This window comes from Photobacterium halotolerans DSM 18316 (genome assembly GCF_000425165.1).
Taxonomy (GTDB): Bacteria; Pseudomonadota; Gammaproteobacteria; order Enterobacterales; family Vibrionaceae; genus Photobacterium; species Photobacterium halotolerans.
On record NZ_KE384325.1, the window covers coordinates 48,685 to 142,290 of the forward strand.

Genomic DNA, 93,606 nt, shown 5'->3' on the forward strand with positions numbered 1-93,606 from the left:
GTAACCCCCTCCTAGCCTCCCCCTTGAAAAGGGGGGAGGGGCTCACAAGCAGTTTTGATGTTCCTCTGAAAAAGTGGAGGGATAAAGCAAGAGTTTTAGTAGGTTTATGAGCGGCCAGGATAATACTATGAATAAACTAGTGGTTTTAGGCAGTGTAAATGCTGACCATGTATTGCGGGTGCCCGCTTTTCCGCGTCCGGGGGAGACGTTACATGGCCGTGATTATCAGGTCATTCCTGGTGGTAAGGGGGCGAATCAGGCGGTTGCGGCGGCGCGGCTGAATGCGGATATTGGCTTCATTGCTTGTGTCGGTGATGATGCCTTCGGCATTGCTATCCGGGAAAGCTTTAAGTGTGACGGCATCAATATCGCCGGGGTAAAAATGCAACCGAATTGTCCGACCGGCATCGCCATGATCCAGGTATCCGCCAGCGGTGAAAATACGATCTGCCTGTCACCGGAAGCCAATGAATGCCTGACGGCTGCCCGGATTGAACCAGACATAGTGCGGATGCGTGAAGCGCGGTTTTTGCTGATGCAACTGGAAACACCGCTTGAGGGCATTGAACGGGCAGCGCGTGAAGCAAAGGCTCATCAAACCAGTGTCATTTTAAATCCCGCACCTGCACGGGCATTGCCGGACAGTTTGCTGTCCTGTATCGATGTGATCACCCCGAATGAGACAGAAGCAGAAGTATTGACTGGTATCACAGTCACGGATAATCAGACCGCTCAGCTTGCGGCGAACGAGTTGCATCGCAAGGGCATCGAAATTGTGCTGATAACCCTGGGTGCGAAGGGAGTCTGGCTGAGTCAGAATGGCCGTGGTCAGCTCATTCCGGGGTACAGGGTCGATGCGGTGGATACAACAGCGGCCGGTGATACCTTCAACGGTGCCCTGGTGACTGGTTTATTGGAAAATATGTCTTTAGAATCAGCCATTCGTTTTGCACATGCCGCTGCCGCCATCTCTGTTACCCGCTTTGGCGCCCAGACATCAATTCCGACGCGTGCAGAGGTAGATGCTTTTCTGGCGGAGCGTTTCGCCGTCATTAATTAATCACACAGGAACAATACATGGCCACGATGAAAGATATTGCAAGACTGGCAGGCGTGTCGACTTCAACTGTGAGCCATGTGATTAACAAATCCCGTTTTGTCAGCGATGAAATCGCAGAACGCGTGAACCGGGCTGCGAAAGAACTTAACTATGCACCTTCTGCGCTGGCCCGCAGTCTCAAAGTCAACCGTACCCAAACTATCGGTATGCTGGTGACGACCTCAACCAACCCATTCTTCGGTGAAGTGGTTAAAGGAGTGGAACGCAGCTGTTATCAGAAAGGCTATAACCTGATTCTGTGCAACACCGAAGGGGACAGTGAGCGCATGAAGGCTTCTATCGATACGCTGCTGCAAAAGCGGGTCGACGGACTCCTGTTAATGTGTTCGACACTGGAAGGTGAGCAGATAGACGTTTTTGAGCGCTATCCCGATATTCCTGTGGTGGTGATGGACTGGGGGCCAATGTCCTTTGCCAGTGATAAAATTCAGGACAACTCCTATCAGGGCGGTTATCTGGCCGCCCGCTATCTGATTGATTGCGGACACCGTGAGATCGGTTGTATTACCGGGCCATTGATGAAACATCAGGCACAGTTCCGCTATGAAGGATTTAAGCGTGCGCTGAATGAAGCCGGACTGGCGGTTCAGTACGATTGGATTGTGGAGTCTGATTTTGAATGTGAAGGCGGTTACTCTGCTTTCAACAAGATTTTTGCCAGCGGTGCATTGCCCAGCGCTATTTTTGCGTGTAACGATATGATGGCGATGGGGGTCATCAACGCCGCCCATGAACAAGGGATTCGTATCCCGGAGGATCTCTCCCTCATCGGGTACGATGACATCCATATCGCAAAATTTATGACGCCATCACTGACCACCATTCATCAACCGAAATACCGCTTAGGCCAGGCGGCTGTCGAGACCTTGCTCAAGCGGATCAATAAAGAAATCACCGAGCCGCAAGTGGTGCGGCTGGAACCAACGCTGGTAGTACGAAAAAGTGTGCTTCGCGTCGTAAACTGACCATCGCAACTTTCTTCAAAAAATCCTCTGTCGTTCCCGTCTCTTGGACGAAAAACAGCGGACAGAAGCGGAAACCGAGTGGTAAACAGCGTCTATCCTTTTGTTTTCTTAGGCTTTTTAATGGGGAATGCGGTGAACGGCTTAATTTCCTTAAGTACAAACATACTTTGCATTTCTTTAATACCAGGTAAACGCCGTATGGTTGACATCGCGAAATCGGCATAGGAATCGAGATCCGGGGAAACAACCTGAATCAGAAAGTCGGCATCACCGCCTATGCTGTAACAGGCAACAACGTCTTCCAGTGCGGTCACTTCTTGCTCAAATTTTCTGGCTTCCGATTCGCTGTGACTGTCAATGGCCACCCGAACGAATACCATCACGCCCAGACCAATCTTCCTCCGGTCCAGAACCGCCCTGTATCCCTGAATAATGTCATCGTCTTCCAGCTTACGGACTTTACGCCAGCAGGGAGAAGACGACAGGCCGATTTTATCTGCCAGCGCCTGATTAGTGATACGTGCATCATCCTGCAAAAGGGTCAGGATTTTAATATCTATCTGATTCAGCATTGAGTTGGCCAATTTCTTTCTTAAATGATGAGATTTAAGAAAGACTCTACCTTTTTCTGCCTGAAATTCAAGCAATATAGGTAACAAATTTCATAGAGGATGGTGCATACTATTTCACACTGTGCGAATGAATAATTATCAATGACATCGCCAGAAGGTGATGAACATTGGCGTGACACAAACAACGAGCTAGGAAAAATATGATTTTACATATCGTTACGTTTCACTTCAGAAGCCCGTGGTCATGGGCGTCGATAGAAGCCATAGAAGCAGAGCAGGCAACCAGAAACCATCCTGCCCATATTCCGCAGATTCAGGCCTGGGTTTGCGGCAGAAACATTTCTAACCGTGCCATTGCTGCGGATTTTGTGGTTATCGGGCTTTTTGATAATCAGGAAACGCTGGTGGAGTATATTCAGCATCCTGATCATCAGATCGGTGTGGCAAAGTGGAAAGCACTTGCGGACTGGCATGTCGTCGACATTGACTTAACGAGCAGTTATTCACGTGCCATCGGCGATTTTGAATTGTTGAAATCAATGTTTCTTGAAAAATCTGATTTAATTGAGGCCTGAAGATGGAATTTGATGCAAGCAAACATAAATGCACGATTGTTGTCGATAATGACTTACCAACCGGTCTTGCGGTCAATGCTGCCAGTGTGATTGGGATTAGCTTTGGAAAAAACATACAAAATCTGGTGGGGCCGGATATGAAAAGTATGAATGATTTCTCTTACCCGGGTGTCATTTATTCTCCGTTGCCAATTTTGAAAGCCAGAGGTGACTACCTGCATGAGCTGCATCAGATTGGTGAAATGGATGATGATATTTATGTCATGCCGTTCAGTTCCTTAGCTCAATCCTGCAAAACGTATGATGAATATGGCGAGAGAATTTCAAGTGTAAACAGTGAAAATATAGAATTGGTTGCTATTGGTTTGATTGGGCCACGAAAAAAAATTCAGAAATTGACTGGAAACCTGTCTCTCTTTACATAACGGAATGATTTCCTTTTTCCCTCAATATTAATGAGAAATGGATATGTACGCGATTTTTAAAGATGATCTAATGAATCAAGCCCGTGACGTGTTTCAGCTTCATCAGCGGTTTGAAAGTAATGATCTTTCAACTGAACAATTAAATGCGCAGCAGCTTTCTCAACTGAAGCATGTACTTGGCTATGTGACCAATTATTCCCCTTTTTATAAAAAGCACTTTTCCGGGCTGACGGAAACGGATATTCATCAGATGACGCTTGAAGCCATTCAGCGGTTACCTTTTACCACGAAGCAGGATCTTCGTGAGCAGGGCGCAGCTATGGCTTCGGCACCGTTGCATCGAAGCTGGGTTTATTATGAAACGACCGGGACGACAGGCTCTCCGACGCCATGTCCGAGAAATGAAATTGATTCAATTCATAACAACACCCCTTTAATTATCCGTTACAAAGACATTTTCCGGCAGCATGGCGAGCATCATATCGTGGGTGTGATGGGACCGACAGAGCTTCACTCAACCGGTGATACCTTTGAAGATGTTATGCGGAGTCTTGGTCACAGTGTGGTGAAAATGTGGCCTCGTTCACCGGTTGTTGGTATGGAAAGAGTGATGAAGCTGATCAGTGAACTTCAACTCACGGCATTAGTTTGTACACCGGCAGTCGCTATCAGTCTGGCCAGATATCTGAAAGATGCAGGTATTTCTCCTGCAGAGACCAGTGTTCGCCTGATTTTGACTTTAGGTGAGTTAACTACGCCTGCCTTGTTGCGAAACATCGGTGAAGTGTGGGGTGCAAAGATTTATAACTGTATGTACGCCTCGCAGGAATCTTCGATTCTGGCTGTCTGTAATCACGAAAGTGAGCTCTGCACGGTACCTCTTAATAACTTTTATGAAGTGATTCACCCGGAAACGGGCAAACCTATGCCACTTACCGGAACCACTGTGACCGGTGAGTTAGTCATCACAAATCTGTATCAGGGTCAAAAGCCACTTATCCGCTATCGTACCGGAGATATGGTACGGGCCATGCCTCAGCCAAATGGTGCTTTAAAAATTATACCGATTGGCCGGGTAAGGGATGTATTGCTGTTAGATGGCATTCAATATTGCGCCTGGGATATTGAATCAGCCTTGTTGGATCAGCTTTCAGGCTGTCTGGACTATGCAATCAGGATTACCCGTGAAGAGGGGAAAGATAGGCTTCATGTCACGGTGGAACTGCTGGATGACTCAGTGCAGGCTTCGACAATACTCAATTCAGTCCGCCGTCATATGCAGGAAAAACTGAACGGGGTGCAGGTTCAGATAGAGATTGGCAAAACCAGCGCACTTACAGGTACGTCAGCCATGGTGAGCTGGAAAGCCGCCAGATTGCATGACCTGAGGCCGGATGGTGACAACGATGACCGGAATGCGGCTCTGGCGTTGCTCAACCGGGGGTTCCAATAATGACCGCTCAGTTGGAACAAGGAACAGAAACAGTTTCTGCACATCATCAATGGGTCTGGATGGATGGAAACATGGTTTCTGCTGAAGAGGCTTCCGTATCGGTCACGACGCAGGCTTTCAACTATGGGACCGCTGTTTTTGAAGGTATTCGGGCGTACCGTGACAACCGCACCGGGCAACTGAATGTATTCAGGTTGCGCGATCATATTGAGCGGCTTTTGAATTCAGCACGGTTACTGATGATCAATGATTTGCCGTCCCGGCAGGCGATAGAAGACAGCATTCTTGAACTTCTGGTGAAGAATGAGGCAAATCAGGATTGTTATATTCGTCCGATCGCATTTAAGAAAAACCTGCTGCCGAAGATGGGTTTTGGAGTGAAACTGTCAGGTATAAGTACCGGGTTTTCAGTAAACAGCCTGAATATGCCTTCCCGGCAATCGGCTCAGGGAATTTCCTGCTCCGTTTCCGCATGGCGGCGGGTGCCGGATACAGCGATACCTGTTCGCGCAAAGATTACTGGCAGCTATGTGAATTCAGCATTAGCGATGGAGACCGCAATGAATGGGGGACATGATGATGCCATCATGTTAAATATTCACGGGTGTGTCTCGGAAGCGACAACATCGAATATTTTTATTGTAAAAAATGAACGGTTGATTACACCGCCGCTGCATGCTCATATTCTGGATGGCATCACCCGGAATACAGTGATTCAACTGGCTGGTGCTTATTTAAATTGTGATATTGAAGAGCGGGATATTTTACCTTCTGAGTTGTACGCTGCAGATGAATGTTTTCTGACTGGTACAGGAAGGGAAATTTCGCCCGTGAGAAAAATTGATCAGTACGAATTGAACAGTGACCAGGAAAGCAGCTTAACTCTAAAACTGAAATCGCTTTATATGAAAGCGGTCAGAGGTGAGATGAATGATTTTGGTCATTGGCTTACAGCGGTAGGTTCTCGTGATATTTAATATTCTATAAGATAAGGTAATAAATATGCATTTCTTAGATATTGCTCTGAATAATGCGGTCAATTTTCCTATCTTTACACTTGGTCCGAAGGGGACGAGTAGTGAATATGCCTCTCACCATTTTAGTAACTGGATGAAAAACCGTTATTCGGAAAGCGACCACTCGATCTTTTTAAATAACACATATGAGGAAGCAAGAGATAACCTTCATAAAGCAGATGGCTTGCTGATTGTTGCTAATGCTTATTCGCAAGTTAACGACTTTTATATGGATCCCAAACTGACATTATTAGGCTCATTTCTTTTTGATACGCCTATGTATGGTCTGGCGACAAAAAACAAAGTGGCTGACCGTCCCTTGGTGGTTGCTTCACATCCGGCGCCTGTCCCTTTAATCAGAGAGTTACTGCCGGAAGGGATGAAAATCGAGCGGGTTGTCGAAATGAAGTCGACCAGTGCGGCTGCCGCGGCGGTTGTCGAAGGCCAGGTAGATTTAGCATTGACGACTGAGGTTGCCGCCGGACTACATCAGCTTAAATTTATCTCCCGGGTTCGGCCTATTCATATGTTGTGGTCAGTATTCAGTTCAGCGCAACCGAAAGCGCTGGAACAAATTAAAGAGGTGTCAAATGATTGAATTAGAAATGCATACGGTTCAGAGCGCACCGGAGGACAGTCGAAAATTATTGCAAAGCTCTATTGATAATTTTGGCTGGATTCCAAACCAGAGTGCTTACATGGCAGAGTCTCCGGCACTGCTTTCATCTTATCAATATGCACATGACCGATTTTCAGACTGTTCACTTTCAGACGAAGAAAAAGCCGTGGTCTGGATAACAACAGGGTTGCTGAATCAGTGTCGTTATACCGTTCAGGCGCATCGTTGGATTGCCTTGAAGCAAGGTGTTGCTGCTGACACATTAACTCAGTTGGAAACGAATCCAGACTCTTTACCGGAAAAGCTTCGGGCTATTCACCGTTTTACCCAAGTAGTGGTTAAGGCTCAGGGGATCATCCCGCAGCCGGCAGCGATGGATTTTCTGCGGGCAGGTTATACCAGACAGAACATGCTGGATATTATTTTAGGTGTATCTCAGAAAACGATGTCTACGCTGCTGAACAGTCTGGCCGGGACTCAGATCGAACCGGAATTTATGAACGTGTCCTGACAGACAAGGAGTGCTGAGATGCAATTTTTTGATCGGGCGTCTGTTGAAAGTGCATTACCTTTATCTTTATGTCTGGAGTTATGCGAGGCGGCTTTTACGTTGCAAAGTGCGGGGCAGGTGCAGCAATCGCTTCGTGATCTCATTCGTTCTGATGACGGACGGATCATGGGCAATATGCCTGCGTTTATCTCAGAAGGCCGATACGAAGGGTTTGGTGTGAAGTCCGTTCTGGTTGATTTCACACGTGCGCCGGACCGGCAGTCACATGAAGGTTGTGTGCTGCTTTATGATGCGAAAGTTAACCACGGCATGGTGAGTGTGGACGCGGGAATCATCACTGAACTTCGTACCGCTGCCGCTTCAGCTTGGGCGACTCACTTGCTGGCTCCGGAATCAGCCAGCAAGCTGGCAATTTTAGGGACTGGTGTACAGGCCAGACGTCATTTGCAAGCCATGCTGAATATCCGGCCGGTTCAGGAAGTCACAGTCTGGAGCCGGACTCATGAACATGCGGAGCAGTTTGCCAAGTGGTGCCGGAAAGAGACCGGTATAGTGGCCAGCGTTGCAGCCACGCCTGCACAGGCTGTTCAGAATGCTGAGATTGTGTGCACTGTGACAGCTTCCAGGGCGCCTATTCTATATCCGGATATGTTGCCTGAATGCTGTCACATCAATGCTGTGGGGGCCTCTGCACTCGGGTTTCAGGAGTTGAGCCCGGATGTGTATGCCGTCACTGATTGGTTTCTTGATGGCCGTGATGCGGCGTGGAACGCATCTCAATGTCTGAGAGAAGCCAGAGAAAAAGGCGTAATTGCATTGGACCAGGCAGGTAAAGAAATTGGTGAAATTCATGTTCATGGTGGCTGGCAATCATCCCGTCAGAGAACGCTGTTTAAATCGGTCGGACTTGCGGTGCTTGATTTGGTTTTTGCCAGAGAGGTCGTGCACCGACATCGTGAAATAAACCAGCCAGAAAGGTGCAATATGCAGAGCTCTGAAACCGTATAAACACAAAAGAAATTGATTATAAAGGATATTTTATGTTAGAGACAACGCAAATCCTGGCATACATGTCAGCGCTGATGCTGGCGGCAGCGATTCCTGGTCCCGGCATGACAGCCTTGGTTGCGCACAGCGTACGTGGCGGTGCGGTTACCGGGTTTACCATGCTCAGCGGGTTAATTCTGGGGGATTTAATTTACCTGTCTTTTGCCGTGTTTGGCCTTGCTGTTGTCGCCCATAGTTACGGCGGGTTGTTCACTGCAGTCAGTTGGTGTGCATCCCTCTATCTGGCGTGGTTAGCCTGGCAATTCTGGAATCACAATCCGGAAGCCATCAACATAGATAAACAGACAAACAAGCGGGAATTGACGGCAGCCTGGCTATCCGGCTTAACGATTACTCTGGGTAACCCGAAAACTATCGCTTTCTATCTGGCCATTCTGCCGCTGGTTATCACGCTGGATACGGTGTCGTTCCAAACCTGGGGTTTGTTATTGGTACCGCTGACCATACTGGTTCTTGTCTTTGTCGGTGCAGTATTTATTGTTGGTGCGCTGAAAATCCGGCGTTTTCTCGCCAGCTCTCAGGCACAGACCTGGCTGTTTAAGGGGGCGGGAGTCATTATGTTTTTGGCCGCTGTCAGTATGGCAGCACGCATGGTCTGAAGCACAGCCCCGTTATGCCAGCCCTGGGGGCAGCCTGGGTTCAATACCGGCTGTGAGAAAAAGAAGGAAAGCCAGCAGCGTTAGCCCATCTTAGTTAGCGCATAAAAAATGACCCCATCAATCTGATGAGGTCATTCTGATGAAGCACAGTGTCCGGCTCGTCAGCCGATCACTGTCTGTGCTGATCGGGATGAATCCGGAGTAGGCAGGTGGTGTTTGCCAGCCTGATTATTTACCCGCAATACTTAATCCGCTGAAACGAATTTTGGGTGCGAAGAAATCACGCTCGTAGTCATTTTCAAGCTGATTACCGACCGCATCAATCGCTTTGATCATCTGGTAAAAGTTACCGGCAACTGTGATGCCGCGTACCGGTTGGAGGCGCTTGCCGTCGCGGCACAGAAAGCCACTGGCGCCGAAAGAAAAATCGCCGCTGATGGCATCGGCACCTGAGTGTACGCCTTGCAGCTCAACCAGCTCCAGGTATTCGCCTGCAGTGACTTCGGTGTTATTACTCTGGCCTTCGGCAATCACCAGATGGCGGGAAGAAACACCCAGCCCCCCTTTGGCCGAGCGGGCAGCGTTTGCTGTGTTGGCAATGTCGAAATAGCTGGCGGTGTGGCTGTTATGCAGCAGGCTCTGTAGCTGACCTTCACCGATCAGAATCGTGTCCTGGGTGGCAAATCCCTCGCTGTCGAAGGCTTTGATGGCAGAGCCGCCCTTTACATAGGCCATGTCACTGACCGTCAGCAGTGAGCTGGCGACCTGTTTGTGCAGAGCGTCGCGCCACGGGTTAATGCCTTTCATGGCCGACTGGCCGGACAGGCACATGCCAAAGGCGCCAAACAGGCTGCTCAGTTCACTCAGATTGAAGATCACCGCATACTTGCCGGTCGCGACAGGGCCGCCGTCCAGCAGTGCCAGCGCCGTGTCGACACCGTGATTGATGCAGTAGTTCGGATCGAGCTCGGCAAAGCGACGTCCGGATGACATGCCACCATGCATGGCTTGTTTGCCATCCTGATCAATCAGGGCATAGGTGTAACAGTAAGTGGAACGCTCCTGATGCTGACAGAAGGCGCCATGGGTATTGGCCAGCATACTCAGGCTGTCGGATTCACCAAAACCATTGTAAGGCGCACTTTTGGCTCCTTTGTCGATCACGCCTTTTTCCAGCGCCAGCGACAGCGCGATTTTCTGTTCGATATCCACATTGTCCTGCTGATAAATCTCAGGCGAGTCAGTGGTTAAGCGGCTGTTCTTTGCCTGGATCCGCTGGTGGGCGTCTGCTTTGGTGAACTGCGCGCTTTGCAGCGCCTGCTCTACCATGAGTGTCAGGCTGTCCGGATGCAGGGATTCCGAGTAGCTGGTGGCCACTTTGTCGTCTTTGACAACGCGTACGCCAATCACCTGGCCGGAGGTGACTTTGTATTCATCCAGCTCGCCGTTGTTGGCTTTCAGTGACAGGTTATGGCTGCTGCTGGCAAGGACATCCGCTTCGGCGCCCGCAGAGGCAGCCAGCTCCAGCACCTGTTCCATGGCGTGTTGCAGGGTGTGTTGATCTGCCATTAGTTACCTCCCACCAGAATATTGTCTACTTTCAGTGCCGGCTGACCAACTGTGGTCGGCACTGAGCCGCTGACCGAGCCGCACATACCGGCTGCCAGTTCGAAATCCTGACCGACCATACTGATTTCTTTCAGAACCTTCGGCCCTGTACTGATCAGGGTGGCGGATTTCAGCGGACGGGTGATTTTACCGTCTTCGATTAAATAGGCTTCCTGCACCGCGAAGTTGAATTCACCTGTGCCAGGCTGAACGGAACCGCCGCCCATTTTCTTGGCGAAAATGCCTTTTTCGACGCTGGCTATCATCGCCTCCAGACTGCTGTCGCCCGGCTCGATGAAGGTGTTACGCATGCGGGAGGTCGGCGCGAACTTATAAGATTCACGGCGGCCGGAACCTGTAGGCGCAAAACCGGTTTTCTTGGCACCCATCTGATCGACCATAAAGCTGGTGAGCTTACCGTCTTTGATTAGCTGGGTACGCTGGGTTGCCATGCCTTCGTCATCAATGTTGATGGAACCCCATTCATTTGCCATGGTGCCGTCATCCACGGCACTGACCACAGGGTTTGCAATCATTTCGCCCATCTGGTCATGGAAGACCGAGGCTTTTTTGGCCACTGAGGTGGTTTCAAGCAGGTGTCCGCAGGCTTCGTGGAAAATCACGCCACCAAAGCCGTTACCTATGATCACCGGCATTTCACCCGACGGGCAGTTATCAGCCGTGAGCTTGATCATCGCCTGTTTTGCCACTTGCTGGCCCAGCGATGTGGGATCGATGCGGGTGTTAAATTCCCAGCCTGTCAGTGCCCCTGGTGCTTCAAAGCCTGTTGACTGCTCATTGCCATCTTGCGCGACAGCGGTAGCAGCAATGCGGGTGTAATGGCGGGTATCGCCGGTGTGCAGGCCATTGGAGTTAAAAATTTCCACCTGCTGCTGACGTTGCAGAATGCGGCCGATGAACTGGGCAATTTTGCCATTTTCTGCCCGTGCCGCTTTGTCGGTGGCACGCAGGAAGGCGATTTTGGCTTCCAGGTTGGCGTCCTGCGACAAAGGCTGGCGCACTGGGTGTTTGTCAGTCAGTCGGCTGAAGTTCAGTGCGGATGCCTGTACGATTTGATCGCGGTTATCTTTGGCGGCCAGCAGGCTGGTGACGCGCTTCAGTTCTTCTTCTTCAGTGCTGTTGGTGTAACCGTACAGCACTTTGTGACCGAAGAAGAGACGGATACCGATACCAAAATCGATACCGCCGTTGATTTTATCGACATCACCGGCATTGAACTCGACAGAGCCTGACTGGTGGTGCTCGACGAAAAGTTCGGCAAAATCAGCGCCGAGAAACAGCGCATGGTCGATGACGGCTTTCGCCGTTGATGGGTTTAGCATAATTGCTCCTTGCGTAAATTCAGGTGGCAAGTTGATCCCAAAGCATTGATGAATAATAGTCGGTATCAGGCTTTTTTTGTCAAAGAGACAAGAATCTCTTCTAACTCATCCCAAGGCAGTATGTCCTTATCAATGACTTCAATGCGGGACTCAAACCCTTCCAGAGTGAGTTCATTCACCGAGACTACCCGATTGACCACATTAAAAGCAAAGCATCCGCGTTCGGTGTTGACCACGGCTTTCACGCGCTGGGCATTCAGGTTAGTAAACAGGGTAAACAGCTGGGAAAAATCAAAATGCAGATCGGTTGCAAAGAACCAGCCGCAGCTGTGATAGCCCTGACCATGGTTTTCTTTGCGGATGAAGGTTTCACCGGGGGCCAGCTCTAACCCCGGCAGCGGCGCGGCCGCATCGTCATGATGATGGTGATGACTGTGTGCGGCTTGTCGTGCTATGCGAGGCTGTTCGAGCAGCGACAGGTCAAGCTGCCCTTGCTCAACCTGAGTGATCATTTGTTTGGCAGGTTCGCACTCGCTGGCGTACTGCTCAAACATCAGCAAATCATAATCGCTGCAGGCATCGATTTTGTTGGCGACCAGCACATCGGCCAGCGCAATCTGATCCTGAAAGTTCTGGTTGTCTGTATATAAGCTGTCTGAAAACTGACGCGGATCAACCAGGGTGATCGTCGCTTTCAGATCGATGTATTTAGCGTAACTTTCAGAGGTCAGTTTATTAATGATCTCTTTGGGATGACCCAGGCCGGTGGGCTCCAGCAGCAGGCGATCCGGCTTTTGGGCCAGCAGGGCATTGATGCCCACCGACATCGGCAGCCCGGCAACACAGCACATACAGCCGCCCGGCACTTCTTTGACGATGGCGCCCTGCTGGTCGAGCATGGCCCCATCGACACCCACGTTACCAAACTCATTGATCAGAATGGCCCACTTCTCATCGGCAGGCTTGCGCGCCAGCAGCGACAATATGGCCGTAGTTTTACCGGCTCCCAGAAAGCCAGTGATGATATTGGTCGGGATAGGTTTGCTGATGGTCATTGAGAATCCGTTTTACCGCATAACTAAGTTACTGGTCATCATACTGTATGGCGGAAATGAAGGGTAGAGCGGAGGATTTTGTCAGTCCCGTCAGAGCCGAGTGCTGTTCGTCGTCTTGAGCGGTATTCAACAGAGCTGTGAGGCTGATTTTTGCTGGTTATTTAGTCACTTTGCTTCCTTTATGACATTTGCGATTTATGCTTAATTAAAGCGGGCCTAACAAAGAATCCGTTGAACGCATAACGGGATGTAGCCTGGGATATCGGCAAGCTGAATCGATAGGAGTGGCATATGCATGTCAGGCTTTTTGAATCATTGCATATATTTTGGCTCTTTGTTGGCATCGCTCTGATGATGCTGCTGTTTTGCGAAATTGGTTATCAGTTTGGCCGGTATGTATTTAAACGAAAAGATAAAGACGTCCCAGGCCCACTTGGATCTATGGTTGGGGGGCTGCTGGGGATGCTGGCGTTTGTTCTCGCTTTTACTTTTTCTATTGCATCCTCGCAGCACGAAACCCGAAGAGACAATGTGCTTGAAGAAGCCAATATCATTGGCACAGCCTATTTGCGGGCCGATTTACTTGATGAGTCATCTGAAACCATTGTGAAAGATTTGCTTAAATCGTATGTCGATATCCGTCTCGACGCGGCCAGAGGCAGTGACATCAATGAAGCGCTGAAAGAATCTGCGGCGATCCACCGCCAGCTGTGGAATGCAGTCTCTGTTTACGCAATCGCCAATCCAAGCCCTTTGACTTCGCTGATGATTCAGGCGACCAATGATCTGATTGATATGCATGAAAAAAGAGTGACGGGCGCATTACTAAACCGGATCCCTTTTAGTATCTGGTTGGCGCTGGCAGCGATCACAGCGCTCGCCATGATTGCATTGGGCACCCAGGTGGGTTACTCCGCTAAGCGAAGGCTGATTGCAGTGATCCCCTTAGTCCTTGCGTTCGCGGTGCTGGTGACTCTGGTGGTCGATCTCAACCGGCCGCAAAGCGGCTTGATCAAGGTAAGCCAGCAGTCGATGGTTGATCTGCGCAGCAGCATGGATGGCAACAAGAGTGATAACTAATGCCTGACTCTGCATGATTGGCACGGCACTGATTGCTCAAAGGGTAAGCCACTGTTAGACTTCGACTTTCTCTCCTGACTGACCCAACACACCAATGTTTCGCGTTTTCTTTCTTATGTTGTTCACTGCCTTTCCAATCGTCAGCTATGCTGTTGAACTGGCCGTTGGATTACAAAGTACCTTCACCAATATTGAAATTCAGGACCCGGAACATGGAGATAAAGACGTGGCTGTGATGACCAGCGGCTTCCATATACTCCCAACCGCCTCACTGGTGTCGTCGCCGTATTACTTTTCTGAAAATTCCAATGTTGGCGTGCAGTTTCAGCTCGACTGGTCGTTTTTCAAATCGGGCCAGCAAGAGCTGCAGGACAGCCAGAAAAACGTTGATCTGGGCACGTCAGTGAAAGGCTATGCCATTACGGCGGTACCTGTGTTGTTCTATCACTGGAACCGTGATGCCGGTTCAGACTGGAATGCCAAAGTCGGCATCGGCTTTGGCGCAGGCTATCTGGATCTGAAAGGCAATTATCAGATCACCCATGTTGCAGAACAGCGGGGCGAAACCCGTAATGTGAACTTCGGCGGCTTTGGTATGGCCATTAATGTGTATCTGGAAGCCAACAAGGGGCCGCATCAGTTCCAGCTCTATAACTTCAGTCCGGTACTCAGCGAAAAAGAGTATGACTTTCAAGGTCATAATGTGGTGATGGCGTATAAATACCGCTTTGATCTCAGTGAGGTTTGGCCGGCGTGGTGATTGTTTTTGCTCTTGGCGGCTAAGAGTGCAGATATTGAACCGCGTTGGTATGTCGCGCTGTGTTTTAGAGAGTCTCACCATTTTCGGATGCGCGCCAGATATGCTTTGCTGGCCCAATGTATGGTATTAACGAGCCAGAGATAGTCTGTTTTGGTGAAATTGCTCACTGAAAAATATTCCATTTAGTGCATATTGTGTGCGACATGAGCAGTCTGGCAGCTTCGTGAAACAGCATCTTGCCGTATATCGCTAAAGCTTATGCATTCTGGAACTTGATTAAGGGACGGGTAGAAATGCCGCATGAGCTCGAATTGATATTAATTGGCTCGGTGCATCATCTCTTCGCGACAAAGCCGCGCGTGCTGGCTATGTGATACAAAGAAAAGAATAGGACGTTGTTCGTATGGAAAGTGACATAGTTCAGGAAATTTTTGCTGTTGAGGAAAAACTGAAGGCTTCAATGCTCAGCTCAGATACTGTTGCATTAACCGATTTGCTATCCGATAGCCTGGTATTCATTAATCATTTTGGCCAACGGGTATCAAAGCAAGATGATATCGCCTTGCACCGTTCTGGTTTGTTAGCCATTGAATCAATCGAACTGCGTGATTTTCAGGTGGTACCACAAGGAAATATCGCTCTGGTTTATGTAAACGCAGACATTAAAGGGAAATATGATGGCGCTAAGGCCAATGGTGTTTTTGCTTTCACTCGCGTTTGGCTAAAGCAAAACAACCATTGGCAGCTCATTTCAGCCCAGTCGACCGTTATCTCGTAACAGATAAAGATTAGAGTCGCGCAGTTGACTGTTTTCAGCTGGCTTTACGAGTGTGTGGCAACGTCTGATGAGGTGCTAGCTGTTAATCGAAATATATGAAAAGGAATTCAAAAATGAAAATTGCTTTAGTAACAGGAGGTACAAAGGGAATTGGGCTTCAGACCGTCAGGCGACTGGTCGAGTCAGAGTATAAGGTGATCACATGTTCTCGTTCACAAGATACCTGGGCAACTGTACTCGAGATATTTCCTGAACTGAGCGTTGTGGATTATCAACAATCAGATATATCCGTTGAGTCCGATCTTGACAATTTGTTCCGTCATATCAGGGCTGAATACGGTTCACTGGATGTTGCGGTGAATAATGCATCACCCGCTCTTTCCTCAAGAGGAAATTTCCATGAAGTTGATACCTCATTGTTAAGAGAAACGCTGACGGTGGATTTCTGGTCGCAGGCTTTGTGTTTAAAGCACGAAATCAGTCTGATGAATACGGGCGCTTCTATTGTCAATATCAGCTCAGTAAATGGCTTGAGGCCAACGCCGAATGCTTCAATGTACAGTGCAGCCAAACATGCCCTAGAAGGACTAACACGTTCATTGGCCTTGGAAAATATAAGCTCAGGTATTCGTGTTAATGCCGTTGCTCCCGGTGTTACTTGGACGCCTCGTTGGGAGGAGCGGCAGATTGATGTCCCCAATATCCGGGCAGATGTGTCCAACGTTGTGCCGATTCAGCGTTTTGCCAATACTGACGAAATCGTCAATGCTATTGAATTTTTATTATCTGAGAAAGCCAGCTACATTGTGGGGCATACGCTGGTCGTAGATGGTGGGTTATCGTTGGCATAAGCGGTTAACAGATAATGATAAGTGTCGCACAGACGATTGTTTTTATCCGGCTTGACGAGTGTATGGCAAAGCAGATGAGATGGTGGTGTCATTCTTCAGGCGAGATGGTGATTAATGAGTAATCTTCAGTATGTGTCTCTTGATGAAATAGAACCAGACAAGTTTATTCCCATACTCAATAAAGCGAGTACCAGAAAGCACCTCGTTACTCATGATGAGTTTGATTCTGATCTTGCAGAAAAGTGGATTCGCGACAAGATCGAAATTGATGATCTTGAAGGTTGTATAGTGAGAGCCATCACCGTCGATGACGAATTAGTCGGTTGGTGTGGAATACAATTATCAGAGCTTGGGTATGAGATAGCCATAGTTGTTGATGACCGCAGTTGGGGCATTGGGAAAATGGTTTTTAGATCGCTAATCTCATGGGCTCATGATTTTGGCCATGAAGTCGTTTATATCCACTTACTGCACACACGTCCTGAATATGAGTTCTTACGTAAAATATCCCAAAGCGTGTTCCCAACTGAAATGATAGGCGATAGGTTCACAACCTATGAGCTCAACGTAGTGGATTGTCTGGCAGGTAAGAAGCAGAATTAATCCAACAGAGTGAGACATTCCGAGAATGAAAACCTTGAGTATCGCTGCAATCTGGAATGGGGAAACCTTAGCACGCCTGTCTCCCAATCGCACTGACAGGGAGGGGCAAGCCTTTTGTTCACAAGATTCAGGGAAGCTCAACTGTGGTTTTGGCTCATTTTTCATGCCACTTCAGCCTCCAGCCTCTCAGGCATGAAGAGAAACAGCGCAGAAGACGCGACAAGCAGCAGGCCACCAATGGTCCAGCTGACAGAAATGCCGTAATGAGCTGAAATCAATCCGAAAAACAGCGACGCAAGCACGCCGCCGCAAGTGATCATGAAAGAGCTGATGGACAACATGGTTGAACGGATACGCGTTTCTGTATGCTCATGGAGCAAGACACGTTCGGAATTATTGCCGGCGGTGAACAGGAAGAAGAACAGCAGGTAACACAGGGCGAAGCTGATAGGTTGCGAGGTATTGGCTAAGGCAATGAAGGCGATGCCGGCGGTGACTCGGGTCGAGAGCATCAGGATTTTGTGCGACCCTTTCAAGTGTCTGACTAATCGGACGGACAGGATTGAGGATCCGGCAGACATCAGAAAGTAAAGGGCAGAGAGGAGCCCGAAAAAGATGACCCCATAATCTGTGCCGTGGATGAGTTCTGCCAGATAAGGCTGCCAATAGTTTTCAATCCCGCTCAATACCATGCCAAACACTAGCGTGGTTTGCATCAGTCGGCGGAGCACCACATGGCGGAAAGCGGTTTTGATGGCTTGCAAACTTGTCTTGAAAGCATTGGCAGGATACTGATGTTCAGGTGATGGTGCAGGTTGTCTTGCTTCATGAATCAATCCCCGCGTAATCAATATCAGAACCAGGCTGGCGATGGCAACCAGCGCGATATTCAGATCATACCTGTTTAACCCTGAGAGGGTTGATGATGGCAGGAATGAGCGGGTGGTGAAGTCGGGCAGCCAGCCACCGATCAGGGAGCCGACCGCCAGTCCGAGCGTGACGAACACATTGATAGTTGCAATGGCGGAATGAAAAGACTGATGGCCGGGTTGGCGACGGAAGTTGTCGTAAAACCAGGCATCAAGCGTGCCGGAATACACGGCTTTTGCTGTCCCCAGCAGCATGGCTGCAAGCAGGATGAGGGGCAGGCCATCAGCAAAGTACAGCACGATGCAACCCAGAGTGTTGATCAGTAGCGAGATGAGGTAAGTCTTCCTGCGCCCGTAGGTATCCGCGATGCCACCCAGGGGGATTTCAAGCAGGGCGGTGCTGCCAATCCAGACCGCCATGACGATCCCAATATCCATCAGGCTGAGTCCTCTCGACTGGAAGATCAGTATCAGTACCGGAATCATGATGCCAACAATCGTCCAGTGCAGGCATTGTTGAATCCCGAAGCGGCGTGTCAGTCCTTCTGGACTCATGGTGAAGTTCTCTGTGGCTCTGAGGTCAGAAAAGAATCTCATAATGACTTGTTGTTTCAATTTCTTCTCGCGATGGGTCGTATTATGATGCTTTGGGTGTCAGGACATGATTCGGAGAGCGCGAAATGGATGACAGGTTGTCGCAAGCAGTGTGTGCCCTGCTTAAAAAGGAACTCAGGAAAAGTAAAATATCCTATCAGCACTTAGCGGATGAATTGGAAATCTCTGAAGTGAGTGTGAAGCGACTGTTGAATCACGTGCAGCCCCTGTCGATGCAAAGGCTGATTCGTATCAGTCGTTTGCTGAACTTCCCATTGTCGAAGCTGCTTGAAGAAGCGGAAAAAAATATCTACACCATTCCCGTTTTTACTCAAGCGCAGGATCAGGCTTTTTTCGAATGTCCGGCTTTGTTTACCTTCTGGTCTGAGTTAACAGAGCACCGGACGGTGAATGAGATTGCTGAACGGTATGGCCTGAACGAGGCTTCAATCTACCTTTATCTGAGAAAGCTTGAGATCATCCAGCTGATTGAGATCAAATCTAATCGATCCTGTCAGTTGTTGGTCCCGACACACACTTCTTTTGAAAAAGGGGCCCGGTTCCCCATTTACTTCACCCGAACGGTGCTGAACCGTCTTCAGGCGCGAGTGATTGATCTCCCTGCTGAAGACAATCAGGCCTTTTTGATGACGTTAAAAGCAGAGCTGACGCATGAAGAGTTTTTGGAAGTCATGCATAAGTTAGATGACTGGATGTTCAATTTGCTGCGCGAAAGCCAGGATGTCAGAGCGCGGGAAGGGCTGAAAGTTGCCCCTTATACCTTTGGCTTTATGGCGGCTAAGGGGGCCTTTCATGACAAGCTGCCAGACATTCCCAACCTGACCGATGCGGTTCAATGATGCTGTTGCCAAGTGCGTAACGCTGCTTCAGTGTTGTGAAGGGCTATCGGAAGATACGCCTTCACTTAACCGCTCCACCAGAAAATCCACCAACAGCCTTACTTTCGGTGACAGCCGGACGCTGGACGGAAACAATGCCCAGATGCCTTCTTTGTCGTCGCGGTATTGGGTGAGCACTTCAATCAGCTCGCCGGATTCGAGATCCTGCTGGATATAGTAATCCGGTAGCTGGATCAAACCCAGTCCCCGACGGGCGGCGTCGCGCAGGGCGAAGCCGCTGTTGCATTTGAGACGGCCCGAAATACGCAGTGCTCTGGATTGTTGTTTGTCTTTGAAGCGCCAGACATCGACTGAGCCAACCAAACACTGGTGTTTACTCAGCTCCGACAGGGTATGGGGTTCGCCGTGCCTGTCGAGATAATCGCGGCTGGCACAGACGTAAGATTGCCGGGTCGACAGACGGCGGGCGATCAGGCTGGAATCTTCCAGACGGCCAAGGCGGATCGCCAGATCGACGCCGGACTCAATCAAATCCAGCTTCTGATTGGTCAGCATGAGTTCTACGTCGACCTGCGGGTACTGTTCTAAAAACTGATTGATCAGCGGCGCGAGGTGCAGCTCGCCGTAGGTGACGGGGGCGGTTACCCGAAGCAAGCCTTTCGGTGAGGTTTGCATCTGTGTCACAGCCAGTTCAGCCTGCTCGAGCCCTTCAATCAGGTGCTTGCACTGCTGAAAATACAGAATGCCGGCTTCTGTGAGCGAGACTTTACGTGTGGTTCGGTTCAGCAGCTTGACGGCCAGCCGCTCTTCCAATGCCGATACACGGCGGCTGACTTGGGCCACGGATGTCACGAGTTTCCTGGCCGCCAGCGTGAAACTGCTCGATTCTGCCACAGCCACAAATTCGCTGACGCCTTCCCACTGTGCCATTGGATTGTCCCTTGATTGGATATTGGTGAGCTGATTATTACACATCCGTAAAAATGATTTACCTGAAACAGTCATTATTTACAAAACAGAAGGTTTTATACTGAGTGTCATAGTAAGCCTTTGATTTCTCCTTGCGGAGAAATGTGTACTCATCAACGAACAAGGAAAACAGCATGGCACTGGAACTCAAACCCGGACAGACATCGATCAAATCAAAAGCTGCCGTTGCCTGGGCGGCGGGTGAACCCCTGAAAATGGAAGAAGTGGACGTACAGTTACCGAAAGCCGGTGAGGTGCTGGTGCGCATTGTGGCGACAGGTGTGTGCCATACGGATGCTTTCACCCTGTCCGGCGATGATCCGGAAGGTATTTTCCCGGCGATTCTGGGCCATGAAGGCGGCGGTATTGTTGAAATGGTTGGCGAAGGTGTGACCAGTGTCGAAGTGGGTGATCATGTGATCCCGCTGTACACCGCGGAATGCGGCGAGTGTAAGTTCTGTACCTCAGGCAAAACCAACCTGTGCCAGGCGGTGCGTGAAACTCAGGGCAAAGGCCTGATGCCGGACGGCACTAGCCGTTTTTCGATCAATGGCGAGCCGGTTTTTCACTACATGGGCTGCTCGACCTTTTCTGAGTACACAGTGCTGCCTGAGATTTCTCTGGCGAAGGTGAATAAAACCGCGCCGCTGGAAGAAGTCTGCCTGCTGGGTTGCGGTGTCACCACGGGCATGGGCGCTGTGCTCAATACGGCGAAAGTGAAATCCGGCGATACCGTGGCGATCTTCGGCCTGGGCGGTATTGGTCTGTCTGCCATCATAGGTGCACGCATGGCCGGCGCCAGCCGTATTATCGGCATTGATATCAATGAAAGTAAGTTCGGGCTGGCACAGCAACTGGGTGCGACGGATGTGATCAACCCGCAGCATTTCGACAAACCGATTCAGGAAGTGATTGTTGAAATGACAGACGGCGGTGTGGATTTCTCGTTCGAGTGTATCGGTAACGTGAATGTGATGCGGCAGGCGCTGGAATGCTGCCACAAGGGCTGGGGTGAGTCGGTGATTATCGGTGTGGCCGGTGCCGGGCAGGAGATCTCCACCCGTCCGTTCCAGCTGGTGACTGGCCGGGTCTGGCGCGGTTCTGCCTTTGGTGGTGTGAAAGGTCGTTCTCAATTGCCGGGCATTGTTGAACAGTATCTGGCCGGTGAATTTGGCCTGCAGGAGTTCATCACGCATACCATGGGTCTGGATGAGATCAATGAGGCGTTTGATCTGATGCATGAAGGTAAGAGCATCCGCAGTGTTGTTCACATGGACAAATAAAGCCAAACTGAACCCAAATCAAGCATGGACCATACAGCCACAGGCTGTGTGGTTCGATTTCAAAGGATGATGTTATGACTTCTGAATCCCCAAACTTGCAGCATGTCAGCCAGAACAAAACGTTTGGCGGCTGGCTGAAACAATATACCCATGCGTCAGAATCGCTGAACTGCACCATGCGTTTCTCAGTTTTTCTGCCTTCTGCGGCCACAGCGGAGCATCCGGTACCAGCGGTGTACTGGTTGTCGGGTTTGACGTGTACTGACGAAAATTTCTCGCAAAAAGCCGGTGCTTTTCGTGTGGCTGAATCGCTGGGGATCGCGCTGATCATGCCGGACACCAGCCCCCGCGGTGACGATGTGGCCGATGACGATAACTACGATTTGGGTAAAGGTGCGGGTTTTTATCTCAATGCGACCCAATCGCCATGGGACAAGCATTACCGCATGTATGACTATATTGTCGAAGAATTGCCGGCATTGATTGAAGCCCATTTTCCTGTCTCTAGCCTGAAGTCGATTTCAGGTCACAGTATGGGCGGTCATGGCGCCCTGACTATAGGGCTGAAAAATGCCGATAAGTACTGTTCGATATCGGCGTTCAGCCCTATCAGCCATCCTATGGTGTGCCCCTGGGGGCAAAAAGCCTTTCAGGCATATCTGGGCAACAATAAAGAAGACTGGCGTCAGTATGATGCCTGTGAGCTGTTACGTCAGGGACAGGCTTCGCTGCCGATGCTGGTCGATCAGGGCGATGCAGACAACTTCCTGGCAGAACAGCTGCATCCTGAAGCGTTAAAAGCCGCCGCCGCATTGCATGATTCCGCGCTGGAACTGCGCATGCAGCCCGGTTATGACCACAGCTACTATTTCATTGCCAGCTTCATTGAAGATCATCTGCGCTTCCATGCCCGCTATCTGCTGAGCGGCCGCAACTAAGGCCTGACAGCACGAGCCACTGCAGGGTACGTTGAAACGTACCCTGATCAGGTGGTTTGCTATGCCTTCTCTTCCTGACAAGGTAGTATTGCCCAAACGCTGCTGATACAGGCAGCGAACTTTCATTAATCAGGACGTAACTGAATGGAAAAAGTGGCCATATTTGTTGATGTGCAAAACGTATATTACACATCCCGGCAGAGTTATCAGCGAAACTTTGACTACAACGCCTTCTGGGCCAAAGTGACCAAAGACCGGGAAGTGGTTGCTGCGTTCGCGTATGCCATTGACCGTGGTGATCGTAAGCAGCAAGAATTTCAGAACATCCTGCGGGCCATTGGTTTTGAGGTCAAACTGAAGCCTTTTATTCAGCGATCTGACGGCTCGGCTAAAGGTGACTGGGACGTTGGTATCACCATCGATGCACTGGAGCACACAGGCATGGCCGATGTGGTGGTGCTGGTATCCGGTGATGGCGATTTTGATCTGTTGCTGAATAAACTGCGAGTCGATAAAGGCAAACAGGTTGAGCTGTATGGTGTGCCTGATTTGACGGCAGCCTCTTTGATTAACGAAGCCAGTACATTCGTTCCCATTGATGATGCGTTACTACTTTAGTAAACCAGGTTCACTGGTTGATGATAAAAAAACACGCCGGTTTACAGGCGTGTTTTTTGTTTCCAGAGTGATGTTCAGGGGTGATCACAGCATCAACTCTGGACGATTTTTGTACTGTTCCAGCGCCTCCGGGTTGGCCAGCGCGCCGACGTTTTTCACCGGCTGCTGGTGGACTACATTACGCACCGCCAGTTCAACCAGTTTGCCTGATTTAGTGCGCGGAATATCGGTGACAGCGAGAATCACCGCCGGGACATGGCGTGGCGAGCAATGCTCTTTGATGCGCTGACGAATCCGGGCCTGCAGCGTGTCGTCGAGTTGCTGCCCTTCGGCAAGCTGGACAAAGAGTACAACACGGACGTCATTCTGCCAGTTTTGTCCGATCACAATGGAATCGGTAATCTCGTCCATCGGATTGACCTGACGGTAGATTTCCGCTGTCCCGATGCGCACACCGCCCGGATTGAGCACTGCATCGGAGCGGCCAAAGAAGACTAAGCCGCCGTGACGGGTCAGCTGAACAAAATCACCGTGATGCCAGGTGTTTGGATAGACTTCCCAGTACGCACTGTGATAACGCTTACCGCCTTCGTCATTCCAGAAACCGACAGGCTGATGCGGAAAGCTGTTACAGCACACCAGCTCGCCCTGAGCGTCGATCACCGGCTTTCCGTTATCATCATAAACCTGCACATCCATGCCTAATGCGCGGCCCTGACATTCGCCACGGTACACAGGGCTGATGGGGTTACCAATGGCAAAACAGCCACAGATGTCGGTGCCGCCGGAGATCGACGCCAGCTGCACATCAGATTTGACAGACCGGTACACATAGTCGAACTGTTCCGGCGCCAGCACTGAGCCGGTAGAACACAGGGTTCGAAGGCTGGCCAAGCGATGAGTCTGGTTGGGCTGATAGCCTTTTTTCTCAAGCGCCTCAAGATACTTGGCTGATGTACCGAATAAGGTAACATCTTCCTGATCGGCCATGTCCCACAGCACATTGCCATCGGGGTAGAAAGGCGATCCTTCGTAAAGAATCAGCGTTGCGCCCGCCGCCAGCCCGCTGGCCATCCAGTTCCACATCATCCAGCCGCAGGTGGTGAAATAGAACAGGCGATCCCCTTTATTGACATTGCTGTGCAGCATGTGTTCTTTGAGATGATTGAGCAAAATGCCGCCGACACTGTGGACAATACACTTGGGTTTGCCTGTGGTGCCGGAAGAATAGAGTATGTAGAGCGGATGATTAAACTCAACCTGTTCATACTGGATCGCCGCTGGCTGACACGTGGCCAGCGCTTCATCCCAGAACTGGCAGCGCTCAGCTAACGGCGATGCAGCAGGTGGCGCCATGCCAGTAAATGGGATCAGCACCACTTTTTCTACGCTGTGCAGCGCCGTCAGCATGGCATTGACTTTGTCGATGCAGTTGTGGCTTTTGCCGTTATAAAAATAGCCATCGGCCGCGAACAAGAGTTTCGGGCATGTCTGGCCAAAGCGCTCTACCACGCTGTCTACCCCAAAGTCCGGCGAGGTTGACGTCCAGATCGCGCCAATTGCGCTGGTGGCGAGCATGGCTATCAGCGTTTGGGGCAGGTTAGGCAGATAACCGGCCACGACATCACCGTGCGAGATGCCTTGCTGGCGCAGATACTGGCTGAGTTGGGAGACCTGATCGTACAAGCTTTGCCAGCTCAGTTGCTGGCGTCGCTCTGCCTGTCCTTCACAGTGAAACACAATGGCTGCTGATTCCGGTGCCTGTTTGGCGTAGGCCAGCAGATTTTCAGCAAAGTTCAGGCGGGCATCCGGGAACCAGCGGGTGTCTTTGGCCGGCTCTGCACTGCCAGGGGGGCAGTCCGTCACTCTGCTGCCTTTGTCACCGATGACGCCGCAGAAGTCCCACAGTCGATCCCAGAACTGTTCACTGTGCGTGACAGACCAATGGTGAAGCTGCTGATAGTCGTGAAACAGGGTATCTTCCTGCTCGCTCAGATCCACCATGAACTGGTACAGCAAGCTGTCATGAATACTGTCTTTGGTCGGCTGCCAGAGAATTGGCGCTTGATCTTCTTCCAGATGATGGTCTTGCATGCTCATCGTTATCGTCCTTATCGTGATGGCTTACGTCTTAATCGCAGACCTGGCGTCTTACATGTGATGCCGCTTTGATGCTTTTATTGTGGTGTATTATCCGGGTGAGCCTGTTCGAAAGACGCCAGTTTCTGGCAGGCCGCATCGATTCTGACCAGCGTCGGGTAGGGGGACAGGTCAAGCTCAAACCGGCGCGCATTATAAAGTTGGGGCACCAGGCAAATATCGGCCAGCGAAGGCGTGTCGCCACAGCAGAAGGTACTGGGCTGGTTCGCTTGCTTTGCTGCTACTCTGGCTTCCAGCGCAGACAACCCCTGGTGCAGCCAGTGGTGATACCAGGTTAGCTTATCTTCCTGGCTCACCCCCAAATCTTGCGTTAAATAGTTGAGGATGCGCAGGTTGTTAACCGGGTGAATATCACACGCGATACTCAGAGCCAGTTCCCGGCATTGTGCTTTTTGCCACGGATCGCGGGGCAGAAGAGCAGGTTCTGGATGGGTGTCTTCCAGCCATTCAATGATGGCCAGCGACTGGCTGAGCTGACCATGCTCCGTATCGAGTGTCGGTACCAGTTGTGACGGATTAATGGCTTTATAAGCCGGTGATTGTTGTGCTTTATCCACCAGAGACACCGGGTGGCTGGTATAGCTCAACCCTTTCAGGTTGAGCGCAATACGCACCCGGTAGGCGGCGGATGAGCGGAAATAGTCATAAAGCGTCATCCGGCCCCCTTATTAATCTGGCTTATGGTGGTTCAGATCGGCAGGATCGTACTGATGCTGGTATTTCACCACCGTCTGTTCAATCGCGCCAAAGATGGAGTCGCCATTGTCGTCAAACATTTCAATTTTGACTGTGTCACCAAACTTCATGAAAGGCGTGACGGCTTGTCCCTGATCGATAATTTCCAGCATCCGGCGTTCAGCCAGGCAGCAGGAGCCGCTGGAGCGATCAACGTTAGAAACAGTGCCGGAACCGATAATGGTGCCCGCGCAGAGATGACGGGATTTCGCCACGTGTTGCACCAGTTCGGCGAAGTTGAAGGTCATGTCGACACCGGCATTGGGTTCACCGAACAACTCATCATTCAGGTGTACGCTCAGGCGCTGATGCACTTTGTAGTCATGCCAGCTGTCGCCCAGCTCATCCGGGGTGACAGCCACAGGTGAGAAGGCCGAAGCCGGTTTGGACTGAAAGAAACCAAAGCCTTTGCTCAGCTCTGCGGGGATCAGATTGCGCAGCGAGACATCATTGACCAGCATCAGCAATTTGATGTGGCCGTGGACTTCTTCGGTGCGTGTTCCCATCGGCACATCATTGGTGATAACCGCAATTTCACCTTCAAAATCAATTCCCCAGCTTTCATCGGCCATTTCAATGTCCTGGCGTGGGCCAAGAAAACCATCTGACATGCCCTGATACATCAGGGGATCGGTCCAGAAGCTTTCCGGCATCTCTGCGCCGCGCGCCTTGCGGACTAATTCCACATGGTTGACATACGCACTGCCGTCTGCCCATTGAAAAGCCCGTGGCAGCGGCGAGGCACAATGGGCCGGGTTAAACGGGAAGACATCCTTGGCAATGCCGTCGTTCAGGTTACGATACAGGTGTTGCAGATCCGCCTCGACCTGATCCCAGTTATCCAGGGCAAATTGCAGCGTCGGCGCGATGTCGTGTGCATGTACGGCTTGAGTGAGATCACGTGAAACGATAATCAGTTGTCCGTCACGGCCTTGGTTTAAAGAAGCTAATTTCACGTTTTACTCCTTACTTTACAATGTAAATCTAATGCTTGTTTTTTCGCCTGTGGATCACTTACGGTTGATCCAGGAATACACATAATCTTTGTTTTCAACACCTTCCGGCAGATCCGCGACTTCCAGCGGCCAGCGGGTGTCTATCATCACCGCCACTTCATCGGTTTCTTTTTTCGGTTGCGACTGACTGGCTGCCAGGGCTTTCGGATGCGGGCCATGCGAGAAGCCGCAAGGGTGGTGGGTGATCATGCCAGCTTCAATATTATCGCGGCTGAAGAAGTTGCCTTTGTGGTAGAACAGCACTTCATCGTAGTCATCGTTGTTATGATAGAAAGGCACTTTCAATGCGCCCGGATCAGACTCGATCGGACGAGGCACAAAAGTACAGATGACGAAACCATTCGCGACGAATGTGGTATGCGCTGACGGCGGCAGGTGATAGCGATGGCTCATCAGCGGGCGAATATCACGCCAGTTGAGTTTGAAGACGGTCAGGTTCCCTTTCCAGCCCTGCGCATCGAGCGGGTTATAGGGGTAGGTGATGGTGTTCATCTGCTCGCGGGCTTTCAGTCGGACCTGCCAGCGTTGATCATTATTTTGCTGCGCCAGAAAGGCGTCATCAATGCGCGCATATTCCAGCACCGCCGGGTCATACACGGCATGCTGGCCGGCCAGACCGCGATCCGGCATCTGATAGCCGCCGTTGGTCGCTTCAATCAACAGCATAGAGACAGGTTCGTCGACCTCAATGCGCCAGCTGGTCGCACGGGGAATGGTGATGTAGTCGCCTTCTGTAAAGGTCAGGTGGCCATAATCACAATACAGCTGGCCGCTGCCCTGATGAATGAAAAGCACTTCATCGCCATCACCATTGCGGACCAGATGGTTCATGCTTTTTGTGGTATTCCAGACTCTGAGTTTCAGCTGGTTGTTGAACAGTACCAAAGAGGCATCCCAGGGCGATTCGCCCGGCTGCTCAAGGCGGGTGGTATCAATGGCGCGGGGGCGTAAGGGGCCTTCCCACTCCACCCAGCCCGTTGGCGGATTGCTGTGATACATGTGGCTTGCAGGGCCAAAGAAACCTTCTTTACCGCATTCACGTTCATACGTACCTTCCGGCAAGTCGCAGTGGGCCTGGCGTGAGGCTTTACCTTCTATAATCGGAAATTGAAACCAGTGACGCATCTTTGGGTCCTCATTGACGATGACAGCCTGCGTTTGTCTGCAGCGACAAACCCACTGCCCCTATCCTTGTGTGCCAGACGCCCTGGAAACTCTGATGGTCGAGTACCGGTACATCTGGCTTAACATAGTGTTAACCTTCTGCTTTAACTCTGGTTGAGAGCGACTTAACAAGCAACCCCTTAAGCAATATTCACTTTTGCAAAGTGTGCGGTTTTTTTTACATAACTGTATGTTCTTATTGATGGTCTAAGTCGGTGCTCTGCTTCGTTTTTTCAATCTGGCCTGACAGGCGCTGAGCAATCAGGGGTATGTAAAATTATTGTTACACCGAATGAATTGTGCGATTCCACTCAGATGGTTCCATTGCGATCCCTAAAACGCCTACCCTTAAACGAGAAGGGACAGCTCCAGACTTTTCTGTTGTGTATTCGCGGTTCGGCAAGGGTTGAGCCGGAGAAACAGACCGTTGAGCTGATGATTGCCAAGGTAAGGCAGAGAGACATAGAAGGTTGTTTTATGGGCAAAGCGACAAAGTATGTATCGAAACAGCCGGATGAAAACGGCTTTATTCACTGGTCTGACGATGAGCACCAAATCTGGCACGATCTGGTGACAAGACAGCTTGGCTGCATAAAAGGCCGGGCCTGTGACGAATATATCCAAGGGCTGGAACTGCTGAATCTGCCTGTCGATCGCGTACCGCAACTGGTAGAAGTGAACAAGGTGCTGATGAAAAGCACAGGCTGGCAGTGCGTTGAAGTGCCGGCGCTGATTAATTTCGACCGCTTCTTCAAGTTGCTGGCAAATAAACAGTTTCCGGTCGCTACATTCCTGCGTAGTCGTGAAGAATTTGATTACCTGCAGGAACCTGACTTTTTCCATGAAGTGTTCGGTCACTGCGCTATGCTGACCCATCCGGCCTTTGCCGAATTTACCCATACCTATGGCCGTTTAGGCTTTGCCGCTTCCAAGGAAGAGCGAGTCTATCTTGCGCGTTTGTACTGGTTCACTGTCGAGTTTGGCCTGATGCGCCAGCAGGGTGAGCGCCGGATTTACGGTGGCGGTATTCTGTCTTCACCGGGCGAAACCGAATATGCGATGACCAGCGATAAACCGATTTACAAAGTGTTTGATCCCGTTGATGTGCTGCGCACACCGTATCGTATTGACATCATGCAACCGATTTATTTTGAGATTGATGGTATACAGCAATTGTTTGAGCTGGCACATCAAGACATCATGAGTATGGTTCATCAGGCCCAGTCATTGGGTTTGCATGCACCTTTGTACCCACCGAAGAACAAGGAGCAAGTTGGGGAATATGTCTGATTTAACTGAATTGAAGTGTGAAGCCTGTCAAATTGACGCCCCTATGGTGACAGACCATGAAATGGTTGAGCTGACAAAAGCGATTCCAGAGTGGGAGGTGCTCAATGTTGAAGGAATCAAGCAACTGGAAAGGGCGTACAAGTTTAAGAATTTTAAGCTGGCCTGGGCGTTTGCCAATCAGGTGGCAGAGATGGCCGAAGAAGAATTCCATCACCCCACCATCACGCTTGAGTGGGGCAAAGTGACGGTAAACTGGTGGAGTCATTCAATCAAAGGACTGCATAAAAACGACTTTATCTGTGCGGCGAAAACAGATCGTCTGTTTGAAAATTAAACACTGAATTGATTGCCAAAACACGTCAGTTAGCAAAGAAAAGGTGTTAAGCGCTGGATTACCGGCGCTTTTTTTGTTTGCTGTTACTGGTTGTACGGTTGTACCGTGTCAGGATTATTGACACTCTACTGTGCTGAATCTTTGTCCGAAGTGACCTGGTTCGCCTGTTCTGCTGGCATCACGGGCCACGCTTCACGGATGGAAGTCTTGCCAAGTCTCTGATCTTCTCTCCGGGTGAGTGTTTTGCATTTCGCCTTGCAAAATGCGATGCAAGTCACAAAAGTTTACAACTCATACCCGAAACAGGCTTGTCCCCCCAGAACAATGACCCGGCACTTTAATTGCATGATAAAGATCACATTCTTGTCGTGGTTTTGCGATTTGACAGGAAGTGGAATAGCTGTAAAGCAATGTGGCGTATCACGGGTCGGTAAGATCCGCATAATAACAGCAATGGGGGCGGCGCTATGTATGACGCAGAGATGAAGCTGAACCATCAGATTGTACAGTTTCTGGAGTATAAACTTCAGACACTTCACGAAAATATCCGCGAAAATATCACTGAACCACCTGAACTCTATACGGCTATGCTGGCTGTACTGACGCAATATATGGCAGGCCTGAAGTCTATCACCTGTTTGCTCAATCATGGCTTTGTGCCGCAAACGCGGGGAATTTTTCAAACCCTGGGTGAAGACTATGAAGACATTATCTTTCTCAGCCTGCCTGCATTGCATGGCACCATGACTCATCTGCATCACGCCTATCTCAAGCGTGTGGCCGGCGAAGAAGACTATGGCTATTACAGCCCGGTGTCGCGATGTGAAATCAGAAACCAAATCCGGGAAGCAAATGGCATCAATCATAATGTCTTTCAGCTTTATCCGAAACGGCAGGCGTTGCAGGTTCTGCGTCCGTTAGGTGACAAACCCTGTTCTGCCAATCTGGCCATAGAGCTACATCGACACTTTGCCTATAAAGCTGTGCTGCTGACGGTACTGACGGCGAAAGTGGCTGATGAACAAGAAGTGATGCGCGAATGCCTGAATTATCGTGCACATCTTGAAATGGTGGATCCAAAAGCAGTGGTGATGCCTCAACCTGAATCTCAGCCACGACCACAGACTGCGCCAGCGTCCATTGCGAATGATATATCTTATGCAGCAATAAGATAACTGGCGCAGCCACTGCACTGTACCCAAACATAAGGCAAGTGTGATAACGTCATGTGATGTAAGGAGCCATTGCGATTGCAATGGCTTTATCGGTTAAATGGACGAATGACAGGCATTGGGAACAGCATGGCAGAAAAGAAAGCATTAGATACTAAAATCATCACCGCCGGCCGCTCGAAAAAGTGGACTCAGCAATTAGTGAACCCCCCGGTCAGCCGCGCTTCCACCATAGTGTTTGATTCAGTCGCAGAGATGAAACATGCCACTGCAAACAGGGCGAACAAAGCACTTTTTTATGGTCGCCGCGGCACCAACACGCATTTTGCCTTTCAGGATGCCATGGTTGAACTGGAGGGTGGGGTGGGCTGTGCGTTATACCCTTGCGGTACCGCTGCGATTTCTAATGCCATTCTGTCATTTGTAAAAACGGGCGATCATGTTCTGATGGTCGATGGTGCTTATGAGCCAACGCGGGATTTTTGTGACAAAGTGCTCGCGAAAATGGGGGTCGAAACCACCTATTATGACCCTATGATTGGCGAGGAAATCCGGGACTTAATTCGTCCGAATACGACTGTTCTGTTTCTGGAATCGCCTTGCTCCATTACCATGGAAGTGCAGGATGTCCCCACGCTTGCACGTATCGCCCATGAGCACGATATTGTTGTCATGCTCGATAATACCTGGGCTTCACCTATCAATTTTCAGCCGTTTGAACATGGTGTGGACATCTCCATTCAGGCTGCGACCAAGTATATTGTCGGGCACTCGGATGTGATGTTAGGTACTGCAACGGCCAATGAACGTTGCTGGGATCAGTTACGTGAGCACAGCTATCTGATGGGGCAGTGTACCTCTCCCGATGACGTGTATCTGGCGATGCGGGGACTGCGTACCTTGGGTGTGCGTCTGCGTCAGCATCAGGAGAACAGCCTGAAAGTGGCCCGTTGGCTGGCTGAACGGCCGGAAGTTGATCATGTTCGCCATCCGGCGCTGCCAAGTTGTGAAGGGCATGAGTTTTATCTTCGGGACTTTAAAGGCTGTAACGGATTATTTTCCGTTGTACTGAACCGGGGTAATACGGAAGCGCTGACAGCATTGCTTGATGGCATGGAGCATTTCAGTATGGGTTATTCCTGGGGCGGTTTCGAAAGCCTGATCCTGGCCAGTGAAGATGTCAATAAACTGCGTACTGCGAAGAAAAAAGCCTTTGCGGGCCCGATTTTACGTCTTCATATCGGATTAGAAGACTGCGATGATCTTATTCGGGATCTGGAAAAAGGATTCGACAGGCTGAACGCGGCCCTGACGGCAGAGTAAGATTTCTCATGTCTCATGATGACAGGCCACTTGATGTGGCCTTTTTTGTCACTGGTTGTTGATAAAGACCGAACACATTTCAGGTAAGTTTCTGAAATAGGCTAGAATTTAGTCATACGACCTGTTTGGGTCACTTGTGGCTGAGCGAAAAGGAGAAAGGCCATGAAAAAATTATCTGTACTATTGATCGGGGCATGGGGATTGGCGGGCTGTAGCAGCATGGATTCAGAATACGGTGTAGGTGAGTACACACTATTTCCTAAGGCTTATGTTAATGAAGCACCTTATGACAGTATTTATCACTTTGGCTTTAATCAGGGCTGTGAAAGTGCATTAAGCCTGAAAGGTGTGGTTGATACTGAGTATATGAAAGATATTGCTCTGAATAATTCAGATACCCGTTATAACGAAGGCTGGGATGACGGTAAAATGGCGTGCGACGATGGGCAGCGGCGGCTCATGGAAAGTAGCCACATACTCGCTGGTGAACCTAAAGTTGATGCGGAAAATACATATTAACGTTATATGACGGAAAACAGGCGAAATCTCTTAGCGTGTTTGCTGTTTCAGGAGAGTAACGTCATGATTTATATTCATTGTAATCGTTACTGATGGTTAGTAATAAATTTATTACCTAAGTTTTTTATTTGAGTAAAATATATATCTTACTGTTTGGTTAGATATGAGGAAAAAAAACAGACCTTTCGGTCTGTTTTAGAACGCATCGGGAATAATGTGGATAAGAAATAAACCTAGCCCAAGTTCTTCTTTTTGTTTTTCCACAATTCTGGTGCGTTTATGCCGCTAAGGATTTACCCATTGAATGGACTTGTCCTTGGTGGAACAGCACCGGCACAACAATGTGTACTTCAGTCAGAATTAAGTAGCTGCTGTGTTCTGCAGGTGTATGCAGCTCTACAACGACTTGTAAATTCTGATCAATTGCTTTCTGAAGCGATCTTGTTGTGGATGTTTTTCCTTTTCCGGCAAATGGACTAAATTTTCCATTTCGGGCATACACCCAAATGGTGAAAGAGTGTTCGTCTCTTTCAAGTTGCTCGATGAAATCAACGATGTGTTTCATTTCCAGTCCTTATTGTCGAGTCAATAACTGAATATTGACGCGACTATTATGAAATACCCACAATGAAATTCAAATTCTTTGATGGGATTTATTTAATATTGTGACTTAAGCGATATTTTTGTGAAAATTTGTTGCTCTATTTTGTCATAGGTACAGAAAATGATATGTACAGTGTTTCTTATTGTGTGTGATTTAAACGTATCTTGCTAAGAAACATTGATTTTTTGATTATTTAATAACATCACAGCATCCAATAAAGAATGTGATACTTGAATGTAAAATGGTTATATTTCTAGTTGTTGTTTTAATCACACTTTTATTGCTAAAAGGTATATCTGATGGGCGGGGAATTGAAAGTATGTGCATGGGCTATGCATCAGCCTATTGAGCGGGAATACCATGATACAGAGTGGGGCCAGGTTGTAATGGATGATAAAATTTTGTTTGAATTCATCACCCTGGAAGGTGCTCAGGCCGGTTTAAGCTGGTATACCATACTAAAGCGTCGTGAGGCATACCGGCAGGCTTTTGCCGATTTTGACATTAAGCGCTTAGCTGAGTGGGGCGATGACGAAGCGGAAGCGATTCTTACCGGGTTTGACATTATTAAGCACAGAGGCAAGGTTAATTCTGTCTTTACCAATGCCAGCGCCGCATTGGCGTTACAAAAAGAGTTTGGCAGTTTGTCGGCTGCTCTGTGGCAGTTTGTGGATGGTGTGCCGATCAATAATCGCTGGGAGAGTATTGATCAGGTGCCTGCAAGTAGTGAGGAATCAAAAGCCATGAGCAAGTTCCTTAAAAAGCGAGGCTTTAAGTTTGTCGGTGAAACCATTTGTTATGCTTTCATGCAAGCGGTAGGTATGGTGAATGATCACCTTGTTGACTGCTATTGTTATGAGCGCGCCGTCATGAGCCAGAAGGCAACAGCCAACAGCAATACCAGGTAAAGCAAGCATGCAGTCTGCCTTTTTATTCTCAATATCAATAAAAAGACAGAAAAAAACAATGATGTGGTTGTGCGGAGTTCGCAGCAGAAATGAGTATGTCAGAGTCATCAGATCAACATCATATCAAGGGAAAAGCAATTCGAACCGTGACTCTGGTGGGCGCGGTTCTGAATGTTTTTCTGGCGGTATTAAAGATCGGAATCGGTAAGGTTGCGGGCAGTCAGGCACTCGTGGCGGATGGCGTACACAGCTTGTCTGATTTAATGACAGATACTGCCATTATGGTGGGTTCCCGGTATTGGACGGCGCCTGCAGACAGCAGTCATCCTTACGGCCATGGTAAATTTGAAACCCTGACCAATGCGTTCATCGGGCTGATGCTGGCACTGGTCGGGATTGGCATTGGCTGGGACGCGATTGAAACGCTCAGCGAGACACCACCACCAGCGCCCGGAATGCTGGCCTTTTATGCTGCTGTCGCTTCTATTGTGATTAAAGAGTTGCTGTTTCGCTGGACAATGCACAAAGCAAAACACATTCATAGCGGTGCGTTAAGGGCAAATGCCTGGCATCACCGCAGTGATGCGCTCAGCTCTGTGCCTGTTGCCGTCGCTGTGATTGCCAATGCCATTTTTCCATCCCTGAAATATCTGGACCAAATTGCGGCATTGCTGGTGACAGGTATGATTCTGAAAGCGGCATACGATATCCTCTGGCCGGCCTTTAAAGAACTGACAGATGCCCGAGGCAGCGCAGAAGTGGAAAAACGCTTGGTACTTATGGCCGAAGAAGACAAAGACATTCGTGAAATCCACGCGATCCGCAGCCGCCAGACGGGGGGAAGCTTGTTACTGGATTGCCATATTCTGGTGGATCCTGAGATGTCGATTGAGAATGCCCATACGATAAGCGAGCGGTTCAAACAGAACATTATCACCCAGATGGACAATGTCATCGATGTGGTAATTCATATTGAGCCATACACCTGTGAAGAGAGACTGGTAAACCCGTGCTCGGTGGACGAACAGCGTCATCAGCAGAAGAATAAATCAAACCGCTGAGGGCACCGCTCATTGAGCCTTTTGGTACTTTTTTATCTTCCCGTCTCATTTCTGATTCCCTTTAATTGCAGTGATCTCACTAGGCTTAAAATGAAAATACCGGATATGTGTGTCATCTAACCGACTGTATATTTGGCTTTTTTGAACCTTCACGGCTGGTTGGTAGCAGACTGGCTAATGAGAGACCGGGGGATGTATGCCGCTCATTCGTATAAAATCATTACCCTTCGCGGGCGATGTTGAAGTAAACGTTGCTCTGGGGATTTTATCCCAGGCTATTGCCGACGCCACCCTGATTCCCCAGCAGCACATTATGATTGTGTGGGAGTACATACCTGCGGGGCATTTCGTTCATGGCGGGCAGTTGGCTAACCAGCAACCATCAAATTCGCATCCTGTTCTTGTTGATATGGTTGCACCCAATTTTAACACCGAAGCGCAAATTGCCGCCATGCTGGAACTGATAGCCAGCAGCCTGTCACGTACCTTGCCGATTGCGCAGAACAACATTTTCATCAATTACACTCCGGCTTACAGTGATGGTGTGTATGACGATGGCCATGTGGTTGAATGGGAGAGTTAACGGCATCAGTGTTATCGCTGAGCTGCCGCCAGAAGCGGCCAGGCAAAACATTTTTTGTAATGTCATGGAACGCAGATAATTCGTGTGTAGAATGGGCTGGTTTTTTATAGAAGTGAGCCGATCATGCTGCATATGATTTCTGCGTTGCCACCTATGCTGGCATTATTTATGGCGATTGTTTGTGAGGTGGTTGCAACCACTATGCTGCCCAAAACGCAGCAATTTACTCAACTCGTGCCCACCCTGATTGTACTCACAGGGTATGGCGCCGCATTCTTTTTGCTTTCTGTGACGGTAAAAGTCGTTCCCATTGGTGTGGCTTATGCGATTTGGTGTGGTGCCGGCATTGTCCTGGTCGCCCTGATCAGCTGGTTGTGGTACGGACAAAAACTGGATCTGTACGCCTTGCTCGGCATTGCATTTATCATGGCCGGCACACTCATCATCAATGTGTTTTCCAAGTCTTTAGCGCACTGATAGTTCGGTATCGCATGGCATTTGTTGCTTAGTGGTATCAATCTGCATGGCTGGCGGGGCTGATAAACCTGATCGGCCACACAAAATCAAAAGAAAGAATAAGAAAAATATCGCACTTTTCATCAGTGGAAAGTGCGTAATTATGTATTCGATATGCAGTCGCCTGACGTTGCTTTTTCCTGCTCCAGCAAGACGACTTGCGGTTGAATGCTGTCCTGCCACAGACAGTCTATGCTTGTAAAACAGTAAACGGCTACCCCCATGGTTTTGTGTCAGCTTTTGTGCATAGTTCGAGTGAAAACGGCTGTCGTGTGAGGGAAGCAGCTCAGAGAGGGGAAGTTGAGCCGGGCAAGAGATGGCATGTCCTGTTTTACCTGAACCCATGGCGTTGTCATCAGAAAAGTATCTGCAAAGCACAGGCAACCGGCTGTATGCGCCGCGTCTGTTTTCCGGGGCTTTCACAGCACCCAAACGACGTCAGTGCGATGAATAGCCATGCTGCAAATTGGTGATAATATCTAATTTATAACATTTGGTTAGACATTTATCTGGATCTTGTTGCTAATGTAAAAGCTTTGTTATCTTTAGCCCGAGATAAACTGAGATGGAAAGTCTATGAAAGCACGTGAAGCGAATTTTGACGGATTGGTAGGGCCTACGCACAACTACAGTGGTCTGTCGTATGGTAATGTTGCGTCTGCCAAAAATCAGGCGGCGCCATCTAATCCGAAACAAGCTGCCAAGCAAGGCCTGGACAAAATGAAGGCCCTGGCCGACATGGGTATGTTGCAGGGTGTGCTGGCACCGCAAGAGCGTCCAGACGTCCACACTCTGCGTCGCCTGGGTTTCACAGGCAGCGACAAATCAATTATTGAACAGGCAGCGAAACAAGCGCCGAAAGTGCTGGCTGCCTGTTGTTCGGCGTCCAGCATGTGGACTGCGAATGCAGCCACTGTATCGCCATCGGCGGATACCGCTGACGGCAAGATCCATTTCACACCGGCAAACCTGACCAATAAATTCCACCGCTCCATTGAACATGAAGTGACCGGTCGTATTTTGCGCAGCACCTTCGCCGACCCTGAATACTTTTCTCACCACTCTGCACTGCCAGCGGTAGAACATTTTGGTGATGAAGGTGCCGCAAACCACACCCGTTTCTGCAACGAGTACGGTGAGCACGGGGTTGAGTTTTTCGTCTTTGGTCGTCACGCCTTCGATAACCGTCATCCCGCGCCTAAAGTGTTCCCGGCCCGCCATACGTTCGAAGCGTGCGAAGCGGTTGCCCGTTTGCATCAGCTGGATCCGGCTAAAGTGGTGATAGCGCAGCAAAACCCGGATGTGATTGATCAGGGTGTCTTCCACAATGACGTGATTGCAGTGGGGAACAAAAATATCCTGTTCTGTCACCAGCAGGCATTTCTGGATCAGCAGGCCACTTATGATTCCCTGAAAGACAAAATGGGTGAAGGTTTCAATATTATTGAAGTCCCTACCAGCGCTGTGTCTGTTGATGACGCTGTAACCAGTTATCTGTTTAACTCTCAGCTGATCGAAACGCCTGACGGTAAAACCCTGTTGATTCTGCCGGAAGAATGCCGCAAGAACGAGAATGTGTGGCGTTATGTTGAACAACTGATGGCTGATAAACGCGGTATTGATCAGGTCAAAGTGTTTGATCTGAAACAAAGTATGGCCAACGGCGGTGGCCCTGCCTGCCTGCGTCTGCGTGTTGTGCTCAATGAGCAGGAAGCACGTGCAGTGAATGCTTCAACGTTGATGAATGATGCCTTATACGGCCGCCTGAATCAGTGGGTTGATAAGCATTATCGTGATCGGATGGTTGAGGCAGATCTGGCTGATCCACAGCTACTGGATGAGTCTCGTGCTGCATTGGATGAGCTGACCCAGATTCTGGCTTTAGGATCGGTGTACCCGTTCCAGCGCTAAGTTTCAGCTAAAGTGTTTTCTCCAGGCTAAAGCGGTATGCCATCAAGGCTGCCGCTTTTTTCTTTTTTATCATTCGCTTAAATCTGACACTATCAGCTGTGTATCCCTCTATACTTGTCAGACAGAATGATGCCATTCCGACTGTTTATCTGGCCTTTGTGCGCCGGGGTGATGTTACCTTTTTGATACCGGGACGGTATGAAATTCGCACAGGCAGCGAACATCAAAAGCAGTTAAAATGCGAATAACTATCATTTGTGATATTTTGTTTTCAGACCCTGCAATTAGGAAGACAGAGAATGAAAGAATTGATAACACGCTGGTTAGCCAGAGATCCGGATCCCGTCACCCGCGAGGAGTTACAGAACCTGATTGATGCCGGTAATGAACAGGAACTGAGCGATCGTTTCTCTGGTCGTCTCGCGTTTGGTACTGCGGGATTAAGAGGCATTGTGGGTGCAGGTCCCAACCGGATGAATAGACTGGTTATTCAGGAAACGGCCACAGGGCTGGGGCAGTATTTACAGCAAACTGTGCCTCAGGCGAAACAGCAAGGTGTTGTTATTGGTTATGATGGCCGGCCAGATTCAAAAACCTTTGCCCATGATGCCGCCTCGGTATTAACGGCGCAGGGTATCAAGGTTTACCTGACGGTCACTGTCGCGCCAACCCCGCTGGTGGCTTACGGTGTCACAGTCTTAAAGGCGGCTGCAGGTATTGTTGTGACAGCCAGTCATAACCCGCCGGCTTACAACGGGTTTAAAGTGTACTGGGGCAATGGGGCGCAGATTATTCCCCCTCATGACAAAGGTATTGCTGCTGCCATTGACAAAGCGGCGATAGGATCGCTTGATCTGATGGATCTCGATGAAGCCCGGAATCAGGGTTTGCTGGTCTGGCTGGATGATGAATTTTATAACGATTACAGAGCATCGATTAAACAAAGTGCATTGCTGCAAAATCATGCCAAACCCGAGGCGGTCAGCATTGCTTACACTGCGATGCATGGTGTGGGTGCACAAATGGCAGAAACTCTGCTGGCCGACGCCGGATTTACCCACGTATACAGTGTCGCCGCTCAGCGAGAGCCGGACGGGACGTTCCCGACGGTAAATTTCCCTAATCCTGAAGAACCGGGCGCTATGGATCTGGTTATCGCGGAAGCGGAGAAACACCACGCGACCTTAGCATGTGCTAACGACCCGGATGCCGATCGTTTTGCGGTGGCGGTCCGTACCCCTGAAGGGCAGTACAAAATGCTGACAGGCGATCAGGTCGGTGTCTTGCTGGGACATTACTTGCTGACCAGAGCAAATCCTGAAACCAGCCTTGTCGGTACTACGATTGTCTCTTCCAGCCTGCTGCAAAAAGTGGCGTCGCGTGTCGGTGCCGATTACTACCAGACACTCACTGGCTTTAAATGGCTGACCAATATAGCGATGGAGAAACAGCGTGAAGACAGTTGTTTCCTGTTTGCGTATGAAGAAGCGCTCGGTTATACCGTGGGCAATATGGTGTGGGATAAAGACGGTTTATCTGCCATGCTGGCGTTTGCGCAAATGACGGCGGAACTGGCTGCGCAAGGTCGCACCGTGTGGGATCAGCTGGAAGCCATCTATCGCGAACACGGCCTGTATGTCAATTCACAGGTCAGTATTGCTCTGTCACCAAACTCTCCGCCCATCGGTGACGCCCTGCGTCAGCAACCGCCTGAGGAAATTGCCGGGCGGAAAGTTGTGCGTATCGATGATCTGAAATCCTCCACACGCTACAAGGCTGATGGTTCAGTCGAGACGATCGATCTGCCCGCCAGTGATGTGCTGATTTATTTCCTGGAAGATGATTCCAGAGTGGTCGTCCGTCCTTCCGGCACAGAACCTAAGCTGAAATGCTACTACGAGGTGGTTGAGGTCATTGAGCAGATCGACACTCTGGAGCATGCCTATCAGCGCGCTCAAAGCAGTATGGACGAACTGGTACAGCGTCATCAGAACAGTTTGACGGGCCTGACCGACAGGTAAGTCTTTGTCGCTGTCTGAACAAAAAAACGCCAGCTTTGCCGCTGGCGTTTTTATTGATACCCAAGGCCACTGTCAGTTGCGATGCTGGTTGCAGCTTATGCCAATGGCTGGCCGGGCAGGTTATGAATCTGACGCGTGACCGCTCAGGCTGGCATAACGGTGCAGCAGCTCTGTCAGCGACTGAATCCAGCCGAAGGTATCTGACGGCGCGTTTTTCAGCAGCTTCTCAACTTCCTGGCAATGCTGCTCCAGGGTGACGACTTCTTCCATCTGAAAAGCCATGGCATAAAAGTGCCACAGCAGCAGCCGTGTCATTCGCTCGGTGTTTTGTTTTGCCTGTTCAGAGCCGGAAAAGGCGGAAGAGACTTCCCCTAAAGCAATTGCCGACATTCTGAGCATGGCGTCAAACTGGGCTGCACGCAGGCGATCCGCTGTTTGGGTTTCCTCTGGCTCAAAGGTGAATAACTCTTCCATGACATCCTCTGGCACCATACGGCTGAGGATACGCTGGCTGAACGCTTCCAGTTCGTGGCGGGGCATAGTGAGCAGACAGTTCAATGTGTAATCCCGTTGCATCGCTCTCTTTCTCCGGTAAGGCTGTAATTTCGAGTGGCCCGTATTTTGCGTGATGATGTGGATAATTGCTACCGCTGTCATTCGGTTACAGCCGTGGAGCCCTTTGCACACGCGGTCTGGCGTCACTTAGTTGACACAGGATTGACAAAAAATGAGCAAAATTTAGCTATCTTGCATGCCACAAAGTAATCAAATTATGCTGAATGTGCATATTCAGCAGTTAGCGAAGATGAAGGTAATGACAGAGTCTGAACAACAATCTGCCCATACTTCAGCCCGATATTTGCCGGGTAAGAATTCTGATGGGGGCGAGCCACCACGCCGCAGCAAGTGGAAAATTCTGCTTGCCCTTATTCTGGTTGGCAGCCTGGTGGCCATAGGCGGGCTGGGCTGGACGCTCAATAAACAGATAGCGGATAAATTTGCCGGCCAGCTCTGGCAGCTGCCGTCTGTGGTGTATGCCCGCGAACTGGTGCTGGAGCCTGGTGCACAGGTGCGGTACGAGGATTTGGTGAAAGAGCTGAAAGCCCTGAACTACCGTAAAGTCAGCAAGCCGACACGGGTGGGAGAGTACAGCACCAGCCGGCTGAAAGTGGAATTTATTCGTCGCCCCTTTCAGTCACGCAGTGGTCCCCAGCAGGCACGTCATGTGATTGCTGAATTTAACTACAGCTCGGTCAAACGTGTTGTCGATGCAGATACGCACCGTGAATACGGTATTTTCTCCGTTGAACCGCAAATGCTGGGTATGCTGGAAACTGACTCCAACGAGTTGCGTTTGTATAAGCCGAAATCAGAGCTGCCTTCCACGCTGATTGATGCATTGCTCGCAACAGAAGACCGTGATTTTTATACCCATGACGGCGTATCTGTGATTGCCATCGGGCGTGCGTTTCTGGCGAACATGAAAGCGGGACGCACCGTTCAGGGCGGCAGTACGTTAACGCAGCAGTTAGCGAAGAACCTGTTTTTATCGAGTGAGCGCAGTCTGTGGCGGAAGTTTAAAGAAGCCTATATGGCGTTAATCATTGACTACCGTTACAACAAAGATGAAATCCTCGATGCGTATCTGAATCAGGTCTATCTGGCACAAAGTGGCTCGGATGCAGTGCACGGTTTCGCCCTGGGTGCCCGTTTTTACTTCGGGTTGCCGCTGTCTGAACTGCGTATTGATCAGCAGGCACTGTTGGTCGGTATGGTGAAAGGACCGTCTTACTATAATCCCTGGCGCTATCCGGAGCGTGCGAAAGAGCGCCGGGATCTGGTGCTCAGCCTGCTGCACGACACCCAAAAGATTGATGATGAGACATATAATAAAGCCATCAAGCACGATTTGGATTTGCAGCCGAAAGGGCATGTCGCCAGCCGGCAACCTGCATTCTTCAGTTTATTGAAGCAAGAGCTGAACCAGCGTGTCAGTCAGGGCTATAAACCGGGTCTGGGTTTGCGCGTTTATACCACACTGGATCCTATTTCCCAGGCCAGTGCTGAGGGCGTTGTGCGGGCTAAAATGGCGGCACTCAAGAAGCAGCATGGCAAACAGCTTGAAACCGCGATGGTAGTTGCTGACCGCCAGACCGGTGAAATCCGCGCCATGGTCGGTGGCAGCCGTCCTGAGTTTGACGGATTCAACCGCGCACTGGATGCCCGCCGTCAGATTGGTTCGGTGGTGAAACCGGCGGTGTATCTGTCGGCTCTGGCGCGGCCTGAGCGGTTCAGCCTGGCCAGCAATCTGGATGACAAACCGCTGACGCTCACCGATGAAAAGGGAAAAACTTGGTCACCCCGCAATTATGATCGCCAGTTTCGCGGTGAAGTGCCTTTAGTGCAGGCTCTGGCGCGTTCCTATAACATACCGACAGTGAACCTGGGGATGTCTGTTGGTTTAGATAACGTGGTGGATACCCTGGTTGATCTTGGCGTTGATCGTGGCCAGATCCCTCAGGTACCGGCAATCTTACTGGGTGCCTTTACTTTGTCGCCGTATGAAGTCACGCAGATGTACCAGACTATCGCCAACGAAGGCCGCCGCAGCGAACTGACGGCCTTGAGTGCTGTGACTGACAGCGATGGTGAGATGATTTATCAGGCATTGCCGACGGCGAAACAGGTGGTCTCCAAGCAATCTGCCTGGCTGACCATGTATGCGATGCAGAAAGTGGTCTCTGAAGGCACAGCCCGTTATCTGGACTCGATCCTTCCGTCACTGAAGCTGGCCGGTAAAACCGGTACGTCTGACGAAGGCCGGGACTCCTGGTATGTAGGCGTTGATGGCCGTGAGGTTGTGACAGTGTGGATGGGCCGGGATGACAATAAAAATGTCAAGCTGACGGGATCGTCAGGCCCGCTGCGTCTGTATGCGGATTACATACAGCGTCGTGATCCTGAACCGGTCAAGCTGCAGGAACCGGAGAATATGACGGATGTTGCCTATCAGGTTAACCAGCAAGGCGGTTTGACACAGGCCTGTATCGGTCAGGTTGAGTTGCCTGTCTGGGATAAAGACGGTCGTCAGTCTCAAGGCTGTGAAAATAAAGTCTCTACCATTATTCGCTCGATCTTTAATTGGTAACAGTGACTGAAAATCATCAGCGGGTCGGTTACAATGCCGACCCGTTTTTTTATCTGAAGAGTAACCTTTTATGCGGCTTCTCAAGCGTACGGTTCATCCTGATATCTCTGATTTAAGTGGTTCGGTGTTTTACCGTGCAGCAGCCAGAGCAATCATTCTGGACGGTGACAATATTCTGATGCTCTACACCGCAAGGTATCACGACTACACCTTACCCGGTGGTGGTATTGATGAAGGGGAAGAGATCGAGGCCGGGCTGATCCGCGAGCTGCAGGAAGAAACAGGCGCCCGCAATATCCGTGACATTGTCCCTTTTGGTCTCTACGAAGAGTACCGGCCATGGTACAAACCTGAGTTTGATATCATGCATATGAAATCATTCTGCTTCACCTGCCGCATCGACAGTCAGTTAGGTGAAACGCAGTTGGAAGCGTATGAAATCCAGAATGGCATGAAACCTGTCTGGATCAATATCCATGATGCGATTGCTCATAACGAAGAAACCCTGGCAAAAAGTGAGAAAAAAGGGCTGTCCGTGGAGCGTGAGCTGTTTTTGCTTCAATGTATCCGCGATGAGTTGCTGACGGTGGCTGAGAAAGCCTGATGTGGGTGTTCTCCTAAAGCAAGTGATTGATTGCATTGTTCAAGACAGAAAGTGAATTCACTCGATAAATACTAACTTTACCGTTATTTTACACGCGAGATGGACAGAAACTGCCTATTATTATACCCAAGTAATCGTATTTCTGGAGATAGTTATGGCTTTATCAGTTCGCAATATGGTTTTTGTCGCTCTGGCGGTGTTTCCTCTCTGTGCATCAGCGGCCTGGAAACTGGATAACAGCCAATCGCAATTGCGTTTCCTGTCGGTGAAAAATAACAGTGTCATTGAGCAACATACTTTCAAAGAGCTGGAAGGCACTATCACTGATCAGGGGGAAGTGCAGGTGATGCTGGATTTATCCAGTGTGGACACGCAAATTCCCATCCGTGATGAACGTATGAAAGCGATGCTGTTTAAGGTATCGGACTACCCCAAAGCAATGCTGGAAGGCGAGGTGGACGTTACCGGTCTGGCGGATTTGAAACCGGGAGAAACACTGACTCAGCAAGTGTCTCTTAAGCTTAATTTGCATGGTGCTATCAATCCGGTGAATGCGGACTTGCGGATTACACGTCTGGTTGACGGTACGCTGATGGTCAGCAGCCAGAGCCCGATTATCATTGATGGTAAAGCATTCGGCTTGGAAAAGGGAATTACCGCATTACAAGAAGTCGCAAATCTGAATGGCATATTGCCAAGTGTCCCTGTCTTTGTGAATCTGGCGTTTGTGCCTGAGTCATAACCCTCTGAATTATTTTGACCTTGGCGGTCACGCTCATTATGCTTTTGCCTTATTCATCTTGAATACAGGGAGTGGTTATGAAGAGCGTGACGGTCAATGGTAAGCAAATTCAACCGGGAAAAGTGATCTGCATAGGCCGCAATTATGCAGCCCACATCGAAGAGCTGGGCAATGAAATGCCCGAAGAGATGGTCATTTTCATGAAACCTAACACTGCGATCGGAGATGAATTACACGCCACCCACGGCGGTGAAGTGCTGCATTATGAAGCCGAGATCGCGTATCTCTATCATGGCGGCCGGTTCAGCGCAGCCGCTCTGGGGTTGGATCTTACCAAACGTGATTTGCAATCTAAACTGAAAGCCAAAGGGCTCCCGTGGGAGCGCAGCAAGGTGTTCGAAGGAGCCGCACTGTTCAGTGAGTTCGTTGCTTTGCCCGATTCTGATTTCCCGCTTGGATTAACGCTGCACATAGACGGCACCCTGATTCAGAAAGGTGACACAACCTTCATGCTTTACTCTCCGGAGGTTATCCTGGCTGAAGTGCAGAAGGTCATTCCGCTTGAGGACGGCGATGTGGTGATGACCGGGACACCGAAAGGGGTTGGTCAGGTGATAGCAGGGCAAGAATTTCTTGGTGCATTAACCTGTAATGAGGAAGAGCTGGTCGGTATTGGCTGGAAAGCAAAGGGCTGATCCCTGTTTCAGCCGGAGACAAGTTGACACAAAGCGGTAGGTATCCATGTTCGAAAAACGTGATTTGGTCAAACTGGCCAATATGAAAATGCCTTTTGGCAAATACAGTGGCCGGGTACTTATCGATTTACCTGAACCTTATCTGTTATGGTTTGCTAAGCAGGGCTTTCCGGAAGGCGAGCTGGGTCGATTGCTGGCGATCACGCTTGAAATGAAAATTGAAGGGTTAGAAGAGGTTATCAGGCCATTAAAAGGTTTTCGCTTTGATGCTCAGGCCTGATCAATATCAGCTATCAGAAAATAACAGGGAGCCGTCTGGCTCCCTGTTATTTTTACTTACTCAGAAAGGCGTAGCCGGCCACAAAGGCATTTTCCTGAAACTGGCGCAGTCCTGTGCCGCGGAAATCGACTGACAACGGGCTTCTTTTCAGCTTTTCTTTGATATCGGCGTTGCTGATAAAAGTGACATCCAGATCGTCAATCAGCTGAATAGCGGTTTCCATTTTGAAGCTTTCAGCGCTTCCCGCATGCTTGCCACGCGTTTCGCGAGTTTTAATCACGATATGCTCCACCTGGTAGTCTTCGACCAGTTTTTTGAAGCTTTTCTGAAATTGACGCATCTGTTGGTTGTCAAAGGCATCGCTAAGCACCAGTTTCTGCGATCGGCAGTCAGGAATTGAAAACATCCCTTGTTTCAGTGACAGCAGACAAAGGTTAGCTTCTTTACCTTTCAGCTCAACGGCAAAAATTTTCATGGTATATCTCGAATAATGACTATGGCGGCTATTGTAAGCCAAGATACGACGGGCTGTCAGTGATAATCACTGCGAGAGGCTGATTTTTTACCGGGTTTCGCTGTGTTGCATTTGGGTGAAACGAGAGAAAGGTTAAGGGGTTTAACATTTTTTAAACAATCTTTTCTGCTTGCTTATAAATGTGCTTATACTTTTCATATCAAGCTGTTGACCGTGATTAAGGGATATAAGATGAGATTCAGACTTACGCCCCCTTTAGTGTTTTTAATTACCCTGGCTGCAATGTATTTGCTGGCTCAGTATCTTCCGCTATGGCGTTTTAGTTTTCCGGGTAAGATTTTATTAGAATGGGTGTTCAGTGTATTGGCTGTCGGCTTCGGATTGGCCGGCATTATGGCCTTTGCCCGTGCGAAAACGGCAATCAACCCACGAAAAACAACACGGCTGGTGACGTCTGGCGTCTATCGGATATCAAGAAATCCGATTTACCTGGGGTTGCTGTTGTTACTGGTAGCGGTTTTTCTCAATCTGTCGGCCATTTCCAGTCTGATCATGATTCCTGTATTTGCCATTTATATGAATTATGTGCAGATTGCGGCAGAGGAAAAGGTACTGAGACATGCGTTTGGCCAGCAGTATCAGGAGTATTGCCAGCATGTCAGGCGGTGGTGCTGATAGGGATCGGGTCATAAAACAGGGAGCTGTGTGCTCCCTGTTTTGGATCTGAGGGTTAGCGATCCGCAACGGAATGTTTAGGTTTCAGCGGCTGGCCGGCAAAGCGAATACCGCGCCAGCCATATTTCATGAATGTGCGTATATTCATATGATCTGTGCCATCAGGGTTGTTCAGCACAGTATCAAAATAGTGATGGCCGAAACAGGCTAGCGTTTCCTGCTCAGAGAGTTTGTGCTGCTGGGCAAAGGCGAAGATACGGCACGAGCCTTCATTACTGCCCGCTTCGTTGGCAAGGGTTTCATTACCCAGACCATTACTGAACGCCGTTGGCCTGTACTCATAGTGCTGGTCAATGACACTCAGGACATTGTCAAAAACCACGCTCGAGGGTGATTCCTTGATGATTTTGAGCAGCGTATCCATGCTGTTCTCCTGCTAGTTATATTGAGGAAAAACGGGGGAGGAAGCCCCCGTATCAGCTCTGCTTATCCGGCCTGTGCGTCCGGTTATGCAGAGATTATAAGTGGGTTCAGGTTCAATAGTTGGCGCGCTTAGCGTTTACCTGATTTTTTGGACTGCTGTCTCAGCGCGTCGTCCAGCTCTTCCGGGTACAGGATAACGCCTTCCTGATCCAGGTTCGGGAAGACGACAATTGCCAGTTCGTCGTCTTCTAATCCAGGTGTCCAGCGACTGTGCCATTTGTTGATTGAAATCGATTCAGGCTTACATTCTGCCCAGTCTCCGGTTGCCCAGGCTTGCGCGAACTCCTGATTCGGCCAAATTGGCACACAGTCTTCATCCTCGCTGTTTAACATGACACAGCCGTGTTCGTCGGTCAGAATCCAGATCTGCCCCTGACTTGTCACTTCTTTCAGCAGGTATTGACATCTTTTTTCCGCATCATACTGCAAAATAGTGTCAATTTGTTCGGTGGATAAAGGGGTGGTGGACATAGTTGGATCCTGTTTTCGGATGTTGATTATGATGATCTGTTGATTGGCGGAGCTATTGGCAACTGGCAGCGCTTAGAAAAACGGCAGTACAGCCCCCCTGAACAACTGCTCTAAGCATAGTGGAAAGCGGGATGGGAAGAAAGAGGGAAGCTAACGCGAAAAAAATGCCAGCAGAGACTGGCATTTCTGATCAGCAGCCTGAGTTATTTCAGGGTATAAGGTATCCGGACGGTCAGTTGGAAATCAGGTGCATCAGCCGTTAACCCTGCCGCTGCACCCACGTTTATGGTGGTTTCTCTGTTCACGGCATAGTTGGCACCGAAAGAAATGGTATCCAGTTGCAGTAATTTAGCATCGTCGGGATACCCTCCGTTCACTTTCGATTTCAGTATAGTTTTGTGGTTCAGGCCGATACTGAATGAGAATCTGGGATTGACGGCAAACCCCATACCTGCGCCCAATGAAATGGTGTCACCCAAATCTATGGTGTTGACCTGTGTACTTGGGGCTTCGTCAGTGGCCGGGATCTGTATGCTGACATCGTCTTTAATATTCCAGATATAGCTGGCATTGAGGAACAGCACGGCAGGGTCGAGAGGCATAATCATAGTGACGCCCGGCTCTATGCTCGGAAAGCCTGAGCCTGTAGGCAGCTCTTTGAAATCATTGGTGCTATCAATAGGTACCTCATAAGGTGAGCTCCCTGTGGTACTTTTGAAGCGAAGACTGCCTATCCAGTAGGGAGCTTCGAGCATATTGAACTGATACTTAAATGCCGCTTCTATATCCCCCAGATCGTTACCTTCAATAGTCTTAGTGGTGGGACTGTTTGAAGGACCATTGATATCCCGCTCGGAGATGGAATCGTTACGGTATACCCATGGAATTCTGGCTTCGACTTCTAACCGGTTGGTGATCCCGTAACGTCCTGTAAGACCAAAGGTCAAGGTCGTTCTGTCAATATCACTGGCCCGTATCAGGCCTACAATGAGTGATGGCAGAACGGTATAACCTACCACCGAAACGGTGTTGGAGGAGTTCTGGGTATAGGTTAAGGAAGAATCAAGCACGAAGGATCCTTTCGGTGTCAGTACCCCGGGTCTTTCCAGAATATCTGTCACTGTCTGAACCTGACGCGACTTCTGTTGGGTTGTTGTAGATTCCTCTGCAGCAACCGTGGTTGAAAAGATCGCTATCAGCGCTATAAGGCTGTGTGTATTAAACTTTCTCACGATATCCTCACTTTGTTTGCAAAGGTCACCCCAAAAAATAATGGCAGTCAGTTGCACTGACTTGTCATAAGAATAGTCAAGCATTCTATAAAAAGTGAGTAATAAAAGGTTATTTTTGTCTTACTTCTGAATCCTGATAAAAAATAGTATTAATCTCAATACAATTATTAGTAATGAGATTGGTGAATCCATTCTTAGAAATAAGCCCGTTCGGACAAGGTAAATAGAGGAAAGTGGGTGGTTTTTATTGCCTTCGTTTTTATTAAAAATAATACAAACTAAAAAGTGGCAAAAACTAGTATTAAGTTATCTCTCGTGGCAACACGGGGGAGCAATAAAATAAAAACTCAACATATTTGGAGTCTTAATCATGCGTAAATCTAATCTCGCGCTGTTAGTGGCAGTCGTAGTTGCATCTCCACTGGCTCTGGCTAGTGGCTATCCACAGCAACCTCAGTCACCTTCTTATGGTGGTGGTTACGGTGGTCATCATGGTGGTTATGATGATAATGATTCATCCATCGTTGATTCATATAATGATGATATCACTAAGACAGCAACGCTGACTTATGACAGTGATAAAACCATTACAGACAGCTTTAACGAAGACAATGATCACCTGATCATGAAAGATATCAACAACGATAAAAGCTTCAAGTACACAGATAACAGTGACAACAGCAAAAAGTTCCACTTCGAGAGTAACTTTAAGCACACTGAAACCTGGAAAATTGATGTTGATGAAAACTTCTACATGGCGAAATCTGACCTGAAAGGTGAAGTCATTGGTAATGACGTTACCTACGGCGGTGCTTGCTGTGACGACAAAGATTGGGGTCATGGTGGTGGCTACGGTAACCGTGGTTACGGCAATGGCGGCAATCATGGTGGCGGCGACGCTGGTTCGCTGACAGTGACTCATGTGAATGACATGTCAGGTGCCTTTGCCGGTGCTTCAGGTATCAGCCTGGCGGGTCAAAACGCCGGTAACAACTCGCTGGTTCAACAAAGTGCTAGCACTAACGCTGTACTTCTGGGCCAATAACACATTAGCTGAGAGGTGTCAGAAGCAGCTCTCAGGAGGACGTCATGAGATATTTAACGCTGACCGTAGCTGTACTTTTATCTTGGGGTGCAGTTGCTGATGAGTTGGATATTCTAACAACTTCCGATACGTTGAGTGATAGTTCAATGTATGAGACTCGGGGTGGGCAGTACGAGCTCAACATTGACTATATGCAAGCCGATTCGGATATGTACGGTGATGTCGTAGGTAATGGCGCGTATGGTAATACAACCGGTGATAACGTGATTGATGGCGGAGCCTTCAGTGGATCATCAGGGGTATTCAACGTAGTCCAAAACACCGGTAATAATGTGTTAATTCAAAATGCGACCGTGGTTAACCTGACATTGAAGTAACACTGTTAGTGTATCTAATCCGGATTAGTTAATCCGGGAATAAAACTAAATGTTAAATTACTAGTAATTGATATTTGGTTTCGCAGGGCTAACATCATTGCTTCAACATCTATAACATTTACCCAGCATGAGATTTATTTAAATCTCATGCGTTATGGGGAACATAATTGGAGTAACATCATGCGTAAATCAAACGTGTTGTTATTAGCAGCGATTATTGCATCGCCTATGGCTTTTGCAAATGGCTATCCAGATGCAGATCATATCGAAGGCAGCTTCAATGATACTGTGGATAAATCACTGACTGTTGATGTCAGCAAATCTAAAGAAATCGATTATTCATTCAATGAAGATAATGATTTTCTTTACATGAAGGATATCGGCAACGATAAATCCAAAACCATTAAAGATAACAGCGATAATTCCTGGGTTGTGAAGAAAGTGTCTGATGTGGAAATCGACAAAACTTTCAAAAAATCATACAGCATGGATAAAGTGCTCGCTGATTCTGAAATTGATGGTGAAGTGATCAAAAACGAAGTGACCTATGGCGGTGCCTGCTGTGACGGTAAAGCCGGAACTGTTGAAGTTGAACACTTTAACACCATGGCCAATTCGTTTGGCGATGCGTCTGGTATCAGCATTGCTGGTCAGAACGCAGGTAATAACTCAATGGTTCAACAATCTACCAGCACTAATGCAACATTATCTGGTTCTGCCAGCTACTAATCAAACCGGGCCGTCGCAAGGCGGCCCTTTCATTGTTTTTACCTATGGAGCCTTTCAATCATCTTGAGAATTTCCGATAGATAAGAATGATTTCCTGCCTGACGACAAAAAGAGCGGCGTCGGGTTAATAACAATAAAGGGTGTGGTGATGAAAATAAAACTGGCAACCCTGGCACTGGCAGGATTAATGGTCAGCACAACCGTAAGTGCTCTGGACTATTTTCCAAGCCGAGGCGCATACAATGTCAAAGTGCAAAGTTATCAGGAGAAACTCTTTGGTGATGTGATGCGCCAGCAGTACGACTTTAGTTGTGGTTCTGCGGCGGTGGCTTCACTGATGACTTATCACTATGGCATTGAGACCAATGAAAATACGGTATTCAAGTCGATGTTCGAGAAGGGAGATCCTGAAAAAATAGAGAAACAGGGATTCTCCATGTTCGATATGAAGAACTACATGCAGTCTGTCGGTCTGGATGCCAATGGTTATCGCCTGCCGCTTGAGAAATTTAAAACGCTTGGGGTACCTGCCATTACCATTGTCAATTTTGATGGCTACATGCACTTTGTAGTGATTAAAGGTATCAACAGCGAACAGATTATCCTGGGCGATCCGTCGCGCGGTACCATGGTGATGAAGCTCAGTGAATTTAAACCTTATTATCGCGGCTCGGTATTGCTGGTGAAGAACAAAGTAAAAGAGGGGCGCGAAAGTTTCATTACCCAAGAAAACTACAGTGTGTATAACCCTTCACCAGTATCTGATGCTGTCGCAAGGGACTCGCTGTCAACGTTCAGTATTACATTGCCGGGTACAAACGATTACTAAAAGGCAGAGGCTAGTATGAACAAGCTATCTTACTATGTTGTAGCAGCTACCCTGGGAGGTGCTGCTGTCATGGCAAATACTTCCGCGAACGCATTCACCAAGCCATCGAGTTTGTTGGTATTGAATGACTCGGGCATGGTTGCCATGACACAATCGGAAATGTCTGCAATCCGGGGTGGTTTCTCGGCGGAAGGTTCGCTGATAAGCATAGGGCTGAGTATCATCACTGCTCTTAATGGCGAGGAGATATTACGCTCACATATTGCCAATTTCACTATCAGCAACGGGATGCTCACCACCACTGCAGGGTCGGCTTATTCAAGCGGCGAGATGCTCACTTTGAAGCAGGTGGGGGATAACAACTCTTTTGAGCGACCCAGTTTATTGCCCAACAGCATCATGCAGGTGGTGCAAAACAGCCTGGATGGCAGCAATATCCGTATTGAAAGAAACATAGACATTGATGCTGATATTAACGGATACATCCAGCATAGTGTACTGAAAAGTCGACTTGAGAATGCGATTTTGCATACAGGATATTGATAATACTTGCCTTACTATTTGTGTTGATAGTGTAAAGGTACAGCAGACTGCTGTACCTTTTTTGTATGCAGTTTCATCCAGCTGGGTATACGATCGTAAAAAGTTCCAGAAATGCCTCGAATCTTAAACTGCTGAAAACTGGTCTATTCTGCTGTGAATACCAGTATCTTGAGACAATTCTTACTATTGATACCACGCGTAACAGAGGTTTCTTGCCTATATTTTCAATGAACATTAATAATAAATGTGCATTGAAATGAAGGTGACTTCTGATGGTAGCTCAATGTCAAAATAAAGCACTGAATGGCAGACTAGTGGCAATAGGATGTAACTACGAGCCTTGGATAGCGCTTCTCGAACAGTCAGGTTGGAAAACCCAGTGCTGTTACGATCTAAGAACGGTTGATTCAATCCTGGAAGAGTTCAGCCCGTGTATATGTATCGTTGATTTAAGCAATAATGATTTTAGCTTAAACAGCATATCTTTGAGGGCAAATAAAACCAAACAAGTGAGATGGATTGCTCTGATCAAAAAAGAGCAATTGAAAACTGACGCAATATGCCAGTTTATTAATAATTTTTGTGTTGATTATTTCACTGTACCTGTACCAGGCAGTCATCTGCTGGATACCGTTGGTCATCAGTTAGGTATGCTGGACATTGAATCGAGCTCCTGGCAAGAGATTACCACCCAGCATGAGATGGGCTTGTTTGGTGAGTCTAAAACTATCAAACAATTACGTGACATGGTTCGTCGTGTGGCGTTAACGGAAGTTAACGTGTTTCTTACCGGGGAGAATGGCACAGGTAAAGAGCTGATAGCTAAATCAATTCATAATCTGTCTAAACGTAAACATGCCCCCTTTGTGTCGATTAACTGCGGGGCCCTCAGCAAAGACGATGAAAAGCTGAACTTCCTGAAGCATGTGTCAAAGCTTGATGAGGAAGGCGCAGGCTTTAACGGCACCATCATGCTGGATAATGTGGAAGAGTTAACCAAAGAATTTCAGGAATTACTCTTGTCCTTTATTCAGGCACCTGGCAGTGATTCTCTGGACAGCGATTCAGCCTGCGATGTGCGTATTATTGCGGCAACCAGTGCAGACCTGGACGCTTTGGTGGCTAAAGGCGAGTTCAGCAAAGAATTGTTCTATCGTCTGAATGTGTTCCACATAAAAGTACCAACTTTGCGTGAGCGTGGTTCTGATATTTTCTTGTTGGCAGAAACCTTTTTGCAGAAGTTCGCTAAGGAATACAGCACCATGGCATCGAGTTTCTCGGAAGACTCCAAGCAACTCTTGTTGCGCTACAGTTGGCCGGGCAATGTCCGTGAGCTGATTAATCAGGTCAAACGGGCGGCGTTACTGGCGGAGGGGAACGAAGTAAGGGCTGAGCATTTTGATTTGCCCAGTAAGGCAAATTTCAAGCAAAGCCTGCGTAATATTAAGGATGAAGCAGAGAAAGACGTGTTGGTGGCGGTACTGGAAACGCACCGGGGTCAGGTTGCTTCGGCGGCCAAAGATTTGGGTGTGTCGCGTGCTACCATGTACCGGTTGCTGAACAAGCACAATATTGTGCCTGATGTACGCCACTATAACTCGTCGTTTATGCGTGAATAATCCGGTAAGCAGGAAGCAAAACACCCCGTACTCTGGTGCGGGGTGTTTGTTTATATACGGTTTGAACGTGATGACATTTTTTAGTGAGACAACAGAATGATTTCGTTGTGCTCATCGGAATCTGTATTGGTGTAGACACACTCAGGCTGGTCAACCATAAGCTCATCCATGGTTGGCACAACGAGTGTCGCCAGGTTGATACTGTCCATTTGTGTTCCTTACTTCTTAGCTTTACTACTTAGCTTGGTTTCTGTCTCTGTCTGCCAGAAACACTAGGTGTTTGAGATGACATTAACATGACAACGCGGCGATGTGCAGAGTCGTTTGTCTGTCATTGACTCTTGTTCACAAATTCGTCGTCCACAAATCAATCGCCCGCAAACAAGTCCCGGGCCTTATTCTCCGCTCCGCTCAAAGGCCGGAGCCGGGCTGTAACCGGATGTCCAGTACCAGCGGGCAGTGATCCGACAGCGTCAGGCGACGGACATCTTCGCGGGAAAACGGATACTGATAAACCTTTCCCTGCCTGAGGGCATAGGCAATATCAGCAGACGCCACAAAGTGATCGATCAGGGCGGTATATCGCCGGTATTCTGCCTTGCGTTTGGAGCGGTTCAGACGAACATAGCACGAGGCATTCACGTCTTTTGTCAGCAGCTGGACAGAATGACGATCAGAAGAAGAAGCGGTGCTCAGGGAGCGATACAGCCAATCACCGCTGTCTGCCATACGGTGATTAAAGTCGCCGCTGATCAAAAACGATTCTTTAGCCGCCAGCCGTTGATCAATCCAGTTTTTCAGCACACCGGCCTGATAGCTCAGGACACGGCAGGACGCCGACTGTCTACTGATCTTGCTGGAGTAGCAGCCGGATTTTAAATGCACGCTGAGCAGGTGTATCGGCGTGCCTGACTGAGGGTGAACAACCACATAAGTTCCGTAGCGAAGGCGGCCTTTTCTGGCCCGTTCGCCTGACTTGGGCGCGGTGCGGATATTCAGACTGGCGATATCTTTCGGGTCACTGACGGGCAGGGATTGGCGGATAGCAAAGCCAGTGTACTGATTGCTGTTTCTGAAGCTTTCACTGGCTTTGCCGTGCCGGTCGGAAAGGTACAGCAAGTACTGACCCTTGGGCAGGATACGCTCAACGGCTTCCTTACTGTCTGCTTCCTGAAACGCAATAATGTCCGGCGATACCCGGCGGATCACGTCAGTAAAATAAGCATAATCGGCATCGGTGCGGGTTACCCGGGGCGTGCCGAACCACTCCAGATTCCAGCTCATAACAGTCAGTGATTGCGGTTGTTGCTGTTCGCGGTTAAAAAAGGACAGGGTGTCTGATGCATGGCTGCAAATGCTGAAAAAACTGACACAGAGGGTCAGGATAAGCGCTATTCCAACGCTTGGCCGAATTCTGTTTATCCTTGTTAACCATGCCGCCATCAGGCGCTCTCCTGCACTGAAATGAAACACTTATCAAAGTGTAACCGACATTTAAGCATTCCTGATTCAGATCAAAGCAAAGCTGCGGCATCTGTCGCTTAATGCACAACATATTGTGTCTTGTGGTAATAACAATGTGCTTATTTTGTGTTTGTGGGGTGTGTGGTGACAGTTAACAAGGACAGCGACAACAGGCTGGAAGCGATGTTACAAGATATTCGCGGACTGATGGGACAAACCCATGCTGAACTGCTGAATGAAAACGCGAACAAAGACAGCAGAGTCATTCCCACTCAGCGGGATTTACTGGCGGGGATAGTAGCAAAGCATTATGCCCGCCAATTCCTGCTGCCTCAGGATATTGCCGATGCGCATGACAGTGGCGATCTGCACTTTCATGATCTGGATTATGCGCCATTCTTTCCGATGTTTAATTGCATGCTGATCGATCTGGAGACCATGCTGACCCAAGGGTTCAAGATGGGCAATGCCGATATTGCCACGCCTCGCTCTATCTCAACGGCGACAGCGGTGACAGCCCAGATCATCGCCCAGGTTGCCAGCCATATTTATGGCGGCACAACGGTGAACCGCATTGATGAAGTATTGGCACCCTATGTCACCAGAAGTTATCAAAAACACTTGGACGTTGCCCGGGAATGGGAGATCCCCGACGCCCGAGCATACGCCAGGCAGAGGACGGAGAAAGAATGTTTTGATGCCTTTCAGTCACTGGAATATGAAGTGAATACCTTGCATACCGCCAATGGGCAGACGCCTTTTGTCACTTTTGGTTTGGGTCTTGGCACGTCCTGGGAGTCGCGTCTTATTCAGGAGTCCATACTGAAAAACCGCATAGCTGGTCTGGGAAAAAACAGAAAAACCGCCGTGTTCCCCAAACTGGTGTTTGCCATTAAAGACGGCATCAATCATAAACCGGAAGACGGCAATTATGATATCAAGCAACTTGCGCTGGCGTGTGCGTCAAAACGCATGTATCCCGATATCCTCAATGTCGGGCAGGTAGAAGCGGTGACGGGCTCGTTCAAAACGCCCATGGGGTGCCGCAGTTTTCTGGATCGTTTTGAAACCGATGGCAGGCTGGTGCATGAAGGACGGTGTAATCTGGGCGTCGTCAGCCTGAATTTGCCGCGTATCGCGCTGGAAGCCGGCGGTCAGGAAGAGGTCTTCTACCAGTTACTGTCAGTGCGGTTACAGCTCGCCAGAGAAGCACTGGCGTACCGAATATCATCGTTAAACGGCGTGAAAGCCAAAGTGGCGCCTATTTTGTACATGGAAGGTGCCTGCGGCGTACGGCTTGGCCCTGAAGACGAAGTCAGCGATTTGTTCCGGCATGGCCGGGCATCAATTTCCCTGGGCTATATTGGCTTACATGAAACAATCAATGCACTGTATGGCAGTGATGTGCATATTTTTGATTGCCAGCACCGGCAGGAAAAAGCGCTGGCCATCGTTCGTTTTCTGCGACAAGCCGTGGACAGCTGGAAGCAGGAAACCGGTTACGGATTCAGTCTGTATGCCACGCCCAGCGAAAACCTGTGCAGCCGTTTTTGTGCGCTGGACAGAAAACAGTTCGGTGAAATCAAAGGGGTAACGGATAAAGGTTACTACACCAACAGTTTCCATCTGGATGTCGAAAAGAAAGTGAATCCTTACGACAAAATTGATTTTGAAATGGCTTATCCCGCGATATCCAGCGGGGGATTTATCTGCTACGGCGAATACCCGAATCTGCAGCATAACCTGGAAGCGCTTGAAAATGTGTGGGATTACAGCTATTCCCGGGTGCCTTACTACGGGACAAATACCCCTATTGATGAATGCTACGACTGTGGCTTTTCAGGGGAGTTTTGCTGCACCAGCAAAGGATTTACCTGTCCTGTATGCGGCAACGGAGAGCCTGCCAGAGTCTCTGTTATTCGTCGGGTCTGTGGTTATCTTGGCAGCCCGGACGCACGGCCTTTTAATGCCGGCAAGCAGGAAGAAGTTCGTCGTCGTGTCAAACATATGTAACGATCGGGAGCGAGAGTGAATTTTCATCAGTATTATAACTGCGATGTCGTTAATGGTCCGGGCACACGCTGCACTCTGTTTGTCTCAGGCTGTGAGCATCAGTGCCGCGGTTGTTATAACAAATCGACCTGGCCGGTTAGCAGCGGCCGGTATTTTGACCAGACAATGGAAGATACCATCATTGCTGATCTGCTGGACACGCGGATTGTGCGCCGGGGATTATCGCTGTCCGGTGGCGATCCGCTTCATCCGGCTAATCTGTGCAGCATCAGCCAGTTAGTGAAACGGGTCAGACAGGAATGCCCGGATAAAGATATCTGGCTGTGGACCGGGTATCAGATGGAGCACCTGACTGCGGAGCAAAAACGGCTGGTATCCTGTATTGATGTGATGATTGATGGTCCGTTTGTCCAGGCGTTACATCATGCTTCACTAATATGGCGGGGCAGCAGTAACCAGCGGGTATTGCGCAAAGCCGGGCCGTCTGGTGTATGGGTAGAAATGAACAATTATCAACAACGTTGATATTAACCCATTCAATTTTCATGGCTTTTATTGATAATTGCTAAAGTTATCCACTGTTTCTGTGTATAACTGTGGGAAAACACAGTGCATGAATAACAACGAAGTGGATAAATGCCTGATTAAAACACCGGCCGGTGCTGGGCTTGGCAGGGAAATTTCGATACACTTCGCCACCCGATTCAAACCAAGAACGACTCGAGTCCTGCTATGTCACGAACAATTATTTACACCTATAAAGATCAGGAAAAGCACGTCAGTTTTTCCTACAGCCAGTTTCGCTCCATTCATGAGGCAGTTGCCGCAGCAGAAGGGATTGATTTAACAGGATATCTGAAAATGGAACAGCAGGTTGAAGCAGTGTCCAGTGGCGAGAAGGCAGTAAGAGATTTTCGTGACAGCCACTTTCGTAAGCTGGGATTCGGCAAAATAACGCTGGCACCGAAACAGCATCGCGGGATTGGTGAAAAATAATTTATCTTTTTGCTGTACGCAATTGCAGTAAACGATAAATCCACCAACCTGCCAGAGCGGCCAACAGATGCTTGATGCTGTGGCCGCTGATCCACTCTCCAGTCAGCAGATAGATAGTGGTGTCTTGCTGCTCGGCAACTTTGGCGAGCCCGTATGTCACCAGTGCTGCCAGATAGTATCTGCCACCCGGGCGTCTTTCCTGATACAGCATCAGAATCAGTGGCAAATGCACAATGGGCAGCAACTGAATCAGAATATACGCACTTAAATCTGCTGTGCTTCCCTGAGAGGTCGTCATCAGATACCAGTACACAACAGCAAGCAGTCCGTAGACATTCAATGGAAACAGTAATCGCTGTCCTAGCCTCGGTGAGATGTACTCGCTTAAGACAATGCAATACAAATTGACAAAAGCCAGACTGATCGGGATGCGATCCAGCATTAATCCAAACGGGGCCGGTGAAAGGTGATAAAACGCTGAGCCAAGGCTGGTGGCTAACAGGGCCTGAAAAAACAAAAAATACGCGCTGGATATTTCAGGCTCAATGACCTGATCGGCCTGTCGCGACGAAACTTGACTGAGTAGCCTGATACCCAGCAACCCGACCACGGCAAAGGGCAGGTTGGACATAACGTTGGTGAAGTTGTCGATACCGAATCGTTGTTGGTTATCAGCATAATCGTAAAAACTGGCTGGCTGGGTTATCGGTGCCCAGTACAGGGTAACAACAGTGAGCAACAGTGCTGACCCAATCAACAGCCCCGCTTTTAGTTGCTCCGATCCAGGCATGACAGTCAATGGCTGCTACTTTTTCATCGCAATAAAAGTATGAATGTGCCATTGGCGTTTTTCGCCCGTCAGTTGCGATGAAACTTCATGACGTTGTTGCCAGGACACCACGTAGAATTGACTGAACAACCGCTCCAGTTCTGGCTTGCTGTGTGTCATTATTTTGTCTGAAAAGTCGGACTCATCACCATTCATGCCCAGGAAGTGGCCGCAGAAGATCCCTCCCGGATTGAGGCACTGCACGATTTTCTGCCAGACACCGTAGAAATCTGCGCGCGGGCAGAAGAACAAAGATGCACTGGCATTCACCAGATGGGCTTTAGGAAAGCGGTAATCGCTGAAGGAGCAGTGCTGCAGATCCAGCAGCGGGTTGGATGCCGCCAGAGGGTGGGTGGATAACTGCCGCAGACTTTCCAGGTTACTGTCAAAGGCATACACACGATAACGCTGCTCTAACAGATAGAAGGTATCTCTGCCATGGCCGCACCCGCAGTCAATCGCTACTTTCCCTCTGAGTCGCTCACCCAGTAACTGATGTGCTTCAACCAAGTGCGTACGGGGCGCTTGCAGAGCGGATGGAAACAGATAGGTTTGCCAGTCTATGGTGGCCATGTATACCTCGATAATGCTCACTTCGTGGTCATTTCAAGTATAAGCTGCGCGTGCTGAAGCCAACGTTCAATTGTTAGACACAGCGATAATCTTTGTGCATCCTCTTCGTGCAGATTCTCAGACCAGTCATCCATGGCCCCGGCAGGCGGGCAGAGGCAAAAGCAGTTTCGCTGTACCAGGAATTTGATCTTACAATGTGCATAAACTTTGCTACTATTTGCGCCATCAAGCCCGCGAACCAGCGAGCCCCCAATCAAGAGAGAAATCATCATGACGAAATTAACTGCAGACGTACAGGCGAATGCTGAATTGTTCTTCACTGAGTCTAAAGAGACGCATGTGGTGTACGGCCTGTGCAATGAAGAAGGGGATTGGCTGTCTGTTGACTCAAGCGAGTTTGAAGAGTCGGAAGTTATGCCGTTCTGGTCCACTGAAGCGGATGCCAAATTCCATTGTGTGGAAGAGTGGGCTGAATTTCAGCCATCTCAGCTGCCATTAGACGTGTTTGTACAAGACTGGATGATCACGCTTTCTGAAGAAGGGGTACTGGTTGGCCTGAACTGGAACCAGGAACTGGAAGGTGCTGAAATGGAACCTCAGGAAGTAGCTAAACAGTATTTGTAATACCTTTCGAAAAGACAGTGAAAACCGCCGGCTGGCGGTTTTTTTGGCGCTATTTTTTATAAAAGCAGGCGATTATGGATTCCAAACGTTATCAGGCCGGGCAGGCCAGGCTCAATGAACTGGACCCGGGAGCAGAGCAGCATTTGAAAGACACCTTTCAGGCAATTTGTCCTGAGCTGGCCGATTTTATTATCAGCTTTCCGTTCGGTGAAGTGCTTTCCAGAGAGGGGCTGGATTTTAAGACCCGGGAGCTGGCGACCATTTCGGCGTTAACGGCGATGGGCAACTGTCAGCCGCAACTGGCCAGCCATATTAAAGGTGCACTCCATATTGGCTGTCAGCCTCAGCAGATTGTTGAAGTGATACTGCAAATGGCCGTCTATGCCGGTTTTCCGGCAGCGATCAACGGCATGACAGTGGCAAAAACCGTGTTTCAGGAGTCGGGAATCATACCCACTGAGCTGAGCGGCTGAACAGCAGCGGTTTGTCAGCCAGTTTGAATTTGCTCATTGTAAGATTATGTTTTTAAAGATAATGAAACCGAAGCGTCATTAAGATTACGCCCAGTTGTAACACTCTGCGCTCAGTATGTGTGCCCGTTCACACATAAAAACTGATAACAAACTTAACTGGGGAAGTCTGATGAGCAAGGCAACATTCGATCCAACATGTTACAACAAGAGTGGCAATGAAACGTTTCAGCAGGTGCTGGATAAGCACCTTTCCCGCCGTACCGCACTGAAAAGCACATTAGGTCTGGGTGCGCTGACCGCATTGAGCACCTTTGGTCTGGCCGGGTGTGGCAGTGACAGTGACTCAGGCCAATCTAACGGTGGCTCGGGGACAAACCCTGAAGCGCCAAACCGCAGTACAGCCGTGCTGAATTTCGATTCCATTCCCGGCTCTTTACTGGACGCCGTGGCTGTGCCCGCCGGTTATTCCGCTCAGGTGCTGGTGCCCTGGGGGACTCCTTTGAATAATAAAGCCAGCGCCTGGGATAGTACGGGCAATAACTCGGCAGAGGATCAGGCGAACGCGATGGGGATGCATCATGACGGTATGCACTTTTTCCCGCTTAACGACGCCGCCGATGACGGTTTACTGTGTATTAACCATGAGTACATCGATTCGAATGCGTTACATCCCAGCGGTCCGACAACGGATTCAGTGACAGGTTTGCGCACCAGTGCTGAGGAAATCCGCAAAGAGATCAACGCACACGGCGTCAGCGTAGTGCGTGTAAAACTTAACGGTAATCAGTGGGCTATCGTCGATAACGATCCGCTTAACCGACGTTTTACGGCGGCTACTGTGATGGATATGGCAGGCCCGCTGGCGTACACCTCTTATCTTGAAACCCGTTTCTCTCCCGATGGCAGCCAGACCCGCGGCACTCTGAACAACTGTGGTAACGGCTACACTCCCTGGGGCACTTATCTGACCTGTGAAGAGAACTGGCCGGGTTATTTTGTTAATAAAGGCACCAAGACAGAAGAGCAAAACCGTATCGGCGTATCAGGCACAGCCACGCGTTATGGCTGGGATGATCTGGCCGGTGATGCAGACGAACGCCTTGATGAATTTACGCGTTTTGATGTTACCCCAACCGCGGCAAGTGCTGCCGCCGATTACCGCAACGAAGCCAATGGCTTTGGTTACATTGTTGAAATTGATCCCTACAGCCAGAATGCCCGTGCGGTAAAACGTACCGCTCTGGGCCGTTTCCGCCATGAAGGCTGTGCCTTCGGCAAGCTGGAGGAAGGTAAACCGATTGTTTTTTACTCGGGTCATGACTCTAAATTCGAATACATCTACAAATTTGTCTCTGACGCGGTCTGGGACCCGGCAGATGCCACTCCGTCAAACCACCGCGCTGTGGGCGATAAGTATATGGATCATGGCACCTTGTACGTGGCGAAGTTTTCAGAAGACGGCGCAGGTAGCTGGTTACCACTGACCATGAACAGCCCGACCACAGGCGGTGGTGTGCTGGGCGATACCTTTGATTCATTGGCTGCTATTTTGCTTAATACCGCCGGGGCGGCCGATCTTGTGGGTGCAACGCCTATGGATCGACCGGAATGGGCATCGATTGATCCCTTCACCGGTACTGTGTACATGACACTGACCAACAATTCGAGCCGCACAGAAGCCAATGTTGCTAACCCGCGTCTGAATAACTACTTTGGACATATTATCCGTTGGGACGAAGGCAGCGACGTGACCTCGTTCAGCTGGGATATTTTCCTGTTTGGTTCACCCGCCAGTGCGGACGCCGGCACTAATCTGTCTGGCCTGACCGATCTCAACATGTTTGCCAGCCCGGATGGCCTGGCATTTGATGAGCGCGGTATCTTGTGGGTGCAGACGGATAATGGGGCGGCCGATGTCACCAGTTATACCAATGATCAGATGCTGGCGATTGTCCCTTCTGCCATGGTGGACGATCAGGGTCAGCAGCAAGCGGTCACCGGCGCAAATCAAAGCCAGCTGAAACGTTTTTTTGTCGGCCCTAACGGTTGTGAAGTGACGGGTTTTGCGATCAGCCCTGATTATAAGTCTGTCTTTATTAATATTCAGCATCCGGAAAACTGGCCGTATTCTGATAACGCGACGACAGAAACTCCGTCAGGTCAAACAGTCCGCCCTCGAGCCGCGACTGTGGTGATTCGCCGCAATGACGGTGGACAGATTGGTGTTTGATTAAGATAGTCCCTCTTACATTTTGAGAAACCCGCAGCCAGACTGCGGGTTTTATTTTTCTCGTTAAAATCCAGTCTTCGATACCTTTCCCGGCCCGACATACCATTATCTTTCACCTTGACGCATAATAGTTTTATGATTTTTAACGAATGTTCCGATCAACCGCCCAGATTGATTGAGCTACTGGGGTTGATTGCGGTGCCTGGGTTTAGCGTCAGGATTGATAGCGAATGAGATATGCAGGTGTAAAGGTTGTTCTGCTGGTTGTTTTGTGTGCGGTATCTGTCGCTGTTAAGGCCGCGCCATCACAGTCACCAGGATGTGTGATTCTGTTGCATGGCCTTGCCAGAACAGCAAATGCGATGGATACCATGGCAACGGCGCTGGAGCAGGCAGGGTATCAGACTGTGAATATGGATTACCCGTCGACAACGGCAAGTATTGAGTCCCTTGCGGCGTCCGTCATTCCGCAAGCGTTGTCTCAGTGCCAGCACATTGAACCGGTTCATTTTGTTACACACTCAATGGGCGGCATCTTAGTCCGGCAGTATCTATTGGCAAATCACATATCAGGTCTTGGCAGGGTCGTGATGCTCGCTCCGCCCAACAAAGGCAGTGAAATTGTGGATGCGATGCGTGATTTTACACTGTATCAGTGGATTTACGGCCCGGCGGGACAACAACTGGGCACGGATAAGGCCAGTGTGCCCAATACGCTCGGACCGGTTCAGTTTGAATTGGGCGTGATTGCCGGCAATTACAGTATCAACGTGCTGACATCCTGGCTGTTGCCCTTGCCTCATGACGGTAAAGTGTCGGTCGCCAGTACCCAGGTCGAGGGGATGCAATCGCATCTGGTCCTGCCCGTCAGCCATACCTTCATCATGAACAATCATGAAGTCATTGCTCAGACCATGACATTTTTACGTCAGGGCCGCTTTATAGATAATCATTAAAAGATTCAAGGATCACCCGCATGTTTGTACTTTCTACACCACGGCTAGCCTTAACGGATTTCCTGCCGTCAGATACAGATGCGTATCTGGCGATGGCACAAGATGAAAAGTATCAGCGTTTTTACAGTGAGCAAGATTGCAATGAGAAGACTATGCGTGATCTGGTCACTCTGTTTGTTGAGCAGGCCAGAGAGCGCCCCCGGGCAAAATATCAGTTAGCGATCCGTCTGGCACAAGGTACGGACCCCGTGTCTCCTTTGATCGGTACTGCGGGATTACGCACAGATAACAGCGGAGATGCATCGGTTGGCTGCGGTTTGCTGCGAGCCTGTCATGGGCAGGGCATTGCTGAAGAAGCAATGATAGGGTTAGTCAACTTTGGTTTTGAAGATTTAGGGATTCACCGAGTGTATGCAGAAACATTGGCGGCCAATAAAGCGGCAATAGCACTTTGTCGTCGTCTTGGTATGATCGAAGCCGAGCGCCTGCATTCCCACCGTTACTTTAAAGGGCGCTGGTGGGACGCTGTCACTATGGAAACGGACCACCGCCGCTGGAAAAAAACGGGGCTGTCTTTCGCTGCGCCCGGATGTGGAAATAGCCTCACCTGATCGGATTGTGTCAGGTGAGATTTGTACGTTCAGGCTGATATTCAGTCGGCCTGAGAGAGGTTGCTATGAAAAAAGTGATGCAAGTCGTTGCCGCTCTGGTCATACTGCTGGCTGTTTTCTGGGCAGGTATGCACTTTGAACGTTTTCGCTATGACGACGTGTGTGTAGACATGGGCGGCGGCAGAAATCCGGGCAATTTCCCGATCTGCGTGATTCAGATCCCATGATCATACTAGAACAGAGGCAGGGTTTAACAGGAAGAATATTATTTTGGCTGTACGGGTACTAATATGGATGTGATTGAGATTCAGGACGTTTCACCTTTCAAAACAATGTTAATTCAGCTGTTGCAAAACTGCGTGGATGATGGGGCTTCCATAGGTTTTTTGCCCCCGTTAAGCGAGGCTGAAGCCGAGGCTTACTGGCTTGGGGTGGCGAATGACATAGGTGACGGGCGTAAATTGTTTGTCGCCTGTGAAGGGGAAGCAGTCATTGGCACAGTGCAGCTTGCTTTGACGTCAAAACGTAACGGATGCCACAGGGCTGAAGTAGAAAAACTGATGGTTAACACGGCTGCCCGTGGCCAAGGGGTAGGGAAAGCATTGATGGCAACAGCTGAAGCATGCTGTCAGCAGTTGAAGCGCAGCCTGATTGTGCTCGATACCCGTGAAGGTGATGTTGCTTCATCCCTTTACCGTAAACTGGGTTATACAGAAGCGGGACGAATTCCTGACTTCGCCCTGAGTGCATCGGGTCAGTTGGATGCAACGATATTTTTCTATAAGCAATTAACGGTTTAACACCTTGTAAGTGTGTTGAGCACATACAGTATCGGGAGCGTGGCCACTCACGTCCGGCCTGCTGGCAAGCAGTCTTTAACCGATTGAAAGTCAATATTTTCTAGGTCAGTCACTGCTCTGGCGACTGGACAGAAAGCCCCGTTTAAGTCGCGGAGACGGGCATTGCGGATGGTTCGCAAAATAATATTTACACCCCTGATTACCTGTGTTGAAACGAGTAGCAAATGGCATTCAGCTAAGACAAGATGATATATTTTGGACTATGAATGAAAAGTTGTTAAATCGTAGGATCGGTCACCATGCTAGCACCAGAGAACCCCAGAAACGAAGTTGAGCGTCTGCAATGCTTGCGTTCCTTATCTTTGCTGGATACGGATCGGGAAGAGAGATTCGACCGGATAACGCGTCTTGCCAGGCGGCTTTTCAATGTGCCAGTTGCAACAGTGACGCTGGTTGATGATGACAGGCAGTGGTTTAAATCCTGTTGTGGTGCTGAACTGACAGAAACCAGCCGGGAAGTGTCATTTTGCGGACACGCAATTTTAGCCGATGGTCCTTTCATTGTCTCTGATGCATCTCAGGACAAACGTTTTCATGATAATCCTCTGGTCTCCGGGCCTCCTCACATCCGCTTTTATGCCGGTGTCCCTTTGGTTTATGACAATAAATACAAGCTGGGTACCTTGTGTATTTTCGATCATCAACCCCATTCGATGGACAATGACGAAGTAAGGGATCTGGTCGATTTGGCTAAAATGGCCGAGCAGGAGTTGTCTGCCCTGCACGATGCAACCATTGATGAATTGACGCAGATATCCAACCGCCGTGGTTTCATCAAACTAGCAACCAAGAGTCTGGAAAACAGCCATATTCATGGCACGCCGTTTTCACTGGTATTTTTTGATCTCAATAAATTCAAAGACATTAATGATCAATTCGGCCATCAGGCCGGTGATAATGCGCTGAAAGATTTTGCTTTTCTGATCAGTCAGAGCTTTCGCAGTTCCGACTTGTTTGCCAGAGTAGGCGGCGATGAGTTTGTCGTGTTGTATTCAGGGATGGCGGAGAAGGAAACGCGGCAGACCATAGAACGTTTTCAGCAGATGGTAGATGTGTTCAATACCCGGCAAAACCGCCCGTATCAGTTATCTTTCAGTGCCGGGGTATACACCTTACCTGCAGGTAAAATGATGAACCTGGATGAGATCCTGGCGAAAGCGGATTCAAGAATGTATCTCAGTAAAATGCAATCCTGATGCTGAACAACAAACCCCTGCCGCTGAGACCGGGGTTTGTGTGTTCAATGACAATTATTTTTTCAATGTTTTAGGTGCAGCACTGCGACTGCGGATCGCTTTTTGTAAGCGCATCCGACGCTCGGCCGCTGATTGATCCGGATTATTAGTACGCCCTTTGCGGTCACGGTATGAGGCTTTGGTGTTCAGCTTCTCAATCAGTGCGTCGCGTTTAGCGGGTTCATAGCCTTCCAGAATGACCCGGCGAATGCGTTGCTTGATGAGTTTTTCAACCTGCAGCAAGGTCAGTTCTTCTTCGCGGCTGACAAAGGAAATAGCATGGCCTTGCTGGCCGGCACGACCGGTACGGCCAATGCGGTGGACATAATCTTCGGCAAGAAATGGCATGTCATAGTTCACAACATGCGGTAAACCTTGAATATCCAGTCCGCGTGCAGCAACTTCCGTCGCTACCATCACCCGGGCTTTGCCTGTGGTAAATTCTTCCAGCGCACGGCGGCGCGCACTCTGTGCTTTGTCACCATGGCAAAGTACCGCTTTGATACCGTCGAGTTTCAGCTCTGTCACCAGATCATTGGCGGTTTCTTTGTAATTGACAAACACCAGCACCTGCTGCCAGTTCTTTTTACCAATCAGCTCAGAAAGCAGCTCGCGTTTGCGCTCTTCGTCAACAGGATAAACCACATGCGCCACGGTTTCTGCCGTGGAGTTTTCAGGCGTCACAGAAATACGCTTTGGCTTGTTCGTGATATCGCCAGCCAGTTTGTTCATCATGCTGGAGAAAGTCGCCGAGAACAGCATGGTTTGCGGATGGCCCTGAATACCGCTCATGATAGTACGGATATCGCCAATAAAGCCCATATCTAACATACGGTCAGCTTCGTCAAACACCAGAAATTCCAGGTTCGCCAACGACAGGTTACCTAAATCCAGGTGCTCAATTAAACGGCCCGGTGTGGCAACCAGAATGTCGACGCCATTTTCCAGCTGTTTTTCCTGACTCGACATTTTTTTACCGCCAAAAACAGCCGCAACACGCAACTCCAGATACTGGCTGTAATCTGAAATGTTGCGTGCAATCTGCTCTGCCAGTTCACGTGTCGGAGCAAGGATCAGCGCACGTGTCGTAAAACTTTTTCTCGGCTTGGGGGTGTCGGCAATTTTTTGAATGATCGGCAGCGAAAAAGCGGCTGTTTTACCCGTACCAGTCTGGGCATTTGCCACAATGTCCTCACCACGACGAGCAGCAGGTATCGCTTTTTGCTGAATGGGAGTCATTTTTTCATAACCACATTCATCCAAAGCGCGAACAATTTCCGGAGCAAAATTTTGTGAAGCAAATGACATGTTACATTCCTACAGACGGTATACCGAACGAAACGCTACGCTGAGGATTCCGTTTGGTATGACTGACCAAAACCACGGATTATAGAGCAATAATCATAACCTGTGGCAGATGATTTGAGCTTTAGCTGAAAAATTACGCAATAAAGGCGGATATCCGGCCAGAAACAAGCCGGGCTGAGCCCGGCTGATGTCAGGAAAGAGGAGGGAGCAGAAGTGGTGGATTGTCAGTAATGATGATATCGACGCCCCACTGGAAAAACTGGGCAACCAATTCCGGTTTATTCATGGTCCAGATATGAAGATCCAACCCGGCCTGCTTAATCTCGCTGGCCAGCGTTTCGTTCAGTAACCGGTAGTCCAGATGAACACTGAAGAGTTCAAGCTTCTCTGCCAATGCCATCAGATCGTCCGGCACGCTGTCGCAGATCAATCCTCGGCGGATATGAGGCATCATCTGCTGGCAACAGGCGACAGCGTGAGCGGAAAAGCTCGACAGTATCAGCGATTCCGCCGGGAAGCCATTGGCCGCAATGGTGTCTGCAACCTTGCTGACCAGCAGCTCGGTGTCTGCTTCATCATGAAGCTTGATTTCCAGGTTGAGCTTAAGTTGCTGTGTACGGCAGGCAGTGAGTGCTTCATCCAGCGTCAGAATGCGTTCGTTGGCAAAGTTGGTGCTAAACCAGCTACCGGCGTCAAGTGCTTTCAATTCAGCCAGATTCAGTTCACGCACGCAACCATGGCCGTTGGTACAGCGGTTCACTTTCTTGTCGTGAAACATGACAGGGATGAAATCAGCACAAAGCTGGGTATCCATTTCAACCCACTGAATCTGATGTTTAGCGGCTTCCTGCAAGCCTGCCAGGGTGTTTTCAGGAGCCAGCGCTGCGGCTCCGCGATGTCCGGAAATCATGTGTGATCAGTACCATCAAGAAAAAGAGACAGGTAAAGACTGTATCTGTGAGTATGCGCCGGGATTATAACAGTTCAATGATGGAAAACGTCCAAGTGTTGTTCAGCGCTCAGCTGTCGCCGCACCCACATAACTGCCGAGTTTGATGAAATAGTGTTTGTTGCAACGGCTGCACTGGAACTTATGACTGTTTTTGTTAAGAATTTTATCTAACATCGTTCGGCGAATACGCAGAGGAACACTTTTGCTTTTGCAATGTGGACACATAATCGTGCTTTTTTCTATGAAATCGTGGGCGTATTGTATTCGACAAACGAATCAGTTCAGTGATTTATGTCACAAATCACTATTGCATATGCGGCAGGGTGTAATGCATAAGTTGAATATTGCCAGGGTTTCATTTGACCGCGGCGCTATCGTATTTTTGTGGCCGGTCAAGAACAATGAAAGCTGGGTATGAGTGTGATACCATTCGCCGACTTTTAACCGTGTAGCTGGCGGCGCCACCTTCATTGACTGGGGATGCAGCGACTTTCCGCTTCGCACGATGACGATTGATTGATGAGGAATTTAGTATGAAACTGACTGTGCTGGATCAGGCATTGTTTGACCACTTGTATCGTGACATTAGAGAGTTTCGTACTACGTTTGATCTGGACATTGAAAATCCATCGACGCTGAATGAGCAAATGGACCAGTTACATACCTCACTGGCAGTAGAAGAGCTGACGGAACTGGCGGAAGCTGATTCTCTGGTTGAACAGGCTGATGCCATTGTTGACACTGTCTATGTGCTGATGGGCCGACTGGTGCACCTGGGTGACAGCAAGGTGCAGGATAATCCGGGTATCAGTTATATGATTGATCTGTTGCTGCAAATTGCCAAACGACTGAATATCGATTTTGTTCCCTGCTGGGACGAAGTGCATGCCAGCAACATGAGTAAGGTGTGCCGTAACGAGCAGGAATTTGCGGAAACACAGGCGTTTTATGCCAAGCAGGGCGTAGAGATCACGGGTAACCAGAAAGGCGATTACATCATTGCTAAATGTGCCAGAGATGTAGAGCTGGAAGACAAAGTGATACGCCAGGGGAAAGTCCTGAAATCTGTGTATTATCGTCCTGCCGATCTGGTGACATTAGTAACTAACTAATTTCTGAGTTTCATCAGCGCTTGATCCCTGCCACATTGGCGGGGATTTTTCCGACTACTTTGACGCACTGTCTTCGAACTGACGTACCAACCCTTTACACTTTTCTTTTTTCTGACGAATTTCTGACTATGCCCCAATCTAATGCCACTGATTCTACCCATACAGGTTCGCTGTCGCGACAGCTGTTTTCCATGACCTGGCCGATGATGTTCGGTGTGCTTTCGTTGATGAGTTTTCAGCTGGTCGACAGTGCTTTCATCGGACAGCTGGGCGTATTGCCTCTTGCTGCGCAGGGTTTCACACTACCAATACAAATGATCATTATTGGTCTTCAGGTTGGCCTGGGTATCGCCACAACGGCGGTGATCTCACGGGTGCTCGGCAGCGGTGACGAGCAGCGTGCCAAGCAGTTAGGCGGATTGGTTGTTCTGACCGGTGCACTGATCGTTGCTGTTGTCGGGATAGCCCTCTGGTTATTGAGAGGACCGATTCTTTCATTGCTGAGCGCTCCGGACAATGTCCGGCCACTCATTGATGCTTATTGGCCATACTGGCTGTGCAGTGCCTGGCTGGGTGCCATGGTCTATTTTGCCTACAGTTTGTGCCGTGCTAATGGCAACACTGTGTTACCCGGCATCATGATGGTGGTGACCAGCGTCCTGAATATGGTGCTGGATCCGCTCTTTATTTTCACGCTGGATCTGGGACTTGCCGGAGCTGCAATAGCAACCATAGTGGCCTTTGCCATTGGTATGCTGGCGATGTTTCCTGTCGTAATCAAACGGCACTGGATGTCGCTGGACTGGCAGGGTTTGCAGGTTATGGCATCGATAAAAGAGCTCCTGAACATTATGGCGCCCGCCATGCTCAGCCAGCTGATGCCGCCGCTGGCTTCCATGCTGGCAACAAAACTGGTGGCCGGGTTCGGTGCTGCTGCCGTTGCCGCCTGGGCGTTAGGATCCCGACTGGAGTTTTTCTCTATTGTAGTGGTACTGGCGCTCACTATGTCTATGCCACCTATGGTGGGCCGTTGTCTGGGCCGGAAAGACATGGCGTCAATTACGGCATTAATCCGGCTGGCGGTGAAATTTATCTTGGTCTGGCAGTTTGCGATCGCTGCGATTTTGCTGATGTTGTCGGTATGGCTGCCGTCCGTGTTAAGCAGTGATCCATCCGTCAGCCAGCTTCTTTCTCTTCATCTTCGCTGGGTGCCCGTCAGCCTTGGTCCGCTTGGGGTGTGTATGCTGATGGTGTCGGTGAGTAATGCGCTGGGGATGCCGATGCGGGCCTTGGTGATTTCCTGTTTAAGGTTATTTGCCTGTTTCCTTCCGTTGATCTGGCTGGGCGCGCATTTTGGCGGAATAAAGGGCCTGTTTATCGGGTCGATGTTTGGTAACCTTGCCGCCGGATTGATGGCCTGGCTGTGTTTCCAGCAAGGCATGCATAAAGTGGTCGCGAAATTCACACCTGCGACTATGGCAGAGCAGAATTAATACCAATCTGAATAAGTCAGTGTTCAGATCATTGCGCAGGAAAAATCGCTTAGAACAAGGCATGGATTGCAGCTCGCTGGTGGTTCTAACGACAAAATCCATAAAGCCGTGATTTGCGGTTTTAACCAGCAAGAATGATCAAAGACTTATGCAGATTGGTATAAGTACAAAAGAAGACTTGGAGCAACAATGAACGGTATTTCCCCGCAGCAAAGGCATCGATTTAAGAGCATCAGTTATCAGGACATTGGGCAGGGTCCGGTGATCCTTCTCGGCCATGCTTACCTGTGGGACAGCACTATGTGGCAACATCAGACAGCAGCGCTCAGTCAGTCTTTTCGTTGTATCGTGCCGGACTTCTGGGGACACGGCGAATCCGATGCTGCTCCGTCCGCCAGCGCAACACTGGCAGATTATGCCTGTGTGATCAATGAATTGCTGGAACACCTTGGCATAGAACAAGTGGGCATTGCTGGCCACTCGCTGGGCGGGAGCTGGGCGATTGAACTGGGTGTCCTGGCCCCCGCGAAAGTGAAGGCCCTGGCGCTGCTGGACAGTTTTGCCGGCCTGGAGCCTGAAGTGGTTAACCTGAAATATCAGGCGCTGTTACGGGAGGCAGAATCTGCTCAGTGTTTCAGCCAGGCATTTATCGATTTCTTTACCCCTTTACAGTTCGGCCAGGATGCAGAACAGCGCCAGCCTGAACTGGCTGCGCCGTTTCGTGCCCGTTTAGCGCAATATCAGGGCGGTTCGGTCAGTGCGCTGGCACAGGCTGGGCGCATGTGGTTTGGTCGCCGGGACAGTTTTGAGGATGCCGAAAACTTTGCGCTTCCATGCCTGCTGTTAGTGGGCGTGCAAGACAGAATTCGTTCTGTGCTGGAATCGAACCTGATGCTGGATGGTGTGACAGGAAGCCGTCTTGAGCTGATTGCAGAGGCGGGCCATTTAACCCCTCTGGAACAACCGGAAGAAGTCACAGGCCATTTACTGCCATTTTTCCGGCACACCATGGAATGACGTGAGAGTAATTGAGAGAACAAGATGCTAGGGATTGTGATCAGACTTTTTCCGCTGTGGGCCGTGCTGCTGTCCGGTTATGCCTATGTTCAACCGGCTTTTTTTGTTGAGCTGAAAACCGCAATCGTGCCTTTGCTGACATTTGTCATGTTAACAATGGGGCTGACGCTGAAAACGACGGATTTTCTGGCGGTCGTACAGAATAAACGTGCGGTGAGTGTCGGCGTACTGCTGCAGTTTACCGTCATGCCGCTGGTGGCCATAGTGCTCAGCCTGGCATTGGGCTTTAACCCTGAGCAAACCGTCGGTATGGTGTTGGTGGGCAGCGTCGCCGGTGGTACTGCATCCAATGTGATTTGCTACCTCGCCAAAGGGGATGTTGCGCTGTCTATCACCATGACGGCGATGTCGACCTTACTCGGTGTGTTTCTGACACCGCTGCTGACCGGCTCCCTGGCGGGGTTGAGTGTCGAAGTTCCTATGATGGCGATGCTCTCCAGTCTGGTAAAAATGGTCTTGCTACCTGTGCTGGGCGGGGTGCTGATTAATCATTTTGCAGCGGGTTTCACCCGCCGGCTTGTGCCTGTATTGCCTTTGCTGTCTGTGGTTGCCATTGTCATTATCATTGCGATTGTCGTGGCGCTCAATGCTGACAGTCTGACGCAAATCGGGCCGGTGATTGCACTGGCGGTGATTCTCCATAACGGGATTGGTCTGGCTGCCGGGTATTTTTCCTGCCGCTTGCTGGGATTCAGCGAGACAGTCTGCCGTACTATTGCCATTGAGGTGGGTTTGCAAAATTCCGGTCTGGCGACGGCACTGGCGATGAAATTCTTTTCCCCGGTTGCGGCGATACCCGGTACGCTGTTTTCAATCTGGCATAACATTTCAGGTTCAATGCTGGCGGCGTACTGGTCTAAAAAAGCCCCGGCTGAAAGTGTGGATCCGTTAGCAAGCTGAATCAACAGGAATAGCCAAAAGCAGTCAGTGACCATCACTGGCTGCTTTTTTCATTGAACCGCCTTTCTGGCATATCCGACACGACGCCAAACGATGAGTTACGGTGTCACTGACATTCAACGAGAGAAAAGACATGCAATCAACAGTTCGTGCCCTGATGGTTCAGGGGACTACATCTGATGCAGGAAAAAGTGTGCTGGTTGCCGGATTGTGCCGGGTGCTGGCAAGAAAAGGCATTCAGGTCGCGCCGTTCAAACCGCAGAACATGGCACTGAACAGTGCTGTCACCGCTGATGGCGGTGAGATTGGTCGCGCCCAGGCAGTTCAGGCCTTCGCCTGCGGCATTGAGCCAACAGTGGATATGAATCCGGTGTTGCTCAAACCGAACACGGACACTGCCGCCCAGGTGATCGTGCAGGGCAGGGCGGTCGAGGACATGGATGCCATTGGCTTTCAGGGCTACAAGCAGTTTGTGTTGCCCTCTATTCTGGCATCTTTCACCCGCCTGCAGCAGAGCTACGACACCGTGGTGATTGAAGGGGCCGGCAGTCCGGCTGAAGTCAATCTGCGCGAAAACGATGTCGCCAATATGGGCTTCGCCGAGCCTGCCGATGTGCCTGTCATTATCGTGGCTGACATCGATCGCGGCGGCGTTTTTGCGCATCTGTACGGCACGCTGGCGTTGTTGTCTGAGTCAGAGCAGGCCAGAGTAAAAGGCTTTGTCATTAACCGTTTTCGCGGCGATATCACCTTATTGCAATCCGGGCTTGACTGGCTGGAGCAGAAAACCGGCAAACCTGTGCTGGGTGTATTGCCTTATCTGCATGGCCTGATGCTCGAAGCGGAAGATGCGATTTCTGTCCAGCAGGTGGCAAAAGTAGACAAACCCCTGCAGGTTGTGGTGCCTGTGCTAACCCGAATCAGTAATCATACCGATTTTGATGCACTGCGGATGCACCCGCAGGTCAATGTTCACCTGACTGGCAAAGGGGAGCCATTGCCTGCTGCCGATCTGATTATTCTGCCCGGCAGCAAAAGCGTGCGCAGCGATTTAGCTTATCTGCGTGAACAGGGCTGGGATAAGCAGATTGCCCGGCATCTGCGCCTTGGCGGCAAGGTTATGGGAATTTGCGGTGGTTACCAGATGCTGGGCGAATGGGTCTCCGATCCGCATGGCCTGGAAGGGGAACCGGGTCAAAGCCCGGGGCTCGGTTACCTGCCTGTGTCGACCGTGCTGGAGCCCGAAAAGCAGCTCAAACGCTCTCAGGGCACACTACGTTTGCCTGGCATGCCGTCGGTTGAGGTCAGTGGTTACGAAATTCACGCCGGGGTGACATCAGGTGTGACGCTGGACTCAGCACCGGTTCATTTGCACACAGACAGCGGAAGTATTGCCGACGGTGCAGTTGGTGTCGATGATCAGGTTTTCGGTACTTATTTACACGGCGTGTTTGATAAACCCTCAGCCTGCAGCGCTATTTTGAACTGGGCGGGTTTATCAGACTGCCAGACGCCAGACATGGATCAAATCAAAGCGGAAAACATCGAACGGCTGGCTGATGAAATCGAAAAGCATCTCGATCTGGCTGCACTTTGGCCTGAATGGAAACATTTGTTTCAAAAGGCATAATTTTTCTCTGAAAACGCAATCTGCTGCATAACAATTGAAAGGCAGAGTATTTTAGGGCGATACAGGAAAAATGCCCGTAAATATCGTCTCACAGGTCTGTGTTGGCGAATGGCATGAAAATCAGGCTGAAAGTGTCAGAATAGCGTTTGTCATTCATTTTCAATTAGCGTTTGCACATGCAGGATGAAGGCGATAAGTTAAATGCCTGTTGGAGTAGATGATCGGCCTGATACTGACCATATCAGGCCACGATATGTAATTGGAAGTAAGCAGTATGCACAAAACAGACGACGTAAGAATTAAAGAAATTAAAGAATTATTACCGCCAGTTGCGGTGCTGGAAAAGTTTCCGGCCACTGAAAACGCATCTGAAACTGTTTATGAAGCGCGTAAAGCCATTCATAACATTTTGAATGATGAAGATGATCGCTTGCTGGTAGTGGTTGGCCCTTGTTCCATTCACGACACCAAAGCGGCTATCGAGTATGGCTCCCGCCTGAAAACACTGCGTGACGAACTGAAAGATCGTCTGGAAATTGTTATGCGTGTTTACTTTGAAAAGCCACGTACCACAGTTGGCTGGAAAGGTTTGATTAACGACCCGTATATGGATGACAGCTTTCAGTTAAATGACGGCTTGCGCATGGGCCGTAAACTGCTGCTCGATTTGACCGATATGGGCATGCCGACAGCCGGTGAATTCCTGGACATGATCACACCACAGTATATGGGTGATCTCATCAGTTGGGGGGCAATCGGTGCGCGTACTACTGAGTCTCAGGTTCACCGTGAACTGGCCTCAGGTTTGTCTTGTCCGGTGGGATTTAAAAACGGTACAGACGGCAATATCAAAATTGCCACTGATGCTATCGGTTCCGCCAGTGCGCCACACCATTTCCTTTCGGTCACCAAGTTCGGTCATTCCGCGATTGTATCGACGGCGGGTAATGAAGACTGCCATATCATTCTGCGCGGCGGTAAAGAGCCAAACTACAGCGCGGAGCATGTGAATGCGGTGGTTGATCAGCTGGAAAATGCAGGTCATCGTCAGAAAGTGATGATCGATTTCAGCCATGCTAACAGCCTGAAGCAGTACAAGCGCCAGATTCTGGTTGCAGAAGATGTGGGTCAGCAGATTGCCAGCGGCAACAAAGCGATCTTCGGGGTGATGATAGAAAGTCATCTGGTTGAAGGCCGTCAGGATATTGTTGATGGTAAGGTGGCCACTTACGGCCAGAGCATCACGGATGCCTGTATTGGTTGGGAAGACACTGAAAGCGTGTTGCGTGAGCTGGCAGAGAAAGTCGAGCAGCGTCGTCAGAAGTCATGATCTGATAGCGGCGCTAGCACTCAGTGCCAGCGATGATTGAAAAAGCGAGAGTCTGACCGGACTCTCGCTTTTTTGCATTCAGGTATGGCGTTTGAGGTGATATCAGCCGCCCTGACCAGGCGGGTACTGTGTGAACATTTCGCTGACCTGTTCCTGTATGAAGTTGTCTCTGGCTGTCGGGGTCATGCTTTCTGTCAGCTGGCGGCGGGAAATAGAACGCCAGATGACTTTGTTGGTTTTGTTATCAATTAATTCAACGATCAGCTTGCCATAGGTGTATTCACGAAACCGGACAGGGGCTGAATAGGCAATGCTGCTGTAGCCGTAACCGACACCGAATCCGAATGAGGTGCCGTAAGAGTCAAAATCTGTCATTTCCCGGATATAGGGGTGAACCGTGATATCAGCCTTTGGCTCTGTTTCCTGTATTGGCTGTAAGCCTTTGTATCTTAATTCCCGTTTGATGGTGTCTTCCAGCCGCGCTTTATCAAGGCTGACAATCGAGGATTTTCCGGGTTCAGCAAACTGGAAGGTTTTGTATTGGTTAAAGTCGACGTTGGCATTGTAGTCAGTGGACACCTTGGCGCTACACCCGCTCAGCAGGATCAGGATGCTGGGAATAAATATCAGTAATAAAGCTCTCATGCCATTACCCTCGCTATCTGATTGGATCCCGGTTGCTTTGAGTATAGCGTTTTGGCGGCTTCTATAATCAATACATCTGACACTGACATTTTTCATCCGGGAGCAGTAATGAAAGTCGCAGGTGGTTGTTTTGCTGTGCTAATCATCTTCGTTGCTGCTGGTGGCCGCCTGTTGGCGGAAAATCCTGTGGCAGAGAGAGCTGAGACAGACATTATCAGTCTGTCAGTTCACTTTATCGATCAGACCAGAGCAAGTGATGCCGAATCAGACAAAGCAGAACGGGCAGATACATCAGCGATCCCCGGCCTTCTTTTTCATCCGATTGACGGCTATGCAGAGTACGAAGGTATTTGGTGCCTGTCCGGTGATTTTTCAGCTGAAGACTACCAAGCGCGCATTCAGGCGTTTTGTCGTCGTCAAAAGGGCCGGATGGAAGGGGAATGGTGCCAGGCGGCAGATGTACCGCTCTTTAGTGCTTCCATTGCCATGACGGGGCAAAGGTGCATTCCGGCAGGTGAAACCGCGGTTGTACATGTTTATCAGCCGCTTACCAGCCCGGACTCTGCCAACTGGCAGCGATTTGCTGATGTCATGGGGTATCAGGCTGTAAAGAAGTAGCGCCTGTGTGGCACCGGCCAGAGTTTCATCATCTACCAGCTGATTTTATCAATCAGTCAGGTACACTTATCTGGACTGACCAGATAACAAACAAGGATGTAACATGTCAAACTGGCAACGGCTTTTGGTAACAGAAGAAGAGGGTATTGTAACTGTCTCGTTAAACCGGCCCGATAAACTGAATGCGCTGGATATCAGGTTATTCAAAGAACTGGATAGCGTCAGCCGGTCTTTGCGCAAGCGAAAAGATATTCGTGCCATCATTCTGACCGGTGAGGGCGGTAACTTCAGCAGCGGCCTGGATGTTAAGAGTGTGGCGACCTCACCGGGTAAGGTCCTGGGGGTGCTGAAGAAATGGATGCCGGGCAATGCCAATCTCGCCCAGCGGGTATCGCGCAACTGGCGCCGGATTCCTGTGCCAGTGATTGCAGCGATAGAAGGCCGCTGTTACGGCGGTGGCATGCAGATAGTGCTGGGGGCCGATTTTCGTTTTGCCACACCGGAAGCAGAACTGTCGATCATGGAGATACGCTGGGGTCTGGTGCCAGATATGGCGGGTTTGCTGTCACTGCGCGAGTTGGTGGCAAAAGATGTGGCAATGAAGCTCACTATGACCGGCGAAATCGTATCCGGCTCTCGCGCACAGCAACTTGGCCTGGTCACGGAAATTCATGATAACCCACGCCAGGCTGCGCAAGTGCTGGCTCAGCAGTTTTGTCAGGCGTCGCCAGATGCGATTGCTGCCATCAAATCCACCACAACCAGCAGCTGGTCACGCAGCGAACGGTATTTGCTGGCCAGAGAAACCATCAGCCAGCTGAGATTGATCCTGGGGAAGAATTTTCACATCGCCGGGTACAGGCAGCGTAATAAAGCAGATAAACCCTATCGGCAACGCCAGTCATTTTGGTAATAAATCCATGGGCTTATCTGTTCAGCAGGCTTATACTTTCTAAAGACCCCTCTGAAGGAGAACCTGTTGGATCAAAGTAATAAAGACACTATCTGTTTTATTGGCGCGGTCGTCGTGGTTTGTTTTGCTGTACAGGTTGTCAATGTACTGCTGAATGGTTATCTGCTGGATTATGGCCTGCTGCCAAGACACCTGAACCATGCGATAGGCCTGGTAGCCTATCCGTTTATCCATGGCTCCTGGGCACACCTGTTCAGTAATATGGTGTCATTTTCAGCCCTGGCTTATCTGGTGTCGCGTTCAGGGGCAGCCAGACTGATTTCTGTTTTTATGATCAGCTGGGCGGTCAGCGGGGCAGGCGTGTGGTTATTTGGCCGCATGCATTACCACATAGGTTTAAGCGGTATTATCTACGGGCTCTGGGCGTACCTGCTGGTTTATGCTGTACTCAGGCGGAGCTTAAAGTCGATGGCTATTGCTTTGATTGTGATGTTTTTTTACGGTCCGATGCTGACGGGGATCATTCCTGCACATAGCTGGATAAGCTACGAAAGTCATTTGTCCGGCGCACTGGCCGGTGTGATAGCCGGCTATGTGTTTGCCCGGCGAGATAAAGCCAAAGCCGTAGCCAATGTTGAACAATAAGAGGACGACGTATGTTAATTACCTTTCACTCCCAAGCCAGTGCCAACATCACCATGTTTGGCGATGTGGCAAAACAACTGATCCATATGATGGGATACTGCGAAAATATTCCCGGTATTATTGATGTTGATGACGTGCCGCAAGCGTTGTTGAATCTGCAAAGTAAGCTGGCAGAAGCGGAAAAGCAAGAAGCGGCACAACAGGCTGACACAGAAGCGGAAGAGGATCCCTGGGAAGATAAAGAACCACAGATCAGCATGATGACAAGAGCCCGACCGCTGATTGAGATGCTGGAATCAGCCATCGCGGATGAGGTTGTGGTGATGTGGGAATCAGACGACTGATTCACTCGACCAGATGAAGTGGTGCAAAAGGATCGTCGTCCGGATCGTTGCGCCACAGGTATTCTGCGTCAATGGCAACCTTACGTGCCGCTTCCTCTCCCATTAAAAAGGCGATGAGGCCAAGTGACATATCCAGACCTGCGGCAGTACCGGATGAGGTGAAGGTGTTCTCATCCTGAACCCACCTGGCGACAGGTTGCCATTTCACGTTATGGTTGAGCTCACTGACCCAGTGATACTGGTGTTTGCTGGTGGTGGCGGCTTTGTGATCCAGCAGCCCGGCCTGAGCCAGCAGTGCCGATCCGGTACAGACGGCACAGCGAATTCGGGCTTTGCGGCCCTGGCGGCTTATCCATTGGATCAGCTGAGGGTGATTCAGACTGGCTTTGACACCTTTGCCACCGGGCACCAGTAACAGATCGCAGAACAGATCGTCATTAAAGTCGGCCTCGGTCATCAGGCTGACACCCTGCTCACTGATAACGGCTGAGGCGTTATCAGAAACCAGAGTCACTGTGATCTCCTCTTCGAGCGCGTTCAGCAACGTTAGTGGGCCACTGACATCCAGTAGGCAAAAGTCCGGAAATAAGGGGATCACAATACTGATTCCACGCTGTTTGTCTGGGGCAAGGGCTTCTGTCATCCTGTCACACTTTAAATTGCTCAACCTAACGTAAAGCATAGTTGTTTAACTGGTTATCCAAAAAAATCCTGTCAGATCTGATGCAAGATTTTTATGGTAGGCAGCGTTTAATACAAAGGCATAGTTCATATGACGGTCAGGCTATCCATTCGAAGTTACTCCCTGGTGATACGTGCTCATTTACATACGTATCATCAGTTAGTGCTTCCTCTTCATGGCAATATAACCATGACATTGCCTGATTTTTCAGGAAAGGTCGGGCCCGGGCAGTGCGTGGTTATCCGGGCGGAAAAAGTGCATGAATTTAAAGCGGATGAAAAATGCCGCTTTCTGGTTGCAGATTTGGATAGCTTGCCAGAGAGCATGCAGCAGTTAGCCCGACCTGTGTTTGCGACCTCGCCTGAACTGGTCGCCTATTGCCAGTTTCTGGAGCTACAGCTGGCACAGTCGGCACAGCCCGGTTTGATAGAGTCAATGTCAGCGCTCTTTGAGCACTTATTGCAGAATCAGGTCATTCCCGCTTGTCGTGATAGCCGGATAAGTGAAGCCGTACGCTTTCTTAATGAAGATATCAGTCGAACGCCGTCCCTTAGCGAACTGGCGGCACTGGCCTGTCTCAGTCTCAGCCAGTTCAAGACGCTGTTCAGACAGCATATGGGAATAACAACGGGGCAGTACTTACTCACTCAGCGCATGACAAAAGCCAAAGCGCTGCTGGCGCATTCAGATTTACCAGTTTCCCTGATTGCCGAGCGGGTAGGTTTTACGGATGTGTCAGCATTCAGCCGCCGTTTTTCGGCGTATTGGGGGGAAACGCCCCGACAGATTCGCCGACGGTGAGAGTCCGGCTTCTGGCAACATTAAACCGGCTTTTCAGCAAAAACGACGGAATAATTCTGCGTTAATTTCTAACCTCTTTTCATCAGTGAGGCAGGAAAAATATGGATATTTGCTGGCAGGATTTCGAAAAAGTGGATCTCAGAGTCGGACAGATCATTGCCGTTGAAGCTTTCCCGGAAGCAAGGCGGCCGGCGTATAAGCTCTGGCTGGATTTTGGTGAGGACATAGGCCAGCGCAAAAGCAGTGCGCAAATTACCGACTTGTATGACGCAACAACGCTGGTTGGTAAAAAGGTAATGGCAGTGGTTAACTTTCCGGCCAAGCAGATCGGCCCCTTCATGTCGGAATGTCTGGTCACCGGATTCTACCGCGAAGATGGCTCTGTCGTGCTGGCGGTGCCGGATCAGGATATTCCCGTCGGTGCGCGGCTCGGATAAAGCGGCCAGCAAGCGGTCAGGACAAACAGCGGATACAGTACCCGCTGTTTGTGGATGATTCATGATTTGCAGACTTTACCCAGATAGAGGTAGGTGTCGTACTCGAAGGTCAGCTGCCCGTCGACCTGGTGGGCGTTAAATAAAACCGTCAGGGCATCAGTGAGCGCATGGTAAGCGGCGCTGTCTTGTGGCGGACAATAAGAAGCCGAACGCACTCTGCCGATAAAACCGTCTAAATCAAAATATTGCCGGTATTCAAAGGCCAGTTTTTGCATTTGGCCATCGGCAAAGAAATGACTGAGATCGCCGTCGGTCAGATTCATGTGATTGACGCTGGTGTAATCTGTGCCGTACTGGGTCAGCAGGTCATCATAGTGCTGCTGAATCGGCGTGGAGAGCTTGCGCTGGTTCCATATTAATGCGAGATGCGCGCCTGGTCTGGCAATACGCTGAAACTCGCTGCGGGTTTGCTCATTGCAAAACCAGTGGAAAGATTGGGCGGCGGTGATCAGATCAATGGACGCATCGGCCAGGCCTGTGCGTTCAGCAGGTGCGGCCAAACTGGTGTAGCCGGCGTATTCTGCCAGATGCTGATCAGCTGCAAACCGCATGGCGTCATTGGGTTCAACGGCGCTCACCTGAAGTCCTTTATCGAGCAGCATTTTTGTCAGTATACCGGTACCTGCGCCAATGTCGGCTACATGTGACTGGTTATCGAGACGGGTTTGGGACACTAACGTCTCGATCAAGGCCTGCGGGTAGCCGGGGCGATATTTCAGATAGTCATCAACCCGGTCTGAAAACCGTTCTGTATTCCTTGTCATAACAGAGGATTCCTTGCGTTTAGTGATACGATTACCGGTTACTGAACCAGTTGCAGCCATTGTGCTGGTGTGTCAAACAAATAGGCGGGATGTTCAGTTTCCAATTCCTTGCTTGATCCATAGCCCCAGAGCACACCGGCAGACTGCAGGCCATTTTTGTGGGCCGCTGTCAGGTCAACCGCTCTGTCGCCAATCATCAGGGAATGCTGGCTGATAGTGGCTCGCTGCCGCAAGTCTTGCAGTTGCTGCCACTTTTCAATCCCGACATCGCCACCATTGATAAATTCGAACAGGCTGTCCAGGCCGAACAGCGTCAGAATCTGTCTGGCAAAGTCAGCACGTTTTGATGTGCAGATACCCATACGTATTTTCTGGTTGTGCAGGGCAAGCAGGGTGTCTTTCACGCCGTCATAAAGCCGGTTTTCAGAATAACCTATGTCTGCGTATCGCTCGCGGTAGCGGGCCACCAGATCGGCGATGAACTGTGGGTCATGATTGCCCGTTAACGCGATAAAGGTTTTGTCCAGCGGCGGGCCAATGTAGCTGGCTATCTCTTGCTCGGGCAATGCAGACAGTCCGAAATGGGTGAGGGCGTAATTGAATGATTTAACGATCCCCTCTTTGGGATCACTGAGGGTGCCGTCCAGATCAAAAATCAGTATGTCATGTTTCAATGTGAGGTCCTTCATGTAGAAAATCGTCACTCTTCGAACGACTTTTGTCTGTATTCACGGTTTTCCTTTTGAATGCTTTGCGTCTGATTGTATATGAGAAATGCGTGCTGGTCAGCATTGGCGAACTTGCGTAACATGGACAACAGAACTGATTGATAAGGAATTTATCATGCCTCAATTAGACTGCGTTGAAGTCAATCCTAAGGTCAAACCCACTGCTTCTGTTATCTGGCTGCATGGATTGGGATCGAATGGCCATGATTTCGAAGCCATTTTACCTGAATTAAAGTTACCTGCTCATTCCCCTGTGCGCTTTATTTTTCCTCATGCACCGTCGATGCCCGTGACGGTTAATGGTGGAATGGTGATGCCGGCCTGGTACGATATTCTCGAAATGGGTATCGGCCGGAAATTGGACAAAGAACAATTGTTGGAATCTGCCGACAAAGTGGCGGATCTGATTGACCGTGAGCGTGGCCGGGGCATTGCGAGTGATCGGATCATTCTGGCCGGCTTTTCTCAGGGAGGAGCAGTGGCCTATCAGGCCGCGTTAACCTATCCGCACCCATTGGCCGGTTTGCTGGCGCTGTCCACCTATTTTCCGACCGCTAAAAGCATTGATGTGGCACCGGCTAATCGCCAACTGCCTATCGAAGTGATGCATGGTAGTTATGATCCTGTGGTGCTGCCGTCCATGGGGAAAGCGGCAGTAGAGGATTTACAGGAGCTGGGTTTTCACCCTCAGTGGCGGGTTTATCCGATGGAACATCAGGTGTGTATGCAACAGGTTAAAGATATTGCAGACTGGCTGAAGCACACCTTAAATATTGATAATTAGCCTCGCTTGTTCTCCGGCTTGTTACTGATCTGACTGAGCCGGGACTATTTCCCGGCAATTTTATTGGCAAGCAACCCTTGTAGCTGGTAGATATTGGTTTTGCTGCCAAATTCCATACCGATTGGATCATGCTGGCCTGAAATCCAGATTTTCAACTCTGCGTCTAAGTCAAAATTGCCCGTTGATTCAACCACAAACATGGTGATCGACTTATAGGGTATGGAGCGATATTCCACTTTTCGCCCTGTCATACCTTGTTTGTCTATCAGCATTAAACGGCAGTCGGTCAGGATCAACATGTCTCTTATCAGTTTGTAGGCCAGCTCAATCTTTTCATTGGGCCCCAGAATGATCTGAAGCTCTTGCGTTGCTTCAGGAATCGCCATTTCGCCGGCATTGCCCAGTAGTTTATCCAGTAGCCCCATTGTGTTTTCCTTTTTTATCATTGAGTTAATCAGTCATTTGCTTTGTGTGACGCTGATTAAACAATACGCATCAATGCCGAAATATACCAGTTCGCTACATTGACAGATCAGAGGTGACTTGTATATTTATACAGTGCTTTTTTGTTGCTCATTAACCGGAGAATGATAATGCAAAAGGAAAAATTGTCGGCGAACTGGCTGGCTTATGTCGAAGTAAAGGGACCATACGGTGAGAACTATGATCCTGCATTACATACCTTGTTTGGCTGGGCGGCGCAGCAAGGGTTGCAGGGAGGACAGTGTATTTTCGTCTACCTTGATGATGTGGAAAAAACACCACCGCAAGAATGCCGCACCCGTGTCGGTATCACTGTGCCTGAAAGCACCCAAGTAGAAGGCCCGATTGCGCTGACTCATTTACCGGGTGGCGATTACGCAACGTTACGCAAACAAGTGACGGACAAAACGCAATACGGGATGTACTGGCAGCAATTACATCAGGAGGTGGCGGCAGACAGCAATCTGCAGTTTGATTGTGGGCGACCGTGCTTTGAGCTGTACCACAGCGTTGATGAAGACAATGATATTTGTGATACCAGTTTCTGTATTCCGGTTAACTAGGTTATTACCGTTGTCATCGCAGCCACCCGCCCAGGTGTAATATCGGGGCTGGTGGCTGAAACTGGATAACGGGAGGCAAGGAATCAGAACAAATCAGCGTTTATCTAAATCCATGTATTCCAGCATTTCAGATAACTGCCGGTTGCGTTCAGCCGTGAGTATTCCCTGCCAGTCCTGAATGGTCAGGTTAGTGTTCAGAGAAGCCAGCATCATTGCGGTTTGCTCTCTGTAAATCAGCCAGGCTCTTTGTACACTTTCAACATCCTGAGCGGTAACTTCCAGATTAAAGTCTTCAATCGGCCCCATTTTCAGGCGCTGAATCAGGTGGTCATAAGTCTGGCTTAATGTGGAATCGGCTTCATCTAACGATGGAATGTCTTCTGGCTGGCTTCCCGCTAATGTGTCCAGAATTTGCGACAGGTATCTGTCGTTTTGGTTCGCCACTGATTCAATGCGAAAAGCCGTATGGCTGCTGCCACCATGAAGTTCTTCGTGCATGGCTCTGTGCTCAAAGAAGTCTTCGGCCATTCTGACCGCATTTCTGATGGTCTGCTGCTGAGAAGCCGAAAGCTGCCGGAGAGCGGTATCCTGTCGCTGCTTTCTCTCGATGTATTGTTCACCGGCAAAGCGATTGGCACAGAATGCCGAGCCAACACCGCTAGTGATGTACTGGCACAAATCAAATGTGAATGGCTGGTTATGTTGCCAATGATCAAACGCATCCTGCACAGCATACTTTTCTTCCGCAGGCGCAAATCCGCCTTCGCAGATGAGCTGTAGCGTAAGCTGATTTTTTTCTGTCAGGTGGTACGTTGAACCCGTTGAGACCTTCTCTGCTATTTCCCACACTTGATACAGTGTGTTATCAGCCTGTGCCTGAAGATAAGCCTCCCGGTCTGCCGGCGTTAGTGCTGCCAGTTCAATATGGCCCACTTGTGAACACATCTGTTCAGTGCTGAGCTCTGGGCGATTGTCAGCCAAGGCTGAAAACGGGTAAACAACGGAAAGCGTAATAAGAGACAGGGCTGAAGCCTGAATTAAAGGGATACCTTTGATGGTGTGTCCTGACATGGTTACGATGCGATGGAACGTAAAGAATGGCGATAAGATCGCAGGTTGTTCGTGAAAGAACAAGGGGTGAAATCAAAAATAAGCCGGAAAATGGCAAAGCGTTGGCCTGATGCGATTCGGGTCATAGAAAAAAGTCGCAGCAGGCCAAAAACAGGCAGTCGGGTTACTGAGCTTGCGTCAGTAATTGTTCGATACTTTGCGTCAGCTTAGGATCGTTCGGTTTGGTCGTACTGGCAAAAACGGTGAATACTTTGCCATTGCGATCGACCAGATATTTGTAGAAGTTCCATTTGGGTGTGATGCCTGAGTCGTTGGTCAGTTGCTTAAACACAGGGTTGGCGTCGCTGCCGCGAACAGCGCTGCGATTCATCATGGGAAACGTGACGCCGTAATCCAGATAGCAGACTTTTGCCGTGTTTTCTTCATTGCCTCTGTCCTGGAAGAAGTCGTTGGACGGGAAACCGATAACAGCAAACCCCTGGTCTTTGTAAGTCTGATACAAAGTTTCAAGCCCTTCGTACTGAGGGGTGAAACCACACTGGCTGGCGGTATTCACTACCAGCAGAACCTGACCTTGAAATTGCTGGCATAAATTCACAGAGTCTGCGCTGTTGAGTTTAGTGAACTGATGATTTAACAAGGGCGGACATTCAGGTTCAGCGGCTTGCACAGTGGTGAAAGTCGCTGATGCAGAGGCCATAACAGTCGCAAAAATCAGGTGTTTAGTCATTGAGCGGAGCATAAGTGAATCCTGTCGTGTGAATCAGCCACAGCCGATAGGCCATTTAAAGCTGTATGTTGATAAATTCTAACGTCTTATCGCAGCATTGCGAGACATTCATCAGGTTTATTTGGCATGCAGGAAGAATTGACGTAGAAAGTCTTTGCAATTCGGCAGACAAGTTTTAACGTGTGGCTGTTATTGATAGATACCCTAATTATAGGAGGACGTTTGAACAGACCAAAAAACAGCGGATGGCAGCGACTGCTGACGGCTTTTCAGTCCGTGATGGACTATCAACAGAGAATCTGGGTCGTCAACGTCCGCGAAAGCCGTTTCCAGGATGCGTCATTCATTGTGAGTGAGGACAGCTTTACAACCCCGCTCCAGTGGATGAGCAAGAAAGGTTACAGCGAAGCGATGCTGAGTGACGTAGAGGGTATGAAGCGCTCTCAGGTGCTTGAGTTTACATTAGGCGATAGCCAGCATCGTGTTATGCGGGTGAAATAACTCGGCTTTCTGTTGTCTTTGTTTTCTTTGTTCTCTGGTGCTGTTCAAGACAGGCGCTGTTTAAATCATTCTGCTTTCTTTAATTGTCTGAAAAATAAGTCAAATTCATAAACTATCAAACATTTTCCCTTTCGAAAGTGCGCATGTTTATGCGTTCTTGTGCTCATTTTGTTATAAAAAAGTTATGATGTTGATCAAATTTATAACATAAAGAAGATAAAAAATGCTCGTAGTCGCAAATACTAGATGCAGTGCAATTGAACTGACTGTTGCGCCACATCAAAGAATAGTATTGATAACTAAGAAGAATGACTATGAAGACACTTTCTATCTACCTCACCTTTGCATCACTCCTTGCGGCCGGCTCTGCTCAGGCTGCGATGAGCGATTACAAACTCGTATTGGTTCATGGTTTCCAGCCTGGCCAGTTGCAATCTAAACCCGACAGCAGTCAGGTTAATCTGGACGGGGCCTCGTACTGGCAAGATTATTGGCAATCCCGTGCCGATGCCCGCATTGACTGGCCTTCTCAGGAACGGATTACGGGAAAAATATCGACAGATTACGTATGGCCTAAGCTGAAGGCTTTCTCGGAGCAAGGCTTATGTAAACCGGGGTGTGTGTTTGTCACTCATTCAACCGGTGATCTGGTGACACGCTATCTGATTGATAACCAGGCTAACTGGCTGGAAAATGCCGGTCTGGAACCCCTTAATATCGTTGCAACATTTGATTTTGCAGGTGCTGGCGGCGGATCTGAATTAGGTGACATGGCAGTGAATGTTGCTGAAGGCAGCGGTACCTGGAACAGCATGCTGAAATACGCGGTCTCTTTGTGGCTGGGAGAAACACCCAGCAGTAATAATACGGGCGTATTGAACGACCTTCGTGTTGCCAATGCGCGTCAGCTTGCGGCCTTGCCGGACAGCCGAGTACCCAGAATTCGCTTTACCGGTGACAGCAGTGATTATCTTGGAGTTACTTCAGGGTATCTGCCTGGTAATGATGACGGGGTAGTGGCCAGTCATTCCGCATGCGGTGCCAGTAACGCGGGGGATTTTAACAGTTGTTCTGTGAATGTGGGTTATAACGGTAAGCTGGCGACACAGTCTCGAGGTGTCAGCCAGTTCATGCCTTATCACTACCCATTGCTGATGGGAGAAGGGTACAGCCACAGTGGCCTGATCGATAATCAGCATGAAGGGCAAGTCACAACGGCTGCGGAGCAGGTCAGCTTGCTGGATGGAAAAAGTGTCCGCGTGAATTATACCGATGAGTGGTATTGGCTCAATGGCGCCTATTACCGTTATGTCGATGGATCAGACACCCTGACTATGTCTGAAATTGTGCATTCTTTCTTATGATCTCTTCATGGCTTTGGCGCAGGCCAAAGCCATTCTCAGCAGGTTAGCTATGAAAAAGAAAAGGATGATAGCCGCTGTGCTGCCGGGTACCGCTGTTTTGCTGTTGGCTATCTATAGCATTTGGCCAGCTCAGCACACGGATACGGAATCTGTGCAGGTTGCAGCCAGAGAAACTGTTAGTACCAGTAATATGGCCGAGCCGGTGGCACCCCGGCCTGTAATAGTGAAATCCCACTTATCGGCTCCAGATAACAGAGAAGCAGCATCTGAGCGCAAGGAGATAACGCTTCCCGTCAATATGGCTGAGCAGTTTGCTTTGATTTCAAGCGTATACGCCGCAGAGCTGACTTATCCGTCTTACTCCAGGCCGCTATCGGTTCAGGATACTCAGTGGCTTGAGCCGAACCGGTATGTACCGGTGCAGGCGCCCGTCATGGACGGCAATCATACTGCGTCGTTATCTCCTGATGCCTTCCGGCATTTTTATCCGGCCCCCGTGAGCCTGACGGTGCAGAGCAGTTTGCCGGTCGAGTCGGTATCTGTTGAGTTAATTGATATAGACACACAGCAAAAGCTGGCCGCTGAACAATCACTGGGCAACAAGATTGTCTTTGAGCCTGACGAGAGCTGGCCGTCAGAGATACGTGCCAGGGCAAACATTCACTTCACAACCGGGTCAGACATACTCACCGCTGATTTTCGCTACTACGTACCGGTAGCAGAAATTGTTTCGGTGGGTAAGCCTGTTTCCGAGCGTGCTGATGTGAGCATTCCGGTCACCTTGTTAGTCAAGCGTGAAGGGATATACCGTGTCAGAGCCAACCTTTATACACTGAGCGGGAAGCCTGTCGCCGTTCTGACCGCCAGGCAATCGCTTTCCACCGGTGAACACGCTTTAACACTGAAAGCGCACAACAGTGTCCTGTCCGGCACAGATGACTATGAACTGAGAACGTTTCAGGTGGAGAAAATGTCGGGCTTTCCCGGCGAAAAAACGGAATATGGCATCAGCCAGAAACCCGTCTGGCCATTGGGCACCATAGACGTGTCTCTGTTGAGCCATGAACCGTACACCCCTACGCCGGAAGAGCAGCAACGCATGCAGTTTTTGCAGTCTGCCGCCTCAGACTGAGGCGGGCGGAATGTCACTGAGAATCCAGTCAAACAGCAGAGACAAGGATGCATTCGGGGTCACGTTCGGCCGAACCAGATAATACCGCTTACCCGAAGGCACACTTTGCGGACAGGGCATGATTAACCGGCCTGCATCTAAGTCCTGCTTGGCCAGCTCAACATCGCCTACCGCGATACCAAAGCCCTGAATGGCCGCGCTGACCGTCAGATCGAGCGTGGCAAACCGCTGGTTCTGGATGGCGTGTTTTCCTGCATAGCCCATGTGTGTCAGCCATAACCGCCAGTCGGTATGCTGTGGTGTTGCATGCAGCCAGGTATGCTGACTGAGCTGCTCCGGCGAAACGGGCAGTTGAGAGTGCTGAAATAAAACCGGCGAGCACATGGGTGACAAGTATTCATCAAACAGACGAAAGGCTTTTACTTCTTTATGGGGAGGTTGATCGTCATAACAGATTGCCGCATCGAAAGGTTCGGATGAGAAATTCACGCTGTGCATGATAGCGGAAGTTAACTCGACATCAATGTCAGGATGGGTCTGCTGAAATGACATCAGTTTTGGCAGCAACCAGGAGGTAATACAGCTGGGCGCTTTCAGCTTGATTTGCTGTTTCTCATTCGACACCTGATCGACCGCCTTTTGCAGTTGGGTCATGACATGCTGCACCATGGGCAAAAAAGCCTGCCCTTTGCTGGTCAGCGTCAGCCCGCGGGCATGGCGCTGAAACAGTCTGACTTTCAATTGTTCCTCCAAAGCCAGAATCTGGCGGCTGACGGCACCTTGGGTGACATTCAGATGCTTGGCGGCCATTGTGAAATTTAAGTGTTCAGCGGTTATCAGGAAAGCCTGAAGCTCTCGGGTTGAAGGTAGGCGCATTGGTGAATCAAACCTCTCAAGCTATGCGTTTTTCTCATGGCTAGTATGCCGACTTTTCGATTCTTATTTCAAATTTATTTGTTTAATTTATGTAAAAGGAAATATAAAGATCCTCAGGTTGAATGATTAATCATAAATCTGGGCTTAATTTTGTTATTCATGCATTGCGAAGAGGTGTGTTGTGACGTCGCTAGCTACGAAATTAGTGCCAGAGGTAGTAAAAAACCTCATACCCTATCAGTCTGCTCGCCGCATCGGCGGGAAAGGGCATATCTGGCTGAATGCCAACGAGCTGGAGCAGAGTGAGCGTTACGGCGAATCAGAGAGTTACAATCGCTACCCTGATTTTCTTCCGCACGTTATTGAAAATGCATACCTGGAATACAGCAAAAATGCCATGGGTGGTGCAGCGTTGCAATGTCAATCGCTGGCAGTTCGCGGGGCCGATGAGGGAATCGATTTATTGATTCGGACATTTTGCCAGCCGGGTAATGATCAAATTATTGTCTGCCCGCCTACCTATGCAATGTATGAGTTCTGTGCCGATTCGATTGCAGTGAACACAGTGAAAGTCCCCTTGGCTGAGGACTTCAGTCTGAATGAGGAGGCGATTACCCCTCACCTGAAAGACAGTAAAATTCTGTTTTTATGTTCACCTAACAATCCGACAGGTAACGTTATTCCTCACGAGCAAATCGTGGCTTTGCTTGAAGCAAGCAAAGAGTCCACCCTGGTGGTGGTTGATGAGGCCTATATTGAGTTTGCACCGCACACCAGTGTGGTTGATCTGATTGCCGATTATCCGCATCTTGTTGTGATTCGCACCCTGTCCAAGGCTTTCGGACTGGCCTCGATCCGAGTGGGATTTTTACTGGCTGATACGAGTGTGATGGATTATGTTGCACGCTTGATTCCGCCTTATCCGATAGCGGATCCAAGTGCGCTGGTTGCCAAAAAAGCGCTACAGGAAGAAGGGCTTGCGGCCATGCGTCGTCAGGCGGATGAGCTGGTTTCCATTCGAAACTGGTTTGCTGAAGAAGTGGCAGGGCTGGCTTTTGTCGAGCAGGTGTATCCGTCTTCCACCAATTTTGTGCTGATTAAATTCAGTACCGACGATTGCCTCTATCAGTACCTGCTGCAAAAAGGCATAGTCACCCGTAATCAGGCTCATGACCCGCGCTTGGCTCGCTGTGTCCGTATTTCTATCGGAACCCGAGCCAGCATGCAAGAAACACTGGATGCGTTAAAAGAGTATCCATTAAATTAAAGAATAAACACGACAGTGTAAGAGGGGATAACAATGAAAAAGCAACTAGGTCTGGGTCTGATCCTGGCAACAGCAATGATGGCGAATGTTCAGGCAGCGGATAAACCGGTACGTTTAGCATCCGATTTTACTTACCCGCCATTTAACTACAAAGACGCGAATGGTACTCCGAAAGGGTTTGATATTGAAATTGCCGATGCGCTCTGTGAGGAAGCGAAACTGGACTGCGTTTGGGTAACGCAGAGCTGGGACGGTTTGATTCCGTCGCTGTTAGCCCGTAAGTCAGATGCCATCATGGCATCCATGCGTATCACAGAGGAACGTAAGCAGCGGGTATTGTTTACCGACAAGTATTATCAGACTCCGGCCCGGTTTGTTGCTCGTAGCGATGCTGGTATCAGCATAGATAAAGCCGGCCTGGAAGGGAAAAAGATCGGTGTTCAGCTGGGCACTATTCATGACCGTTATGTCACTGACATGTATGGCGATGTAGCGAAAATTCAGCGTTACACAGGGCAAGACGAAGTGTATCTGGACTTAACTACCGGCCGTCTCGATGCCGCCTTTGGTAACTCGGATCAGCTTGCGCTGGCTTTTCTGGAAAAAGAGCAAGGCCAGAATTTCGAGTTTGTCGGTGAAGCGGTCACAGACAAAGCCTACATTGGCGAGGGAACAGCCCTGGCATTGCGTAAAACAGACAAAGCTCTGGCGGATAAATTCAACAAAGCGATTCAGGCTATCCGTGAAAATGGTACCTATGACCGTATTGCCGGTAAGTACTTTAAGTTTGATATTTACGGTGAGTAAGGGTTTCCGTTTACTCTCTGAAAAATCCGAAGCGGTTGCTTCGGATTTTTTTTTGCGCTGGGGTTGGGTGAGTTTGTCGCGCATTGGGTTCTGTGGCTCAATTGACATTGTCTGATGCGCGCCAGGTACTCTTTTAAGGCAAAAATGTATGGTCCGCCCCGTTTTTGCAACTACAATTTTAACGGGAGTGGTTTGCGCTAATGTATTCGGAGTCTCTCTTGGAAGCTCTCGCATTCCAGCTCCACGATGATATCTGCGCCAGATAATCCTTAAAAGAGTAAATGCATCTAAGTGCTATTTTTGCCGTCAGGTTACATATCTGGCCGATT

At 49.5% G+C, this 93,606-nt stretch carries 101 protein-coding genes and 1 pseudogene; 72 read left to right on the plus strand and 30 right to left on the minus strand.

What is annotated here, in order from left to right; translation table 11 throughout:
* The first annotated feature begins 127 nt into the window (after positions 1-127).
* Both rbsK and H511_RS0121360 read left to right on the plus strand, forming a co-directional pair.
* Complete coding sequence (rbsK, locus tag H511_RS0121355; protein WP_027254179.1) at positions 128-1,060, plus strand: ribokinase; 933 nt, start codon at positions 128-130, stop codon at positions 1,058-1,060.
* 17 nt (positions 1,061-1,077) lie between these two features.
* Positions 1,078-2,085 carry a substrate-binding domain-containing protein gene (locus H511_RS0121360; RefSeq protein WP_027254180.1) on the plus strand — a complete coding sequence of 336 codons (1,008 nt, stop codon included), beginning with the start codon at positions 1,078-1,080 and terminating at the stop codon, positions 2,083-2,085.
* Positions 2,086-2,177: 92 nt separating this feature from the next.
* Here H511_RS0121360 and H511_RS0121365 read toward each other — a convergent pair whose 3' ends face one another.
* On the minus strand, positions 2,178-2,657 hold the full coding sequence (locus H511_RS0121365; protein WP_036760178.1) for an Lrp/AsnC family transcriptional regulator: 480 nt from the start codon (positions 2,655-2,657) through the stop codon (positions 2,178-2,180).
* A 200-nt stretch (positions 2,658-2,857) separates the two neighbouring features.
* Between H511_RS0121365 and H511_RS0121370 the strand changes: the two genes are divergently transcribed.
* The 8 genes from H511_RS0121370 (at position 2,858) to H511_RS0121405 (ending at position 8,923) form a co-directional block, all read left to right on the plus strand.
* Complete coding sequence (locus H511_RS0121370; RefSeq protein WP_027254182.1) at positions 2,858-3,232, plus strand: Dabb family protein; 375 nt, start codon at positions 2,858-2,860, stop codon at positions 3,230-3,232.
* A 2-nt stretch (positions 3,233-3,234) separates the two neighbouring features.
* A complete protein-coding gene (locus H511_RS0121375; protein WP_027254183.1) occupies positions 3,235-3,657 on the plus strand; it encodes a DUF2000 domain-containing protein in 423 nt (140 codons plus the stop codon).
* A gap of 70 nt (positions 3,658-3,727) precedes the next feature.
* Positions 3,728-5,110, plus strand: coding sequence for a phenylacetate--CoA ligase family protein (locus tag H511_RS0121380; RefSeq protein ID WP_211225227.1), 1,383 nt, complete (start codon positions 3,728-3,730; stop codon positions 5,108-5,110).
* A complete protein-coding gene (locus tag H511_RS0121385) occupies positions 5,110-6,087 on the plus strand; it encodes a branched-chain amino acid transaminase (protein WP_051288351.1) in 978 nt (325 codons plus the stop codon). The genes H511_RS0121380 and H511_RS0121385 overlap by 1 nt, the downstream gene beginning before the upstream one ends.
* Positions 6,088-6,112: 25 nt before the next feature.
* Positions 6,113-6,724: a hypothetical protein gene (locus tag H511_RS23885; protein WP_202602039.1), complete on the plus strand. Its 612-nt coding sequence runs from the start codon at positions 6,113-6,115 to the stop codon at positions 6,722-6,724.
* A complete protein-coding gene (locus H511_RS0121395; RefSeq protein WP_027254186.1) occupies positions 6,717-7,256 on the plus strand; it encodes a carboxymuconolactone decarboxylase family protein in 540 nt (179 codons plus the stop codon). The genes H511_RS23885 and H511_RS0121395 overlap by 8 nt, the downstream gene beginning before the upstream one ends.
* 18 nt (positions 7,257-7,274) lie before the next feature.
* Positions 7,275-8,264 (plus strand): ornithine cyclodeaminase family protein, encoded by a 990-nt coding sequence (locus tag H511_RS23890; RefSeq protein WP_051288353.1) that lies wholly within the window; start codon positions 7,275-7,277, stop codon positions 8,262-8,264.
* Between the two features lie 32 nt (positions 8,265-8,296).
* The gene (locus H511_RS0121405) at positions 8,297-8,923 is read left to right on the plus strand and encodes a LysE family translocator (protein WP_027254187.1); all 627 of its coding nucleotides are present in this window, start codon (positions 8,297-8,299) and stop codon (positions 8,921-8,923) included.
* A gap of 228 nt (positions 8,924-9,151) precedes the next feature.
* On the opposite strand, the gene H511_RS0121410 is transcribed toward H511_RS0121405, so the two are convergent.
* From H511_RS0121410 to H511_RS0121420, 3 genes are all read right to left on the minus strand, one after another.
* Complete coding sequence (locus H511_RS0121410) at positions 9,152-10,492, minus strand: TldD/PmbA family protein (RefSeq protein ID WP_027254188.1); 1,341 nt, start codon at positions 10,490-10,492, stop codon at positions 9,152-9,154.
* Complete coding sequence (locus H511_RS0121415) at positions 10,492-11,874, minus strand: TldD/PmbA family protein (protein WP_027254189.1); 1,383 nt, start codon at positions 11,872-11,874, stop codon at positions 10,492-10,494. Before H511_RS0121415 ends, H511_RS0121410 begins: the two co-directional genes overlap by 1 nt.
* A gap of 65 nt (positions 11,875-11,939) precedes the next feature.
* Positions 11,940-12,929 (minus strand): CobW family GTP-binding protein, encoded by a 990-nt coding sequence (locus H511_RS0121420; protein WP_027254190.1) that lies wholly within the window; start codon positions 12,927-12,929, stop codon positions 11,940-11,942.
* Positions 12,930-13,220: 291 nt separating this feature from the next.
* On the opposite strand from H511_RS0121420, the gene H511_RS0121425 reads away from it, so the two are divergent.
* The 5 genes from H511_RS0121425 to H511_RS24830 all read left to right on the plus strand — a co-directional run bounded on the left by H511_RS0121425 (position 13,221) and on the right by H511_RS24830 (position 17,001).
* Positions 13,221-14,009, plus strand: coding sequence for a bestrophin-like domain (locus H511_RS0121425; protein WP_027254191.1), 789 nt, complete (start codon positions 13,221-13,223; stop codon positions 14,007-14,009).
* 115 nt (positions 14,010-14,124) lie between these two features.
* A complete protein-coding gene (locus H511_RS0121430) occupies positions 14,125-14,769 on the plus strand; it encodes a hypothetical protein (protein WP_027254192.1) in 645 nt (214 codons plus the stop codon).
* A gap of 403 nt (positions 14,770-15,172) precedes the next feature.
* Entirely contained in the window at positions 15,173-15,547 is a 375-nt protein-coding gene (locus H511_RS0121435) for a nuclear transport factor 2 family protein (protein WP_027254193.1), read from the plus strand.
* A gap of 113 nt (positions 15,548-15,660) precedes the next feature.
* On the plus strand, positions 15,661-16,398 hold the full coding sequence (locus H511_RS0121440; protein WP_027254194.1) for an SDR family NAD(P)-dependent oxidoreductase: 738 nt from the start codon (positions 15,661-15,663) through the stop codon (positions 16,396-16,398).
* A gap of 114 nt (positions 16,399-16,512) precedes the next feature.
* Entirely contained in the window at positions 16,513-17,001 is a 489-nt protein-coding gene (locus H511_RS24830) for a GNAT family N-acetyltransferase (protein ID WP_027254195.1), read from the plus strand.
* Positions 17,002-17,162: 161 nt separating this feature from the next.
* Here H511_RS24830 and H511_RS0121450 read toward each other — a convergent pair whose 3' ends face one another.
* Positions 17,163-18,425, minus strand: coding sequence for an MFS transporter (locus H511_RS0121450; RefSeq protein WP_027254196.1), 1,263 nt, complete (start codon positions 18,423-18,425; stop codon positions 17,163-17,165).
* A gap of 125 nt (positions 18,426-18,550) precedes the next feature.
* Here H511_RS0121450 and H511_RS0121455 point away from each other — a divergent pair, with 125 nt between their 5' ends.
* Complete coding sequence (locus tag H511_RS0121455; RefSeq protein WP_027254197.1) at positions 18,551-19,324, plus strand: helix-turn-helix domain-containing protein; 774 nt, start codon at positions 18,551-18,553, stop codon at positions 19,322-19,324.
* A 27-nt stretch (positions 19,325-19,351) separates the two neighbouring features.
* Here the strand turns inward: H511_RS0121455 and H511_RS0121460 are convergent, their stop codons facing one another.
* Positions 19,352-20,254 carry a LysR family transcriptional regulator gene (locus H511_RS0121460; protein WP_027254198.1) on the minus strand — a complete coding sequence of 301 codons (903 nt, stop codon included), beginning with the start codon at positions 20,252-20,254 and terminating at the stop codon, positions 19,352-19,354.
* A 173-nt stretch (positions 20,255-20,427) separates the two neighbouring features.
* Between H511_RS0121460 and H511_RS0121465 the strand changes: the two genes are divergently transcribed.
* The 3 genes from H511_RS0121465 to H511_RS0121475 all read left to right on the plus strand — a co-directional run bounded on the left by H511_RS0121465 (position 20,428) and on the right by H511_RS0121475 (position 23,132).
* On the plus strand, positions 20,428-21,576 hold the full coding sequence (locus H511_RS0121465; protein WP_027254199.1) for an S-(hydroxymethyl)glutathione dehydrogenase/class III alcohol dehydrogenase: 1,149 nt from the start codon (positions 20,428-20,430) through the stop codon (positions 21,574-21,576).
* A 74-nt stretch (positions 21,577-21,650) separates the two neighbouring features.
* Entirely contained in the window at positions 21,651-22,514 is an 864-nt protein-coding gene (fghA, locus tag H511_RS0121470) for an S-formylglutathione hydrolase (RefSeq protein WP_027254200.1), read from the plus strand.
* A gap of 144 nt (positions 22,515-22,658) precedes the next feature.
* Positions 22,659-23,132 (plus strand): NYN domain-containing protein, encoded by a 474-nt coding sequence (locus H511_RS0121475; protein ID WP_027254201.1) that lies wholly within the window; start codon positions 22,659-22,661, stop codon positions 23,130-23,132.
* 84 nt (positions 23,133-23,216) lie between these two features.
* Here H511_RS0121475 and H511_RS0121480 read toward each other — a convergent pair whose 3' ends face one another.
* The 4 genes from H511_RS0121480 to H511_RS0121495 all read right to left on the minus strand — a co-directional run bounded on the left by H511_RS0121480 (position 23,217) and on the right by H511_RS0121495 (position 28,168).
* Positions 23,217-25,232: an acetoacetate--CoA ligase gene (locus H511_RS0121480; protein WP_248616635.1), complete on the minus strand. Its 2,016-nt coding sequence runs from the start codon at positions 25,230-25,232 to the stop codon at positions 23,217-23,219.
* Positions 25,233-25,309: 77 nt separating this feature from the next.
* Entirely contained in the window at positions 25,310-25,948 is a 639-nt protein-coding gene (gene maiA, locus H511_RS0121485; RefSeq protein ID WP_027254203.1) for a maleylacetoacetate isomerase, read from the minus strand.
* A 12-nt stretch (positions 25,949-25,960) separates the two neighbouring features.
* Positions 25,961-26,983, minus strand: coding sequence for a fumarylacetoacetate hydrolase family protein (locus tag H511_RS0121490; RefSeq protein WP_027254204.1), 1,023 nt, complete (start codon positions 26,981-26,983; stop codon positions 25,961-25,963).
* Positions 26,984-27,037: 54 nt separating this feature from the next.
* Positions 27,038-28,168: a homogentisate 1,2-dioxygenase gene (locus H511_RS0121495; RefSeq protein WP_027254205.1), complete on the minus strand. Its 1,131-nt coding sequence runs from the start codon at positions 28,166-28,168 to the stop codon at positions 27,038-27,040.
* A 516-nt stretch (positions 28,169-28,684) separates the two neighbouring features.
* Here H511_RS0121495 and phhA point away from each other — a divergent pair.
* The 5 genes from phhA to H511_RS23895 all read left to right on the plus strand — a co-directional run bounded on the left by phhA (position 28,685) and on the right by H511_RS23895 (position 32,845).
* Positions 28,685-29,497: a phenylalanine 4-monooxygenase gene (gene phhA / locus H511_RS0121500; RefSeq protein WP_027254206.1), complete on the plus strand. Its 813-nt coding sequence runs from the start codon at positions 28,685-28,687 to the stop codon at positions 29,495-29,497.
* On the plus strand, positions 29,490-29,831 hold the full coding sequence (locus H511_RS0121505; protein WP_027254207.1) for a 4a-hydroxytetrahydrobiopterin dehydratase: 342 nt from the start codon (positions 29,490-29,492) through the stop codon (positions 29,829-29,831). Before phhA ends, H511_RS0121505 begins: the two co-directional genes overlap by 8 nt.
* 467 nt (positions 29,832-30,298) lie before the next feature.
* Entirely contained in the window at positions 30,299-31,006 is a 708-nt protein-coding gene (locus H511_RS0121510) for a hypothetical protein (protein ID WP_027254208.1), read from the plus strand.
* A gap of 126 nt (positions 31,007-31,132) precedes the next feature.
* Positions 31,133-32,326 (plus strand): cystathionine beta-lyase, encoded by a 1,194-nt coding sequence (locus tag H511_RS0121515; protein ID WP_027254209.1) that lies wholly within the window; start codon positions 31,133-31,135, stop codon positions 32,324-32,326.
* Between the two features lie 162 nt (positions 32,327-32,488).
* Positions 32,489-32,845 carry a hypothetical protein gene (locus H511_RS23895; protein WP_051288354.1) on the plus strand — a complete coding sequence of 119 codons (357 nt, stop codon included), beginning with the start codon at positions 32,489-32,491 and terminating at the stop codon, positions 32,843-32,845.
* Positions 32,846-33,122: 277 nt separating this feature from the next.
* Here H511_RS23895 and H511_RS0121525 read toward each other — a convergent pair whose 3' ends face one another.
* Positions 33,123-33,410, minus strand: coding sequence for a hypothetical protein (locus H511_RS0121525; RefSeq protein WP_027254210.1), 288 nt, complete (start codon positions 33,408-33,410; stop codon positions 33,123-33,125).
* A gap of 338 nt (positions 33,411-33,748) precedes the next feature.
* Between H511_RS0121525 and H511_RS23900 the strand changes: the two genes are divergently transcribed.
* The 6 genes from H511_RS23900 to H511_RS0121555 all read left to right on the plus strand — a co-directional run bounded on the left by H511_RS23900 (position 33,749) and on the right by H511_RS0121555 (position 40,449).
* Positions 33,749-34,357 carry a DNA-3-methyladenine glycosylase I gene (locus H511_RS23900; RefSeq protein ID WP_036760181.1) on the plus strand — a complete coding sequence of 203 codons (609 nt, stop codon included), beginning with the start codon at positions 33,749-33,751 and terminating at the stop codon, positions 34,355-34,357.
* Positions 34,358-34,452: 95 nt separating this feature from the next.
* Positions 34,453-35,418, plus strand: coding sequence for a cation diffusion facilitator family transporter (locus H511_RS23905; protein ID WP_051288355.1), 966 nt, complete (start codon positions 34,453-34,455; stop codon positions 35,416-35,418).
* A gap of 196 nt (positions 35,419-35,614) precedes the next feature.
* Complete coding sequence (locus H511_RS0121540; RefSeq protein ID WP_027254211.1) at positions 35,615-36,001, plus strand: hypothetical protein; 387 nt, start codon at positions 35,615-35,617, stop codon at positions 35,999-36,001.
* A gap of 144 nt (positions 36,002-36,145) precedes the next feature.
* Positions 36,146-36,478 carry a DMT family transporter gene (locus H511_RS0121545; protein ID WP_420028969.1) on the plus strand — a complete coding sequence of 111 codons (333 nt, stop codon included), beginning with the start codon at positions 36,146-36,148 and terminating at the stop codon, positions 36,476-36,478.
* Positions 36,479-37,093: 615 nt separating this feature from the next.
* Positions 37,094-38,428 carry an N-succinylarginine dihydrolase gene (gene astB / locus H511_RS0121550; RefSeq protein WP_027254213.1) on the plus strand — a complete coding sequence of 445 codons (1,335 nt, stop codon included), beginning with the start codon at positions 37,094-37,096 and terminating at the stop codon, positions 38,426-38,428.
* 299 nt (positions 38,429-38,727) lie between these two features.
* On the plus strand, positions 38,728-40,449 hold the full coding sequence (locus tag H511_RS0121555; RefSeq protein ID WP_027254214.1) for a phospho-sugar mutase: 1,722 nt from the start codon (positions 38,728-38,730) through the stop codon (positions 40,447-40,449).
* 120 nt (positions 40,450-40,569) lie between these two features.
* Here the strand turns inward: H511_RS0121555 and H511_RS0121565 are convergent, their stop codons facing one another.
* A complete protein-coding gene (locus tag H511_RS0121565) occupies positions 40,570-41,025 on the minus strand; it encodes a hypothetical protein (RefSeq protein WP_027254215.1) in 456 nt (151 codons plus the stop codon).
* A gap of 196 nt (positions 41,026-41,221) precedes the next feature.
* Between H511_RS0121565 and mrcB the strand changes: the two genes are divergently transcribed.
* From mrcB to H511_RS0121590, 5 genes are all read left to right on the plus strand, one after another.
* The gene (mrcB, locus tag H511_RS23910) at positions 41,222-43,597 is read left to right on the plus strand and encodes a penicillin-binding protein 1B (RefSeq protein ID WP_155804986.1); all 2,376 of its coding nucleotides are present in this window, start codon (positions 41,222-41,224) and stop codon (positions 43,595-43,597) included.
* A gap of 70 nt (positions 43,598-43,667) precedes the next feature.
* Positions 43,668-44,201 carry an NUDIX hydrolase gene (locus tag H511_RS0121575; RefSeq protein WP_027254216.1) on the plus strand — a complete coding sequence of 178 codons (534 nt, stop codon included), beginning with the start codon at positions 43,668-43,670 and terminating at the stop codon, positions 44,199-44,201.
* 154 nt (positions 44,202-44,355) lie between these two features.
* Entirely contained in the window at positions 44,356-44,943 is a 588-nt protein-coding gene (locus tag H511_RS0121580; protein ID WP_036760183.1) for a YceI family protein, read from the plus strand.
* Between the two features lie 77 nt (positions 44,944-45,020).
* Complete coding sequence (locus H511_RS0121585) at positions 45,021-45,638, plus strand: fumarylacetoacetate hydrolase family protein (RefSeq protein WP_027254218.1); 618 nt, start codon at positions 45,021-45,023, stop codon at positions 45,636-45,638.
* A 46-nt stretch (positions 45,639-45,684) separates the two neighbouring features.
* Positions 45,685-45,918, plus strand: a complete 234-nt coding sequence (locus tag H511_RS0121590; RefSeq protein WP_027254219.1) for a DUF3820 family protein — start codon at positions 45,685-45,687, stop codon at positions 45,916-45,918.
* 52 nt (positions 45,919-45,970) lie between these two features.
* On the opposite strand, the gene H511_RS0121595 is transcribed toward H511_RS0121590, so the two are convergent.
* A complete protein-coding gene (locus H511_RS0121595) occupies positions 45,971-46,393 on the minus strand; it encodes a DUF3010 family protein (RefSeq protein WP_027254220.1) in 423 nt (140 codons plus the stop codon).
* A gap of 231 nt (positions 46,394-46,624) precedes the next feature.
* On the opposite strand from H511_RS0121595, the gene H511_RS0121600 reads away from it, so the two are divergent.
* A complete protein-coding gene (locus H511_RS0121600) occupies positions 46,625-47,068 on the plus strand; it encodes a methyltransferase family protein (protein WP_027254221.1) in 444 nt (147 codons plus the stop codon).
* A 55-nt stretch (positions 47,069-47,123) separates the two neighbouring features.
* Here the strand turns inward: H511_RS0121600 and H511_RS0121605 are convergent, their stop codons facing one another.
* The 3 genes from H511_RS0121605 to H511_RS0121615 form a co-directional block, all read right to left on the minus strand.
* The gene (locus H511_RS0121605; RefSeq protein ID WP_027254222.1) at positions 47,124-47,492 is read right to left on the minus strand and encodes a HopJ type III effector protein; all 369 of its coding nucleotides are present in this window, start codon (positions 47,490-47,492) and stop codon (positions 47,124-47,126) included.
* A gap of 128 nt (positions 47,493-47,620) precedes the next feature.
* The gene (locus tag H511_RS0121610; RefSeq protein ID WP_027254223.1) at positions 47,621-48,022 is read right to left on the minus strand and encodes a DUF2750 domain-containing protein; all 402 of its coding nucleotides are present in this window, start codon (positions 48,020-48,022) and stop codon (positions 47,621-47,623) included.
* A gap of 203 nt (positions 48,023-48,225) precedes the next feature.
* On the minus strand, positions 48,226-49,254 hold the full coding sequence (locus H511_RS0121615; protein WP_027254224.1) for a transporter: 1,029 nt from the start codon (positions 49,252-49,254) through the stop codon (positions 48,226-48,228).
* Between the two features lie 370 nt (positions 49,255-49,624).
* On the opposite strand from H511_RS0121615, the gene H511_RS0121620 reads away from it, so the two are divergent.
* The 6 genes from H511_RS0121620 (at position 49,625) to H511_RS0121645 (ending at position 54,396) form a co-directional block, all read left to right on the plus strand.
* Complete coding sequence (locus tag H511_RS0121620) at positions 49,625-50,299, plus strand: hypothetical protein (protein ID WP_027254225.1); 675 nt, start codon at positions 49,625-49,627, stop codon at positions 50,297-50,299.
* Positions 50,300-50,343: 44 nt separating this feature from the next.
* On the plus strand, positions 50,344-50,676 hold the full coding sequence (locus H511_RS0121625; RefSeq protein WP_027254226.1) for a hypothetical protein: 333 nt from the start codon (positions 50,344-50,346) through the stop codon (positions 50,674-50,676).
* Between the two features lie 180 nt (positions 50,677-50,856).
* Entirely contained in the window at positions 50,857-51,405 is a 549-nt protein-coding gene (locus tag H511_RS0121630; protein ID WP_027254227.1) for a hypothetical protein, read from the plus strand.
* 148 nt (positions 51,406-51,553) lie between these two features.
* Positions 51,554-52,234 carry a C39 family peptidase gene (locus H511_RS0121635; protein WP_027254228.1) on the plus strand — a complete coding sequence of 227 codons (681 nt, stop codon included), beginning with the start codon at positions 51,554-51,556 and terminating at the stop codon, positions 52,232-52,234.
* Between the two features lie 15 nt (positions 52,235-52,249).
* Complete coding sequence (locus tag H511_RS0121640; protein ID WP_027254229.1) at positions 52,250-52,777, plus strand: hypothetical protein; 528 nt, start codon at positions 52,250-52,252, stop codon at positions 52,775-52,777.
* A gap of 272 nt (positions 52,778-53,049) precedes the next feature.
* Positions 53,050-54,396 (plus strand): VpsR-related response regulator, encoded by a 1,347-nt coding sequence (locus H511_RS0121645; protein WP_027254230.1) that lies wholly within the window; start codon positions 53,050-53,052, stop codon positions 54,394-54,396.
* Between the two features lie 80 nt (positions 54,397-54,476).
* On the opposite strand, the gene H511_RS25160 is transcribed toward H511_RS0121645, so the two are convergent.
* Positions 54,477-54,605 carry a hypothetical protein gene (locus H511_RS25160; protein WP_255558089.1) on the minus strand — a complete coding sequence of 43 codons (129 nt, stop codon included), beginning with the start codon at positions 54,603-54,605 and terminating at the stop codon, positions 54,477-54,479.
* A gap of 202 nt (positions 54,606-54,807) precedes the next feature.
* On the minus strand, positions 54,808-55,839 hold the full coding sequence (locus H511_RS23915; protein WP_051288356.1) for an endonuclease/exonuclease/phosphatase family protein: 1,032 nt from the start codon (positions 55,837-55,839) through the stop codon (positions 54,808-54,810).
* Between the two features lie 210 nt (positions 55,840-56,049).
* Here H511_RS23915 and nrdD point away from each other — a divergent pair.
* The 3 genes and pseudogenes from nrdD to H511_RS0121670 form a co-directional block, all read left to right on the plus strand.
* Positions 56,050-57,873 (plus strand): annotated as a pseudogene (gene nrdD, locus H511_RS23920) (anaerobic ribonucleoside-triphosphate reductase); the annotation flags it as partial.
* A gap of 15 nt (positions 57,874-57,888) precedes the next feature.
* Positions 57,889-58,398, plus strand: a complete 510-nt coding sequence (nrdG, locus tag H511_RS0121665; protein WP_027254231.1) for an anaerobic ribonucleoside-triphosphate reductase-activating protein — start codon at positions 57,889-57,891, stop codon at positions 58,396-58,398.
* Between the two features lie 207 nt (positions 58,399-58,605).
* Complete coding sequence (locus H511_RS0121670; protein ID WP_027254232.1) at positions 58,606-58,869, plus strand: DUF2960 domain-containing protein; 264 nt, start codon at positions 58,606-58,608, stop codon at positions 58,867-58,869.
* Position 58,870: 1 nt separating this feature from the next.
* Here H511_RS0121670 and H511_RS0121675 read toward each other — a convergent pair whose 3' ends face one another.
* Together H511_RS0121675 and H511_RS0121680 are read right to left on the minus strand one after the other, a co-directional pair.
* Complete coding sequence (locus H511_RS0121675; RefSeq protein ID WP_248616636.1) at positions 58,871-59,626, minus strand: hypothetical protein; 756 nt, start codon at positions 59,624-59,626, stop codon at positions 58,871-58,873.
* Between the two features lie 48 nt (positions 59,627-59,674).
* Positions 59,675-60,292, minus strand: coding sequence for a class I SAM-dependent methyltransferase (locus H511_RS0121680; RefSeq protein WP_248616637.1), 618 nt, complete (start codon positions 60,290-60,292; stop codon positions 59,675-59,677).
* A 249-nt stretch (positions 60,293-60,541) separates the two neighbouring features.
* On the opposite strand from H511_RS0121680, the gene H511_RS0121690 reads away from it, so the two are divergent.
* From H511_RS0121690 to H511_RS0121725, 8 genes are all read left to right on the plus strand, one after another.
* A complete protein-coding gene (locus H511_RS0121690) occupies positions 60,542-60,895 on the plus strand; it encodes a DUF2750 domain-containing protein (protein WP_027254236.1) in 354 nt (117 codons plus the stop codon).
* Positions 60,896-60,969: 74 nt separating this feature from the next.
* Complete coding sequence (locus tag H511_RS0121695) at positions 60,970-61,368, plus strand: carboxymuconolactone decarboxylase family protein (protein WP_027254237.1); 399 nt, start codon at positions 60,970-60,972, stop codon at positions 61,366-61,368.
* 169 nt (positions 61,369-61,537) lie between these two features.
* The gene (locus H511_RS0121700) at positions 61,538-63,598 is read left to right on the plus strand and encodes a PhoX family protein (RefSeq protein WP_027254238.1); all 2,061 of its coding nucleotides are present in this window, start codon (positions 61,538-61,540) and stop codon (positions 63,596-63,598) included.
* Positions 63,599-63,828: 230 nt separating this feature from the next.
* On the plus strand, positions 63,829-64,554 hold the full coding sequence (locus H511_RS0121705) for an esterase/lipase family protein (protein ID WP_081669346.1): 726 nt from the start codon (positions 63,829-63,831) through the stop codon (positions 64,552-64,554).
* Positions 64,555-64,574: 20 nt separating this feature from the next.
* Positions 64,575-65,165, plus strand: coding sequence for a GNAT family N-acetyltransferase (locus H511_RS23925; RefSeq protein WP_081669347.1), 591 nt, complete (start codon positions 64,575-64,577; stop codon positions 65,163-65,165).
* Positions 65,166-65,230: 65 nt separating this feature from the next.
* Positions 65,231-65,392 (plus strand): hypothetical protein, encoded by a 162-nt coding sequence (locus H511_RS24885; protein WP_169449971.1) that lies wholly within the window; start codon positions 65,231-65,233, stop codon positions 65,390-65,392.
* A gap of 63 nt (positions 65,393-65,455) precedes the next feature.
* A complete protein-coding gene (locus tag H511_RS0121720) occupies positions 65,456-65,965 on the plus strand; it encodes a GNAT family N-acetyltransferase (protein ID WP_027254240.1) in 510 nt (169 codons plus the stop codon).
* 299 nt (positions 65,966-66,264) lie between these two features.
* Positions 66,265-67,221, plus strand: coding sequence for a sensor domain-containing diguanylate cyclase (locus H511_RS0121725; RefSeq protein WP_027254241.1), 957 nt, complete (start codon positions 66,265-66,267; stop codon positions 67,219-67,221).
* Between the two features lie 54 nt (positions 67,222-67,275).
* On the opposite strand, the gene H511_RS0121730 is transcribed toward H511_RS0121725, so the two are convergent.
* Complete coding sequence (locus tag H511_RS0121730) at positions 67,276-68,568, minus strand: DEAD/DEAH box helicase (RefSeq protein ID WP_027254242.1); 1,293 nt, start codon at positions 68,566-68,568, stop codon at positions 67,276-67,278.
* Positions 68,569-68,758: 190 nt separating this feature from the next.
* The gene (locus H511_RS0121735) at positions 68,759-69,478 is read right to left on the minus strand and encodes a glycerophosphodiester phosphodiesterase family protein (protein WP_027254243.1); all 720 of its coding nucleotides are present in this window, start codon (positions 69,476-69,478) and stop codon (positions 68,759-68,761) included.
* A gap of 575 nt (positions 69,479-70,053) precedes the next feature.
* Between H511_RS0121735 and H511_RS0121745 the strand changes: the two genes are divergently transcribed.
* From H511_RS0121745 to aroG, 6 genes are all read left to right on the plus strand, one after another.
* Positions 70,054-70,632 carry a nucleoside triphosphate pyrophosphohydrolase family protein gene (locus tag H511_RS0121745; protein ID WP_027254244.1) on the plus strand — a complete coding sequence of 193 codons (579 nt, stop codon included), beginning with the start codon at positions 70,054-70,056 and terminating at the stop codon, positions 70,630-70,632.
* A gap of 128 nt (positions 70,633-70,760) precedes the next feature.
* The gene (locus H511_RS0121750) at positions 70,761-72,125 is read left to right on the plus strand and encodes an MATE family efflux transporter (RefSeq protein WP_036760185.1); all 1,365 of its coding nucleotides are present in this window, start codon (positions 70,761-70,763) and stop codon (positions 72,123-72,125) included.
* Between the two features lie 189 nt (positions 72,126-72,314).
* A complete protein-coding gene (locus H511_RS0121755) occupies positions 72,315-73,142 on the plus strand; it encodes an alpha/beta fold hydrolase (RefSeq protein ID WP_051288357.1) in 828 nt (275 codons plus the stop codon).
* Between the two features lie 24 nt (positions 73,143-73,166).
* Positions 73,167-74,102 carry a bile acid:sodium symporter family protein gene (locus H511_RS0121760; protein WP_027254247.1) on the plus strand — a complete coding sequence of 312 codons (936 nt, stop codon included), beginning with the start codon at positions 73,167-73,169 and terminating at the stop codon, positions 74,100-74,102.
* A 133-nt stretch (positions 74,103-74,235) separates the two neighbouring features.
* Positions 74,236-75,732: a cobyric acid synthase gene (locus H511_RS0121765; protein WP_027254248.1), complete on the plus strand. Its 1,497-nt coding sequence runs from the start codon at positions 74,236-74,238 to the stop codon at positions 75,730-75,732.
* Positions 75,733-76,006: 274 nt separating this feature from the next.
* Positions 76,007-77,062, plus strand: a complete 1,056-nt coding sequence (gene aroG, locus H511_RS0121770) for a 3-deoxy-7-phosphoheptulonate synthase AroG (RefSeq protein ID WP_027254249.1) — start codon at positions 76,007-76,009, stop codon at positions 77,060-77,062.
* A 102-nt stretch (positions 77,063-77,164) separates the two neighbouring features.
* On the opposite strand, the gene H511_RS0121775 is transcribed toward aroG, so the two are convergent.
* Positions 77,165-77,707: a DUF4136 domain-containing protein gene (locus tag H511_RS0121775; protein WP_027254250.1), complete on the minus strand. Its 543-nt coding sequence runs from the start codon at positions 77,705-77,707 to the stop codon at positions 77,165-77,167.
* Positions 77,708-77,815: 108 nt separating this feature from the next.
* Here H511_RS0121775 and H511_RS0121780 point away from each other — a divergent pair, with 108 nt between their 5' ends.
* The 4 genes from H511_RS0121780 to H511_RS0121795 all read left to right on the plus strand — a co-directional run bounded on the left by H511_RS0121780 (position 77,816) and on the right by H511_RS0121795 (position 80,227).
* A complete protein-coding gene (locus tag H511_RS0121780; RefSeq protein ID WP_027254251.1) occupies positions 77,816-78,325 on the plus strand; it encodes a hypothetical protein in 510 nt (169 codons plus the stop codon).
* 103 nt (positions 78,326-78,428) lie between these two features.
* Positions 78,429-79,238 (plus strand): crotonase/enoyl-CoA hydratase family protein, encoded by an 810-nt coding sequence (locus H511_RS0121785; RefSeq protein WP_027254252.1) that lies wholly within the window; start codon positions 78,429-78,431, stop codon positions 79,236-79,238.
* A gap of 66 nt (positions 79,239-79,304) precedes the next feature.
* Positions 79,305-79,883: a rhomboid family intramembrane serine protease gene (locus H511_RS0121790; protein WP_027254253.1), complete on the plus strand. Its 579-nt coding sequence runs from the start codon at positions 79,305-79,307 to the stop codon at positions 79,881-79,883.
* Between the two features lie 11 nt (positions 79,884-79,894).
* Positions 79,895-80,227: a DUF1840 domain-containing protein gene (locus H511_RS0121795; RefSeq protein WP_027254254.1), complete on the plus strand. Its 333-nt coding sequence runs from the start codon at positions 79,895-79,897 to the stop codon at positions 80,225-80,227.
* 1 nt (position 80,228) lies between these two features.
* Here the strand turns inward: H511_RS0121795 and H511_RS0121800 are convergent, their stop codons facing one another.
* Positions 80,229-80,870, minus strand: coding sequence for a DJ-1/PfpI family protein (locus tag H511_RS0121800; RefSeq protein ID WP_036760187.1), 642 nt, complete (start codon positions 80,868-80,870; stop codon positions 80,229-80,231).
* Positions 80,871-81,098: 228 nt separating this feature from the next.
* Between H511_RS0121800 and H511_RS0121805 the strand changes: the two genes are divergently transcribed.
* Together H511_RS0121805 and H511_RS0121810 are read left to right on the plus strand one after the other, a co-directional pair.
* A complete protein-coding gene (locus H511_RS0121805) occupies positions 81,099-81,710 on the plus strand; it encodes a helix-turn-helix domain-containing protein (protein ID WP_248616638.1) in 612 nt (203 codons plus the stop codon).
* Positions 81,711-81,811: 101 nt separating this feature from the next.
* The gene (locus H511_RS0121810; protein WP_027254257.1) at positions 81,812-82,147 is read left to right on the plus strand and encodes a tRNA-binding protein; all 336 of its coding nucleotides are present in this window, start codon (positions 81,812-81,814) and stop codon (positions 82,145-82,147) included.
* Between the two features lie 59 nt (positions 82,148-82,206).
* On the opposite strand, the gene H511_RS0121815 is transcribed toward H511_RS0121810, so the two are convergent.
* Both H511_RS0121815 and H511_RS0121820 read right to left on the minus strand, forming a co-directional pair.
* On the minus strand, positions 82,207-82,971 hold the full coding sequence (locus H511_RS0121815; RefSeq protein ID WP_027254258.1) for a class I SAM-dependent methyltransferase: 765 nt from the start codon (positions 82,969-82,971) through the stop codon (positions 82,207-82,209).
* A gap of 38 nt (positions 82,972-83,009) precedes the next feature.
* Complete coding sequence (locus tag H511_RS0121820; RefSeq protein WP_202602085.1) at positions 83,010-83,645, minus strand: HAD family hydrolase; 636 nt, start codon at positions 83,643-83,645, stop codon at positions 83,010-83,012.
* 169 nt (positions 83,646-83,814) lie between these two features.
* Here H511_RS0121820 and H511_RS0121830 point away from each other — a divergent pair, with 169 nt between their 5' ends.
* Positions 83,815-84,483, plus strand: a complete 669-nt coding sequence (locus H511_RS0121830) for an alpha/beta hydrolase (RefSeq protein WP_027254260.1) — start codon at positions 83,815-83,817, stop codon at positions 84,481-84,483.
* 44 nt (positions 84,484-84,527) lie between these two features.
* On the opposite strand, the gene H511_RS0121835 is transcribed toward H511_RS0121830, so the two are convergent.
* A complete protein-coding gene (locus H511_RS0121835; protein ID WP_027254261.1) occupies positions 84,528-84,908 on the minus strand; it encodes a PH domain-containing protein in 381 nt (126 codons plus the stop codon).
* Between the two features lie 168 nt (positions 84,909-85,076).
* Here H511_RS0121835 and H511_RS23930 point away from each other — a divergent pair, with 168 nt between their 5' ends.
* Positions 85,077-85,529: an AraC family transcriptional regulator gene (locus H511_RS23930; protein WP_051288358.1), complete on the plus strand. Its 453-nt coding sequence runs from the start codon at positions 85,077-85,079 to the stop codon at positions 85,527-85,529.
* A gap of 93 nt (positions 85,530-85,622) precedes the next feature.
* Here H511_RS23930 and H511_RS0121845 read toward each other — a convergent pair whose 3' ends face one another.
* Positions 85,623-86,600: a hypothetical protein gene (locus tag H511_RS0121845; protein WP_027254262.1), complete on the minus strand. Its 978-nt coding sequence runs from the start codon at positions 86,598-86,600 to the stop codon at positions 85,623-85,625.
* A 163-nt stretch (positions 86,601-86,763) separates the two neighbouring features.
* Positions 86,764-87,342 carry a glutathione peroxidase gene (locus tag H511_RS0121850; RefSeq protein ID WP_420028987.1) on the minus strand — a complete coding sequence of 193 codons (579 nt, stop codon included), beginning with the start codon at positions 87,340-87,342 and terminating at the stop codon, positions 86,764-86,766.
* Between the two features lie 267 nt (positions 87,343-87,609).
* On the opposite strand from H511_RS0121850, the gene H511_RS0121855 reads away from it, so the two are divergent.
* From H511_RS0121855 to H511_RS23935, 3 genes are all read left to right on the plus strand, one after another.
* Entirely contained in the window at positions 87,610-87,831 is a 222-nt protein-coding gene (locus H511_RS0121855) for a hypothetical protein (RefSeq protein ID WP_051288360.1), read from the plus strand.
* Between the two features lie 314 nt (positions 87,832-88,145).
* Positions 88,146-89,195 (plus strand): hypothetical protein, encoded by a 1,050-nt coding sequence (locus H511_RS0121860; protein ID WP_027254265.1) that lies wholly within the window; start codon positions 88,146-88,148, stop codon positions 89,193-89,195.
* A 49-nt stretch (positions 89,196-89,244) separates the two neighbouring features.
* A complete protein-coding gene (locus tag H511_RS23935; RefSeq protein ID WP_155804990.1) occupies positions 89,245-90,327 on the plus strand; it encodes a hypothetical protein in 1,083 nt (360 codons plus the stop codon).
* On the opposite strand, the gene H511_RS0121870 is transcribed toward H511_RS23935, so the two are convergent.
* Entirely contained in the window at positions 90,319-91,203 is an 885-nt protein-coding gene (locus H511_RS0121870; protein ID WP_027254266.1) for a LysR substrate-binding domain-containing protein, read from the minus strand. The two genes, H511_RS23935 and H511_RS0121870, sit on opposite strands and share 9 nt — an antisense overlap.
* A gap of 181 nt (positions 91,204-91,384) precedes the next feature.
* Between H511_RS0121870 and hisC the strand changes: the two genes are divergently transcribed.
* Complete coding sequence (hisC, locus tag H511_RS0121875) at positions 91,385-92,470, plus strand: histidinol-phosphate transaminase (protein WP_027254267.1); 1,086 nt, start codon at positions 91,385-91,387, stop codon at positions 92,468-92,470.
* A gap of 33 nt (positions 92,471-92,503) precedes the next feature.
* Entirely contained in the window at positions 92,504-93,277 is a 774-nt protein-coding gene (locus H511_RS0121880) for an ABC transporter substrate-binding protein (RefSeq protein WP_036760193.1), read from the plus strand.
* The last annotated feature ends 329 nt before the right edge of the window (positions 93,278-93,606 follow it).

What these genes read in the sequence shown, in the direction of transcription:
- rbsK (WP_027254179.1), top strand. Translation starts at nt 128, where the DNA reads ATGAATAAACTAGTGGTTTTAGGCAGTGTAAATGCTGACCATGTATTG.
- H511_RS0121360 (WP_027254180.1), top strand. Translation starts at nt 1,078, where the DNA reads ATGGCCACGATGAAAGATATTGCAAGACTGGCAGGCGTGTCGACTTCA.
- H511_RS0121365 (WP_036760178.1), bottom strand. Translation starts at nt 2,657, where the DNA reads ATGCTGAATCAGATAGATATTAAAATCCTGACCCTTTTGCAGGATGAT.
- H511_RS0121370 (WP_027254182.1), top strand. Translation starts at nt 2,858, where the DNA reads ATGATTTTACATATCGTTACGTTTCACTTCAGAAGCCCGTGGTCATGG.
- H511_RS0121375 (WP_027254183.1), top strand. Translation starts at nt 3,235, where the DNA reads ATGGAATTTGATGCAAGCAAACATAAATGCACGATTGTTGTCGATAAT.
- H511_RS0121380 (WP_211225227.1), top strand. Translation starts at nt 3,728, where the DNA reads ATGAATCAAGCCCGTGACGTGTTTCAGCTTCATCAGCGGTTTGAAAGT.
- H511_RS0121385 (WP_051288351.1), top strand. Translation starts at nt 5,110, where the DNA reads ATGACCGCTCAGTTGGAACAAGGAACAGAAACAGTTTCTGCACATCAT.
- H511_RS23885 (WP_202602039.1), top strand. Translation starts at nt 6,113, where the DNA reads ATGCATTTCTTAGATATTGCTCTGAATAATGCGGTCAATTTTCCTATC.
- H511_RS0121395 (WP_027254186.1), top strand. Translation starts at nt 6,717, where the DNA reads ATGATTGAATTAGAAATGCATACGGTTCAGAGCGCACCGGAGGACAGT.
- H511_RS23890 (WP_051288353.1), top strand. Translation starts at nt 7,275, where the DNA reads ATGCAATTTTTTGATCGGGCGTCTGTTGAAAGTGCATTACCTTTATCT.
- H511_RS0121405 (WP_027254187.1), top strand. Translation starts at nt 8,297, where the DNA reads ATGTTAGAGACAACGCAAATCCTGGCATACATGTCAGCGCTGATGCTG.
- H511_RS0121410 (WP_027254188.1), bottom strand. Translation starts at nt 10,492, where the DNA reads ATGGCAGATCAACACACCCTGCAACACGCCATGGAACAGGTGCTGGAG.
- H511_RS0121415 (WP_027254189.1), bottom strand. Translation starts at nt 11,874, where the DNA reads ATGCTAAACCCATCAACGGCGAAAGCCGTCATCGACCATGCGCTGTTT.
- H511_RS0121420 (WP_027254190.1), bottom strand. Translation starts at nt 12,929, where the DNA reads ATGACCATCAGCAAACCTATCCCGACCAATATCATCACTGGCTTTCTG.
- H511_RS0121425 (WP_027254191.1), top strand. Translation starts at nt 13,221, where the DNA reads ATGCATGTCAGGCTTTTTGAATCATTGCATATATTTTGGCTCTTTGTT.
- H511_RS0121430 (WP_027254192.1), top strand. Translation starts at nt 14,125, where the DNA reads ATGTTGTTCACTGCCTTTCCAATCGTCAGCTATGCTGTTGAACTGGCC.
- H511_RS0121435 (WP_027254193.1), top strand. Translation starts at nt 15,173, where the DNA reads ATGGAAAGTGACATAGTTCAGGAAATTTTTGCTGTTGAGGAAAAACTG.
- H511_RS0121440 (WP_027254194.1), top strand. Translation starts at nt 15,661, where the DNA reads ATGAAAATTGCTTTAGTAACAGGAGGTACAAAGGGAATTGGGCTTCAG.
- H511_RS24830 (WP_027254195.1), top strand. Translation starts at nt 16,513, where the DNA reads ATGAGTAATCTTCAGTATGTGTCTCTTGATGAAATAGAACCAGACAAG.
- H511_RS0121450 (WP_027254196.1), bottom strand. Translation starts at nt 18,425, where the DNA reads ATGAGTCCAGAAGGACTGACACGCCGCTTCGGGATTCAACAATGCCTG.
- H511_RS0121455 (WP_027254197.1), top strand. Translation starts at nt 18,551, where the DNA reads ATGGATGACAGGTTGTCGCAAGCAGTGTGTGCCCTGCTTAAAAAGGAA.
- H511_RS0121460 (WP_027254198.1), bottom strand. Translation starts at nt 20,254, where the DNA reads ATGGCACAGTGGGAAGGCGTCAGCGAATTTGTGGCTGTGGCAGAATCG.
- H511_RS0121465 (WP_027254199.1), top strand. Translation starts at nt 20,428, where the DNA reads ATGGCACTGGAACTCAAACCCGGACAGACATCGATCAAATCAAAAGCT.
- fghA (WP_027254200.1), top strand. Translation starts at nt 21,651, where the DNA reads ATGACTTCTGAATCCCCAAACTTGCAGCATGTCAGCCAGAACAAAACG.
- H511_RS0121475 (WP_027254201.1), top strand. Translation starts at nt 22,659, where the DNA reads ATGGAAAAAGTGGCCATATTTGTTGATGTGCAAAACGTATATTACACA.
- H511_RS0121480 (WP_248616635.1), bottom strand. Translation starts at nt 25,232, where the DNA reads ATGAGCATGCAAGACCATCATCTGGAAGAAGATCAAGCGCCAATTCTC.
- maiA (WP_027254203.1), bottom strand. Translation starts at nt 25,948, where the DNA reads ATGACGCTTTATGACTATTTCCGCTCATCCGCCGCCTACCGGGTGCGT.
- H511_RS0121495 (WP_027254205.1), bottom strand. Translation starts at nt 28,168, where the DNA reads ATGCGTCACTGGTTTCAATTTCCGATTATAGAAGGTAAAGCCTCACGC.
- phhA (WP_027254206.1), top strand. Translation starts at nt 28,685, where the DNA reads ATGGGCAAAGCGACAAAGTATGTATCGAAACAGCCGGATGAAAACGGC.
- H511_RS0121505 (WP_027254207.1), top strand. Translation starts at nt 29,490, where the DNA reads ATGTCTGATTTAACTGAATTGAAGTGTGAAGCCTGTCAAATTGACGCC.
- H511_RS0121510 (WP_027254208.1), top strand. Translation starts at nt 30,299, where the DNA reads ATGTATGACGCAGAGATGAAGCTGAACCATCAGATTGTACAGTTTCTG.
- H511_RS0121515 (WP_027254209.1), top strand. Translation starts at nt 31,133, where the DNA reads ATGGCAGAAAAGAAAGCATTAGATACTAAAATCATCACCGCCGGCCGC.
- H511_RS23895 (WP_051288354.1), top strand. Translation starts at nt 32,489, where the DNA reads ATGAAAAAATTATCTGTACTATTGATCGGGGCATGGGGATTGGCGGGC.
- H511_RS0121525 (WP_027254210.1), bottom strand. Translation starts at nt 33,410, where the DNA reads ATGAAACACATCGTTGATTTCATCGAGCAACTTGAAAGAGACGAACAC.
- H511_RS23900 (WP_036760181.1), top strand. Translation starts at nt 33,749, where the DNA reads ATGGGCGGGGAATTGAAAGTATGTGCATGGGCTATGCATCAGCCTATT.
- H511_RS23905 (WP_051288355.1), top strand. Translation starts at nt 34,453, where the DNA reads ATGTCAGAGTCATCAGATCAACATCATATCAAGGGAAAAGCAATTCGA.
- H511_RS0121540 (WP_027254211.1), top strand. Translation starts at nt 35,615, where the DNA reads ATGCCGCTCATTCGTATAAAATCATTACCCTTCGCGGGCGATGTTGAA.
- astB (WP_027254213.1), top strand. Translation starts at nt 37,094, where the DNA reads ATGAAAGCACGTGAAGCGAATTTTGACGGATTGGTAGGGCCTACGCAC.
- H511_RS0121555 (WP_027254214.1), top strand. Translation starts at nt 38,728, where the DNA reads ATGAAAGAATTGATAACACGCTGGTTAGCCAGAGATCCGGATCCCGTC.
- H511_RS0121565 (WP_027254215.1), bottom strand. Translation starts at nt 41,025, where the DNA reads ATGCAACGGGATTACACATTGAACTGTCTGCTCACTATGCCCCGCCAC.
- mrcB (WP_155804986.1), top strand. Translation starts at nt 41,222, where the DNA reads ATGCTGAATGTGCATATTCAGCAGTTAGCGAAGATGAAGGTAATGACA.
- H511_RS0121575 (WP_027254216.1), top strand. Translation starts at nt 43,668, where the DNA reads ATGCGGCTTCTCAAGCGTACGGTTCATCCTGATATCTCTGATTTAAGT.
- H511_RS0121580 (WP_036760183.1), top strand. Translation starts at nt 44,356, where the DNA reads ATGGCTTTATCAGTTCGCAATATGGTTTTTGTCGCTCTGGCGGTGTTT.
- H511_RS0121585 (WP_027254218.1), top strand. Translation starts at nt 45,021, where the DNA reads ATGAAGAGCGTGACGGTCAATGGTAAGCAAATTCAACCGGGAAAAGTG.
- H511_RS0121590 (WP_027254219.1), top strand. Translation starts at nt 45,685, where the DNA reads ATGTTCGAAAAACGTGATTTGGTCAAACTGGCCAATATGAAAATGCCT.
- H511_RS0121595 (WP_027254220.1), bottom strand. Translation starts at nt 46,393, where the DNA reads ATGAAAATTTTTGCCGTTGAGCTGAAAGGTAAAGAAGCTAACCTTTGT.
- H511_RS0121600 (WP_027254221.1), top strand. Translation starts at nt 46,625, where the DNA reads ATGAGATTCAGACTTACGCCCCCTTTAGTGTTTTTAATTACCCTGGCT.
- H511_RS0121605 (WP_027254222.1), bottom strand. Translation starts at nt 47,492, where the DNA reads ATGGATACGCTGCTCAAAATCATCAAGGAATCACCCTCGAGCGTGGTT.
- H511_RS0121610 (WP_027254223.1), bottom strand. Translation starts at nt 48,022, where the DNA reads ATGTCCACCACCCCTTTATCCACCGAACAAATTGACACTATTTTGCAG.
- H511_RS0121620 (WP_027254225.1), top strand. Translation starts at nt 49,625, where the DNA reads ATGCGTAAATCTAATCTCGCGCTGTTAGTGGCAGTCGTAGTTGCATCT.
- H511_RS0121625 (WP_027254226.1), top strand. Translation starts at nt 50,344, where the DNA reads ATGAGATATTTAACGCTGACCGTAGCTGTACTTTTATCTTGGGGTGCA.
- H511_RS0121630 (WP_027254227.1), top strand. Translation starts at nt 50,857, where the DNA reads ATGCGTAAATCAAACGTGTTGTTATTAGCAGCGATTATTGCATCGCCT.
- H511_RS0121635 (WP_027254228.1), top strand. Translation starts at nt 51,554, where the DNA reads ATGAAAATAAAACTGGCAACCCTGGCACTGGCAGGATTAATGGTCAGC.
- H511_RS0121640 (WP_027254229.1), top strand. Translation starts at nt 52,250, where the DNA reads ATGAACAAGCTATCTTACTATGTTGTAGCAGCTACCCTGGGAGGTGCT.
- H511_RS0121645 (WP_027254230.1), top strand. Translation starts at nt 53,050, where the DNA reads ATGGTAGCTCAATGTCAAAATAAAGCACTGAATGGCAGACTAGTGGCA.
- H511_RS25160 (WP_255558089.1), bottom strand. Translation starts at nt 54,605, where the DNA reads ATGGACAGTATCAACCTGGCGACACTCGTTGTGCCAACCATGGATGAG.
- H511_RS23915 (WP_051288356.1), bottom strand. Translation starts at nt 55,839, where the DNA reads ATGGCGGCATGGTTAACAAGGATAAACAGAATTCGGCCAAGCGTTGGA.
- H511_RS0121670 (WP_027254232.1), top strand. Translation starts at nt 58,606, where the DNA reads ATGTCACGAACAATTATTTACACCTATAAAGATCAGGAAAAGCACGTC.
- H511_RS0121690 (WP_027254236.1), top strand. Translation starts at nt 60,542, where the DNA reads ATGACGAAATTAACTGCAGACGTACAGGCGAATGCTGAATTGTTCTTC.
- H511_RS0121695 (WP_027254237.1), top strand. Translation starts at nt 60,970, where the DNA reads ATGGATTCCAAACGTTATCAGGCCGGGCAGGCCAGGCTCAATGAACTG.
- H511_RS0121700 (WP_027254238.1), top strand. Translation starts at nt 61,538, where the DNA reads ATGAGCAAGGCAACATTCGATCCAACATGTTACAACAAGAGTGGCAAT.
- H511_RS0121705 (WP_081669346.1), top strand. Translation starts at nt 63,829, where the DNA reads ATGAGATATGCAGGTGTAAAGGTTGTTCTGCTGGTTGTTTTGTGTGCG.
- H511_RS23925 (WP_081669347.1), top strand. Translation starts at nt 64,575, where the DNA reads ATGTTTGTACTTTCTACACCACGGCTAGCCTTAACGGATTTCCTGCCG.
- H511_RS24885 (WP_169449971.1), top strand. Translation starts at nt 65,231, where the DNA reads ATGAAAAAAGTGATGCAAGTCGTTGCCGCTCTGGTCATACTGCTGGCT.
- H511_RS0121720 (WP_027254240.1), top strand. Translation starts at nt 65,456, where the DNA reads ATGGATGTGATTGAGATTCAGGACGTTTCACCTTTCAAAACAATGTTA.
- H511_RS0121725 (WP_027254241.1), top strand. Translation starts at nt 66,265, where the DNA reads ATGCTAGCACCAGAGAACCCCAGAAACGAAGTTGAGCGTCTGCAATGC.
- H511_RS0121730 (WP_027254242.1), bottom strand. Translation starts at nt 68,568, where the DNA reads ATGTCATTTGCTTCACAAAATTTTGCTCCGGAAATTGTTCGCGCTTTG.
- H511_RS0121735 (WP_027254243.1), bottom strand. Translation starts at nt 69,478, where the DNA reads ATGATTTCCGGACATCGCGGAGCCGCAGCGCTGGCTCCTGAAAACACC.
- H511_RS0121745 (WP_027254244.1), top strand. Translation starts at nt 70,054, where the DNA reads ATGAAACTGACTGTGCTGGATCAGGCATTGTTTGACCACTTGTATCGT.
- H511_RS0121750 (WP_036760185.1), top strand. Translation starts at nt 70,761, where the DNA reads ATGCCCCAATCTAATGCCACTGATTCTACCCATACAGGTTCGCTGTCG.
- H511_RS0121755 (WP_051288357.1), top strand. Translation starts at nt 72,315, where the DNA reads ATGAACGGTATTTCCCCGCAGCAAAGGCATCGATTTAAGAGCATCAGT.
- H511_RS0121760 (WP_027254247.1), top strand. Translation starts at nt 73,167, where the DNA reads ATGCTAGGGATTGTGATCAGACTTTTTCCGCTGTGGGCCGTGCTGCTG.
- H511_RS0121765 (WP_027254248.1), top strand. Translation starts at nt 74,236, where the DNA reads ATGCAATCAACAGTTCGTGCCCTGATGGTTCAGGGGACTACATCTGAT.
- aroG (WP_027254249.1), top strand. Translation starts at nt 76,007, where the DNA reads ATGCACAAAACAGACGACGTAAGAATTAAAGAAATTAAAGAATTATTA.
- H511_RS0121775 (WP_027254250.1), bottom strand. Translation starts at nt 77,707, where the DNA reads ATGAGAGCTTTATTACTGATATTTATTCCCAGCATCCTGATCCTGCTG.
- H511_RS0121780 (WP_027254251.1), top strand. Translation starts at nt 77,816, where the DNA reads ATGAAAGTCGCAGGTGGTTGTTTTGCTGTGCTAATCATCTTCGTTGCT.
- H511_RS0121785 (WP_027254252.1), top strand. Translation starts at nt 78,429, where the DNA reads ATGTCAAACTGGCAACGGCTTTTGGTAACAGAAGAAGAGGGTATTGTA.
- H511_RS0121795 (WP_027254254.1), top strand. Translation starts at nt 79,895, where the DNA reads ATGTTAATTACCTTTCACTCCCAAGCCAGTGCCAACATCACCATGTTT.
- H511_RS0121800 (WP_036760187.1), bottom strand. Translation starts at nt 80,870, where the DNA reads ATGACAGAAGCCCTTGCCCCAGACAAACAGCGTGGAATCAGTATTGTG.
- H511_RS0121805 (WP_248616638.1), top strand. Translation starts at nt 81,099, where the DNA reads ATGACATTGCCTGATTTTTCAGGAAAGGTCGGGCCCGGGCAGTGCGTG.
- H511_RS0121810 (WP_027254257.1), top strand. Translation starts at nt 81,812, where the DNA reads ATGGATATTTGCTGGCAGGATTTCGAAAAAGTGGATCTCAGAGTCGGA.
- H511_RS0121815 (WP_027254258.1), bottom strand. Translation starts at nt 82,971, where the DNA reads ATGACAAGGAATACAGAACGGTTTTCAGACCGGGTTGATGACTATCTG.
- H511_RS0121830 (WP_027254260.1), top strand. Translation starts at nt 83,815, where the DNA reads ATGCCTCAATTAGACTGCGTTGAAGTCAATCCTAAGGTCAAACCCACT.
- H511_RS0121835 (WP_027254261.1), bottom strand. Translation starts at nt 84,908, where the DNA reads ATGGGGCTACTGGATAAACTACTGGGCAATGCCGGCGAAATGGCGATT.
- H511_RS23930 (WP_051288358.1), top strand. Translation starts at nt 85,077, where the DNA reads ATGCAAAAGGAAAAATTGTCGGCGAACTGGCTGGCTTATGTCGAAGTA.
- H511_RS0121845 (WP_027254262.1), bottom strand. Translation starts at nt 86,600, where the DNA reads ATGTCAGGACACACCATCAAAGGTATCCCTTTAATTCAGGCTTCAGCC.
- H511_RS0121850 (WP_420028987.1), bottom strand. Translation starts at nt 87,342, where the DNA reads ATGCTCCGCTCAATGACTAAACACCTGATTTTTGCGACTGTTATGGCC.
- H511_RS0121855 (WP_051288360.1), top strand. Translation starts at nt 87,610, where the DNA reads ATGGACTATCAACAGAGAATCTGGGTCGTCAACGTCCGCGAAAGCCGT.
- H511_RS0121860 (WP_027254265.1), top strand. Translation starts at nt 88,146, where the DNA reads ATGAAGACACTTTCTATCTACCTCACCTTTGCATCACTCCTTGCGGCC.
- H511_RS23935 (WP_155804990.1), top strand. Translation starts at nt 89,245, where the DNA reads ATGAAAAAGAAAAGGATGATAGCCGCTGTGCTGCCGGGTACCGCTGTT.
- H511_RS0121870 (WP_027254266.1), bottom strand. Translation starts at nt 91,203, where the DNA reads ATGCGCCTACCTTCAACCCGAGAGCTTCAGGCTTTCCTGATAACCGCT.
- H511_RS0121880 (WP_036760193.1), top strand. Translation starts at nt 92,504, where the DNA reads ATGAAAAAGCAACTAGGTCTGGGTCTGATCCTGGCAACAGCAATGATG.